This window comes from Allobosea sp. 117, assembly GCF_000702305.1.
Lineage (GTDB): Bacteria > Pseudomonadota > Alphaproteobacteria > Rhizobiales > Xanthobacteraceae > Ancylobacter.
Genome location: NZ_JNLC01000002.1, coordinates 1 through 114867, shown reverse-complemented (window position 1 = coordinate 114867; position 114867 = coordinate 1). Strand labels below are relative to the sequence as shown.

Here is a 114867-nt window from a genome sequence, read left to right as displayed (position 1 = left end):
CGCCGGCACGGGCGGAGGAGCCCGACCTGATCTTCAGGAAGTCGACCGTCTGGAAGTTCCTCACGCCGGACGACAAGCTCGCCACCTACGGCATCGACGACCCGCTGGTGGAGGGTGTCGCCTGCCATTACACGCTGCCCGAGAAGGGCGGCGTGAAGGGCATGCTCGGCGTCGCCGAGGAGGTGTCGGACATCTCGATCGCCTGCCGGCAGATCGGCCCGATCAATTTCAAGGGCAAGTTCGAGCAGGGCGACGTCGTCTACCGCGAGAGCCGCTCGCTGATCTTCAAGAAGATGCAGATCGTGCGGGGCTGCGACGCCAAGCGCAACGTGCTGGTCTATCTCGTCTATTCGGACAAGCTGATCGACGGCAGCCCGAAGAACTCGACCACCAGCGTCCCGATCATGCCCTGGGGCGGCACCGGCGAGACGCCGAAATGCGCGGATTTCCTGAAGTGACGGCGTGAGCGGGAAGCCGGCGGCCTCGCCGCCGCGCGCTCACTTCTCGCAGGAGATCGCCACCGCCTGCGAGCAACTGCCGCCGATGCAGGCGGTGCGGACCGGGGCGGTCGAGATGGCGGTGATCCGCGCATCGCTTTCCACCGTGCCGAAGCTGACCGCGCGCTCGAAGTCGTGCGCCCGGCACCAGGCACCGGCCATCGCCGCACCGCAGGCGGCGCCGGAGGCGATGCAGCCGTCGATGCCGTAGCCGTCCGAGCTGTCGATCAGGAAGGTCTTCGTCTCGCCCGCAAAGGCCGAAACGGAGGTGAGCGCCAGGGTGGCGACGAGAAGGGCGCGAGCGAGAATCATGGGGATGAGCTTTGGTGGGGCTTTGCTTCGGGCGGGCCGTATTCTGGCGATGACGTGGCCGAAATCTGGCGCAAAAGGTTTGAATGGAGAGTGAACGTCGCGGTGAACCGCCGTTCATCCGTCATTTTTTCCGGCGCTTGGTTAATCGGGATGCAGCGGGATGGTCAACGGCGACCGGGGTGGCCGTGGCGGATTTGCGCCGGCTGTGGCACCGGCGCCGCAGCGCCGGACCGCCGATCCCTTGACGTGGCGGGGCAAAGAGACGACAGACGCGCCGGCGCGCGCCTATCGGCGGCGCCCATGAGGGACGCAGGGACGGCTATCGATATGTCGGGCGAGACGAGACCGGGCGTTGTCGAGCTCAAGCTCTACAACACGCTGACGCGGGCGAAGGAGACATTCGTTCCCCTCGATCCGGCGAGGGTGCGCATGTATGTGTGCGGCCCGACGGTCTACGACCTCGCCCATATCGGCAATGCGCGCCCGGTGATCGTGTTCGATCTGCTCTACCGGCTGCTGCGCCACCTCTATGGCACTGACCACGTCAAATATGTGCGCAACATCACCGACGTGGACGACAAGATCAACGCGCGCGCGGCGGTCGAATATCCGGCGCTGTCGCTGAACGAGGCGATCGCCCGGGTCACCGCGACCACCGAGGCGCAGTTCCACGACGACATCGAGGCGCTCGGCGTCCTCCATCCCGACGTCGAGCCGCGCGCCACCGACCACATCGCCGAGATGCGCGATCTCATCGAGAAGCTCATCGCCTCCGGCAACGCCTATGTGGCCGAGAACCACGTGCTGTTCTCGGTGCCGTCGATGCCCGATTACGGCCAGCTCTCGCGCCGCCCGCTCGACGAACTGCTCGCCGGAGCCCGCGTCGATGTCGCGCCCTACAAGCACGACGCCATGGACTTCGTGCTGTGGAAGCCCTCGAAGGAGGGCGAGCCGGGCTGGCCTTCGCCGGGCGGCATCGAGGTTCCGGGCCGGCCGGGCTGGCACATCGAGTGCTCGGCGATGAGCTGGAAGCACCTCGGCGAGACCTTCGACATCCATGGCGGCGGCATCGACCTGATCTTTCCTCACCACGAGAACGAGATCGCCCAGTCGCGCTGTGCCTTCCACTCCGGCGTCATGGCCAAGGTGTGGATGCACAACGGCTTCCTGCAGGTGGAAGGCGAGAAGATGTCGAAGTCGCTCGGCAACTTCGTCACCATCCGCGACCTGCTGGCCGACTGGCCGGGCGACGTGCTGCGCCTCAACATGCTGAAGACCCACTATCGCCAGCCGATCGACTGGACGGTGAAGAGCCTCGAGGAAAGCGCGAAGATCCTCGAGCAGTGGTTCGACGCCGCCGCGCCGGATGCCTATCCGCGCCCGGCGCCGGCGGTGCTGGAGGCGCTCGCCGACGACCTCAACACGCCGAAGGCGATCGCCGAGATGCACGCGCTGAAGGACCACGCCGGCAAGAAGGCGCTGGCCGGCACGCTCGCCTTCCTCGGCTTCACCGAGGCGCCGCTGCGCGGCTGGCTCGCCTCCCGCGCGCCCGAGCTCGACATCGCGCCCGAGGCGATCGAGGCGCGCATCGCCGAGCGCATCGAGGCCCGCCGCAACCGCGACTGGGCGGCCTCCGACCGCATCCGCGACGAGCTGCTGGCGCAGGGCGTCGCGCTCAAGGACAACAAGGACGGCACCACCAGTTGGGAGCCCAAGCGGTGAGCGCGGGGCGCACGCTGGCCGTCCGGAGGGCGGAGCGGTGAGCGGGGCGCCGCCCGCCGCCCTGCGTCCGGCGCTGCCGGGCGACACGCCGGTGCTGGCGGCCATCGCCCGCGCCGCCATCTTCGAGCTGACGGGCGAGGATTACGACGAGGACCAGCAGGAAGCGTGGGCGGACGTCGCCGGCGACGAGGCGGCCCTGGCCGCGCGTCTCGCCGGCCAACTGACGCTGGTGGCGACCCACGACGGCGACCCGGTCGGGTTCATCGTCCTCGCCGACAACCGCGCCATCGACCTGCTCTATGTGCTTCCCCTCTTCACTGGGGAGGGCGTCGGCGCGCTGCTCTGCGACGCCGTGGAGAAGCTCGCCGCCGCGCGCGGCGCCAAGAGCCTCACGGCGGATGCGAGTGACAACGCGCTCGGCTTCTTCCAGAAGCGCGGCTATGTGCCGAAGAGCCGCAACACCGTGCCGCTCGGCGGGGTCTGGCTCGGCAACACCACGGTGGAGAAGAAGCTGGGGGAGTGAGAGGCATCCTTCACGTCGCCGGAGCAATTCTTCTCTAAGGCACATCCAGCGCGCCGATGTAGCAGGCCGATGCCGCATCGCGATCGATCATCCAGGCGGTGACCTTTCCCGGCGCCGCGAGGCGCAGATGGCCGCGCCAGCCGACATCGCTGCCGCCGATCGACGCAATCGCCGCCGGCACGTCCGGGCGCCGCACATCGGTGATGGCGTAGCCGGCCACCATGCCGGCGGCGTCGGTCAGCACGATCCAGCGCGGCGACCCGCCTTGCGCCTCGTCCCAGCTCCAGCCCGAGGCACGCCACCCGCTGCCGCCCGATGTCGGCTGCCCGGCGGGTTCCTCGGCCGGCTCGACCCGCTCGAATTTTCCCCGGCACGCGTCGTTCAGGCGAAGCGCGAGGTGGTCCGCGAGCGGCGTGCCGCGCCAATGCGCCCATTCCGCCGAGAACAGGGCGAGGCGCGCGTCGCGGAGCTGCTCGATCTTGTCCGGCAGCACCGTGTAGTTGGGGAAGGTCATCTTCAACTGCGGCTCATCGCGCACGCCGGCCAGCATCGCCGTCGCCGCCGGGCCGCGATGATCCCGCCAGAGCTTTATGCTGCCCTCGATGTTGTGGAAGCTGTCGGCGAGCATCAGTGCGAGGGCGCCGGTCGCGGCGAGCGGTACGCCGAGCCGCAGGCGGCCCTGCCTGAGGAGGCTCCAGAGCAGGAGGGCCAGCGCCACCCAGAAGATCAGCGCCGGCGTCGCGTAGCGGCTGGTTATGTAGCCGGGCTCGATGCCGAGGCGCGCGCGGCCGAGCGCAGTGACCGCCGCCGTCGCCAGGCTGAACGCGGCGACGTGCAGCAGCACGAGGCGCGCCGGCGTCGCCAGCCCGCCGCGCCACAGCAGGGTGAGGGCGGTGCCCGCCGCCAGCGCAAGTCCGGCCACGCCGCCGGCGATCGCGACGTTGAGATCGCCGCGCAGCATCACCTCGACCGGGTAGCCGATATAGGCGGCGATGAAGAGGGCGAGCTGTCGCGGCTCGTGCAGCGCCCCGAAAGGGTCCGCATAGCTACGCTGCGCCCCATAGTCGCCGGCGAAGTAGAGCGCCAGCAGCCCGGCGGTGAAAATGCCGAGTGCGATCACCTGAGTCGCCGGCCGGCGCAGCCAGAGCGCGAGCACGACCAGCAGGGCCGGCACCAGCATGCCGTTCGCCATGAAGCCGGCGGCCAGCGCTGCCGCGAGCGCGGCGGCCGCGACGCCGGTCCAGCCCGGCAGCAGCGCGAGGCCCAGAAAGGCAGCGGTCGCCGCCGCATGAACGCCGACGAACTGGCTCTGGAAGCCCCAGAAGAAATTCTGCTCCTGCACCCGCCAGAACAGCGCCCCCACGGCGAGGGCGGCGGCGATGCCGAGGTCGGCCGGCTTGGCGAGGCCGGCGCAATAGGCCGCCAGCACGAGCAGCAGCACATGCGCCGCCTGCAGCACCAGTATGGCCGCGTACTGGACGAGGTAGGTGCCGCCGGCGAGCTCATTGTCGGCGATCGCCAGCAGCCGGAAGAGCACCAGCCGGTGATTGTTGTGCGGTTCGAACAGCCGTGCCGCGAGATCGGTGGTGGTGAATATCTCCCACTCGTCCCAGAACGGCACCGGGACATAGACCGCGACCATCGCGCCGAGCGTCATGCCGGCGATCAGCAGCGCGATCGCGAGGTCGAGCCCGGCAAGAACGCCGCGGAACGCCGCGCCCGATCGCACCACCTCACACTCCCCGCCTGAACCGCCTATGGCTCCCTTCCGGGCTATGCGATGTTTGGCCATGCGGCGCAAGCAGGTGAGCGCGACCCGGCGGGTCCTCCGCGGCCTTGAATCGGGAACGCAAGGATGTGGGAAACGGCTTCAGGATCGTCGCGCAAGCGATTCTCCCGACTCGCCTTTTCCCGTCCGTTGAATCGGTTTCTGAGGTCGTGCCGACGGCCGGCGGCCTCACATGCGGTCGACGACCTGCGCCTCGACGGCGCCGTGGAGATCGGCCTGCTCGACATCCGCGACGGCGGTGTTCAGCTTGGGCAGCACGGCGCGCGCGTGATGGGCGACGAGCAGCTTCACCGGGCGGGCGACATTGATGAAGCCGGTCGCCTGCATATGGTCGAACAGGGCCAGCAGCGGATCCCAGAAGCCGGCGATGTTCAGCAGCATGACCGGCTTGCGATGCCGGTTAAGCTGCACCCAGGTGAGCTGCTCGACCAGTTCCTCCAGCGTGCCGACGCCGCCGGGCAGGGCGACGAAGGCGTCCGCCCGCTCGAACATCAGCCGCTTGCGCTCATGCATGTCCTGCGTGACCACCAGCTCATGGGCATGGTCGAACGCCTGCTCCTTGCCGATCAGGAAATCAGGGATGATGCCTGTGACGCGTCCGCCCGCCTCGGCGCAGGCCCGCGCGGTCGCGCCCATGAGCCCGACTCCGCCGCCGCCATAGACGAGCCGCACACCGGTCTGGGCAAAAGTGCGCCCGAGCTCGATGGCCGCTTCCGTATAGACCGGGTCGTCGCCGGAGGCGGCCCCGCAATAGACGCATACGCTTTTGATGGTCGACATGAGCACCATGTTGCAGTGCGACGGGAGGGCGTCAAGCGCCGGAACCCCTTCCAATGACATCGCCTGCGGTCCCGTGCAATCGCCGATGACGTGCGACGCCCGACCCTCCGCCATGCTGCCGTCGCAATCATCGTCTATCGACGATAAGCGATGTCAACGACCACCGATTCCTTCGGCTGCGAGGCCGACGAGCTCCTGTCGCTGCGGCTGCGCGCGCTCGCGCATCCGGCGCGGCTCGCCATCGTGCGAGCGCTCGCGGCGCGCGACCGCTGCATGTGCGGGGAGATCGTGCGGGGGCTGCCGCTCGCCCAGTCGACCGTCTCGCAGCACCTGAAGATCCTGAAGGAGGCCGGCATCGTCACCGGCACCATCGAGGGTCCGCGTTCCTGCTATTGCCTCGACCGGACGGTGATCGCCGAGCTCGCCACCACGCTCGGGCCGCTGCTCGCATTGCTCGCCGGCAACCCCGATGGTGCCGCAACGCAAGCGGCCGTGCGCTTGGCCCCGGCCGGGTCCGACACTATCTCTACGCAAACGATCATCGCCGGACAGGGCGCATGACCGGGAAATGGATTCCTGAACTATGAGTGCCCCCGACAGCGGAACCGCGGTTTCGCGCCCCACCGGTCCTGCCGCCCCGACAGCTCCGACCTCCGCCATCGAGACGCCTCGCGGCAGCCTGCTGGTCGCGCTGCGCGGGCTGATGCCCTATCTCTGGCCGGCCGACCGCATGGACCTGCGCGCCCGCGTGCTGTGGGGCCTCGCGCTGCTGGTGCTCGCCAAGGTGGCGACGCTGGCGACGCCCTTCATCTTCAAATGGGCGACCGACGCGGTGGCGAGCGGCGAGGGCGCCGCGATCTCCACCGACACCATCGCGCTGCTGCTCGCCGGTCCGCTGGTGCTCACCCTCGGCTACGGCCTCGCGCGCATCGTGATGGCCGGGCTCACGCAATGGCGCGACGGTCTGTTCGCCAAGGTGGCGATGCATGCGGTACGGCGCCTGGCGCTGGAGACCTTCCGGCACATGCACGCGCTGTCGCTGCGCTTCCATCTGGAGCGCAAGACCGGCGGCCTGACGCGCGTTCTCGAGCGCTCGCGCGAGGGCATCGAGACCATCGTGCGCATGCTGGTGCTGCATCTGGCGCCGACCATCCTCGAATTCGGCATGGTCATCGTCGTGCTGTTCTGGCAGTTCGACTGGCGCTACGTGCTCGCCACCGTCGGCATGATCGGCGGCTATACGCTCTTCACCTTCCTGATGACCGAGTACCGGATGTCGATCCGGCGGGCGATGAACGAGAGCGACACCGACGCCAACACCAAGGCGGTCGACAGCCTGCTCAACTACGAGACGGTGAAGTATTTCGGCGCCGAGAAGTGGGAGGCGGCACGCTATGACCGCTCCATGGCCCGCTATGAGCGCGCCTCGATCCACACCCACACCTCGCTCGCCTGGCTCAATGCCGGGCAGGCGGTGATCTTCACGCTCGGCCTTACCGCGGTGATGGCGCTGTGCGTGATGGACATCCGTGCCGGGCGCCAGTCGGTCGGCTCCTTCGTCATGGTCAACGCCATGATGATCCAGCTCTACCAGCCGCTGAACTTCCTCGGCATGATCTATCGCGAGATCAAGCAGTCGCTGATCGACATCGAGGCGATGTTCGCCATCCTCGCCCGCCCGCCGGAGATCAAGGACAAGCCGGCGGCGCCGGTTCTGCAGGTGGCGGGCGGCGCGGTGCGCTTCGAGGATGTGCGCTTCTCCTACGATCCGGACCGTGAGATCCTGAAAGGTGTCTCCTTCGAGGTGCCGGCCGGGCGCACGGTCGCCATCGTCGGCCCCTCGGGTGCCGGCAAGTCGACCATCTCGCGCCTGCTGTTCCGCTTCTACGACGTGGCGTCGGGGCGCATCACCATCGACGGGCAGGACATTCGCGACGTCAGCCAGGAGAGCCTGCGCGCTGCCATCGGCATGGTTCCGCAGGACACCGTGCTGTTCAACGACACGCTCGGCTACAACATCCGCTACGGCCGCCACGACGCCACCGAGGCGGAGGTCGAGGAGGCGGCGCGGCTCGCCCAGATCGACGGCTTCATCCGCCAGACGCCGAAGGGCTTCGCCACCGAGGTCGGCGAGCGCGGCCTGAAGCTCTCCGGCGGCGAGAAGCAGCGCGTCGCCATCGCCCGCACCATCCTGAAGGCGCCGCCGATCCTGCTGCTCGACGAGGCGACCTCGGCGCTCGACAGCCACACCGAGCACGAGATCCAGGACGCGCTCGACCGCGTCTCCGAGGGACGCACGACGTTGGTCATCGCGCACCGGCTCTCGACCGTCATCTCCGCCGACGAGATCATCGTGCTGGCGCAGGGCCGCATCGCCGAGCGCGGCACCCATGGCGAGCTGATGGCCAGGCAAGGCCTCTACCACTCCATGTGGGAACGCCAGCGCGAGGCCGACCGCGCCCGCGAGACGCTGCGCGCCACCGGCGAGGGCAGTGTCGCGACCGGCAAATCCGCCACCGACACGTCTGCCGACGCCGCGCCGGCACCGGCCGGCCCGGCCAAGGAGCGCCTCGCCGAGGAGGAAGAGAGCGACGCGGCGGCCTGAGGCACGCATGTCGCTTGCCGCGCGGGCGAACCGGCTCATAATCGGTTCCGTTCGCGAGTGGGCGGGATCGGCCGGAGCGCGCGGCTATGGGCAGGCGGAAGATTGCGATCGCGTGCCAGGGCGGCGGCAGCCATGCCGCCTTCGCCGCCGGCCTGCTGCGCCGGCTCTTGCTGGAACACGGCGACGACATCGAGATCATCGGCCTCAGCGGCACCTCCGGCGGCGCGATCTGCGCGGCGCTGGCCTGGGCCGGGCTGATCCGTGGCGGTGCGGGGGAAGCGGCCGACCGGCTGCTCCGCTTCTGGGAGATCGCCAAGGCGGATACGCCGCTCGATTACGCCAGCAACGCGCTGGGGCTGTTCTTCGGGCGGCTGCCCTTCGTGTCCGAAACGAGCCCCTACGACCATCCGGCCCCGGCCGCCGCCATCATGCGCGACTGGCTCGAGGAGGCACTGGACATTCCCGCGCTGCCGACTGGCGCCGCGCGCGGCAAGGTGAAGCTCTATATCGGCGCCACCGATGTCCTGTCCGGCGTGCGCAGCGTCTTCACCGGGGACCTGCTCGCCTATGAGGACCTGATCGCCTCGGCGGCGATCCCGACGCTATACGAGGCGGTGGAGGCCCGCGAGAAATTCCACTGGGACGGTCTGTTCAGCGTCAATCCGCCGATCCGCGATCTGGTCTTCCTCGACGATCTGGCCGAGCTGTGGGTCATCCAGATCAATCCACGGGAGTGTGCCGTCGTGCCGCGCTCGATGAACGAGATCATCGACCGGCGCAACGAGCTGTCCGGCAATATTTCGCTGGAGCAGGAGCTACATCTGGTCGAGACGCTGAACAAGGTCGTGGCCGAGAATCCGAAGCTCGACATCCGGGTGAACGAGCGTGCGCTGCGCGAGATACCGATCCGCGTGGTCGAGGCGAAGCTGCAGGATTACGACTACGCCTCGAAGCTCGATCGCAGCCCGCAATTCATCGACAGGCTGATGGCGCTCGGTGCCGAGCAGGCGGCGGAGTTCTTCGATGCGCGCTCGCAATGGCCGCGGCCAGACGGCGGCCCTCACACGCGTTCCGTCACCGTCGAAGGCCCGAGCGCGGCGGTGGCGCAGGCCGCCGTGCAGGCGCGGCAGCAGCCTGCGGCGACGTCGGTGGAGCCGGCCATGGCCAGGCTGAAACGCGGCAAGCCGGGCTGATTCCGGAGTCGTCAGTTCTTCGCCGGCAGCATCGGGCCGCCGATCTCGATGGCCCGCATGAAGGCCGGGCGAGCCGCGAGCCGCGCGAGATAGTCGGCGATGGCGGGGTAGTCCTGCAGCAGTCCCATGCTGCGCGCCATTTCGAGCGGATAGGCCATCTGCACGTCGGCGAGGGTGAGCGCGTCGCCCATCAGATAGTCGCGGCCTGACATCCTGTCCGCGATGTGGCGCAGCGTCTTGGCCAGCGTCGGGTCGACGAACCGCTCCATGCGCTCGGACAGGCCGCCGGTGATCACGCCGATCCGCTTCACCATGATCGGGAAGGCGGCCGTGCTCTCGGCATATTGCAGCCATTCCTCGTGCTCGAACCAGGCATCGCTGTCGCGCGGCGGCGCATGCCGGCCTTCGCCGTAGCGCGTATCGATGTAGCCGAGGATGACGGCGGACTCGCCGAGCGTGAGGTCGCCATCCTGGATGACCGGCGCCTTGCCCAGCGGATGCACCTGCATCAGCGCCGGCGGCGCCCGGAAGTTCGCGTCGCGCTCGTGGCGGACCAGGCGATAGGGCAGGCCGAGTTCCTCCAGAAGCCAGATGACGCGATGCGATCGCGAAAAGTTCAGATGATGGACCACGACCACGGCGGCGCTCTCCGGCTGCTGCGCCAACGCTAGGCGGTCCGCCGGCAAATTGCACGGCGGATCCTCGTTCCAGCCGGCGGCGAAGGCCGCATCGCGCGGCAACCGATTTGACGCCCCGGCGCAGCGCCTCTACCTCTGCCCCGACTGAACAACCGGAACTCGCGATGTCCCTCATCGACACCATCCGCAACAATCTCGCGCCGATCCACCGCGAGGGCTACCCGTTCCTGCTGATCGGCGTGGCGGTCTCGCTGCTGCTGCTGTGGCTGGTGCCGCCGCTGGGCTGGATCTGCGTGCTGATCACCGCCTGGATCGCCTATTTCTTCCGCGATCCCGAGCGTGTGACGCCGATCGGGCCGGGGCTGGTGATCGCGCCGGCGGACGGGCGGGTCTGCCTCGTCGGCCCCGCCATCCCGCCGCGCGAGCTCGGTCTCGGCGACGCGCCGCTGCCGCGCGTGTGCATCTTCATGAACGTCTTCGACGTGCATGTGAACCGCGCCCCGCTGGCAGGGCAGGTGGTGCGCATCGCCTACCGGCCCGGCAAGTTCCTGAGCGCCGATCTCGACAAGGCGAGCGAGGACAATGAGCGCAACGGCGTCGTGTTCGATACCGCCATCGGCCTCGTCGGCGTGGTGCAGATCGCCGGCCTCGTCGCGCGGCGCATCGTCTGCTTCGTGCGCGAGGGCGACCAGCGCGCCGCCGGCGAGCGTTTCGGCCTCATCCGCTTCGGCTCGCGGGTCGACGTCTATCTGCCGGTCGGGACGCGGCCGCTGGTGGCCGAAGGCCAGCGCGCCGTCGCCGGCGAGACCATCCTCGCCGATGTGGCGGGCGCTCAGCGCGAGCTTGCCTTTCGGGTGAGCTGATCGGCGCGGGCGCGGCCCGCTCGGGTCCATCGGATTCCGCGCGGTCCTGATGCCCGCCGCGGGCCCCGCGTCGCCGGGATTTCACTCCGGCATTTGACCTTCGCCGCGGCTCTTGCTCCCATGCGTGCTTCGGCGCGGATTCCCGTCGAAACCGCGGGACCGCGCCACGGAGTGGAAAAGGCGAAGGACATCGCCCGGACATCTCCCGGAGGACGCCATGAACACCGCCAATCTGCAGATGGAAGGCACCTTGCTGGCACTTGCGGCCCTGACCGAAGTGCTCGCTCGCAAGGGAATCCTGAGTGCCGAGGACCTCACCGAGGCGCTCGGCTGCGCCGAGCGGGGCGCCTCCGCGCGCTCGTCGGGGCTGAGCGAAGCCAATAAGGAAGCCATCCGTTTCCCGATCCGCTTCCTGCGCCACGCTTTGCAGCAGCGCGACGGCGCGGCGCTCGACTATGCGGCGATCGCTGCCGGGGTCGGCCGCACGCGGGAGCGCGTGAAGCTCTGATCCCGGTTTGCGCTGCCCCGACCTATCCGGCGGCAGCGCCTCGCGCGTTGCGCGGCTGCTGAGAGCGAGACAGGCGGCGAAGCCTCCTCGCGTCCGGGGAAGCGGCCCGTCGCGGATATGGCCGTCGCGGCCGTTCCGCGACGGCCATCGGGCCTACTGCGCCACGATGATGGACGAGATGATGCCCGTCGCGATGCCGATCAGCACATACTCGTTGTTGACCCGCACCCAGTTGTAGCCGCGCGGAGGCGCGGCGAGGTGATGGCGCCCGTAGTCGCGCACAACGTTTCCGCGATACTGGCGCGGCAGCGGCTTGCCTCTGGACCATTGCGAGCGGTGCGGCGCCGGCTTCGAATGGTGAGGCTTCGGGTCGTGACGATAATGGCTGTTCTGCTGCACGTGATGCGGGTTGTTCGGCGTATAATGCGGATAACCTTGTGCAAGTGCGGCAGATGAACTGATTGCGGTGAAAATAGACGCAGCAATAATCAGGCGATTCATCGTCGGGTACTCCTAACTTGTGCCCCTTGACGTGAACGATGAAGCGCAGCCCATGAACGATATCTGAACGTTCGACTTAAACATTTGTAATGTTGGAGCGGAATTCTGATTGTTGTTGCGCCGGGTGCTCGTCATGCTTGTAAGCCCGCCAGTCTCCAGACGACGGGTGTTCCGGTATCCGTCGGCGCGGGCTTCCGTCAGGTCGCCCGGTTCCTCCGATTAGGCTAAAATGCCGGCGCTGGCCGTTCGGCGCGCGTGGCACCGCGTGTCGCGCGCTGGGCGGCACATAGAGCGAAATAACGAGAAGATAGGCGGAAATTCCATGTCGAACCTCTTCCCGCCGTTCGAGCCCGATCCCAGGGCGCAGCCCCGCCGACGCTTCCAGGCGGTGCCGGTGCGCGTGCTGGTGCCGAACGTCGTGACGCTGCTGGCGCTGTGCGCCGGCCTCACCGGCATGCGCATGGCGATCGAGGGGCGGCTGGAGCTGGCGCTCGGCGCCATCGTGCTCGCCGCCGTGCTCGACGGCATGGACGGCCGGCTCGCCCGCATGCTGCAGGGCACCTCGCGCTTCGGCGCCGAGCTCGACAGCCTGTCGGACTTCGTCTGCTTCGGCGTGGCGCCCGGCATGGTGCTCTATATGTGGGGCCTCGACACGCTCGGCTCGGTCGGCTGGATCGCCGCGCTCGCCTTCGCGATCTGCGCGGCGCTGCGCCTCGCGCGCTTCAACGTGATGCTGGAGGATCCCAACCGTCCGGCCTTCGCCGCCGATTTCTTCACCGGCGTGCCGGCGCCGCTGGGCGCCATCTGCGTGCTGCTGCCGGTCTATCTGGAACTGATCGGCCTGCCGCGCCTCGTCGCCTCGCCGGCGGTGGCGGCCGCCTATTGCGTCGTCATCGCCGGGCTGATGGTGTCGAAGCTGCCGGCATGGTCCGGCAAGAAGCTCGGCAGCCGTATTCCGCGCGACGCGGTGCTGCCGCTGTTCGTCTGCGTGGTGCTGTTCGTCGCCGTGCTGGTGACCTGGCCGTGGCCGGTGCTGGCGATCCTCACCATCGCCTATCTGGCGGCGCTGCCATTCTCCGCCATGCGCTATGCGCGCCTCGCCCGGGAACACGCGCAGGCCGCGCGCGCCACCGCCTTCGCGGAGGGTGGCGAGGCGATGCTGCAGCCGGAGATCGACGAGGCGGAAAGGCCCGGCCGCCTCAACTGAGCGGCCGGTGCGGAAGCCGTCCGGTCAGGACGTGCGCCCGCGCTGCGCCATGGCGGCGACGCGGGCGGCGAGCGGAGCGGCGGGGAAGGCCTGACGCAGCAGGCGCAGCGCCTCGGCATCGGAGCGCGGATGGGCGACGGCGAGGTGCTGCGACATCAGCCGCGCCAGCGGCTCGGGCGAGCGGCGCAGGACCGGCACGGGCTCGTCCATCATGGTGGACGATACCGAGGTTATGCCCGACACGCGCAGCATGAACACCTCCTCCGATGAGAAAATCGAATCAATCGATTTTCCGCATGCCGATCATATCGGCGTGGCGGGTTAACGCATCGTTTATTTTTCAGTTCCCAGCTTCGTGAAGCCAGAAAACGCACCTTATCGGCAGGCTGCTACACTGGCATGACCAGTCGAACGCAAGTCGAGGGTGCGCTCTTTCGAGAACACCCGATGCTTTTTCGTTCGAATTCGACGCGATAATCGACTTTGCCGCCGGCGATGGCGGCAGAACGCGGCTGATCATTCAATGCCGGCGAAGGGTGCCGGCGCAATCCGCGTGAATGCGGACGGCGAGCGTTATCGGCTCAGGAGCGGATCAGGCTGACCTTGCCGCCGTCCCCGGTGGCGACGCCGTCATAGCGTCCGCCCCCCGCCGGCTGCAGCCGGACGGTGACTTTGCCGACGTGGTTCTGCAGCACGATGTCGTTGCCCCACACGTCCCAGCCCTTGGTCATGAAGATGTCGTTCGGGCAGGTGACGTCGGCGGTGGCGGAAAAGCCGGACATGCCGCGATCGGTGGTGAGCGTCACCGGGCAGGTCTTGCGGCCCTCGTCCCAGGCGAAGGTCCAGGTGCCGGCGAGCTGGGTGCGCGCCGCGCCGGGCTCGGCATAGGCGACGCCGCCCGGGGCGGTGGCCGAGGGCGGCGGGTTGAGGGCGACGGAATTGTCCGCCGTGCGCGGCGTCACAGCGGCCGCGGCGGTGGAGGCGGCGGCGCCGGTGGCCGCCTGCGGGGCCGGCACGGGCGAGCTCTCGACCGAGGTGGTCGGCGCCGGCGTGATCGAATTCCCGACTTCGCTGGAAGCGGTCTTGCTGGAGCCGAATCCCTCAAGCGATGTGCTGCACCCGGCAACCAGCAGGGCGGCAACGGACATCGTCGCAATGGAAAAGGCGTTCATGTGCACACACCCCCGCACGGCAGATACGCACCGCGCCTCGACACGTCCCGCATCCTGTTCTTGGTATTGGGATGCGCAAGCTTCACGAAACGCGTTTTCGGCGAGGATCGTGGCGTCACCATGACCCCGCAAGGGCCGTAAGGCGTCGAGCGGCGATTCGATGCGCATGATCAACAAATCTTAAACATCGCGAGGCCCCGCCGCGCGGCCGCGGCGGGGTATCGGCGGGCCGCCGCGCCCGCGGCGGCATGGACGGGCACGCCGCGCCGCGCTATGTGGCACCGCAACATTGAGGCTTGCGCCGTTCGCCGCGGCGCGACAGGGGAATCACCATGTACAAGATGCTCGATCCCGCAACGCTCACCGTCCTGGTTACCGGCGCCACCGCCGGCATCGGCGCGGCGACGGCCCGTCGCTTCGCGCTCGCCGGCGCCCGCGTGGTGGCCACCGGCCGGCGCGCCGAGCGGCTGATCGCGCTGCGCGACGAGCTCGGCCCGCGCCTCCACCCCCTCGAGCTCGACGTGCGGGACAATGCGGCGGTGGTTGCGGCGCTCGGCAAGCTGCCCGCCGAATTCGCCCGCCTCAACGTGGTGTTCGCCAATGCCGGCCTCGCGCTCGGTCTCGATCCCGCCCAGCGCGCCAGCCTCGACGACTGGGACGACATGGTCGACACCAACGTCAAGGGCCTGCTCTACACGGTGCGCGCGGCGCTGCCGGGCATGGTCGAGCGCGGCGAGGGCCATGTGGTGTTCACCGGCTCGGTCGCCGGCGAATACGCCTATCCGGGCGGCAACGCCTATGGCGCCACCAAGGCCTTCGTGAAGCAGTTCGCGCTGAACCTGGTGGCCGATCTCGCCGGCACCGGCGTGCGCGTCACCAACATCGAGCCGGGCATGGTCGAGACCGAGTTCTCGCTGGTGCGCTTCCGTGGCGACGAGGCGCGCTCGGACAGCGTCTATGCCGGCGCCCAGACGCTGTCCGGAGAGGACATCGCCGAGCAGATCTTCTTCTGCTGCACCACGCCGCGCCACGTGAACATCACCCGGCTGCAGGTCCTGCCGACCTCCCAGAGCTTCGCCGGCTTCAACGTCGCGCGCGAGAGAACCTGAAACGTCTGGCTAGAGCGTTTTTGAGCGAAGTGGGCACCGGTTCGCGTGAAGAAAACGCGATAAAATAAGAGCTTAGAGCACCAGCGCGCCGGCGAGGGCGGCTCCTACCACAATCGCCCACACCGGCACCCGCCACTGCGTCAGCGCCGTGTAGGCGATCAGCGCCAGCGCGAAGCTCGACGGCGAGGTGATGCCGGCGAGCGTGACCGGATTCCAGAACGCCGCGCCGAGCAGGCCGACGACCGCCGCATTGACGCCGGCGAGCGCGCTGCGCGCCTGCGTGCTGTGCGACAGCCGGTTCCAGAAGGGCAGGGCGCCGTAGATCAGCAGCGCCGAGGGCAGGAAGACGGCGACGAGGGCGATGGCGGCGCCGAGCGCGCCGTTCGGGGCAGTCGGCATCATCGCGCCGACATAGGCCGCGAAGCTGAAGAGCGGGCCGGGCACCGCCTGCACCGCGCCATAGCCGGCGAGGAACGCCTCGCGCGTCAGGCCGCCGGGATGCACCAGCTCCGCCTCGATCAGCGGCAGCACGACATGGCCGCCGCCGAATACCAGCGCGCCGGCGCGGTAGAGCGCGTCGAACAAGGTGAGCCAGGACGAGCCGCTCGAGGCGCCGCTCGTCCGCGCCAGGATCGGCAGCGCCAGCAGGAGCAGTACGAAGGCCGCGAGGGCACCGAGCGCCAGCCGGCGCGGCACGCGGACGGGTTCCGGCGTCTCGCCGGTCCGCTCGTCTGCGGCGAGCAGCGCGAGCCCGACGAGGCCGCCGCCGATGATCACCGCGATCTGGCCGGTCGTGCCCGACACCGCCGTCGCGGCGGCGGCGACCAGCGCGATGGAGCGGCGCGGCATGTCCGGGCAGAGCGCGCGCGCCATGCCGAGCACCGCCTGGGCGACGATGGCGACCGCCGCCGCCTTCAGCCCGGCCAGCCATCCGCCGCCGACGCTGCCGAAATGCCCGACGCCATAGGCGACGGCGAGCATGATCAGCGCCGAGGGAAGGGTGAAGCCCAGCCACGCCGCGCCCATGCCGGCGAGCCCGGCGCGCTGGAGCCCGATCGCCATGCCGACCTGGCTGGAGGCCGGGCCGGGGAGGAACTGGCAGAGCGCGACGAGATCTGCATAGGCCGCCTCGCCGAGCCAGCGCCGGCGCACCACGAACTCGTCACGGAAATAGCCGAGATGGGCGACCGGCCCGCCGAAGCAGGTGAGGCCGAGCCGCAGGAAGATCCGGAACACCTCGGCCGCCGATCGCGCCGGCGGGTCGGCTTGCTGCGGGTCGGCTTGCGGCGATGCCGGCGCGGCGGTTTCGGGCGCGGCGGCGTCGAACGACGCCTTCGCGTCCGTCAGGCTATCGGGCGGGGTCTCGGATGCGCTCATGGGCGAGCAATAGCGCCGGGCGCCGCCCGATGCATGTGAAGTTTGGATGTCGGGCGCCGCGATCCCGCGCCGCCGCTCAGGCCGCCTCGAAGGCCAGCGGCCCAGCCGAGAGCGCCGCGCGCAGCGTGTCGCCGAGGCGGCGCGCGGCGGGGGAGGCGGCCGGCGCCAGCAGCAGCCCGATCTCCATCTCCGGCAGCGGCGGCAGCCCGTCCGCCGGGCCGAGCCGGCGCCAGTCGGCGGGTGCCGCGCATTCCGGCAGGGCGGTGATGCACAGTCCGGTCTCGACCGCGGCATGGATGCCGCCCTGCGAGGAGGAGGTGCAGGCGACCCGCCACGCCCGCCCGCTGGCATCGAGCGTCGAGGCGATCAGCGGGCGCACCCGGCAGCCGGTCGGGAACAGCGCCAGCGGCAGCGGGTCGTTGCGCTCCGGCCGGTGGCCGCGCGCGGCCAGCCAGTGCACCTTCTCGCGCTTCAGCAATTCGCCGGTGGGCCGGGTCGGGTCGCGGGTGAACAGCGCGACGTCGAGATGCCCGCGCTCCACCTCCGGCTCCAGAGTCTTGGAGAGGTCGCAGCGGATCGAGATCTCGACCTTCGGATAGGCGGCCGCGAAGCGCGCGATTGTCGGCGTGAAATAGGCGTCGACATAGTCGTCCGGCATGCCGAGCCGGACGCTGCCTTCCGGCGTGCCGCCCTTGAGGTCGGACAGCGCCTCGCTCTCATAGGCGAGCAGGCGCCGCGCATGGGCGACGAGGCGCTCGCCGGTCTCGGTCAGCGCGATGCCGCGGCGCGAGCGCTCGAGCAGGCGCACGCCGAGATTGTCCTCGAGCTGGGCGATGCGCGCGGAGACCGCCGACTGGGTGCGGCCGACCCGGCTCGCCGCCGCGGTGAAGCCGCCGCTATCGACGATGGCGATCAGCATGCCGAGCGATTCGGTATCGAGATGGCGCATGGCTAGTCTCCTGTTACCCGTCGTCGCCGGCCGCATCGCTCTTCTTAATATCATCTTTAGTTATGTATTCACAAAATAAATTCGCTTTCGTGATTCCTGCGAAGCCATTAGATCAATCCTGCCGCGAGACGCCTCCCGGATCGCCATAGAAGCGATCGCCGGACCTGACGCCTGTCGCGGCTAACGCCATTCGAGTTGTTTCCATGTCGCCGCCGCCCCCCGCCTCGCTCGCCATCGCGTCAGCGAGCGTGTCCGATTCCATCGCGCTTCCCGCCATCGTCAGCGAGCAGGTCGAAGCGCTCCGGCGACGGCAGGCCTTCGTCGCGCTGCTGTGGGCGGCGCTGTGCATCGGCTTCTCGGCGATCTTCGTGCGCTTGTCCGACGTCGGGCCGGCGGCGATCGGCTTCTGGCGCCTCGTCTTCGCGCTGGGGCCGACCGCGCTGTGGGCCTATGCCGAGCACCGCGCCATGGCCGCCGATGCCAAGCCGGGGCAGCGGATGGTGCCGTTCACCGCCCGCCAGTTCGCGCTGTCGACGCTCGCCGGCCTGTTCTTCGCCGCCGACCTCGTCGCCTTCCATGTCGGCCTCGCCCAGACCGCGACCGCCAATGCGCTGCTGATCGGCAACATGTCGCCGGCCTTCATCATGCTGCTCGGCTGGATGATGCTGGGCGAGCGGCCGACGCTCGGCGTCGTCGCCGCCCTCGCGCTCGGCCTCGCCGGCACCACGGTCATCGTGCTCTCCAGCGCCACCGGCGGCACCGCCGGCGCCTCGACGATCGGCGATCTGCTCTGCCTGCTGGCGGCGGGCTTCTACGCGACCTATGTGCTGGCCGTGCGCGTGATGCGGCGCGGCGCCAAGCCGCTCGGCGGCGGCATGGTCTCCTTCCTGTCCTCGGCGACCGGTGCGGTGTTCTGCCTCATCTGGGCGGTCGCGGCCGGCGAGACGATCATCCCCGCGAGCCTCGGCGGGCTGCTGGCGGTGGCCGGGCTCGGCATCGTCACCCATGCCGCGGGGCAGGGGCTCGCGACCTTCGCGCTCGGCCGCCTGCCGGCGAGCCTGGTCTCGGTCGTGCTGCTGCTGCAGATCCTCGTCGGCATCGCGCTCGCCGCGCTGCTGTTCGGCGAGTGGCCCTCGCTGGCGGTGCTGGTCGGCGGCGGGCTGATCGTCGCCGGCGTGGCGGCGGTGCGTCCGCACTGAGGGCGCGCTGGCCTCCCGAGCGGAGGCCTCTTGCGCGCGCGCATCCGGCCGTCTACCTCCTGTCTGGAGTATTTCCCGCGAAAGTTGATCGACGTTCGCGACTGGGAAATGCCCCGGCCTGTGAATCGAGAGCGCTTTCCTATCGATCGGGTGGTTCAACCTGATCGGAAAGGGCTCTTCCAGCGAGGAGTGCGTGCCATGCATCCCAACCCGTTCGGCGGCGTGATCGAGGATCTCTCGGTCGAGGAAGTGAAGCAGGGTATCGAGGACGGCACCATCCTCTTGGTGGACGTGCGCGAGCCGAACGAGCTGGCCGCCGAGCGCATCCCCGGCGCGGTCGGGTTCCCGCTCTCGACCTTCGATGCGGACGGACTGCCGGACCCGGAGGGCAGAACCCTCGTCTTCTCCTGCCGCTCCGGCCAGCGCTCGCAGAAGGCCGCCGCCGCCGCGCAGGCCGCCGGCCACGACCTTCACCGCCACATGGCGGGCGGCATCCTCGCCTGGAAAGCCGCCGGCTTCCCGACCGAGCAGGGGTGAGAGAGAAGAACGGCGGATCAGTCGAGCGTTTTTCTCAGTGCTTCATTGATGCGGCTTTGCCAGCCGTCGCCGGTCGCCCGGAAATAATCCACGACATCGCGGTCCAGGCGAAGCGTGACCTGCTGCTTCGTCGAGCGTTTCTGCGGCCCCCGTTCGCCACGCCGCTTCTTGGGCAGCATGTCGACGAGCTCAGCCGGCAGGACATCGGCGGCAGGTTTCATTTGCCGCATGTCTCGGCGCGTCAGCTCGCGCACCTCGCCGCTTTCATTTGTCAGCGGTTTCCTGCTCATATCTTCGCACCTCCCGCGGATTGGCTTTTCGAAAGCTGATCACGCGAATGCCCTCGGCAATGGGCGTGAAGCAGACCACGTGCAGGCGTCCTTCGACAAAGCCGAGCGCGACAAAGCGGCGTTCCGGATAAGCGAAGCGAACATCTTCCGTCAGCCGCGCCGTCGCCCAATCGAATTCGGCGACCCGATCAAACGCCAGTCCCCGCTCCTCGCGGTTCCTGGCGCTTTTTACCGGATCGAATTCGATCTTCACACTTTTATTGTAGATACAAAAAGATGGATTGCAAGGCGGAGAGGCATTACCCCGTCAGCCGCTGCACCACCTCGCGGGTCGCGGCGATGAGCCGGTCGACCTGGTCCTCGCCGGTCGCCGGCGAGGCCAGCATCATGTCGTGGAAGGGCGAAATCAGCACGCCGCGCACCAGCAGCGCGAGGTGGATGGTCGCCTCCAGTGCCGGATAATGCGCCCGGTTCGCCTCCGCCCCGTTGAGCAGCGGCGCGGGGGCGCGCACCACCTCGACCCGCGCCCCGCAGCGGGCGACGTGCCAGGGCAGCCCGGCGGCGCGGATCACCGCCGCGAGGCCGCTCTCCATGCGGTCGGCGAGCCCGTTCATGTGGATATAGGCTTCCGGCGTCGCCACCTGCTCCAGCGCCGCGCGCAGGGCGGCGAGCTGCAGCGGGCTGCCGGACAGCGTGGTGCCGATGCCCGAATGGCCCTCCGGCACCGAGGCGCGGGCGAGGCGGAAGCGCTGCGCCGTCTCCTCCGTCATCCCCCACACCGCCGCCGGCACGCCGCCGGCGATCGCCTTGCCGATCACCATGAGGTCGGGCGCGAGGCGGTGCTCGCCGGTGTAGCCGCCGAGCGCGGTGGAGAGCGTGTGGGTCTCGTCGATCAAGAGCAGCGTGCCGTGCCGGCGGGTGATCTCGCGCAGCGCCCGGTGGAAGCCCGGCTGCGGCAGCACCATCGCGCAATTGGTCATCACCGGCTCGGTAATGACGCAGGCGACGGTGCCGTCGAACAGCGCCGCCTCCAGCGCGTCGGTGTCGTTGAACGGCACCACGCGGGTCAGCGAGGCGAGGTCGCGCGGCTCGCCCACGAGGCCGGACTTGTTGCGCGGGCGCCCGTCGGCGCCGAGCTCGACGAAGGTCTCGCCCACAGCGCCGTGATAGGAGCCGTCGAAGACGAGGATGCGCGGGCGCCCCGTGGCGGCGCGGGCGGCGCGCAGCGCGAAGCGGTTGGCGTCCGAGGCGGTGGTGGCGATCTGCCATTGCGGCAGGCCGAAGCGCCGGAACAGCAACTCGCCGACCGCCGCCGCGTCGGCGCTCGGCAGCATGGTGGCGAGGCCGCGCGGCGCCTGCCGGACCAGCGCCTCGACCACCGCCGGCGGCCCGTGGCCGAACAGCGCGGCGGTGTCGCCGAGGCAGAAATCGTCATAGCCGTGCCCGTCTATGTCGGTCAGCCGGGCGCCGGTGGCGGCCTCGACCACCAGCGGCACCGGCGTCGACCAGTCGGTCATCCAGTGCATCGGCACGCCGTCGAACAGATGCGCGGCGGCGCCGGCGGCCGCGCGGGTCCTCGGGCGGGTGCCGAGATAGAGCGCCTCGGCTTCGGACCGCAGGGCGGCAGCGCGCGCATGGCTGACGCCTGCGGTGTCTGCCGGCTGGATCATCGCGTCCATGGAATGCGGTCACACCAACGAGAGAACGCCCCGCGCCATGAAAGCACGTTTCGAGCGTCGGCGCATATAGGGTGCAACCAAAGGTCGCAACTCGGAGCCCTTTCCGGTCAGGTGGAATCGCCCGACCGGCAAGAAAGTGCTCTGGATTCAATAGACTGGAGCAGTTTCTGATCGCGAAAGTCACTCAACTTTCGCGGAAAATGCTCTGGAGCCTTTCCGTTCGGATGGAAACATCCGAACCACAAGAAAGTGCTCTCTATTCAACGAGCTGGAGCATTTTCTGATCGCGAAAGTCTCTCAATTTTCGCGGAAAATGCTCTAGCGTACCCAGCCGCGCCGCGAGAGCTCGCCCCAGGTGTCGTCCAGCGTCTTGCGGGCGCGGGCGACGAGCTCGTCGATCTCGCCGTGCGAGATGGTGAGCGGCGGCGCGATGATCAGCCGGTCGCGCACGGCGCGCATGACGAGCCCGTTCTTGAAGGAGAAGTCGCGCGCCAGCGTGCCGACCTGCCCGACATCCGGGAACCGGGTGCGGCCCGCCTTGTCCGGCGTCAGCTCCAGCGCGCCGACGAGGCCCATCATCGGCGCCTCGCCGACGAGGGGATGCTCGGCGAGCGCCCGCCAGCGGGCGGCCAGATACGGCCCGGCATCGTTCGCCACCCGCTCGACCAGGCCCTCGCTCTGCATGATGTCGAGATTGGCCAGCGCCGCCGCGCAGGCCGCCGGATGGCCGGAATAGGTGTAGCCGTGGTTGAAGTCGCCGCCATGCTCGATCAGCACGTCGGCGACGCGGTCGGCAACCATAACGCCGCCGAGCGGCATGTAGCCGGAGGTGATGCCCTTCGCCATGACCAGGATGTCCGGCTGTGTGCCGAAGGTCTCGCAGCCGAACCATTTGCCGGTGCGCCCGAACCCGCAGATCACCTCGTCGGAGATGAACAGGATGTCGCGCTCGCGGCAGATGCGGGCGATCTCCGGCCAGTAGGTCGCGGGCGGGATGATGACGCCGCCGGCGCCCTGGATCGGCTCGGCGATGAAGGCGGCGATGCGGTCCTCGCCGAGCGCGTCGATGGTGGATTCGAGCGCCTTCGCGGTGCGCAGGCCGAACTCCTCCGGCGTCTCACCCTGGCGCGCCTCGCCCCAGAAATACGGCTGGGCGATGTGCACGATGCCGGGGATCGGCAGGTCGCCCTGCGCGTGCATCGGCGCCATGCCGCCGAGGCTCGCCGCGCCTACCGTCGAGCCGTGATAGGCGTTGCGGCGCGAGATGATGATCTTCTTGTGCGGCTGCTCCTTGATGTCGAAGTAGCGCCGCACGAGGCGGATCACCGTGTCGTTCGATTCCGAGCCGGAGCCGGTGAAGAATACCCGGCTGAACTGAGGCGGGGTCAGCTCCGCGAGCCGCGTCGCCAGCTCGATCGCCGGCTTGTGGGTGGTCTTGAAGAAGGTGTTGTAATAGGGCAGCTCGCTCATCTGGGCGCGCACCGCCTCGACGATCTCCTGCCGCCCATAGCCGACATTGACGCACCAGAGGCCGGACATGCCGTCGAGGATGCGGTTGCCCTCGGAGTCGGTGAGCCACACCCCCTCGGCCTTGACGATCACCCGTGCGCCCTCGGCGTTGAGCGACTTGGTGTCGCTGAACGGGTGGAGATGGTGCGCGGCGTCGAGCGCGCGCAGCTCGGCGGTCGAGGAGGGGAAGGACATGGATTACCTGCTGGATGCAAAGCGGCGGAGCCGGATGCCGGCAGAATGTGATCACATTCTTCGTGCGTCAAGCGCCGAGGCGTGGCAAAAGGGCGCCCGAGCGCTCATGAGGGCGGGCGGCTTGACCGCCGTACCGTCGCCATGGGCACAATCGATCGTGCAGACAACCAGGGTGCATCATGCCGCTGCCTGAAGCCGCGCCTGCCGTCGCGGCCGCCAACCAGACTCCCGGCGCCGAAGCCGGCGACGAGCTCGGTTCCTATCTCGCCCGCGAGGGCGTGCCCGAGATCGTCGAGGTCCTGCTCCCCGACACCCACGGCGTGCTGCGCGGCAAATGGATTCCCGGCGGGGCGGCCTCCAAGATCTGGAGCGACGGCGTCGCCATCCCGCTCTCCATCTTCGGCCTCGACATCTGGGGGCGCGAGGTCGAGGAGACCGGCATTCACATCGAGACCGGCGACCGCGACGGCCTCTGCCGCCCGGTGCCCGGGACGTTGAAGCCGGTGCCGTGGGCGCCGCGCCGCTCGGCGCAGGTGATGATCTCCATGTACGAGCCGGACGGGCGCGGCGGGGCCAAGCCGTGGGAGCTCGATCCGCGCCACAAGCTCGCCGCGCAGGTCGCCCGCCTCGCCGCGCTGGGGTTGCACCCCTGCGTCGCCTTCGAGCTCGAATTCTACCTGCTGAAGCCCGAGCCCGGCCCCGGCGGTGTGCCCGAGCCGGTGTTCCCCGCCTCGCACGGCCCGGCGCGGCAGAACATGTATTCGATGTCGGACCTCGACGCCTATGCGGGGCTGCTGCACGAGGTCCGCGAGGCGGCGCGCATCCAGGGCCTGCCGGCGGACACGGTGATCTCGGAAGCCGCCCCCGGCCAGTACGAGGTAAACCTGTATCATCGCCGCGACGCCATGGCCGCGGCGGACGACGCCATATTGCTGCGCCGGCTGATCGACGGCGTCGCCCGCAAGCACGGGCTGCGGGCCAGCTTCATGGCCAAGCCCTTCCTCGAATTCGCCGGCTCGGGCATGCATGTGCATGTCAGCCTCACCGACGAGACCGGCGCCAATGCCTTCGGCGCGGGGGACGAGGGCGAGGTGCTGCTGCGCCGCGCTGCCGCCGGCCTGCTCGCCACAATGCCGGACACTGCCGTGTTCTACGTGCCGAGCTATAACGGCTTCCGCCGCCTGGTGCCGGGCAGCTACGCGCCGACCGGCATCTCCTGGGGCTACGACAACCGCTCGGTCGCGGTGCGCGTGCCGAACGGCCCGCCCAAGGCGAAGCGCCTCGAGCACCGCATCGCCGGCGCCGACGCGCATCCGCATCTCGTGCTCGCCGCCATCCTCGCCGGCATGCTGGAGGGCATCGAGCAGGGGCTGGAGCCGCCCGCGCCGCTGACCGGCAACGCCTATGAGGCGCAGGCGCCGCGCCTGACCTACGCGATGCGCGAGGCGATCGCCGACTTCGCCGGCTCCGCCTTCGTCGAGCGCGCCTTCGGCCCGGAATATCAGCGCGTCTATGCGGTGATGAAGGAAGCCGAGCTCAACGCCTTCGAGCGCCGCATCAATCCGCTGGAGTACGACACCTACCTCTGATCGAATGCCCGATGCGGCGGCAGAACGGCGCAAAATGTGATCACTATCGATGCTTGAGCCGTTCGTGCGAACGCAATAGCCTTGAAGGCACGGGCCTTGCACGCGAGATCCGTCAAACAACTTTCACAGGGAACCCATGATGGCTCGACTTCGGAATGTCGCCACAGGCCTTCTGGCGGGCATCGCCACCGCGCTCTCCCTCGGCGTCGCGCAGGCGCAGGAGAAGGTGGTGAATGTCTACAACTGGTCCGACTATATCGACGAGTCGGTCCTCGAAGAGTTCACCAAGGAAACCGGCATCAAGGTCCGCTACGACGTCTTCGACAGCAACGAGGTGCTGGAGACGAAGCTGCTCGGCGGCAAGACCGGCTACGACGTGGTGGTGCCGACCGGCTCCTTCCTGCAGCGGCAGATTCAGGCGGGCGTCTTCCTGAAGCTGGACAAGTCCAAGCTGCCGAACATCCAGTATCAGTGGCCGATGATCGCTGAGCGGCTCGCCGTCTATGATCCCGGCAACGAATACGCCGTGAACTACATGTGGGGCACCACCGGCATCGGCATCAATGTCGACAAGGTGAAGCAGCGCCTCGGCGAGATTCCGCTGAACACCTGGGACATCGTGTTCAAGCCCGAGCTGCTCAGCAAGCTCAAGGATTGCGGCGTCTACATGCTCGACGGGCCGGAGGAGATCATCCCCACCGCGCTGCGCTATCTCGGCAAGGACCCGAACTCCAAGGACCCGGCGGACATCGAGGCGGCCGGCGCGCTGCTGATGCCGATCCGTCCGTTCATCAAGAAGTTCGACAGTTCGGGCTACATCAACGCGCTCGCCCGCGGCGACATCTGTCTGGCCACCGGCTGGTCCGGCGACGTCTTCCAGGCCAAGACCCGCGCCGAGGAAGCCGCCGAGAAGACCAAGAAGAAGCCCGTCAACATCGAGTACCTGATCCCCAAGGAAGGCGCTCTGATGTGGTTCGACAACTTCGCCATCCCGAAGGATGCGAAGCATGTCGACGAGGCGCTCGCCTTCATCAACTTCATGATGAAGCCCGAGGTGGCGGCGAAGAACTCGAACTACATCTCCTACGCCAACGGCAATCTCGAGTCGCAGAAGTTCATCGACAAGGAGATCCTGGGGAACCCGGCGATCTACCCCGATGCCGAGACGCAGGCGAAGCTGTTCACCGTCACCACCTATCCGCAGGAGGTCCAGCGCGTGGTGACGAAGACCTGGAACAAGTTCAAGCGCGGCAAGTGAGCCCCGTAGAGTGAAGTCATGCGCACCGGCCGGCGCGGGGCCTTGTCCCCAGCCGGTCGTGCAGGGGTTGAAGGCCGGGCACCCGCCCGGCCTTTTTCATGCGGGGCGAGGCGATGTTCTCACATGTGCATCTGGGCGCGGGCGATCATAGCCGGGCGCTCGCCTTCTACCGGCCGCTGATGGAAGCGCTCGGCTGGGAGCTGAAATTCGACGAGCCCGAGGTGCCGTGGGCCGGCTGGAAGCAGCCCGGCGCCGACCGTCCGCTGTTCATCGTCGGGCGGCCCTATGACGGCGGCCCGCATCAACCCGGCAACGGCCAGATGGTCGCCTTCCAGGTCGGGCGGCGCGAGCTGGTCGACCGCTGCCATGCGCTGGCGCTGTCTCTCGGCGCCACGGACGAGGGAGCGCCGGGGCTGCGCCCGCACTACCACGCGAACTATTACGGCGCCTATTTCCGCGACCCCGACGGCAACAAGCTCTGCGTCTGCTGCCACGCGGCGGTTTAGGGGAGCCCCGCCCTCACGCCTCGGCGGCGCGGTGCTCGGCGCGGGCGGCCGCCCACACCTCGTGGGCAGCGTCGGCGTTCATCGCCGCGATGCCGAGCCCGACGATCAGGTCCGGCCAGGCCGAGAGCGTCGCAGCGGTGGCGAGGCCGGCGCCGATGATCGCGACATTGGCGAGCGCATCGTTGCGGGCGGACAGGAACGCTGCCCTTGTCAGGCTGCCGCCATGGGCGCGGAAGCGGGCGAGCAGCAGAGCGCAGGAGAGGTTCACCACCAGCGCGCCGAGCCCGGTGAGCGTCAGCGCGAAGGGCGCCGGCGGCTCCGGCATGGTGAACTTGTCCCACGCGGTCCACAGCGTGGCGAGGGCGGGGACCAGGATCACCGCCGCCAGCACCATGCCGAGCCGGGCCCGCTGCCGCGCCGGCCAGCCGAGCCCGACGAGGATCAGCGCGTTGATCGCCGTGTCCTCGAGGAAATCGACGCTGTCGGCGAACAGCGACACCGAGCCGATGGCGAGCGCGACGGCGAACTCGATGCCGAAATAGGAGAGGTTCAACAGCGCGACGAGAGCGACGGCCCGGCGCAGGCCATGGTCCTGGGATGATGTCTCCACCACGGCGCTTTCCCCACTCCCGTGCCGGCGTTCAGTCCTGCTCCTGCGCGGTGCGCGAGCGCGGCCAGCGCTTGTAGAACCAGATCCACTGCTCGGGATGCTCGCGCACCCAGCCCTCGACGATCGAGGTGATGGTCTGCATCGACGCGTCGACGTCGATCTTGCCGCGGGCGTCGCGCGGCAACTGGACCGGCGGCGTGCAGGTGATGCGGAAGCGCCCGCCGGGCAGGCGGATGACGCGCACGCCATGCACCGGGCATTCATAGAGCCGCGCGAGGCGGGCGATGGTCGGATTGGCGGTGCAGGGATGGCCGAAGAACTGCACCTGCGGCCCGCCGCGCCGGCCCTGATCGACCAGTATGCCGAGATGCTTGCCCTGGTCGAGCACGGTGGCGAGCTCGAACACCGCGACATGCGAGGCGGCGACGAGGTCGCCCATCACCGCGCCGCGGGCGTTCAGCAGCATTTCGGCGAAGAAGGCGTTGTCCGGCGGGCGGAACAGCACCGCGCTGTCCAGCCCCTGAGCCGCCGCCGCGATCGCCGGCAGCTCCCAATTGGCGAGATGGGCGGTGAACACCAGCGCCGGCTTGCCGTCGACCCGCATGGCGACGAAGTTGGTGACGCCGGTGGTCTCGATCCGGCTCTTGGCCGGCTCCCACATGTTGTACTGCCAGATGCGGTCGAGATGGACGAACTCGCCGGCCACCCGGCCGAGATTGTCCCACATGCCGTGGGCGATGGCGCGCCGCTCCTTCTCGTCCTTCTCCGGATAGGCGTAGCGGAGGTTTTCGAGGGCGCGGGAATGGATGGTGGTGAGCGGGCCGAAGGTGCGGGTCACCATGGCGCCGAGCGCCGGCGCCGCCTCCGGCCCCAGCGCCCGCAGCACGCGGGTGAGCACCCACACCACGGCCGAGAGCACGCCGTTGCGCAGCCTCAGCAGCAGGGGAAGGGCGGGTTCGCTCACCGTCTGTCCGTCGTCAGAAGCTGATGACCACCTTGCCGAACACCCGGCGCGTCTCCAGCCGTTCCAGCCCCTTGCCGAAATCCTCCAGCGGATATTCGGAATCGATCACCGGGAGCACGCCCCGCGCCATGCGCGTCAGGCCGTCGGCGATCGCCCGCATCGGCGCACCGAACGAGCCGATGATGCGGTACTGGCGCTGGAAGAGCTGCATCAGGTTCATGTTGACCGAGACGCCCGAGGTCGAGCCGCAGGTGACGAGGCGCCCGCCGGGCTTCATCGACAGCAGCGAGCCGTTCCAGGTCTCGACGCCGACATGCTCGAACACCACGTCGACGCCCTTCTTCTTGGTGATCTTGCGCACCTCATGCTCGAAGCGGTCGGTCTTGTAGTTGATCACGTGGTCGGCGCCGAGCGCCGTGGCCTTGGCGAGCTTCTCGTCGTCGCCGGCGGTGGTGATGACGGTGCAGCCGATCTCCTTTGCCATGCGGATCGCCGCCGAGCCGATGCCCGAGCCCGCCGCGTGCACCAGCACCGTCTCGCCCGGCTCCAGCCGCGCATTGTCGAACAGCATGTGCTCGACGGTGGAGAAGGTGACCGGCGCGCAGGCCGCATCCACCCACGAGATGCCGTCCGGGATCGGGATGCAGAGCCGCTCGGCGATGTTGAGCTGCTCGCGGGCGAAGCCGTCGACATGGAAGCCCATCACCCCGGCGACGTTCTCGCAGAGATTGTCGCGGCCCTTGCGGCAGTTGACGCACTGGCCGCAGGTCAACGCGCCATACATGGCGACCTTGGAGCCCGGCTTGAGGCGGGTGACACCCTCGCCGGTGGCGGTGACCTCGCCGACCGCCTCGGCGCCGACGACGAGCGGCATCTTGCGCTTGGCGAAGGCCATGCCGCGCCAGCCCCACACGTCGATGTGGTTCAGCGCCAGCGCCTTGACGGAAACCTGCACCTCGCCCGGGCCCGGCGCCTCGGGGGCCGGCAGGTCGACGAGGGTGAGTTCGCGGTCGGAGACGAGTTGAAGCGCGCGCATGGCGTGGGCACCGAAAGGCAGGAGGGGACGAGATCAGCGCTGGATGGCTAGTGCAGCGGTGAGGCCGCCGTCAACCGGAAGCGTCGCGCCGGTGACATAGGCGGCGCCCGGCGAGAGCAGGAAGCCGACCACCGCGGCGACATCCTTCGGGAGCGCGAAGCGCCCGGCCGGAATCTGCTTCTCGACATTGGCGCGGTAGGCGGCGTAGCGCTCCAGCATGGCGGTGTCGACGAAACCCGGCGCCACCACGTTCACCGTCACCCCGCGCCGCGCGCTCTCGATGGCGAGCGTGCGGGCATAGGCCGCGAGCGCCGCCTTGGAGCCGGAATAGATGCCGTTGCCGGCATTGGCGACGTCGCCGGCGATCGAGCCGATGGCGACGATGCGCCCGGCGCGGGCCCGCGTCATCGGCCGCACCAGCGCGCCGCAGAGCTTCACGAAGGACCAGTAATTGACCTGCATGAGCTCTTCCGCCTTCGCCTGGTCGACGATGGCGGCGAGCGTGTCGTAGCTCATGCCGGCATTGTGGATGAACCCGAAATAGGCCGGCTCCTCGGCGATCGCTGCCGCGAAGCTCTCGACCGCCGCCTTGTCGGCGAGGTCGAGCGGGCGCACGGCGAGGGAGGCGTCCGGCTTCTCGGCCCGGATGCCGGCGATCAGCGCCTCGGCTTCCGCGGCCGCCGTGCGCACGGTGAACACCACATCGAAGCCGGCGAGCGCCAGCGCGCGCACGATCGCCGCCCCGACGCCGCGCCCGCCGCCGGTGACCAGAACCTTGGGAGTGCTCACGCCGGCTCGCCCGTCAGGATCAGGCAGACGTTCTGGCCGCCGAAGCCGAACGAGTTCGACATCACCCGCGTCACCTTGGCATCGCGGGCGACGTTCGGCACCACGTCGAGCGGGATGGCCGGGTCCGGCACCTCGTAATTGATGGTCGGCGGGATGCGGCCGTTCTGGATGGTCAGCAGCGAGGCCACCGCCTCGATGGCGCCGGCGGCGGTCAGCGTGTGGCCGATCATCGACTTGTTGGAGGACAGCGGGATGCCGGCGATGCGCTCGCCGAACACCGCCGTCATGCCGGTGAACTCCATGCGGTCGTTCTCCGGCGTCGAGGTGCCGTGGGCGTTGATGTAGTCGATCGCCTCCGGCTCGACCCCGGCATCGGCCAGCGCCGCCCGCATGCAGCCGATCACCGGCTTGGCGTCCGGCGAGGAGCGGGTGCGGTGGAAGCTGTCGGCCATCTCGCCGACGCCCTCGACCACGCCGAGGATCTTCGCCCCGCGCGCGAGCGCATGCTCCATGCTCTCCAGCACCAGCGCGCCGGCGCCCTCGGCGATGATGAAGCCGTCGCGGTTCTTCGAGAACGGGCGGGAGGCCGCCTCCGGCTTCTCGTTGTGGGTCGACAGCGCGGAGAGCAGCGAGAAGCGGATCAGCGCCTCGGCGGTCACCGAGCCGTCGGTGGCGATGGAGAGCGCCGCGTCGCAGTCGCCGCGCCGGATCGCTTCGACCGCGAGCTGGATCGAGGTGTTGCCCGAGGCGCAGGCGGTGGACAGCGAGATCGGCTGGCCGCGCGTGCCGAAATGGTCGGCGAGGTGGTCGGCGATCGAGCCGTAGAGGAAGCGCTCGTGCCAGTTGCTGTGCTCGCGGGTCTCGGCGGCGCGCAGCAGGTCGTCATAGGTGATCGGGCCGTTCGCCGCCGATTCGCGGGCGAGCACGCGGCGCTGCGGCCATTCCATCTCGATCGGCGGCACCGCGCAGAACAGCGGGCCGGGGAAGTCGCCGATGCGGCCGATGCCGGATTCGGCGATCGCCTCCTCGGCGGCGAGCGAGGCCAGCTTCTCCGACAGGTCGGGGGCGGTCTCGGCGCCGCTGAGATAGTCGACCGTGCCGGCGATGGTGGTCTTCAGCGTGTCGATCGGGAAGCGGGTGATGCGGTGGATGCCGGAGGTGCCGGCCGTCAGCTTGGCCCAGTTGTCCTCTTTGCCCTGACCGAGCGAGGTGACCATGCCCATGCCGGTGACCACCACGATGGGCCGGCCGGCCTTGTCGGTATAGGACGCCATGATCTGCTCCATGGAGCGCGGCCCGGTCGGCCGGGCGACGCTCGATCGCTGACACCGGAGCCCGCGCTCCGGCTCTGCGGTTCAGCCGGCGCGCTCGACGAGCGCCGCGCCTTCTCCGCGCCAATGCCCCACGCACGTCACGATGGCACGGGTGAGCGTGCCTTCGAAAGGCTTTTCAAGGCTCTCGCCCGGCAGCGGCGCGAACAGCCGCCCCTGCGAGACGGCGAGCGCGGCGAGCGCCAGCGCCACCGGGAACTGCGCCTCCACGCTGTGGCCGACGCGATCGGTCACCGAGCGCACCGGAAGCCCGGTACGCTCCAGCGCAGCGACCTCGGCCTTGGTCGGCTCGGGAGCGCCGGTGGCGCCCGACAGCACCGCCGTGCCTTCGGTGACGCCGCCCGCCGCCTTGGCGAGGAGATCGTCCAGCACGCCCTCGACCGCGCCGGGCTCGCTGCGCCGCGCGCGCTCCGACCACACGCCGGAGAGCTTGGCGATCGGCCTCGCGCCGCGCGCTTTGGCGTGCTCGGGCGATTCGAGCACCAGGAAGGCGCCGGCCGAGCCGGTCGGGACCCCGGAGGGTTGCGCCAGCACCGGCGCCCACGGCGCCATCTTGGCGAGCTTGCGCAGCGCGAACAGCAGCAGCATGTCGCGCCGCTCGGAATTGTAGGCGCCGCCGACGAGGGCGATCTCGCTGGTGCCGGCCGCGACGCGCGAATAGCCGATGCGCACCGCGTCGGTGCCCGAACCCTCTTCGCCCATGAAGGTGCGCGAGGAGCCGGTCACGCCGTGCACGATCGAGATGTTGCCGGCGAGCAGGTTCGAGAGCTGGGCGAGGAACAGCGTCGGGCGCAGGTCCGCCTGCAGCCGCTCATTGAGGTAGACCTCTGGCTTTTCCTGCTTCTCGATCTCGGTGAGGATCGAGCCGTCGACCGACTGGTCGCGCTCGCCGCCGCCGGCGGCCACCACCATGTCGGTGTGGCCGAGAATGTCCTTGTCGCCCTTGATGCCGGCCGAATCCAGCGCCAGCCCGGCCGCATAGGTGCCGATGCGCTGCCACGGCTCCATCTGCCGCTGGTCGCCCCGCTTGGGGATCTGCAGGTCGAAATTGATCTTGGCGAGCGGGTGCACGACGTAAGGCGTGAACGTCGTCTCGTCGACCACCGGCTTGGCGCCTTCCGCGAGCACCGACCAATGCGCCTCAAGGCCTTCACCCAGCGACGAGACGAGCCCGATGCCGGTGATCCAGACGTCACGACGATCAGACATGCGCCAGCTTTCCAAGCGGCGCCGCGGCGCCGTCCGTATCCGGGCACGCCATCGGCATGCCGATGCGCTCGGCGGTGGAGAGCAGGTAGCCGCGCAGCTCGGGGGCGGGGAAGGGCATGGTCTTCAGTGTCACCTCGGCATTGCAGACGAGCTTGCCCTCGACCCTGCCCTCGGCCTTGAGCCGCGCATAGCCCGAGCCGTCATGCACCAGCTCGGCATGGACCTCGATGGTCTGGCCGGGGGTGACGAAGGTGCGCAGCTTGCCCTTGTCGACCGAGGCGAGGAACGCCATGCGGTCGAAATTGTGCAGCCGCAGCAGCAGCATGCCGCAGCTCTGCGCCATGATCTCGAACAACAGGACGCCGGGCAGCAGCGGATGGCCGGGGAAGTGGCCCTCGAAGATCGGGCTCTGCTCGGGCACGACATTCGCAGATTTCAGGGTCCGCGCCTCGAGGTCGAGGGCGAGCACCTTGTCGATCATCTGGAAATATTCGAGCCGCATCTGCCTTCTGCCTGAACTGCGCCGGTGCCGTCGGTCCGCGAGCGCCTCACGCGCTCTTGGCGGCGATCAGCTCGTCGATGCGGGCGCAGAGATTCTTGAGCACGAAATACTGCTCGGTCGTCGCCTTGCCCTCGTTCACTTCCTGCGTCCACTGCTCCAGCGGCAGCTTGATGCCGAAAGCCTTGTCGATGGCGAAGGCGATGTCGAGGAAGTCGAGGCTGTCGATACCGAGGTCGTCGATGGCATGGCTGTCCGGCGTGATGTTCTCACGCGGGATGTCGCACGTTTCGGCAATGATGTTGGCGACGGTGTCGAACGTGGAAGACATGGAATGCCTCTGGTCTCGGTGGGCCGCGGCCCGATTGCGGTCGTTTCCGGCCACGGTGGCTAAGGGCGCGGCCGACAGCCGCTCGCGCAGCGCCGGCGCCCCTTGAATGGATGTCGGCCCGTATACCTAAGCAAGCACGGCTATTCAATGGCACGGACACGCCAATCCCCGCGGGTGTGTCTTCTCGGTCGCCGCCGCGGGGCGCCAGCCTATCTTACCGGCTTTTTTCGGGGGCTGTCGTTTCCGACACGCCTGCGCCACACTCCGGCACTCAACTTCCCGTTCCGTCATGCATGCGGGCATGACGGGCGGATTTGGCGGGGGCCACTCATGTTCGTTCTGTCGGTTCGGGCGGTCGCCACGGCGGCCTTTTCGCTTGCGATGATCGCTGCGGTCGCGGCGCAGACGCCGCCAAAGCCGACGCCCAAGCCTGCGGCGACGCCTGCGGCCACCCCGGCCGCCACCACCTCCCAGCCGCCGGCCGCCGCGCCCGTCGCGGCTCCCGCCTTGCCCAAGACCTATTCGCGGCAGGACCTCGTGGAGGCCGCGCGCAAGTTCGAGGCGCAGCTCCGTCGCTCCATGAAGCCGCTGGCCAAGCCCGCCCCGCAGCTCCGCCGCGACGCGGAAGGGGCGGTGGCGCGGGGCGACAACCGCACCGCCGCCGATCTCTATGCCCAGCTCGCCATCAATGCCGGCTCCGATTCGGGGCTGTGGCTGCGCCTCGCCCGCGCCCTCTCGCAGGTGAAGCCGAACGAGAACGAGGACAGCTACACGCTGCTCGACCGCGCCTCGGCGGCCGCCTTCATCGCCTATCGCCGCGCCACCACGCGCAATGACGAGGCCGACGCGCTGTTCTTCCTCGGCCACCTCTATGCCGCGCGCTCGGTCTACCGCGCCGCGCTGGATACCATGGTGGTCGCGCTCGCCTATCGCGACGTGCCCGCCGAGCGCGCCTTCTACGACAAGCTGCGCGAGGAGCGCGGCTTCCGGGTGCTCGACTATTCGGTCGATTCGGATGCCGCGACGCCGCGCCTGTGCGTGCAGTTCTCCGAGAACCTCGCTCCCGGCATCGACTTCTCCTCCTTCGTCACGCTGTCCGGGCCGGACGGCCCCATCGCCAAGCCGGCGGTGAGCGCCGAGGAGAGCCAGCTCTGCGCCGAGGGCCTGCGCCATGGCGAGCGCTACGACATGGCGTTGCGCGCCGGCATCCCCTCGGTGATCCCCGCCGAGAAGCTCATGAAGGCCGCCGATTTCTCGGTCTATGTGCGCGACCGCAAGCCCGGCGTGCGCTTCACCGGCCGCAACTACGTGCTGCCGCGCACCGGCCCGCGCGGCATCCCGCTGATCTCGGTGAACACCAGCCGGGTGAAGGTCGAGGTGCTGCGCATCGGCGACCGCAGCCTGCTCACCACCGCGCTCGACGGCGATTTCCGCGCCAATCTCGGCTATTACGACCGCCAGCAGCTCAAGGCAGGGCGCGCCGAGCTGGTGTTCTCCGGCGAGCTGGAGACCGCCGCCACGCTGAATGCCGACGTCACCACCTCCTTCCCGGTGGACGAGGCGGTCGGCACGCTGCAGCCGGGCGTCTATGTGCTGACCGCCACCCCGGCGAGCGACGTCGCCGATCCGGACGGCGACTATTCCACCCAGTCGACGCAGTGGTTCGTGGTCTCCGACCTCGGCCTCACCGCGCTCGGTGGCAATGACGGGCTCACCGTCATGGTGCGCACGCTCGGCAATGCGGCGCCGGCCGGCGAGGTCGAGCTGCGCCTGCTCGCCGCCTCCAACGAGGTGCTCGCCACCGCCACCACCGACGCCAAGGGCGAGGCCCGCTTCGACGCCGGCCTGATGCGCGGCAAGGACGGTTTCGCGCCGTCCGTGCTGGTCGCTCGCGCCAAGGACGGCGACTACGCCTTCCTCTCGCTGAAGGATCAGGCCTTCGACCTCACCGATCGCGGCGTCGGCGGACGGGCCGCGCCGGGCGCGCTCGACGCTTTCGTTACCCCCGAGCGCGGCGTCTACCGCACCGGCGAGACCGTCCACGTCACCGCGCTGCTGCGCAACCCGCAGGCGCTCGCCGCGCCCGGCGTGCCGCTCACCCTCATCCTCAAGCGCCCGGACGGCGTCGAGGACCGCCGCGTCTTCGTCGCCGATGGCGGGCAGGGCGGCCGGGCGGTCGACCTGCCGGTGGCGGCCGGCGCGATGACCGGCACCTGGCGCATCGAGGCCTATTCCGATCCCAAGGCCTCGCCGATCGGCGACGCCACCTTCCTGGTCGAGGACTATGTGCCCGAGCGCCTGTCGCTCGAGCTCGCCACCAAGGCGACCAGCATCGCCCCGGCGGCGCCGGTCGAGATCGCGGTGGACGGGCGCTGGCTGTTCGGCCCGCCGGCCGCCGGCCTCGCCATCGAGGCCGAGGTGGAGATCGGGCTTGCCGGCGGCCGCCCCGGCCTCAACGGCTGGCAGTTCGGGCGCCCGGACGACGGCTTCACCACGGTGCGCGTGCCGCTCGCCGACACGCCCAATGCCGGCCCTGACGGCAAGGCGACGCTCAAGGTGCTGCTGCCGACCTTGCCGCCGACCGAGCGCCCGCTCGAAGCCAAGGTGATCGTGCGCCTCGTCGAGGGCGGCGGGCGCGCCGTCGAGCGCTCGCTGACGCTGCCCGTCGCCGCCACCGGCCCCGGCATCGGCGTGAAGCCGCAGTTCAAGGCGAGCGACCTCGCGCAGGGGTCCGACGCCGCCTTCGAGGTGATCGCGCTCGACGCTTCCGGCAAGCGCGTCGCCCGCGCGGGCGTGAAATGGGAGCTGTTCCGCATCGAGAGCCGCTACCAGTGGTACCGCACCGACGGCTCCTGGGACTATGAGGCGATCAAGTCGACCCGCAAGATCGCCGACGGCACGATCGATGTCGCCGCCGACGCGCCGGCCCGCGTCAGTGCGCCGGTGGAATGGGGCGAATACCGCCTCGACGTCTCGCAGGGCGCCAACTCGACCAGCGTGCCCTTCTCGGCCGGCTGGGGGGGCGATGCCACCGCGCAGACGCCGGATCGGCTGGAGGTCGCGCTCGACAAGGCCGAATACGCGCCGGGCGAGACGCTGACCGTGAACATCAACAGCCGCTATGCCGGCGCCGCCACGGTGATGATCGTCGGCGACGGCGTGCTCGCCTCGAAGAGCGCCGAGGTCGGCGCCGGCGACTCCAAGGTCACCTTCGAGGTCGACGGCAAATGGGGGCCGGGCGCCTATGCGCTCGCCTTCCTGCACCGGCCGCTCGATGTCGCCGCCGGCCGCAACCCCGGCCGCGCCATCGGCCTCGCCTGGTTCGGCGTCGACCACGCCGCGCGCACGCTCGCCGTGTCGCTCGATCCGCCGGCGAAGATAAGGCCCGAGAACACCCTCTCCGTGCCGGTGACGCTGGCCGGGCTGAAGCCGGGCGAGGAGGCCTATCTCACCCTCGCCCTCGTCGATGTCGGCATCCTCAACCTCACCGGCTTCGAGGCGCCGGACCCCGCCGCCTATTATCTCGGCCAGCGCACGCTCTCGACCGAGGTGCGCGATCTCTACGGCCAGCTCATCGACGGCATGCAGGGCACGCGCGGGCGCCTGCGCTCGGGCGGCGATGCCATGGATGGCGGCCTGCAGGGTGAGCCGCCGACGCAGCCGCCACTCGCGCTGTTCTCCGGCCTCGTGAAGGTCGGCGCCGACGGCAAGGCCACGGTCGATTTCGCCGTGCCGCCCTTCGACGGCACGGGGCGTCTCATGGCCGTCGCCTGGACCGCCGACAGGCTCGGCCATGCCGAGAAGGACGTGGCGATCCACGATCCCGTCGTGATCGCCGCGACCCTGCCGCGCTTCCTCGCGGCCGGCGACAGCTCCACCCTCAATCTCGATCTGCACAATGTGGAGGGCGAGGCGGGCGACTACGCGCTCGACATCGTCACCGAAGGCCCGCTCAGCGTCGCCAGCGCGCCGAAATCGGTCACCCTGGCGAGCGCCGGCAAGCAGAGCCTGAATGTCGGCCTCAAGGGCACCGGCATCGGCGATGGCCGCGTCTCGGTCCGACTGAGCGGGCCGGGCGGGCTCGCCATTGCCCGCGACTACAACATGCGCGTGCGCCCGGCCTATCCCGAGATCGCGCGCCGCACGGTGACGACGCTGAAGCCTGGCGAGAGCCTGCGTGTGTCCGACGACCTGCTCGCCGACCTCGTGCCCGGCGGCGGGCGCGTCGCCGTCTCGGTCGGTCCCGACCCGGCGCTCGACGCGCCGAACCTGTTCCAGGCGCTGGACCGCTATCCCTATCGCTGCTCCGAGCAGACCACGAGCCGCGCCATGCCGCTGCTCTATGTCAGCGATTTCGGCGACTGGGAGCGCTTCAAGCTGAAGAACAACCCTGCCGACGAGATCAAGGCGGCGATCGCCCGCCTCGTCTCGCGGCAGGGTTCGGACGGCTCCTTCGGCCTGTGGAGCGCCGGCGGCAACGACCTGTGGCTCGACGCCTACGTCACCGACTTCCTCACCCGCGCCCGCGAGCGCGGCTTCGAGGTGCCGGAGCTGACCTACACCATGGCGCTCGACCGGCTGCGCAACGCGGTCGGCATCTCCGCGGAGAGCGACGGACCGACCGAGGACGGCATGGCCTATGCCGCCTATGTGCTGGCCCGCAACGGCAAGGCGCCGCTCGGCGACCTGCGCTATGTCGCCGACACCAAGCTGGAAGAGGTGAAGAGCCCCTTCGCGCGCGGCAACATCGCGGCGGCGCTCGCCATGCTCGGCGACAAGGGCCGCGCCGAGCGCATGTTCAACGCGGCGCTGGAGCAGATCCCGACCAGCGCCGAGCAGGAGCTGTTCGGCCGCGCCGATTTCGGCTCGGTGCTGCGCGACGCGGCGGGCATCGCGACGCTCGCGGCCGAGACCGGCTTCGAGGCGACCGCCCGCACCGCCCGAGCGCGCCTCGCCAGCGCCGCCAAGGCGGTGGGCAGCACCTCGACGCAGGAGGAATCCTGGCTGCTGCTCGCCGCCCGCGCCGCCCGCACGGGGCAGGGCGTGGTGCTCGACATCGACGGCGCCGCCCATACCGGTCTCTATGAGCGCGGATTCGACCGCGCCGCGCTGAGCGGCCATCCGGTCGTGCTGACCAACCGCGGCACGGCGGCGGTCGACGCGGTGGTCTCGATCGAGGGGGCGCCGGTCGCGCCCGAGCCGGCCGGGGCCCGGGGCCTGACCCTGACGCGCAGCTACTTCACCCTCGACGGCCAGTCTGCCGACCCGTCGAAAGTGAAGCAAAACCAGCGCCTTGTCGTCGTTCTTGAAGTCGAGGAGGAAGAAGCGGCGGCGACCCACCTGCTGCTGGTCGACCACCTGCCGGCCGGCTTCGAGATCGACAATCCGAACCTCGTCGAGGGCGGCGAGACCTCCAACCTCACCTGGCTGGAGGAGACCACCGAGGCCGACCACACCGAGTTCCGCGACGACCACTTCCTCGCCGCCTTCGACCTCACCGAGGATGCCGAGGAGCCGGGGGTGCTGCGCGTCGCCTATGTGGTGCGCGCGGTCTCGCCGGGGCAGTACGCCCACCCGCCGGCGACGGTGGAGGACATGTACCGGCCGGACCGCTTCGCGCGAACGGCCGCCGGCCGCATGGAGGTGACGGGAGCCGGCCGATGAGCGGGGAAGGGCCATCGCCGCGTCCGCGCTGGCAGCGGCTCGCCGCCGCCGGCGTGCTCGGCGTCGCGGTCCTGGCGGGCGGAACGAGCGCCTGGCTCGCCGGAGTGCGCCACGCCGCGCCGCCGCCCCCGACGCTGGCTTATTCCGCCGAAATCCTCGACCGCGAGGGCCGGCTGCTGCGCCCGTTCCCGCTCGCCGACGGCCGCTGGCGGCTGACGCCCGATCTGGCGAAGGTCGACCGGCGCTATATTGCAATGCTGATCTGCTACGAGGACAAAAGATTTTACCAGCATGGTGGAATCGACCCGCTCTCGCTGGTCCGCGCGGCGCTGCAGTTCGTCTGGCACGGGCGGATCGTCTCCGGCGGCTCGACGCTGACCATGCAGGTGGCGCGGCTCCTGGAGCCGCCGGGACCGCGCACCTTGGGTGCGAAGCTGCGCGAGATGCGCCGCGCCATCGAGCTGGAAGCGCGCCTCTCCAAGGACGAAATCCTCAAGCTTTACATGGCCCTGGCGCCCTATGGCGGCAATCTGGAAGGGGTGCGCGCGGCGAGCCTCGCCTGGTTCGGCAAGGAGCCGCGGCGCCTGACGCTGAACGAGGCGGCGCTGCTGGTCGCGCTGCCGCAGGCGCCCGAAAGCCGCCGTCCGGACCGCTATCCCGCGCAGGCCGAGGCCGGGCGCGAGCGCGTGCTCGCCCGCCTCGCCGATGCCGGGCTGTTCGGCGCGCCGGAGGCCGAGCTCGCCCGCGCCGGCACCATCCCGGTCCGCCGGCTCGACATGCCGATGATCGCGCCGCACGCGACCGAGACCGCCCGCCGCGACCGCCCGGCGGCGGGCGTGCAGACGCTCGCCATCGACCGGGCAATTCAGCAACGATTGGAAGAGCTTGCGGCCGAGCGGGTACGCACGCTGGGCGCAGGCGTCTCGCTCGCCATGGTGGTGCTGGACAACGCCACCGGCGAGGTGCTCGCCCGCGTCTCCGGCGCTGACCCGGCCGACCGCGCGCGGGCCGGATCGGTCGATCTCACCCGCGCCATCCGCTCCCCCGGCTCGACCCTGAAACCCTTTATCTACGGCCTCGCCTTCGAAGATGGCATCGCCCATCCCGAGACGCTGATCGAGGATCGGCCGACCCGTTTCGGGGCCTATGCGCCGGAGAATTTCGACCTCGGCTTCCAGGGCACGGTGCCGGTGAAGCGCGCCTTGCAGCTCTCCCTCAACGTGCCGGCGGTGATGCTGCTGCAAGCCGTAGGCCCCCAGCGCCTCGCCACTAGGCTGAACGGCGCGGGCACGCGGCTCGTGCTGCCGCCGGGCGAGGTGCCCGGCCTTGCGGTCGGCCTCGGAGGTGTCGGGGTGCGGCTGGAGGACCTCGCTTCGCTCTACGCCGCCATCGCCAGCGGCGGTCTCGCCCGCCCGCCGGTCGAGCGGCTCGATGCCCTCGCCACCGGCCGCGACGTCTCCACCCTGCCGAAAGGCGGGCGGCTGATGAGCGAGGTAGCCGCGTGGTATCTCGCCGACACGCTCGCTGGCACACCACCGCCGCAGAACGCGCGTGGTGGACAGATCGCCTTCAAGACGGGGACGTCCTTCGGCTATCGGGATGCGTGGTCGGTGGGCTTCGACGGCCGTCGTACCATCGCGATCTGGGTGGGGCGCCCGGACGGGCAGCCGGTGCCGGGCATGATCGGGCGCGTCGCCGCCGCGCCGCTGCTGTTCGACGCCTTCTCGCGCGTGGTCAGCCAGCCGGCGCCGCTGCGCCCGGCGCCACGCGAGGCCGTGAGGGCGCGCAACACGGAGCTGCCGCCGCCCCTGCGCAGGTTCGGACGGTCACAGAATGAAATGGCGGGAAGAGAGGGGCCGCGCATCGCCTTCCCGCCCGATGGGGCGAGCCTGGAGCGCGACGACAGCGAAATGCCAATGAAGGTCAGCGGCGGAAACGGTGCGCTGACGATACTGGTCAACGGGGTGCCCGTGGGCGAGCCGTCACGCGGGCATACGCTGTTCTGGCAGCCGCCGGGCGCCGGATTCGTCCGCCTTACGGTGATGGACTCCACCGGTGCCAGCGACAGCGTGGTCGTCCGCCTGCGCTAGGCATTTTCCGCGAAAGTTGAGAGACTTTCGCGATCAGAAAATGCTTTAGCCGTTTGAACCGAGAGCACTTTCTTATCGATCAGGCGATTTCACCTGATCGGAAGGGGCTCTAGGACAGGGGACGGGAAGATCTGGAAGACGGGGCATCGAGCACCCATCTTTCGCCTACGGCGCTCCGGTGGAGCGCCGTCGGACGGTGTTGGGCTCAGCGGCCGGAAACGGCGACGCGAGCGATGTCGGCGCGGGTCAGGCCACGGCGGGCCAGAGCGGCGTCGGACAGGCGCGACAGGGTCTCATAGCGCTCAGCGATGCGGCGGCCTTCGCCGACAGCCTCGAAGAACGCGCCGATACCGGACACGACGCGCGACAGCAGGTCGGGCGAAGCGTGGCGGGTCAGGGAAGCGGTGCTCATCGAAGTCTCCTCGTATTCGGTATGCCAGCAATATAGACCGTTTTGTGCGTCGCAAAACGGGGGATGCTGCATGACAGCATTGCAGATGACGCATGGTGAGGAGGGAATCTGACGTCTCCGAGCCGCGGCGGGTGACGCTTTCACACGGAAAGAGGTATAAAATAACCTCTTAACAATCGTTAATCATCGAAAGAGGTATCAAATAACCACATCAAGCCATGAGCCAGACGCGCAGCGCTGACCCCTCATGCATAAATGGAAGCTTGAAGCTCTACCCTAGGGGCAAGTGGGCCCCTTCAGGCTAGGGCACGAGCACCGCCGCGCCCTGGAATCGGCCCGCGCGGAGGTCGTCGAGCGCCCGGTTGGCTTCCTCCAGCGGATAGGTCGTGGTCGTCGTCCGCACGCCCGCCTCTACGGCGATGCCGAGAAACTCGCTGGCATCCTGCCGGGTCAGGTTGGCAACCGAGACGAGCTGGCGCTCCTCCCACAGCAGATCGTAGGAGAATTCCGGGATCGGGCTCATATGGATGCCCCCGCAGACCACGCGCCCGCCCTTGGCGACGGCGGCGAGAGCCTTCGGCACCAGCGCCCCGACGGGCGCGAAGATGATCGCCGCGTCGAGCGGCTCGGGCGGCATCTCTTCCGAGCCGCCCGCCCAAGCCGCGCCGAGCGCGAGCGCCATCTCCTGCGCCGGCCGGTCGCCGCCGCGGGTGAAGGCGTAGACCTCGCGCCCCTGCCAGCGGCACACCTGCGCAAGGATATGCGCCGCCGCGCCGAAGCCGTAGAGGCCGATGCGCCGCCCCTCGCCGGCGATCTTCAGCGAGCGCCAGCCGATCAGGCCGGCGCACATCAGCGGCGCCGTGGCGACCGGATCGTCATGGCCGGGTAGGGGGAAGGCGAAGGCGGCGTCGGCGACGACATGGCTCGCGAAGCCTCCGTCGCGCGTGTAACCGGTAAACAGCGGCGCGTCGCACAGGTTCTCGCGCATCGAGCGGCAATAGGGGCATTGCCCGCAGGTGTGCCCGAGCCAGGGGATGCCGACCCGCGTGCCGCGCACGGGCGTCATCACGCCGGGTCCCGTCGCCTCGACGATGCCGACGATCTCGTGGCCGGGCACGATGGGCAGCTTCGGGTTCGGCAGGTCGCCGTCGACCACGTGCAGATCGGTGCGGCACACCGCGCAGGCCTCGACCCGCACGCGGATCTGCCCCGGCCCCGGCTGAGGCTCCGGCCGCTCCTCCAGCCGGAGCGGCTCGCGGACGGCATGCAGCACCATCGCTCTCATCGTCGGCTCCATGACCCGGACATCGTCCCATTTCAGCTTATGCCGGCCGGCGACCCGGGAGGCGGCGGAGAAATGTCGCGGAGGGCGAGGCGGCGCGCCTTGAGCGCGGTCAAGAAAGCGGGGCGGGCGCGACGGGGCGCCGGCCGCTCACTGGCAGACGTCGACCCATTCCGCCCGGACCAGGCTCGCCATGCGGTCGGGATTGATGCGCAGCGCGGCGTTGACGGCGCCGGCGGCGGGGACCACCTCGTCGAACGCCTTGAGCGACACGTCGCAATAGACCGGCAGCGGCGTCGCGAGGCCGAACGGGCAGACGCCGCCGACCGGATGGCCGGTGACCGCTGCCACCTCCTCGAGGCCGAGCATGCTCGCCTTGCCGCCGAAGGCCGCCTTGGCCTTGCGGTTGTCGAGCCGCGCGTCGCCGCCGGTGACCAGCAGGAAGCGCCGCTCGCCGACCCGCAGAGACAGGGTCTTGGCGATCTGCGCCGTCGCGACGCCATGGCCCTCGGCGGCCTCGGTCACGGTGGCGGTGCGGGTCTGAAGCTCGACGATCTCGATGTCGGGGGCATGTTCGGCGAGGAAGGCGCGGACTGATTCGACGCTCATGGCATGAAGGTGCTGGTGGCGAGGGAGGGCATTCGTCCGCCTGGACGCGCGTCTTGGCAAGCCCGCAGGGGGGCGAGAGCCGCTTGCGTTTCACGCCGCGCGGATCACTGGTCGACGGGCTTCCAGTCCGGCCCCGGATCGAAGGCGGTGATCTCGGGGGCGAGGGTGCTCGTCTTCGGACCCAGATTGATCTCGTAGACCCGCCCACGCTGATCGCACAGGAAGGTCATGACGCCCGTCTCCCCCCAGCGCTCGGGGGAGGCGATCATCGCGAAACCGCCGAGCAGCCGGCCCTTGATCATGTAGTCATAGGCGCCGCCGGGCGCATTGGGACCCTGCCGGGTGAGGATGCGGTAGAAGTAGCCCTCGTAAGGCTGCGGCTTGCCGGTGGCGTCGCGCTGCGCCGCCGCCGCCGCGATGCGCTCGCCCAGCGGGCTGCGGTCGCCGGGCCCCGCCGGCGGCCAGTAGAGCCCGTCATGGCGGTCCGGCGTGCTGATGAAGCGGCGCGCATATTGCTGGACCGGCTCGTCGTCGTGCAGCGAGGCGAAGTATTCCTTCTGCGCGGCGACATAGTCGGCGCAGGCGCCGATCGCCGTCATCTCGTTGCGCCCGATGGCCCGGTCAGTGATCTCCTGACGGCCGGCGACCAGATCGAAGGTCCAGGAGCCGCCGGCCTGCTTCAGCGGAATCGGGAAGCGCCAGCCGACCTTGCCGAAGACCAGCACCTTCCCGCCATTGTCGCCGTCGGCAACGTCGATCCGGCCTGCGGCGAGGTTGAGGAACACCTCCCGGCGGAAGCTGTCGACGTCATCGTCGCCGGAGGCGAGCAGTTCGCGCCCGCCGGGTCCGAAGATCTTTTCGAGCGCCCCCTGCCCGGGGGCGCGGGCGGCCTCGACGAGCGCCGCAGCCGCGGCCTCCGGCGAGGGGAATGTTTCCTGCGCCGCGGCGGGCGTCAGCAGGAGGAGGGCGCCGGCCAGCGGGGCCGCCAAACGCAAGAGGCATGATGTCAACATGGCATTCTCCTCAGCGCCCACGGCCGCCACGGCCACCGCCACGTCCGCCGCCACCCCGCTGGATCGGCGGGCGGGACATCGACTGGCGGCTCGCCGCGCCGCGCTGGCCATAGTTACGGGCGTTCCCGCCGGCCCGGACGTCGCTGAAGGCGTTGGGACGCGGCTGCGCCTTCGGCGTCGGTCGGCTCGCGGTGCTCGATTTGGGTCTGGGCGCCGGCTTGGCTGCGCTGGGCCGTGACGGCTGCTGCCGGCCTGCCGCCGGGCGCTGTCCGGCGTCGGGACGGGCGCCATCGGCTCGGCCGCCACCCGGGCGGGCACCATCGGGCCGGCCGCCGTCGGGGCGGATACCGTCGGCACGACCGCCATCCGGACGACCGCCGTCGGCACGTCCGCCATCGGGGCGGATACCATCGGCACGACCGCCGTCCAGGCGACCGCCATCGGCACGGCCGCCGTCAGGACGGATACCGTCAGGGCGGCCCGCCGCAGCGCCGCTGGGCCGTCCGCCGGGCTTGGCCAGTCCGGGCTTGCTGCCCTGGCCGGGGCGATAGCGGTCGGCATCCGGGCGCCAGGGCCGGGTATTGCCGTTGCCGATATTGATATCGTTGCCGATGTTGATGTCGCCGCCGGGGCGATAGCCGGGATAGCCCGGCCAGCGCGGAGGATAGACCCAGCCGCGTCCCCAATCCCAGACGTTGTCAATCACGCTGCCGACGGCGACGCCGACACCGAATCCGATCAGCCCGGCGCCGACCGCGGACACGCCGGTGTCGTAGACCACCGCCGGGTCGTAGGACGGTACATAGATCACGCCCGGATCGGCCGACTCGATCACGATGTAGTTCGTCTCGCCCTGCGTCTCGGTAGTCACGACCTGCTGGGGCGTGGAGGTGAGGGCGCCGCTCTTCTGCGCGCTCTGCCGGAGGAGCTGGATGGCGTCGGCGACGTCCTTCGGCTGGTTGACGAAGGCGTCGCCGATGTCGCTGGTCGCGTCGAGATCGGCGTTGAGCTTTGTGATCACGTCGGGGAACCGGGCCAGCGCCTTGACGGAAGCATCCCAGGGCTGAGCGTCGAGCGCGGAGAAATCGCCCTTCGCCACCGCGGCCTTGTTCTTGTCCAGCCACCGCGAGACCTGCACGATCTCGATCGGATAGGCGCAGGCCGGCAGCATCTGGGCGAGAAGCTCGTCCGGGTACAGGGCATAAGGAGCGAGCAGCCGCTGCAGCTCCTCGCGGGTGAAGGTGGTGTCCGCGGCGGCCGGATCAGTGGCGGCGGCGGTGGTCGCGGCTGGCGTCTGCGCCCGCGCCACGTCGGCCAAGGATCCGGCGAGTGTCGCCACCCCGAGCACGGCGAACCCCGTGCGCCACAGCAGGCCGAAGGCCCGGCTACAGGTCCGCAAACGCATGGCGAGTTCCTCCCGGAACGCGTATTTTATCGTTGCGCATTAACGCACGGCGCCCTCTGTACATGGGGCGCTGGCAGATTGTTACCTCAGGACAAGATGCGAAGAAATGATCTTGTCGCTGCCGTCGAAGAGATTTCGGCCAATGCCCCTTAGGAAGCTAGCAAACGCGATGGGCCGGCTGCTTGATCCGCGTCAACGACCTTCATTTCGCAACTGCGAAACTGTGATGCAGTGGTAATGCTGCGGATGTAGCGTCCCGAAAGCTGCGGAGGCGACGATGACCCGTGAAGCCTTGAAGCCGTTGGCTGCGAATCTGGTGACGGATGCCTTTGCCTATGCCGTCGACGCCGGGCAGCGGTGGACGCTGTTCCTCGACGCCATGCACCAGCGCGGGCTGCAATACGAGGCCCATATCGCCGAGATCGCGCCCAATGTGCTGGACTACAAGGCGGAGCTCGTCTGCGACGGGCGCCAGCTTCCGCATCCGGTGAACTATCTCCTGGTGCGCATCGTGCCGCCGGCGGATGTCGTCGTGGACGAGAGCAAGCGCCCCTTCGTCATCGTCGATCCGCGTGCCGGCCATGGCCCCGGCATCGGCGGCTTCAAGGCGGACAGCGAGATCGGCGTCGCCATGAAGGCGGGCCACCCCTGCTATTTCGTCGGCTTCCTGCCCGATCCGGTCCCTGGCCAGACCATCGAGGACGTGGCGCGCGCCGAAGCCACCTTCCTCGAGATCGTCACCAAACGGCATCCGAAGGCGGAGGCCAAGCCCTGCGTGGTCGGCAACTGCCAGGCCGGCTGGGCGGTGATGATGCTGGCGGCGATACGCCCCGAGCTGTTCGGGCCGATCATCATCGCCGGCGCGCCGCTCTCCTATTGGGCCGGCGTGCGGGGCCGCAACCCCATGCGCTATTCCGGCGGCCTGCTCGGCGGGAGCTGGCTCACCGCCCTGACCAGCGACCTCGGCGCCGGCATCTTCGACGGCGCCTGGCTGGTCCAGAACTTCGAGAACCAGAACCCCGCCAACACGCTCTGGACCAAGCAGTACAACCTCTACTCGAAGATCGACACCGAGGCGGAGCGCTATCTCGGCTTCGAGAAGTGGTGGGGCGGCCACGTCACGCTGAACGGCGAGGAGATCCAGTTCATCGTCGACGAGCTGTTCGTCGGCAACAAGCTCGCCTGCGGCGACATCCGCACCTCCGACGGCACCGCGATCGACCTGCGCAACATCCGTTCGCCCATCGTCGTGTTCTGCTCGCAGGGGGACAACATCACCCCGCCGCAGCAGGCGCTCGACTGGATTCTCGACCTCTATGACAGCGTCGACGAGATCCGCTCCTACGGCCAGACGATCGTCTATTCGGTGCACGACAAGATCGGCCATCTCGGCATCTTCGTCTCGGCCGGCGTCGCCCGGAAGGAGCATGACGAGTTCGCCTCCAACATCGATTTCATCGATATGCTGCCACCCGGGCTCTACGAGGCGATCTTCGAGCCCAAGGACGAGGCGAGCGCCAGCCCTGACCTCGTGACGGGCGAGTGGATCATGCGCTGCGAGGCACGCACGCTCGACGACATCCGCGCGCTGGGCGGCAATGAGATCGAGGATGAGAGACGCTTCGCCACCGCGGCGCGGGTCTCGGAAATCAACCTCTCCCTCTACCGCGCCATGGTGCAGCCCTGGGTGCGCGCCCTCGTCAATCCGGCCATGGCCGAGACGATGCGCAAGCTGCATCCGCTGCGGCTGCAATATGAGCTGTTCGGCTCGAAGAACCCCTTCCTCGGCTGGCTCGACCAGGCGGCCGCCCAAGTGAAGCGGGACCGCAAGCCGGTCACTGCGGACAATCCGTTCCTCAGGGCGCAGGAGCAGTTCTCCCGCCAGGTCGTCGAAAGCCTCGAAGGCTGGCGCAAGGCGATGGAGCACCAGGCGGAGCTCACCTTCCGCACGGTCTACGGCTCGCCGGCGCTGCAGGCGGCCGTCGGGGTCGACCCGACCTCCAAGCGCCGGCCGCGCAGCGCCGCCAAGAGCGAGCTGCACCGGGAGCTGATCCGCAAGCGGATCGCCGAGCTGCGCGAGGATGTCGGCAGCGGCGGCCTGCTCGCGGCGGTGATCCGCGCGCTCATCTATATCGGCATCGCGCGGGGTAGCGTGGACGAACGCGGCTTCGGCGCGATCCGGCGGCTGCGCAAGGCGCATGAGGGCGCCCGCCAGATCACCCTGGCCGATTTCAAGGCGCTGGTGCGCGAGCAGTTTTTCATCATGCTCATCGATCAGGGCGCGGCTTTGCAGGCGATCCCCGACATGCTGCCGGCCGACCACGAGACGCGGGCGGAGGCGATCGCCGTGCTGGCGGAGGTGCTCTCGGCGCGCGGCCCGCTGACCGGCGAGGCGGCGCAGCGGCTCGAGGAGGTGCGCGGCCTGTTCGGTCTCGCCGATCCTGAACGCCGGCCGGCACGTACCAAGCTCACCGTCGCAGTGCGCAAAGAGGGTTAGATGCGGACGACAGACGACAGCCTGCCGGCTCAAGGCGCCGCCTCCTCGTCCAAATATGACCGGCTGATCGCCGCGGCCCGCGCCGCCGAACCGGCGCAGACCGTCGTCGCCCATCCCTGCGACGAGACCTCGCTGCGCGGTGCCGTCGAGGCGGCGGAAGCGGGTCTCATCGTGCCGATCCTGGTCGGGCCGGAGGCGAAGATCCGCTCGGTCGCGGAGACGCACGGCCTCGACCTCACGGGCTGCACCATCGTCGACGCGCCGCACAGCCACGCGGCGGCGGCGCAGGCGGTCGCGCTCATCCGCGAGGGGCGTGGCGAACTGCTGATGAAGGGCAGCCTCCACACCGACGAGCTGATGCGCGAGGTGACCGCCTCTGCCACCGGGCTGCGCACCGAGCGGCGCATCAGCCACGTCTTCGTCATGGACGTGCCGGGGCACGCCGAGACGCTGTTCATCACCGACGCCGCCGTCAACATCTTCCCCGACCTCGATGCCAAGCGCGACATCGTGCAGAACGCCATCGACCTGTGGGCCGGCATCGGCCTCGGCGAGCCCAAGGTGGCGATCCTCTCGGCGGTCGAGACAGTGACGACCAAGATCCCGTCCACCATCGAGGCTGCGGCACTGTGCAAGATGTCCGAGCGCGGCCAGATCACCGGCGGCCTGGTAGACGGGCCGCTGGCCTTCGATAATGCCATCGACCCCGCCGCCGCCGCCATCAAGGGTATCGTCTCACCGGTCGCCGGCCACGCGCAGATCCTCGTCGTGCCCGATCTCGAAGCCGGCAACATGCTGGCGAAGAACCTCACCTTCCTCTCGCATGCCGACGCGGCCGGCATCGTGCTCGGCGCCCGCGTGCCGATCATTCTGACCTCGCGGGCGGATTCGGTGCGCACCCGGCTCGCTTCCTGCGCCGTCGCCGCGCTCTATGCCGCCGCACGCCGCCGCGACTCCACCGTGGCCGCGGTGTAGGCGCATGGAAGCCATCCTCGTCGTCAATGCCGGCTCGTCGAGCCTGAAGTTCCAGATTTTCGCCGTCGTCGACGGACAGTTGCAGCGCCAACTGCGCGGCCAGGTGGACGGCATCGGGCGCCACCCGCGGCTGCGCGCCGAGGACGGCACGGGCGCGACGCTGGTCGACCGCACCATCCCGCCGGAGGAGATCCGCGATCTTCCCTCGGCCATCGCCCATGCCGGCGAGTGGCTACGCGCGCTCGAAGGGTTCCACCTGCTCGCCATCGGCCACCGCGTGGTGCATGGCGGCCCGAACCATGCCGAGCCGGTGCTCATCGACCATGCCGTGCTGGACGAGCTTGCGCATTACCAGGAGCTGGCGCCACTGCACCAGCCGAACAACCTGCTGCCGATCCGCCGCGCCATGGAGATCAACCCTGAGGTGCCGCAGGTCGCCTGCTTCGACACCGCCTTCCATCGCGGCCACCCCCCGCACACCGACTGCTACGCCTTGCCGATGAGCTATTACGAGGAAGGTGTGCGGCGCTACGGCTTCCACGGCATGTCCTACGAATACATCTCCACCCGCCTGCGGGAGATGCTGCCCGAACGGGCAGGGGGCAGGGTGATCGCCGCCCATCTCGGCAGCGGCGCCTCGATGTGCGCGCTGCTCGACGGGCGCAGCGTCGACAGCACCATGGGCTTCACCGCGCTCGACGGCCTGCCGATGGGCACCCGCCCCGGCCAGCTCGACCCCGGCGTGGTGCTGCATTTAATCATCCAGAAGGGCATGGCCGCCGAGGCGGTGTCGGACCTGCTCTATCGCGGCTCGGGCCTCAAGGGGCTCTCGGGCATCTCCAACGACATGCGCGACCTTCTGGCGAGCGAGGACCCGCGCGCCGCCTTCGCCATCGCCCATTTCGTGCATCGCTGCGCGCTCAACGCCGGCATGCTCGCCGCCGCGCTGGAAGGGCTCGACGCCTTCGTCTTCACCGCCGGCATCGGCGAGCACGCCCCGCCGGTGCGCGAGCGCATCGCCGCCCGGCTCGCCTGGCTCGGCGCCGAGCTCGACCCCGCTGCCAATGCGGAGAACCGCACGGTGATCTCGACCCCGGCGAGCCGTGTGAAGCTCCTCGTGATCCCGACCGACGAGGAGCTGATGATCGCCCGCCACACGCTCCGACTGATCCAGAACGCGCACTGACCCCGGAGATCGCCATGTCCATTCCCGCCGTGAAGGCGAAGCTGCTCGATGGCAAGAAGGGCCTCGTCGTCGGCATCGCCAACGACCAGTCCATCGCCTGGGGCTGTGCCCGGGCCTTCCGCGCCTTCGGAGCGGAGGTGGCGGTGACCTATCTGAACGAGAAGGCGAGGCCCCATGTCGAGCCGCTCGCCCGCGAACTCGAGGCGCCGATCTTCCTGCCGCTCGACGTGATGGCCGAGGGGGAGACGGAAGCGGTCTTCGCCCGCATCGCCGAGGTCTGGGGCGAGCTCGATTTCCTCGTCCACTCGATCGCCTTCTCGCCGCGCGACACGCTGGCGGGGCGCGTCACCGACGCCCCGCTCGCCGGCTTCCTGAAGACGATGGAAATCTCCTGCTGGTCCTTCATCCGCATGGCGCATCTCGCCGAGCCGCTGATGAAGAAGGGCGGAACGCTGTTCACCATGACCTATTACGGGTCGGAGCGCGTGGTGGAGAACTACAACATCATGGGCGTCGCCAAGGCGGCGCTGGAAAGCGCGGTGCGCTACATGGCGGCCGAGCTCGGCCCCAAGGGCATCCGCGTGCACGCCATCTCGCCCGGGCCGCTGGCGACGCGCGCGGCTTCCGGCATCCCCGAATTCGACGCCCTGCTGGAGAAGGCGAAGACCAAGGCACCGGCGCGCGAACTCGTCTCCATCGACGATGTCGGCGTCGCCACCGCCTTCCTCGCGCATGACGCTGCCCGGCTCATGACCGGGCAGGTCCTCTACATCGACGGCGGCTACAACATCATCGACTGAGGGAAGCGCCTCGCCTTCCTCGCCGATTTTTCACTTGCCGCGCCACGTCAGGAACAGCCCGACGTCCCCCGGCATGCCGTTCGGCCAGTCCACGATCATGGCGGCGAGGCCGTAGCCCGCCGGCTTCAGCCGGTCGCGCCACAGCTCGTAGGCTTGGCGCGGGCGGCCGATCAGCGTCTCCGGCCAGCGCTCTTCGGTGTTGTTGATGGCCCGGCCGCGGTCGGTGCACAGATTGTTGGGGAACCGCATCACCATGAGCTCGGTCTCGCCGCGCTCGGCCGCCAGACGCAGCTTGACGAGAAGGCTCTGGGCGATCTCGTGGAGCTTCTCCGGCGTCAGGTCGATCGGCTCGGCAAGCTGCTTGGCGAGCGCCTCCTTCGCGCGATTGGCGCTCTCCATGGCCTCCACGGCCTCGTTGGCTTGCGCCATGGCGAGCTTGTCCATGTAGCCGCGCAGGTCGGTGGCGGACATGAAGCTCTCATCGCCGAGCTTGGCGCTGGCTGCGGAGGTCTTGTCGATTTCGGTCATCACACTCTCCGTACGGTCGTGACGCAGATGCGGACGCGCGGCGGCGCTCAGAACACCGCCGGCACATGGTGGCGGGTATCCTCGGGCTCGACATATCCATGCGGCTTTTGCCGCTTCGGCAGCTTGATCTTCTCCCGCGGCACTTTCTCATACGGCACCTTGGACAACAGATGCGTGATGATGTTCAGCCGGGCCCGCTTCTTGTCGTTGGAATCGGCGACGTACCAGGGTGCCCAGGCGCTGTCGGAGGCAGCGAACATGGTGTCGCGCGCCCGCGAATAGTCGTACCAACGGCTGTAGGATTTCAGGTCCATCGGCGAAAGCTTCCAGCCCTTGCGCGGATCGTTGATCCGGCCCTCGATGCGGCGGGTCTGCTCTTCCGGGCTCACCTCGAGCCAGTATTTCACCAGTATGACGCCGGATTCCACAATGGCGCGTTCGACCGACGAAATGCTGGCCAGGAACTTGTCCGCCTGCTCGTCGGAGCAGAAGCCCATGACCCGCTCCACGCCGGCACGGTTGTACCAGCTACGATCGAAGATAACGACTTCGCCTGCCGCGGGTAGATGCGGCAGGTAGCGCTGGGCATACATCTGCGATTTTTCGCGCTCGGTCGGCGCCGGCAGCGCGACCACCCGGAAGACCCGAGGGCTCACCCGCTCCATGATCGCCTTGATGGTGCCGCCCTTGCCGGCGCCGTCGCGTCCCTCGAAAATGACGCAGACCTTGGCGCCGGTCGTTTGGACCCATGCCTGCATGGCGACCAGCTCGCCATGGAGGCGCTCGAGCTCCCGTTCATAGACTTTGCGCGAGAGCTTGCCTTCCGTTGCGGGTTCCGCGTTGGAAGGCTCCTGCTTCTTGGTCTTCATGCCACGTCTCTTCTGAACCGGCGGCCCCACCATGGGCCGATGCTCATTAGAATATCCCAAAATACCTCAACCCGCCGCGCTTGGCTCGCGGCATCTGCGCAGCATGGTGGACGAGCCACCACCGGGCGTTGACCTAAGTCATTGGGATGTTTGTCGCGGCTCGCGATGAGCATGGCCTGAACGGCAGAGGCGCGACGATGCGAGCAAGGCTCGCGCCGGTCGAAGTGGTGCTGCCGCATTCAGGATGATTGGCTGGGGGACCAGGATTCGAACCTGGACTAACGGAGTCAGAGTCCGCAGTTCTACCGTTAAACTATCCCCCATCGAAGGCGTTGAAACATAACGCCTTTCGGGATGGTCCGGGCGATTGCCCCGCGGGGAGGCTCGCGAACCGTCGGCAGTGGCGCGCTCTATAGCGCCTTCGCGGTGCGCGGTCTACCCCTTCCACAACGCTCGTCGCGACACCACGTTTCAGGACAACTGACAACATGGCGCGGCGTGGCCGCAACGCCGGTGGGCAGCCCACCGGCATTGCGTGATGCGCGGCGGCTGATACACTTTCGTTCAACATGTGGCGATATCAGGACGTTTCGGGGACCGTGCAGCCTCCCGCCGAAGGGCGGGCCGGGAGGTTGCACCATGGTCGATGAGGTATACAGGCCGCGCGAGCACGCATCCCGCGGCGCGGTGAGCCGTGACGAGCGTGCCGCCAGCGGGCCGGTTGCGGATTCGCACTGGCGCCGGCGGCACAAGCACGGGCGCGGCGCCGAGGGTTCGGCGCCCGGCGGCAGGCCGGCGCCGGCCGAACCCTCCTATGCCGCGCTCGATCTTGGCACCAATAATTGCCGCCTGCTGATCGCCCGCCCGACCGCCACCGGCTTCCGGGTGGTCGACGCCTTTTCGCGCATCGTGCGCCTCGGGGAAGGGCTGATCGGCTCCGGCCGACTCGGCGAGGCGGCGATGGCGCGCGCCATCGATGCGCTCGGCGTGTGCGCGGCCAAGATCGGCGCGCGGCGCATCGCCGACAGGCGGCTGATCGCGACCGAGGCTTGCCGCGCGGCGGCGAATGGCGACGAGTTCATCCGCCGCGTGCGCCAGCGCACCGGGCTCGACCTCGAGATCGTCGACCGCGAGACCGAGGCCCGGCTCGCCGCCGTCGGCTGCACGCCGCTGGTCGATCCCAATTCGGAAGGCGCGGTGCTGTTCGACATCGGCGGCGGCTCCACCGAGGTGGTCTGGCTCGACCGCGTGGAGACCCATGACGAGGGGCCGCCGGCGGCGATCATTCGCGCCTGGGTCTCGGTGCCGCTCGGCGTCGTCTCCATGGCCGAGCGCCATGGCGGCGTGCTGGTGACCCGCGACGATTTCGAGGCGATGGTCGCCGAGTTCCGCCCGCATCTCGACCGCCTCGTGGCGGCGGTTGGCCCGCATGATTGCGGGCGCCTGCATCTGCTCGGCACCTCGGGCACGGTGACTACCATCGCCGGCGTGCATCTCGACCTGCCGCGCTACGACCGTTCGCAGGTCGACGGCACCTGGCTCGACGCGCCGCAGGTGCGCACGGTGGTCGACCGGCTGCTCGCCATGCCGTTCGCCGAGCGCGTCGCCAATCCCTGCATCGGCGCCGAGCGTGCCGATCTCGTGCTCGCCGGCTGCGCCATCCTCGAGGCGGTGCGCCGGGCCTTCCCATGCGACCGGCTGCGCGTCGCCGATCGCGGCCTGCGCGAGGGTATTCTGGTCGAGCTGATGCGCGCCGACGGCGTGTGGCGGCACAGGGCCGGGGCGCAGTCTGCCGAGGCCGGCCTGTGAGCGAGCGCGTGAAGACGCCGGGCCGCTCGCCGGGCGGCAGCGGGGAGGGCCGCCCCGAGGCCCGCCCGCTCAAGGTACGCCTGAAGAAGGCGCGCTCGCTGAGTTCGTCCTCGCAGAAATGGCTGCAGCGCCAGCTCAACGATCCCTACGTGGCGCGCGCCAAGCGCGAGGGCTGGCGCTCGCGCGCGGCCTTCAAGCTCCTCGAGATCGACGACAAGCTGAAGCTGCTGCGCCCGGGCGGCCGCGTGCTCGATCTCGGCGCGGCGCCGGGGGGCTGGAGCCAGATCGCCGCCAAGCGCGTGAAGGCGGAGGAGGGGCACGGCAAGGTCGTCGCCATCGATCTTCTGGAGATGGACCCAGTGCCGGGTGTCCTGTTCGCGAAGCTCGACTTCCTCGCCGAGGAGGCGCCGGAGCGTCTCGTCGCCATGCTGGGCGGCCCGGCCGACGTCGTGATGTCCGACATGGCCGCCAACACCACCGGCCACAGGGCGACCGATCATCTGCGCATCGTCGGTCTGGTGGAGACGGCGATCGATTTCGCCCGGCAGGTGCTGGCACCGGGTGGCGCCTTTATCGCCAAGGTGCTGCAGGGCGGCACCGAGGCGACGCTGCTGGCCGACCTGAAGCGCGACTTCGCGACGGTCCGCCATGTGAAGCCGCAGGCCAGCCGAGCAGATTCCTCCGAGCTCTACGTCGTGGCGACGGGGTTCCGCGGCCGGTCCTGACGTTGATTCTTCAACGCCTTGGCTGCAATTCCTGAATCAGGATTCGAAGGCGCGCCTCACGCCGTCGTGCCGATCTCGCCGTCAGCCCGCGGCTCGGCGACACGCTTGGCCGTGCGCCCGGAAAGTTCGGCGCCGGCGTCGTTTGGCAGGCGGATGAACCACAGCACCGACATCAGCGAGATGATTGCCACCGTGGTGAAGGCCACCGAGAAGTCCGACAGCAGGATCTGGTTGTCGCCCCGCGTCGCCCGCATCGTCTCCAGCACCAGCGCGGCGACCGCGACGCCGGTCGATATCGCCACCTGCTGGGCGACGCTGGCGAAGCTGGTCGCCCGGCTCATCGCCTCGGTCGGCACGTCGGCATAGGAGAGCGCGTTGGTGCTGGTGAACTGCAGCGAGCGGAAGAACCCGCCGAGCAGCAGGCAACCCATCAGCACATAGGGCGACATGCCCGGATAGAACAGCGCGCTGACGCCGACGAAGGCGCTGCTGACGAAGGCGTTGACCACCAGCACCCGGCGGAAGCCGAACAGGCGGATGATCGGCTGCGCCGTGAACTTCATGGTCATCGCCCCCACCGCCGAGGCGAAGGTGATCAGGCCGGAGGAGAACGGCGACAGGCCGAAGACGAGCTGCAGCATCAGCGGCAGCAGGAAGGGCTGGGCGCCGATGCCGATGCGGAACAGCGAGGCGCCGACCACGCCGGCGCGGAAGGTCTGGATCTTCAGCAGGCCGAGGTCGAGGATGGGCCGCTCCACCCGTCGCGCATGCCGGACATAGAAGAACATGGCGACTGCGCCGACCGCCGCGACAGCGAGCGAGATCTCGATCGGCACCGCCTCCTGCCCGAGCAGCGCCGCGCCGAAGACGAGGCCGGCGAGCCCGACGCCGGAGAGCAGCATGCCGGCGAGATCGAAGGGGGCGACGTCCTCCTCGCGTATGTCCGGGATGAAGCGCGTGGCGAGAAACACCCCGAGGATGCCGATCGGGATGTTGAGGAAGAAGATCAGCCGCCAGTCGAAATAGGTGGTGATGAAGCCGCCGAGCGGCGGGCCGAGCACCGGCCCCATCAGCGCGGGTATGGTGAGCCAGGCCAGCGCCGAGACCAACTGGTTCTTCGGCACGGTGCGCAGGATCACCAGCCGCCCGACCGGCACCATCATCGCCCCGCCCATGCCCTGGATGATCCGGTAGGCGACGAAGTCGGGCAGCGAGGTGGCGAGACCGCAGAACAGCGAGCCCACGGTGAAGACGATGATGGCGCCGCGGAACACCGTACGGGCGCCGAATCGATCCGCCATCCAGCCGCTGACCGGGATGAACACCGCAAGGCTGAGCAGATAGGAGGTCAGCGCCAGCTTCAGCGCGATCGGGTCTTCGTGGAGGTCGATGGCGATGGCCGGCAGCGAGGTGGATATCACCGTCGAATCGAGCTGCTCCATGAACAGCGCGCAGGCGACGATGAGCGGCACGAGGCGTTCGGTGCGCACGAGGCGGGTTCCGGGCTGGTGCGAAGACGGCGGGTGGGCCGCGGCCCTGATAACGCGCCTTTCGTCGCAGTGCGAGCCGCTATTTCCCGATCGCATCAAGAGCCTGTGAGGCACCCCAGCGGAAACCGTGCGTCCGGCGCAGCCGCGCCATGCGCCGCGATCGGCTCGGACCGCCTAGGAAAGCCTGCCGGGCCGTGGTATGAGCCCTCGCCAACCCGAAGCGAGCGTCCTTCGAGCGGAAAGCCCGGCTTTCCCCGCCCGCTTGTCCGTTATCCGTCCATCGGGCTGGCCGGCCTCGGCGCCGGCGGCCCTCTCAAGGAGTTGGCGATGTCGGTGTCCGACGGCCTCGCGCGGGAAGCGCTCACCTTCGACGACGTGCTGCTGAAGCCGGGCCTTTCCGACGTCATGCCGGGGGAGGCGGACCTGCGCTCGCGGGTCACCAAGTCCATCGCGCTCAACCTGCCGATCATCTCCTCGGCGATGGACACCGTCACCGAATCGCGGCTCGCCATCGCCATGGCGCAGGCCGGCGGCCTCGGCGTCGTGCACCGCAACCTCGATCCCGAAGTGCAGGCCGAGCATGTGCGGCAGGTGAAGAAGTTCGAATCGGGCATGGTGGTGAACCCCGTCACCATCTATCCCGACCAGCCGCTGGCCGACGCGCTGGCGCTGATGAAGCTGCACTCCATTTCCGGCATTCCGGTGGTCGAGCGTGGCCCGAACGGGCGCGGTGGGCGGCTCGTCGGCATCCTTACCAATCGCGACGTGCGCTTCGCCACCAACCCGATGCAGCCGGTCGCCGAGCTGATGACCAAGGATCGTCTGGTCACGGTGCGCGAGGGCGTCGAGCAGGGCGAGGCCAAGCGCCTGCTGCATCAATACCGCATCGAGAAGCTGCTGGTGGTGGACGACGAATATCGCTGCGTCGGCCTTATCACCGTGAAGGACATCGAGAAGGCGGTCGCCAACCCCAACGCCGCCAAGGACGAGCAGGGCCGCCTGCGCGTCGCTGCCGCCACCACGGTGGGCGATGACGGCTTTCACCGCACCGAGCTGCTCGTGGACGCCGGCGTCGACCTCATCGTCGTCGACACCGCGCACGGCCATTCCCGCAAGGTTCTGGATCAGGTCAGCCGCATCAAGCGCCTGTCCAACAAGGTGCAGATCCTCGCCGGCAACATCGCCACCGGCGAGGGCGCGCAGGCGCTGATCGACGCCGGCGCCGACGCGGTGAAGGTCGGCATCGGCCCGGGCTCGATCTGCACCACCCGCATCGTCGCGGGCGTCGGCGTGCCCCAGCTCACCGCCATCCTCGACGCCGTCGAGGTGGCGCAGAGGAACGACACGCCGGTGGTCGCCGACGGCGGTATCAAATATTCCGGCGATCTCGCCAAGGCGCTCGCCGCCGGCGCCGAATGCGCGATGATCGGCTCGCTGCTCGCCGGTACCGACGAGAGCCCCGGTGAGGTCTACCTCTATCAGGGCCGCTCCTATAAGTCGTATCGCGGCATGGGCTCGGTGGGCGCCATGGCCCGCGGCTCGGCCGACCGCTACTTCCAGGCCGAGGTGAAGGACACGCTCAAGCTGGTGCCGGAAGGCATCGAGGGGCAGGTGCCCTATAAGGGGCCGGTTGCCGGTGTGCTGCATCAGCTTTCCGGCGGCCTGCGCGCCGCCATGGGCTATGTCGGCGCCGCAAACCTGACCGAGTTGCGCGAGCGAGCCAAATTCGTGCGCATCTCCGGCTCCAGCCTGCGCGAGAGCCATGTGCACGACGTGACCATCACCCGCGAGAGCCCGAACTATCCCTCGCGGAGCTGAGAGCGCACGGCCACACTTCCATCGTAGTCTGGACGTCATGGCCGGGCTTGTCCCGGCCATCCAAGTTCGCGCCTGTCGCCGGTCGAAGGCGTAGATGCCAGGCTCGAGGCCGAGCATGGTGGCGTCGCGGGGCGCGCGACAATGGAAGGCTGTTCGAAGGCTCGCTCCAGCATCCCCGTCCGGGCGAGTAATCCTACCCGCCCTTCTGCCGCGCCTTCTCGGCCATCGCCTCGAACTCGGCGCGGAGCTTTTCCAGCTCGGCGTCGTCGAGCTCTTCCAGATCAAGCAATATCTCGCGCGGCCCCTCCAGCTTGGAGATCAGCTCGTCGAGCTTGATCTGCAGCGCAGCCGTGTCCCGGTTCTGGCTGTTCTGGATCACGAACACCATCAGGAAGGTGATGATGGTGGTCGACGTGTTGATGACGAGCTGCCAGGTGTCGTTGAAGCCGAAGATCGGCCCGCTGACCGCCCACAGCACGATGATCGAGAGCGCGGCGATGAAGGTGATCGGCTTGCCGGCATAGGCCGAGACATGCTGCGCGAAGCGGGTGAAGAGCGAGCGCCTGCGCCGGTCGGGGTTCTTGCTCCCGCTATCGGCCGTTGTTGCGATATGAGCCTGCGCCGTCATGACATTTCTCCTGCCGTGCGCCCATCAACGGGCAAGCGGCACGGCCGGTTCCGGAGCGGCGGCGACGCGCTGGACGAGACCTGATATAGACGCCGCTGTCCGCCACCCGCTTCACCCGTCAGCCCGCAAACCCGGCGCCGCATGTCCGTCACGACCATCCTTCTCCCCGTCTTCGTGCAGGTCGCGCTCGTCTTCGCGCTGCTGTTCCGGCTGCTGTTCCTGCGGATCGAGGCGGTGCGGGCGGGGGCGGTGGACGTGAGGGCGATCGTCGACGACGACCGGGCCTGGCCGCGGCGGGCGCGGCTCGTCAACAACGCGATCCGCAACCAGTTCGAGCTGCCGGTGCTGTTCTACGCGCTGGTCGCCTTCGCGCTGCTGACGCGCAAGGCGGACATCGCCTTCGTCGTGCTCTCCTGGGTTTTCGTGGCGAGCCGCCTCGCCCATGCGCTGGTGCATGCCGGCTCGGACAATGTGCGCCTGCGCCTTTTCTTCTTCGCCATCGGAGTTCTGATCTTGCTGCTGATGTGGGCGCTGTTCGCGCTTGCCCTGCTCGCCGCGCCGGTGGTGCCATGACGGGAGTACTGAAATGACGCCGGGAGCGCGGCTCGCCGCCGCCATCGAGATTTTCGGCACGCTGGAGGCCGCGCGCCGGCCGGTCGCGGATGTGCTGAAGGACTGGGGCCGCTCCAACCGCTTCGCCGGCTCGGGCGACCGTTCGGCCATTGGCTCGCTGGTCTATGACGCGCTGCGCCGACGTGCCTCGGCCGCCTGGCTGATGGGGGAGGAGACCCCCCGCGCCATCCTGCTCGGCATGCTGAAGCTCGGGCGCGGCCTCGACGCCGAGGCGATCGCCCAGCTCTGCGACGGCACCCGCCATACGCCGGTCCCGCTCGGCGCGGCGGAGCGCGAGCGGCTGGAGCACGGCTCGCTCACCGATGCGCCCGCCCACATCGCCGGCGACTATCCGCTCTGGCTCGACGCCCATCTCGAGGCGGTGTTCGGCGAAGAACGCGCCGCCGAGGGCGCCGCGTTAGCGGAACGCGCGCCGCTCGATCTGCGCGTCAACACGCTGAAGGGCACGCCCGAGGATGCGCTCGCCGCGCTCGCCCATCTCGATGCCACGGCCGGCGACTGGTCGCCGCTCGCCCTGCGCATTGAGCTGTCGCCTGACGGCAAGGCGCCGCCGGTCACCGCCGAGCCCGCCTATCTCAAAGGTCTGGTGGAGATACAGGACGAAGGCTCGCAGCTCGCCGCCATCCTCGCCGCGCCGGCCCGCGGATCGCAGGTGCTGGACCTGTGCGCCGGTGGCGGCGGCAAGACGCTGGAGCTCGCCGCGCTGATGCACAATTCCGGGCAGATCTATGCCCATGACGACGACCTGCGCCGCCTCGCGCCGATCCACGAGCGGCTGCAGCGCGCCGGCGTGCGCAACGTCCAGGTGCGGTCCCCGCGCGGCAAGGCCGATGTGCTGGAGGACCTCGAAGGACGCATGGACCTCGTGCTCGTCGACGCGCCCTGCACCGGTACCGGTACCTGGCGCCGTAACCCCGACGCCAAATGGCGCATCCGCCCCGGTGCACTCGCCGAGCGCATGCGCGAGCAGGGCGCGATCCTCGACAACGCCGCCCGCTTCGTGAAGCCGGGCGGGCGCCTCGCCTATATCACCTGCTCGCTGCTGGAGGAGGAAAACGCCGCGCAGGTGCGCCGCTTCCTCGACGCGGAGCCGGATTTCCGCATCGTGCCGCCGGCCGAGACCGTGCTCGCGCTCGGCGAGGCCGGGCTGAGGCTCAAGCGGGCCGCGCTGACACTCACAGAAGGAATACAGCTCACCCCGCGGCGCACCGGCACCGACGGCTTCTTCGTGAGCGTGATGAAGCGCGGCTGAGCGCCGCAGCCTTGTGCCGATTGCAGCCCCGGCCTGCAATCGGCACGCTGGACGAAACGCCAATCCCTCATTAGAAGCCCGCCATGACAAGCCCCGGCGACACCCCTCATCACGACACCATCCTCATCATCGACTTCGGCTCGCAGGTGACCCAGCTCATCGCCCGCCGGGTCCGCGAGGAGGGCGTCTATTCCGAGATCGTGCCCTTCCAGAACGCGGCGGAGGCGTTCGAGCGGCTGAAGCCGGTCGGTGTCATCCTCTCCGGAGGCCCAGCCTCGGTGATGGACGAGGGCAGCCCACGGGCGCCGCAGACGGTGTTCGAATCCAACCTGCCGATCTTCTCCATCTGCTACGGCCAGCAGGTGAGCGCGCTGCAACTCGGCGGCAAGGTCGAGGGCGGCCACGCCCGCGAATTCGGCCGCGCCGAGGTGACGATCCAGAAGCCCAGCGCGCTCTATGAGGGCGTGTGGGAAGTGGGCGGGCGCTATCCGGTGTGGATGAGCCACGGCGACCGCGTCACCGAGCTGCCCGAAGGCTTCGAGGTGGTCGGCACCTCCGAGAACGCGCCCTTCGCCATCGCGGTGAACGAGGAGCGGCGCATCTACACCACCATGTTCCATCCGGAGGTGGTGCACACCCCGCACGGCGCCGCGCTCATCCGCAATTTTGTGCGCAACATCTGCCACGCCCGCACCGACTGGACCATGGCCGCCTTCCGCGACGAGGCGATCCAGCGCATCCGCGCGCAGGTCGGCAACGGGAAGGTGATCTGCGGCCTCTCGGGCGGCGTCGATTCCTCCGTCGCGGCCGTGCTGATCCACGAGGCGATCGGCGACCAGCTCACCTGCGTCTTCGTCGACCATGGCCTTTTGCGGCTCGGCGAGGCGCAGAAGGTGGTGACACTGTTCCGCGAGGCCTACAACATCCCGCTCGTCCATGTCGACGCCGAGGAGATGTTCCTCAAGGCGCTCGAGGGCGTCACCGACCCCGAGGTGAAGCGCAAGACCATCGGCAAGCTGTTCATCGATGTGTTCGAGGAGGAGGCGAAGAAGATCGGCGGCGCCGGCTTCCTCGCGCAGGGCACGCTCTATCCCGACGTGATCGAGAGCGTCAGCTTTTCCGGCGGCCCGTCGGTGACGATCAAGAGCCACCACAATGTCGGCGGCCTGCCCGAGCGCATGAACATGAAGCTCGTGGAGCCGCTGCGCGAGCTGTTCAAGGACGAGGTGCGCGCCCTCGGCCGTGAGCTCGGCCTGCCGGAGGTCTTCGTCGGCCGCCATCCCTTCCCGGGGCCGGGCCTCGCCATTCGCTGCCCCGGCGAGATCACCCGCGAGAAGCTCGATATCCTGCGCCTCGCCGACGAGATCTATCTGGAGGAAATCCGGCGCAACGGCCTCTATGACGACATCTGGCAGGCCTTTGCGGTGATCCTGCCGGTGAAGACCGTCGGCGTAATGGGGGATTTTCGGACCTACGACTACGTGGTCGGCCTGCGCGCTGTCACCTCTGTCGACGGCATGACGGCGGATTTCTACCCCTTCGACATGGCCTTCCTTGGCCGCGTCGCGACCCGCATCGTCAACGAGGTGAAGGGCGTCAACCGCGTCGTCTACGACGTGACCAGCAAGCCACCCGGCACGATCGAGTGGGAGTGAGGGATATGGGATACCCTGGCGGGCTCTGGAGGGGAATAGGGTAGGGAAAATAGAGAGTTACGGGATAGCTCATTGATCATTCGTCCTCCATTGTCGACTGCAAATCGGTTTCGGTTAAGCCGCTGATCTTCCATTGATGGACCACTCATCGGTCCAATAATAGCGGACCCATTTGACGGCACTTCCGACGCCCCGAGAAATATGAAGCATTGGGTTGGGCCACAGAAGCCTATTCGGCCTCCAATGCCCGACGCTTCACGCTGCGGCGACGCTCCGAATAGGTCTGCATGGCTTCCTTGCGGAAGCGGCCCGGAGAGAGGCCGGTTGCTCTGCTGAAAGCATTGCTGAACGCGCTTTCGGAACCGTATCCGACGGACCATGCGATGTCGGCAACCGAATGGTCGGTTTCGCTCAGCTCTCGTTCGGCCAACCGTATGCGCCAGTTGAGCACATAGGTCAGAGGAGGCATGCCCACGACATCCCTGAATCTTACGGCAAAGGATGTGCGCGACATTCCCGATAGTTTTGCTAATTCCTCCAGGGTCCAGGGATGTGACGGGTCAGCGTGAACACCGCGCAGCGCGATCGAGATGCGTCTGTCATCAAGCGCTGTGAGCCAGCCTGCCTGCTCGGACTTCTCATCCTCGATGTGGAGGCGGAGCGCCTCTACAAACAGCAGCTTTGCGAGATGCGTAATCGCCGTCGCCGAACCGGCCCGACTGCGCAGCATTTCCTCGGCCAGTTCGGTCAGAAGCCAGCGCAGCTTGGCGGCTTCTCCTTGCTGGCCGCTTACATGGATCAAGGGGGGAAGACTTTCCCGAAGGAAGCCGCAACGCCGCTCGTCGACCTCCAACAAACCTCCGATCATCATGAAATCGGCGCCCTCGCCGATCCGCAAGTTGCCTTCGGCATCGCGCTCCAGAGGAACGCAAGTGGCGTTCGCAAGTAGCTCAGAGGTGCTGGCTAGGACGATCGGCGGAGCTCCATTGGTGATCACGACATCACCTGCTTCGAAGCGCGCCGGCGCTGCTGAATTGCCCTCGGTCGTCAGCCAGCACCTCCCTCTCACCACGGCCAGGAATTTCACCGCGTCGGAGCGCTGGAACTTTCGTGACCATTCCCCCCCAGCAAGGAGGGTTCCCGAAAGGACGCACCGGGCGTCGGCGAGATCAAGGACATCGGAGAGAGGATCTGAGCGCATATCCGTACTATCTCGCATAAAACTCGCACTATCAAGCATTCATCATTCAAAATGGGCAGCCTAATAAGACGCGACCTTCGCGAACAAAAGGAGCCTCGCATGCCTCTTGACCACTTCATCACGCTCGGCCGCTCAGGCCTGCGCGTGAGCCCGCTTTGCCTGGGCACGATGACGTTCGGCGAAGACTTCGGCTGGGGCGCCAGCGAGGCGGAGTCCGATGCGATGATGTCGGAATATCTCAACCGGGGCGGCAATTTTGTCGACACCGCCAATATCTATACGGGCGGGCACTCCGAGAAGATCATCGGCAACTATCTGCAACAGCACGACGTCCGTCGCGACGGCATCGTGCTCAGCACGAAATTCTACTGCAGCTTGTTTCCTGGCGATCCGAACGGCGGCGGGGCGGGACGCAAGGCTCTTCTGCAGCAATGCGAAGCCTCGCTGAAACGGCTCCAGACCGACTACATCGACATCTACTGGCTGCACAATTGGGATCAGACGGCGCCAATCGAGGAGACGTTGCGAGGCCTCGATGATCTCGTGACGGCCGGCAAAATCCGCTACGTCGGCTTCTCGGACATCCCGGCCTGGAAAACGGCCGAAGCCCAGACGATCGCCCACTTCCGGGGATGGGCACCGATCATCGCGCTGCAACTCGAATATTCGCTGCTCGAACGGACCAGCGAAGGCGAGCTGTTTCCGATGGCGCAGGGGATGGGAATGGGCGTCATGCCCTGGTCTCCGCTCAAGAGCGGCTTCCTGAGCGGCAAGTTCAAGCGCGGCAGTAACGGCGACGTCGACACGAAGCGCACCGGGTTGGTGGGCATTCCGAGCGAAGCCGACTACGAAGTCATCGAAGCAGTCGCAGCCGTTGCATCGCAGCTGGGAGTGAGCTCCGCGTCGGTCGCGCTGGCTTGGGTCCGTTCACGGCCCGGTGTGAGTTCCACACTCGTGGGCGCCAGGCGCGTCGACCAGCTCAAAGCCAATCTCGATGCCCTCAATGTGACACTGTCTGCCGAGCAGATCAAAAAGCTCGATGACGTCTCCAAGCCAAAACTAAATTTCCCGGCCGAGAACAACGAAATACTGGCCCCGATGATCGGCTTCCCGGGCACCACCGTCGATGGACGGACCGTGCCGACGGCATCGCGCCTTTCGGCCTAATCGCAACATGATGGTCTATGGCTTCTGCCGTGGACCCAGGCATCGGCGACTCTGGCCGGCTTGACGTCGTCGTTAACAGCGCCGGCATCGATAGAGGCAATCAGACATATCCGGCTGACGGCGAACGATCGCTCATATTTCAGGGACTTATTAGCATTCATCGTTCCGTCTCTGTCGCTTACTTTTGTCTGACCGAGCCCAATCACCACTCCAGTTCTCGAAAGGAAATCCGTCATGAACACGGTCAAGACCGCTGCTGCCGTTGCCGCCCTTGCGCTGACCGCCTCCGGCACCGCGCTTGCCCAGGCAGCACCACCCGTCGCTGGCGACCCGAACCTCGACCCGCAGGTCCGGTCGTTCCTCGAGCAGATCAACAAAGACCCATCCCCGTTTTGGGAACTGCCGCAGCCTCGCCCCCAAGAAATTCTGACAGGCCTTCAGAACCGGACGCCGGTTGACATGTCGGGCGTCTCAACGTCGGAGCAGACCATCACGGTCGAGGGCCGACGGGTGAAGCTCTACATCATGAAGCCCGATAGGGCTGCGGGAAAGCCTGGCGTACTTCTGTTCATTCACGGCGGCGTGTGGATCGTCGGCAATTTCGAAAACCATCAGCGCCTGCTGCGTGATCTCGTCGTTAAGTCGGGCCAGGTCGGCGTGTTCGTCGAATACACTTCCCTTCCGGAGGCGAAGTTCCCCACCCAGCTCAACGAGAGCTACTCCGCGCTGGAATGGGTGAAAGCGCATGCCGCGGACTTCGGCGCCGACGGCAGCCGCATTGCGGTCGCCGGCAATTCGGTGGGCGGCAATATGGCAGCCGTGCTCGCTTTGATGGCGAAGGACCGCAAGGGTCCGAAGATCAGCTATCAAGTGCTGCTGATCCCCGCGACCGACGCCAGCGTCGATAGCGCCTCCTATCTGACCTTTGGACAAGACCGATTTCTTAGCCGAGCGTTCATGAAGTACGGCTGGGATCTATACGCTCCAGATGCTGGGCAGCGAGACAATCGCTATGTGTCCCCGCTCCGCGCCCCCCTTGATGAACTGCAAGATTTGCCGCCCGCACTGGTGATCACCGCTGAGAATGATCCGCTTCGCGACGAGGGCGAAGCCTATGCTCGCAAGCTGAAGGCGGCCGGCAATACGGTCTCAGCAGTGCGGTTCAACGGTACGATCCATGACTTCGTGCTACTTAACGCGCTTAAGGACCTGCCTTCTACTCAGGCAGCCATCCAACTCGCGGCGGACGGAATTCGTCAGCACCTCGATCACTGAGATCAATGCATTCATACGGCGCAGCGCCCCGCGCTGCGCCGTATGTCATGTGTACGCTACACGGAGCGTCGGATCGGGCGCTTGCCATGGTGCAATTGGATGCGGCTGAGCGGTAGACGTCTGCCAAAAATAAGAGGCAGCGACCGTTCCTGGCTTAAACGAGCCTTCCCATAGCCCGCCAATGGCGAACGATCGCTCATATTTTATGGACCAGCAAGCATTCATCGTTCCGATCCTGTCGCCTATTCCTGTCGCCATGAAAACGGAGATCTAGCAATGAACACGGCACAGGCACCGATCGGTTCAGGATTCAGCCGCGCCTCCACGACCGCCGACATCATTGAAGGCGTGGATCTAGTCGGCAAGGTGGCGATCGTCACGGGCGGCTATTCGGGCCTCGGGCTTGAAACAGCGCGCACGCTCGCCTCGGCGGGCGCGCGAATCATCGTGCCGGCGCGCGATGTCGCGCGCGCGCGCAGGGCCATCGCCGAAGCAGGTGGCGGCATGGAGGTTCAATTGATGGACCTCACCGATCGCGGCTCGATCGATAAATTCGCACGCGACTTCGTCGAAACAGGCCTGCCGCTTCACCTGCTCATCAACAACGCCGGCATCATGGCGCTGCCCGAACTTAAGCGCGATGCGCAAGGCAATGAGCTGCAGTTTGCCACCAACCACCTCGGCCATTTCCGGCTGACCCTTCGGCTCTGGCCGGCGCTCAAGCGGGCCCGCGCTGCGCGCGTCGTGTCGGTCTCCTCCGCCGGGCATCGCTTCTCGCCGGTGGTTTTCGACGACATCAATTTCGAGCGCCGCGCCTATGACCCTTTCAAGGCCTATGGTCAGTCGAAGACGGCCAACATCCTCTTCGCGGTCGGCCTCGACCGGCGGGGCAAGGACGCGGGCATTCGTGCTTTCGCGCTCCATCCCGGCGGGATCGCGGGAACGAATCTCGGCACGCACGTCAGCCTGGAAATGCTGAAGAAGACCGGGTTCGTCGACGAGAATGATCGGCCGGTCGTCGATCTGAGCCGTGACCTGAAGTCGGTGCCGCAGGGAGCGGCCACCCACGTCTGGTGCGCGGTCAGTCCGCAGCTCAAGGGCAAAGGCGGTGTGTACTGCGCCGATTCCGACATCACGCCCGTGATACCGAAGGGCGGCTCCGTCGATCTGGGTAGCGAAGACCGCGCCAATCGCCTGACTGGCGTCGAAGCCTATGCGATCGACCCGGATGCGGCCGAAGAGCTTTGGCGCAGAGGCGAAGAGATGACCGGTATCTCAGTCCAAAGCTGAGGTGGCACGGCTCGCGACCATGAACTTACTTTTGCATGGTGTGGGTGGGAACGCGGAGGACGAGCTGCCAATAGCGTGCGAGGACAGCCTAAAGGCCCCGCCGGGCGCCGAGTCGATGTTGTCCTTCCTGCGTCGGCTGTTCGCACTTATGATCGCAAGGGCTGACGGTATTTTTCCCGATGGCGTGTGCCTATCGCGTGCTCGAGGAGTTTGAAAAAAATCGGCCGATTGTTACCGATAGTCGCCGAAACCGAGTAGATTCTGAATCGGAAAAATTCTCCTTTGAATTCAAGAGCGAAAATTTCTGACGGATCGGGGAGACGGTTCTTTGTCGTGTGCAAAGAAATTTGTGCTTGGAATGCAACGCGTTACGATCACTTAGAATAATCGAGTGGGAGTGACGGGGCGTAGTTTTGGATACTGAGGGATACAGTAGCGAACATTGATGGCTTGGAACATTCGATAGGCGCCGATCGATGTCGGTAAGCCCGAAGAGATCGCCGGACTCGTAGCGCCTTCCAACGCCGAGGATATCGCTGCGCAATGGCGCAGCGTCCACCAGCTCGAGCGGGGTCGGTCGGCCGGAACAGCTCGTCGACGAAATAGGACGTCGCATCCGAGCCGTTATAGGATCCGGCATTGGCGGTCGCGCCGGCCGAAGCCCCTAGCGCCGCACCGGAGGCGACGGTCGAAGCCGCGTGGACGCCGGTAGCGATCCCCCCGGACAGCGCCGAGCCGAGCAGCGAGACCATGAGGATCGTCGCCACCGCCCAGGCCAGGAACCCGTGCGCGGTGTCGCGGGAAAAAGTCTCGTCGGTGGCGATGCCGACCCATATCCGGCCGGTCAGGCAGGACGAGCATCGAAACCGACTCGCCGATGATCTCCTCAGCGGTATAGCCGAACAGCCGTTCGGTTCCCCGGTTCCAGCTGGTGACGATGCCGTCGAGATCCTTGGTGAGGATGGCATCAGCGGACGTCTCGACGATGGCGGCGAGGCGCTGTGCGGTCTCATGCGCCACGGAGGGGTCTGACACGCCGATCAGCAGGTTGACGACGGCGGCCGCAGTGGCACCTTCACCAGGCAGCGGCGTTGAAAATGCCAGAGCGGTCACACGCGATCCATCCGGCCGCTCGATGGCGAGTTCATGTCCTCGCCCTGGCTGTCGCAGCGCGAATGCCAGGTCCATCGGCGACTGCGCATAGGCCATTGACCGACCATCCGGCCAGAAAAGCTTCCACGATCGCGAGAAGAGAGCCGTGCCCAGCTGCGGTGCCGGTTGCCACAGATGCCGCGCCGCCTCGTTGAAGGAGATGAGCCGGCCTTCTACATCGGTCACGTAGGCGCCTTGGGGAAACGCCTCGATGAAGGCGTATAGCGAGGCATTCTCCCGTTCGGCCTGAGGGGCGGCGCTCTGTACTTCCGTTGCCCCTACCACACTGTCCGATAGAGGCCGAGCAGGCATTCAAGGCTCCATTTCTCTTGAGCGGAATCGTTTCAGGAGCAGCATTGCCGGCGGAAACTGACCAGCGACCTCCGTCCCAATGGGCCGGGCTGAAATACCTCGGTCTTTCAATCTAGTGCCACCTGCAGCATGCGAACAGCATCATAGTGCACATTACGCCATGCACTTGGCAGAAAGATGCCGCTGCGGCGAAAATCGACGGATCGTTCGAGCCTGGCGGGCGTTCACCCTGATAGTCCCTGCGGATTTCGACCGCATGGGTACCGGGTTCATGAGTATGCCAATCGCAGTGCTGGTGGTCCAAGACGAGGTGCTGGTCCGCATTGATATCGCCGATTACCTTACCGATCAGGGTTTCGAAGTTTACGAAGCGGCGGACGCTGATCGAGCCATCGAGATAATGGAGGCCGTGCCCAGCATTAGGCTGCATTTTACTGACGTCGACATGCCGGGCAGCATGAACGGGCTCAAGCTCTCGGCGGCAGTGCGCCACCGATGGCCTCCCGTGCACATAATCGTGACATCAGGACATCAGTTCGTCGACCGGTCCGAGCTTCCCGACGGAAACGTGTTTTTCCCCAAGCCCTACAAGGCGCCGGACGTCGCGAAATCGATCCACGACCTATTCGCCGATGAATAGCTTCGGGCAATCCTGCGCTTGATTGCGAGAAAGTTTTGTGGCGTCGGGCGGCACGGCTGAGCACGGAATGCAACGGGATCCACCCATCGCTCGCACTGCTGCTGTCCAAAAATATCGAAATGGATGCTAAGAGATTCGTGTAGAAAGACGGGCGACCGCCGAGGAAAATCGGCTCCATCCGATGTGATCGTGTGAGGTTTTATTTTTCCAAGCCATCGGATGATGAACCATAATATTTTGTGAGACGTGATCTCCCTTGCTTGGAACACAATCAAGGTGTATTTTTTACCCATTAATTTGGCCGAGTTGGCCATCGCGGTGTCAGAGACGTCGACCCGCCATCACTACCAAGTTTTCGATACCGATGCATGGCGCAGATCCGGGGCGTATGTCGCCTGGTCGATTCGGGCACGCTCATATTGTCTCCGGATTGCCTAGCAGCATGGTCGTCCGGGTTCGGATGGAGCGGACTTCATATCCGCACACGCTGCATCCGTCGTCACCTGACCGGCCCCGTCGACTGTTATCCGGGTCCGGCGGCGAACCGCCATAAATGCTTGAAAAGGATCACAAACTATCATGGCTGCTCAAAGCATTCCGCAACGAAGTGCCCATGCAATCCACAGCGAGCCGACCACGCACCTCTTCACGGTCGGGCAGAGCGTCCGGCTGAGGGGTGGATATACCGTCTTCACCTCTCGGTTCGGCGATATCTACCGGATCACGGGCACCCTGCCGCCGAGCGGGAACTCGCTGCAGTACCGCATCCGCAACGAGCGCGAGCAGCACGAGCGGGTGGCGACGGAGGACAGCCTGGAAATCGTCCGCGCAGATGAGCTGCGCGAGAACACGGCGCTCGTCGACAGGACGTTTCGTCGCTGACCGCCGGCCTCTCCGGAACCGGATATGATGAAGTTCGTGATCGAGTTCTATCGCACCCGCGAACGGGACGACGCTCATGCGGTCGTCGGCCGCGAAACTGTGGACGCAGTCGATCTTGACGCGGCGGTAGAGATGGCGCGGTCGCTGACTCAATCGCTCGACATGCCGCAAAGGCCTGACGCCTTGGCGATCCTCGACGAGAATGGCCGCACGCTTCATTCCTGCGCCTTCGACGCCCTTCAGGGGCCGGAAAAGAGGCCGTCGCCGTGAACAAACTCAGGAGTGCTCCCTCCCGGAGCGGTTCATCCGAAACCATGGCAGGGTCGTCATGACGTTGGCTTTCCCCAACCCGAGCCGCAGCCTCGACAAGACGCGGAACGCCGTCCGGTTCACCGGCTATGACGGCATGTTCGAGATTCCATTTTTCGTTGACATCGGCGCATTGGTGAAGTCGGCTGCTGAAGCGCGTACGTCGGAAACATCGGAAACGACGTGCCTTTCGGCTTTCGATGCGCTGCGGACCTCCATCTATGCCGCAGCCTCCAAGGCTTATCTGGATGGTCGTCGCGCCCCTTATATCTTGACCGCCGCCGACATCCGCTAGACGGATCAATGCTCCCGGGAATCCTTCATGCTGATCCGCTACGGCTACGAGATAACGCTGACCTGCCAGCAGCCGACCGCGCTCGTCTGCCTTCTGTCCGTCCATGAGGATCGCGCCGCCGATATCCGGGCGGCGGAGACATTCTTCACCACGCCCAATGTCCCGACATCGACCTATCGCGATCTCTTCGGCAACCGGTGCCGGCGGCTCGTGGCGCCGGCTGGTGACCTGATGATCTGGGGCGATGCCACGATCGAGGACCATGGCAGGCCGGATCCGGTGCTGCCGGCCGCTCGGGAAATGGCCGTCCCCGAACTGCCGGATGAATGCCTCGTCTATCTGATGGGTAGCCGCTACTGCGAAACCGACCGTCTCAGTCAGACGGCGTGGGACCTGTTCGGCACGCTCGCGCCCGGCTGGGGTCGCGTGCAGGCGATCTGCGACTTCGTCCACAACCACATCCGGTTCGACTATATGCAGGCCCGCTCCACGCGATCGGCATTCGAGACATTTCACGAGCGCGTGGGCGTCTGTCGCGACTTCGCCCATCTCGCGGTCACCTTCTGCCGCTGCCTCAACATTCCCGCGCGCTACGTCAACGGGCATCTCGGCGACATCGGCGTGCCGGTCGTCGATCCCATGGATTTCAGCGCCTGGATCGAGGTGTTTCTCGATGGTGCCTGGCACACCTTCGATCCCCGCAACAACGTGCCGCGCATCGGCCGGATCGTGGTCGCCCGTGGCCGCGACGCCGCCGACATCCCGCTGATCAATTCCTTCGGCCCGCATGTCCTGAAGTCGTTTCGTGTGTGGACCTACGAGGTACCGGGCCTCGGATAGGCGCAAGAACTGCCCGCCGGGGCGATCAGAAGGGGAGGGGGCTTGACGAAGAACGAGAGCCTCGCGCGGCTTCCCAGAGAACCAGCAGACCGGCTTACCCGGCCTTTCATGCGCTTCTTGCGCATCGAGGCCATGGCGGGCGTGGTCCTGCTGCTGAGCGCGCTGCTCGCGCTGCTTCTCGCCAACACGGCATGGTCGGCCTCGTTCCTCGCCCTGTGGGATATGCCGGCGGGGCTTCGCCTCGGCGAAGTCGAGGTCTCCCGTTCGCTGAAGCACTGGATCAACGACGGGCTGATGACACTCTTTTTCTTCGTCATCGCGCTCGAGCTGAAACGCGAGCTGGTGCTTGGGGAACTGCGCAACCCGCGTGCCGCCGCATTGCCTTTGGCGGCCGCTTTCGGCGGGATGCTGGTACCGGCCGGGGTGTTTCTGCTCGTGGTGGGCAGTGGGCCGGGCGCGAGCGGCTGGGGCACCGTCATGTCCACCGACACGGCCTTCGTCATCGGTAGCCTGGCGATGCTCGGCTCGCGCATTCCGGAGAGCTTACGGCTGTTCCTGCTCTCGCTGGCGATTTTCGACGATGTGGGGGCCATCCTGGTCGTAGCGATCGGCTATGGCGAGACCTTGAACTGGATCGCTCTCGGCGCCGCCGGGATCGGATTTGCCGTGGTGGCTGGCATTTCGCGCCTTGGGGTGCGCAACATTCCCGTCTATTTCGCGTTAGGCGGCGGCATATGGCTGGCGTTCGACATCTCGGGTGTCCACGCGACGCTGACTGGCGTGATCCTCGGACTGATGACGCCTGCGCAGAGCTGGGTGAGTGACACGCGTTTGCACGCAATCCTCGATCGTGTGGTCGCCTATCCTCCCGGCGATCACTGGAGCGGGGATGCGGCGGCACGCGGCGACCTCCATCGAGCGGGCGTCGCCACGCGCGAAGCGCTGTCGCCGATCGAGCGTCTGGAGATCGCCCTCCATCCCTGGGTGGCGTTCGCCGTCATGCCGCTCTTTGCCCTCGCCAATGCCGGCGTGCCAATCGCGGCGGCGACCTTCGATGCCGCTCTTACGACCGCGATCGTCGCGGCCTTCGTGGTCGGCAAGCCCGTCGGGGTGATGCTCTTCAGCGTCCTTGCCGTGAAGCTGCGCTTGGCGATCCGTCCAGGCGAGCTGTCGTGGAGCCTGCTGGCGGCTGGAAGCCTGCTGACCGGGATCGGGTTCACCATGGCACTTTTCATCGCCGAACTTGCGTTCGAGCCCGCGCTTCTGGACTCGGTGAAGCTCGGCATTCTCGGCGCCTCCATCATCTCGGCAGCAGCGGGATTCCTGGCGTTGAGCTTGCTGACGTCTCGCAGAACGCCATAGCGCCCTACGCGCGGCAGCTGACCACAGGGTGGTGCTCCATTGCGTCTACGCCTGGACGGAAACCTCCACCGACATCGCGTCGAACGCATCGCTCATCCCGAAGAATTCACCGGTCACGGGCATCACCTGCCGAATATCACGGCCAACGGCAACCGGAATGAGGTTGGCGCCGCCCACACTGCGGTTCGTCGGATCGAAAGTGATCCAGCCCGCTCCGGGAACATAGACCTCCGCCCAGGCGTGAGTTGATCCCGAGCCCATCGTTCCCGCAAGCTCCTGGGAGGGATTATGCAGATAGCCGGAGACGATCCGCGCGCCGAAGCCCAGGGTCCGCACGGCCTCGACGAAGAGCACGGCCATGTCGCGGCACGATCCCCAGCCGCGCTCCAGCGTGTGGACCGGTGACTGCGTACCCTCGTCGTCGCGTCCCTGATAGGAGATCCATGCCAGTACGCCTGCATTGATGTCCTTCAGCAGCGCAAGCGTGTCCGTCGGCTCGCCGCGGACGAAGGCCAGGCTCCATGTTCGCAGCCGTCCCGCCGGATCGGGATACTGAGGCGTTGTCAGGGCTCCCAGGTCCGTCCATTCGTCCGCGGTGTATCGGAAGGGATAGGAGATGGCCGACGCGGCGACGTCGAACACCGGCCATGCGACGGCATCGAGCTCAATCTCGGCGAGGCTTTCGATGACCAGATTGTCGGTCATATCGTGAAAGGTCGCCGTTGCCACCATATTGCCGGCGACGTCATGGGCCCACGTCACGACCGCACCGGGGGTGATCGTCAGGTCGATCGAACGCAGACGAAGCTCCCGGCTCTCGCGGGGACGCAGCATCATCTGATGCGGCCGCAAGCTCACGGGCCTGTTGTAGCAATACGTTGTTCTATGATGAATCTTCAGGACACTCACTGCATCTCCCTCGCGTCAGCCGGACGTTTGCAGAACCGCTTGATGACATGTGAGCCGAGACCGCTTCCGAGCCTCGGATGGAAGGTAGATCGGGCCAGTATCCACCGCATGTGGCGCCCTGGCGCTCGATTGCCAGAGATGGCCAAACCGGAGCGCGGCGAATATGCGCCTGATCGGCGATAAGCTCGACGGCGCCACGATCTGCGGACGCGACGACGAGAAGATTGGAACAGTCTCGAAGGGCGGCATCCCGAGGGTGTTAGGATCGCCGTCGGCGAGCTTATCTAGCCCAGGGGGAGGATGAACCCGAAGAACGTCTGCTGCCTCTTTGGGAGCAGCGGAGATATGCCGAATAATTGTCGCACCAATACAGATCCGACGTGGTAGGATTTGTATAGAGCGCCAAGCTTAAGGGCTACGTTTGATGGCGTTCCTGCCGAGCAATGGCTTGCCTCGCGAGTCTCCGGCCCTTGAGGGCCTTTTCATGTCCAAAGCACCTATCGTCCATTTCGAAGCGGCGAGCACGCTTGCCGTCGTGGTCTCATCAAACGAGCCTCTGCTCTTCCTGTCGGAGGACCAGACGGTCATCGCCGCGAGCACATCGTTCTGCCGGACCTTCGAAATAGATCCCGCGACGATCCCCGGCAAACGGCTCCGCGAGCTTGGAGACGGCGAGTGGGCAATGCCCCAGCTCGCCTCGCTGCTGCGGGCGACCGCGTCGGGAAGCGCGCAGATCGAAGCCTATGAAATTGACCTCAGGCGCCCAAACCGGAACACACGGCAACTGGTTATCAACGCGCGGACCATTGATGACGGCGATACGGATCGTGTTCGACTGCTGATGGCGGTGACCGACGTCACGGCCATGCGCGCCGAAGCCCGGCTGAAAGACGACCTCATTAGAGAAAAAGCCATTCTCATGAAAGAGGTCCAGCACCGGGTCGCGAATAGTCTGCAGATCATTGCGAGCGTCCTGATGCAGAGCGCGCGTCGGGTTCAGTCCGAGGAAGCGCGCGGACACCTGCACAATGCCCATCACCGGGTCATGTCGATCGCCACTGTGCAGAGGCATCTCTCGACATCCGCGGGAGGAAATGTCGAGCTGCGCACCTATCTGACGCAACTCTGCCAAAGCCTCGGCGCTTCGATGATCTCGGACCCAGACCGACTTTCGATAGAGGTGACGGTGGATGACAGCGCGGTGGAGGCGGACGTTTCTATCAGCTTGGGGCTGATCGTGACTGAACTCGTCATCAACGCGCTCAAGCATGCCTTCCCGGATCAGCCGATGGGCAGGATTGAGATCGGCTATCGCTCGACAGGCAGCGAGTGGTCTCTTTCCGTGCGCGACAACGGCATCGGCATGCCGACAGGAAGCGTTGCCGCCAAGGCGGGCCTAGGCACCGGGATCGTCGAGGCGCTCGCCAGGAATCTGCGAGGTGAAATCCAACTGAGCGATGCAGCCCCAGGTGCTGCGGTGACAATCAGTCATCGGCGCGATTCCTAACCCGACGCTCATACAGCTGCACCAATCGACAGGAAGAAGCCTGCAGTCCCACACCGCCCGATCAACGAAGCCAATTTTGCGGATGACGGATGAATCGCGGCATATGTCCGTTTGCACCGCGATTTCCCGCATCAACAATGGCTCCGCGCGCCCTAGCGGGAAGGGCCAGATTTACCTCTCTCGCGATACACAAACATGTGTGATTACAATCCGGAAAATAATCTATAGTGTGATTTATCACCGCTATAGAATGTGTGTGCCGAGAATTATTCGGATCGCTGCTATATCCCCGATCCGTAAATCTCGAGCCCCGGCTTTCGCCGAGATTTGCATCGGAAATGAACAACAAGGCGTGCTGGCGTACGAGATGCGCTGCGATGCTTTCGCGTCGTCCAATGTACTTACAACGACCGACGAATTCGGGCGAATGCAGCCGAGTGATTGCCGGCCTGGCACTGTGGAGAGTAGCGCGACTCACCTTTCATTGCGCGGTCAAGGCTAACATCGCGCATTGATACGAATAACATAAGGAATAGTTCAATGTTTATTGCAAAAGAATATCTGAATGTGGCGGATGAATGCGAGAGTATCGCCAATCTTACGGACAATTCGAACGAGATTGTCAGGCTTCGGCTCCTTCAAAAGAGCGCCGCCGACCTTGCCGATAACGAGGCGTGGCTCAAGAATAACTACGATAAGGCACTGCACGCAGATGATGTTGACCCATCCGCTGGCGTTGCGCCTGCCTCCGAGGAGGAGCATGTGCTTCGTTGCCTGGGAGCGGCGCTCCTCATGCAATGGAATGACATCCCTTCGACGATACAGCGGCAGCTGTTTGACAGCGCGGGCACTGTGGGCGAGTTGCGCAACACGGCCGCCTTGCGGGGGCAGATAGCGCGCTTCCTGCACAGGTACAAAAATGGCGCGCAACCGATGGAACCCAATCATTCGATTGCCGGCTCCGACCGCTCCGCTGTTGCTCGCTGGGAAGACGAGGGTGGTGCGGTGGCTCATTCACGTTCGCTCGGCTGAGCACATTTACGACGATGGTCGCTGGCGCCGTGAAGCCACGATCCGAATTGATCCCACGTCCTGCCCGTGATGGTCTGTCGCGGTAATCTGCCAATCCGCGCCGCTTGGAAGATTTGCGTTCACGCCTGTTAGAATTTCGCCACATAAAGCCCAGACCTGCGCCCAAGCGGCGTCATCGTCAGGCAGTTCGACTGGGTTTTCTTGATCCTGCCCCGTAAGCCTAAAGCGATAAAGTGGCATAGTGGTTGATCTCATTCGTTACCTTTAACAACGCTCTAGGAGACCAAGCGTTTCGCTGGTGCCCAGGCACAAGATCGAGAGCCCGATGTCCACCGCTGCTGAAGTGAGATCACCTGAACCGGAGGCGCTTACCTGGCTCAGGAAGCTGCAAGCCTATCGGCAGTCGAGCACGCGCCGAAGCATAATTGAACTGGCAATCACGACGCTTCCCTTCACGCTCGCCTGGAGCGCCATGCTGACGGCGTTGAAGCTGGAGCAGTTCTGGCTCTACGCGCTACTCATCGTTCCCGCGGCCGGGCTGCTGGTCCGCCTGTTCATGATCCAGCACGATTGCGGCCACGGCTCCTTCTTCCGTAACCGGAGCGGCAATGACTGGACCGGCCGGGTGATCGGCGTGCTGACCATGACGCCCTATGATTACTGGAAGCGCAGCCATGCCAGCCATCACGCCAGCTCTGGCAATCTCGACCGGCGTGGCATCGGCGACGTCGATACGCTGACGGTGGAGGAATATCGGGCGCGCTCGCGCTGGGGGCGGCTGCGCTACCGGCTCTACCGCAACCCGCTGGTGATGTTCGGCGTGGGCCCGATCTACGTCTTCCTGCTGCAGAGCCGCCTGCCGCTCGGGGTTGTCGGCGAGGGCTGGGAGCCGTGGATCAGCACCATGACGACCAATCTGGGCATCGCCGTCGCCGCCGGCCTGCTGATGTGGGCCTTCGGCATCGGGCCGTTCCTGCTGGTCCACCTGCCGATCGTCATCCTGGGGGCGGCCGCCGGCGTCTGGCTGTTCTACGTGCAGCATCAGTTCGAAGGCACGCACTGGGCCGCCAACGAGAACTGGAAATTCCACGAGGCGGCGCTGCATGGCAGCTCGCATTACGACCTGCCCGGCGTGCTGCGCTGGTTCACCGCGAATATCGGCATGCACCATGTACATCATCTGTGCAGCCGCATTCCCTATTACCGCTTGCCGGAAGTGCTGCGCGACCACCCGGACTTGCGCGACATCGGCCGTCTGACGCTGTGGGAGAGCTTCGGCTGCGTGCGGCTGACGCTGTGGGACCAGCGCCAGGGACGGCTCATTTCCTTCCGTGAAATGAACGAAATCTACGGATGAGCCGCCGTCAAATCCTGAGCTTCGGTATTTAAAAATCCGTCTACCCTTGTAATATTTTCGTCGAAGCGCATATTAGTCTAGTCGATACACGGCGATAAGAACGCTCTCCGCGTGGAAAATGCTTCCGCGCCACAGGTTCTATTTTCCCGAAAATGCGATTTCGACGGCGCGCATCCGTGCGGGCAAGCCAAAATACAATTATGAAAGGGTTTCCCATGACCACGGGAACCGTAAAATGGTTCAATTCCCAGAAGGGTTTTGGATTCATCGCGCCGGATGACGGTGGCAGCGACGCCTTCGTTCACATTAGCGCTGTTGAGCGTGCCGGCATGAGCGACCTGCGTGAAGGTCAGAAGGTGGGCTTCGAGCTCGTCGCTGATCAGCGCAGCGGGAAAATGTCCGCGGACAAGCTTCACTCACTTAGCTGATCGCCGACTGTCCGAAGCCTGACTTCGGACGTCGCCGGTAGCGCGTCGCCTTCCCGGCCGACCACGGATGTACTGGCGGCCGGTTGAGCGATGCCGCAGCGACTGGAGGCGCTCCGCGCTCTTCGGCCCCGCGCCTTCCCAAGGTCGCGGGGCCTTCGCTTTCTGAAGACATGTGTCAACGCGATAGGGAGGAAGTGCTCATGGCCAAGGGTCAGGTACGCGGCAATCGGGAAGCCAAGAAGCCGAAGAAGATCAAGGAGCCCGTGGCAGCGCCCGCCCTTTCTAAGGGAATGCCGGCCTCTGTGGCGCTGCCGAAGAAGAAGGGCTGAGGCCGCGCCATGCACAGCCGAACCCGGGAGACCACGGTCACCTTCAGGCATCCGTTCAAGCTCAGCGCGCTCGAAAGCAGGCAGCCTGCGGGGACCTATCGGCTGGTGATCGACGAGGAAGAGATCCCCGACCTCACCTTTCTGGCCTATCGGCGCTCAGCGACGATGCTGCACACGCCCGCCATTGCCGTTGCCGGCTCTATCCAGGTCTTCACGATCAATTCCGAGGAACTGGCGAGGGCACTGGAAGCTGACCTCAAGACGTGATCGTGGGTCAAATCTCAAGGAGACATCGGCCATGGACTATCTCGGCGGACTAAGCGGCACCGGCCGTCTCCTTTGCGGGAACACCTTGGTTGCCCCGACGCAGTATGATTTCGACGGCTATCTCTCCAGCGGCGGACAGGTGACGAGCTGCGGCGAGATCCGCCTGCCCACCGTCGTGCTGCGGGAAGTGTTTGGCCGCGCCGACCTGCGGCTGCGCACCGTCGATGGCCGGCTGCTGCAGCTGCGCTTCTCCGAAAAGCGCCTTCCCTCGTGCTGCGACGGCGCCGCCCATGTCGATGTCGCCGGCGATCTGCCCGCCGCCGCCGAATGGCGCGCCGACCGGGATGCCGCCCGCCTCGCGCCGTAGCCCGGCCTCGGACCCACCTGAGCGAAGGTCCGTCCCTCGGCCGTCGGCCATGCCTCTCGCGCCACTCCGCACCGGAAGGCATAGAGATGAATCCGATCGCTGATCTTCGCCGCTATGCCCTGCAACTGCGCAGCCGCGCCTGGCAGGGCTCCGTCTGGAACGATCCGGCTCCGATCCGCGAGGAACTGTTCGGCGCCGAGCGGCTGGAGCAGCACGCACGAAGCCTCGCCGCAGCGCAGCCGATCACCCTGCGCCCGCCTTCCGTCGCTTCCCTGCATGCCCGGCTGAAAGACAATGCCGGCGCCCTGCTCGTCGCCTATCGTGCGACGGCGGCCGATGCCGAAGCCGGGCGGAGCGTAGTGCCCGCCGCCGAATGGCTGCTCGACAATTATCATCTCGTCGAAGAGCAGATACGCGAGATTCGAGACGACCTGCCGTCCGGCTATTACCGACAATTGCCGAAGCTCGCCGAAGGGCCGTTCGCCGGTTACCCGCGAGTGCTGGGCCTCGCCTGGGCCTATGTCGCGCACACGGACAGCCATTTCGATCCCGAGGCGCTGCGCCGCTTCATCGGGGCGTACCAGCAGGTCCAGCCGCTGACGATCGGCGAGCTGTGGGCGGTGGCGATCACGCTGCGCATCGTGCTCATCGAGAACCTGCGCCGGCTCGCCGATCAGATCACCACCGGGCGCCGATCACGCCGGGAGGCCGACCTGCTGGCCGACCGGCTTTTCATCTCGGGCGAAGCGCGTTCAGCGCTCGAAGCGGACATCCTGACCCGCTCGCCGGGGCCGCTGGATGAGGTCTTCGCCGCTCAGTTGGTCAAGCGGCTCCGGGACCAGGACCCGCGAACGACGCCGGCACTGGGATGGCTGGAGGCACGGCTGGCAGCCCAGGGCGCTTCGGTCGACGGCGTTGTGCAGCATGCTCAACAGCGGCTCGGCGCCTCCAATGTAAGCGTGCGAAACGTCATCACCAGCATGCGGCTGATTTCCGACATCGATTGGGCCGACCTGTTCGAGAGCGTCAGCCTAGTCGACGACCGACTGCGAGCCGGCAGTGCCTTCGCTTCGATGGATTTCCCCACCCGCAATCTCTACCGCAGCGCGATCGAGCAACTCGCCCGCGGCTCCGAGCTGTCAGAGATTGACATCGCCAAGCGCGCGCTGGAGGTCGCGGCACTGGCGGCGTCTCCGGCACAGGAGCATGTGGACGCCGACCCCACAGAGGATCCCGGCTACCATCTCATCGCCGAAGGGCGGCGCGCGTTCGAACAGGCCATTCACTTCCGCCCGCCACCTCGGCTGCGCTTGAGCCGCGTCAGCATTCGCCTCGGCATTGGCGGATATGTCGGAGCCATCCTCGCCGTCACGCTCAGTCTGATCGGGGTGGCACTTTGGGCTCTCTCCGCGGCCGGTCTCTCCGGGAGCTGGCTGGCCGTCTTCGCCCTCGTCGGCTTCGTCCCGGCGAGCGAGGTGGCGACCGCGCTGGTGAACCGGAGCGTGGCATGGATGTTCGGCGCCGCCATCCTGCCCGGCCTCGAGCTCGCGGATGGAGTTCCAGGGTCCCTTCGCACCCTCGTCGCCGTGCCGACGCTGCTTACCAGCGAAGCCGACCTTCAGGAACAGGTCGAAAGGCTCGAGGTCCACTTCCTCTCCGGTGCCGGCGGCGATCTCACCTTTGCCCTGCTGTCGGACGGCATGGACGCCGACTGCGAGGTCGTGCCGGGCGATGCGCCGCTATTGGAGCTCGCCGTGCAGGGGATCGAGCAACTGAATCTGCGTCACGGCCCCGGCCCGGTCGGCAACCGCTTCCTCCTGCTGCACCGCCATCGCCGGTTCAATCCGGGCGAGGGCAAATGGATGGGATGGGAGCGCAAGCGTGGCAAGCTGCACGAGCTCAACCGCCTGCTGCGCGGCGCGGACGACACCTCCTTCATGGCCGTTGGCGGCCGACCCCCGCAGGTCCCGGAGGATGTGCGCTACGTCATCACGCTCGACGCCGATACCCGCCTGCCGCGCGACGCCGCGCTCCGGCTCGTCGGCAAGATGGCGCATCCGCTGAACCGGCCGAGATTCGACGCTGCCGGGCAGCGGGTGGTCGGCGGCTACGGCATCCTCCAGCCGCGGGTCACGCCCTCGCTGCCGATCGGCCGTGAGGGCTCGTTCTATCAGCGGGTTATTTCCGGCGGCGGCGGCATGGACCCTTATGCGGCCGCGGTTTCCGACGCCTATCAGGACCTGTTCGGCGAAGGCTCCTACACCGGCAAGGGAATTTACGACATCGATGCCTTCGAGGCGTCCCTCGCCGGCCGTATCCCGGAGAACACGCTGCTCAGCCACGATCTCTTCGAAGGCGTGTTCGCCCGCGCCGGCCTCGCCTCGGATGTCGAGGTCGTGGAGGAGTTCCCCTCGCGCTACGATGTCGTCGCCAAGCGGCAGCATCGCTGGATGCGCGGCGACTGGCAGCTACTTCCGTGGATCTTCGGCGAGGCGGCGGGCCGGCGCGCGCTGACGCCGGTCGGCCGCTGGAAGATGTTCGACAATCTGCGGCGCACCACGCTGGCCCCGCTGAGCCTGCTGGGGCTGAGCCTGTGCTGGCTGTTTCCCATGCCGGCGGCGCTCGTCGGCACCTTGCTGATGATCATGACGATCATGGTTCCCGCCGTCCTGCCGATCGCGTCCTCGGTGTTGCCTCGCCATCCCGACATACGGGTGCGCAGCCACCTCGCCAGATTGGCAGCCGAATTGCGGCTCGCCGCCGCCCAGACATCGCTGTCGCTCGTCTTTCTCGCCGATCAGGCATGGCGGGCGGGCGACGCCGTGATGCGCACGTTGGTGCGGCTGCTGGTGACGCGACGCCACCTGCTGGAGTGGACGACGGCCGCGAAGTCCTCCGCAGTCCCGCGGCTGGACGTCCTCGGCTTTTATCGGCAGATGGCCAGCGGCACCTTGCTGGCCCTTGTGATGACCGCAGGCGCGCTTGTCCTGGCGCCCACCTCCTGGCCGCTCATCCTACCATTTGCCCTGCTCTGGCTCGGCGCGCCGCTCATGGCGCAATGGGCGAGCCGTTCACCCAAGGTGCCGCAACGCCTCAATCTCGCGGATGCCGACGCCCGCGCCCTGCGCCTGATCGCCCGGCGCACATGGCGCTATTTCGAGACCTTCGTTACGCCGGCCGAGAACATGCTGCCGCCGGACAATTTCCAGGAAGAGCCGAAACCGATCGTCGCCCATCGGACCTCGCCGACCAATATCGGCCTCTATTTGCTCTCGGCAGTCGCCGCCCGCGACTTCGGCTGGACCGGCACCATCGAGACCATCGAGCGGGTTGAAGCAACGTTCGCCAGCTTGAAGCAGTTGCCCCGCTATCGCGGGCACTTCTTCAACTGGTACGGGACGCAAGACCTCGCCACGCTGCCGCCGGCCTATGTCTCGTCCGTCGACAGCGGCAATCTCGCCGGCCATCTCATCACGCTGGCCAATGCCTGCGAGGAGTGGACGGATGCCCCTGTCGGCGTGAACGCCCGCGCGGGCATAGCCGACGCGCTGGCACTGGCGCGCGAGGCGATGACGGCCCTGCCTACGGCGGGCAGTCCGCGGGGACAGGCGCTGGCTGGGTGTCTGGACGAGATCGACGCGCAGCTGAACGGCGTGCAGACCTTGGAGGCGACGGCACCCGTTCTGAAGCGGCTCGCGGACAGGGCCCACAGGATTGCGCAGGAGATCGTCCCGGCGACAGCGGAGGATGGCTCGACAGACATCGCCTACTGGATCGAGGCGATCGGCAGGGCGGTGAGCGAACACCAGCGTGACCGCCTCCAGTTCCCGGCACCGGCCGCCACGAAGGCGCGGCTGACCGCGCTTGCGGACACGGCCCGAACCATGGCGATGGAGATGGACTTTGCATTTCTGCTCGATCCCGAGCGGAAGCTGCTTTCCATCGGCTATTCGCTGGCAGACAACGGCCTCGACCCGAGCTGCTACGACTTGCTGGCCTCCGAAGCGCGGCTCGCCAGTTTGTTCGCCATCGCCAAGGGCGACGCGCCGACCCGCCACTGGTTCCGGCTCGGTCGGCTGGCGACGCCGCTCGGCAACGGCTCGGCGTTGATCTCCTGGTCGGGATCGATGTTCGAATATCTCATGCCCTCATTGGTGATGCGCGCACCGGCCGGCAGCGTGCTCGAACAGACCAACCGCCTGGTGGTCGAGCGGCAGCAATCCTATGCCCGGTCGCTGGGCGTTCCGTGGGGCATGTCGGAATCCGCCTATAATGCGCGCGACATCGAGTTTACCTATCAGTACGCCAATTTCGGCGTGCCCGGCCTCGGCCTCAAGCGTGGGCTCTCGGAGAGTGTGGTGGTCGCGCCCTATGCGACCGGCCTCGCCAGCATGGCGGATCCCAAGCGCGCGCGGCAGAATTATGCTCGCCTCGCCGAGTTGGGGGCGCAGGGCCGCTACGGCTTCTATGAGGCGCTCGACTTCACCCGTTCGCGGCTGCCGGAAGACGAAAACGTCGCCATCGTCCGCAGCTTCATGGCCCATCACCAGGGCATGACCATCGTCGCCATCGCCAACACGCTGCTGGGCGGCGAGATGCGCGACCGATTCCATCGCGAGCCGATGATCCGGGCAAGCGAGCTGCTGCTGCAGGAGCGCTCGCCCCGCGACGTCGTCGTGGCCCGCCCGCGCGCCGAGGAGGTCCGGGCCGCTGCCGTCGACGCCCGCAGCGAAGCAGCGACGGTGCGCCGCCTGATCGCCCCCACGGCCGGCGCTCCAGTCACGCATCTGCTCTCCAATGGCGGCTACGCCGTCATGATGACGGCATCCGGCGGCGGCTACAGCCGCTGGCGCGATATCGCGGTGACGCGCTGGCGCGAGGACGCCACCCGCGACGACTGGGGTTCATTCGTTTTCCTTCGCGACATGAGGGACGGCAGCGTCTGGTCCGCTACCACCCAGCCGATGGCGGGCGGCGCCAGCGAAAGCGACGTCGTGTTCGGCGAGGACCATGCCGAGTTCATCCGCCACGATGTCGGCCTGACCACGACGATGGATGTCATCGTTTCCGGCGAGCACAATGGCGAGGTCCGGCGGGTTTCACTGACCAATAGCGGGCGGCTGACCCGGAAGATCGAGCTGACCTCCTATGCCGAGCTCGTCCTGACCACGCCGGCCACCGATGATGCCCACCCGGCCTTTGCCAAGATGTTCGTCGAGACCGAGCATCTACCGGAATTCGGCGCCCTCCTCGCTACGCGACGGCTGCGGACGCCGGGCGAGCCGCAGATATGGGCGGCACATTTCGCAGTGGTGGAAGGCGAGGTCGCGGCCGCCCCGCAATACGAGACCGACCGTGCCCGTTTCATCGGCCGCGGGCGCGACGTGGGAACGGCGGCCGCCATGTCGGGCGGCCTGTCGCTGTCGAACACCGTGGGGACGGTGCTGGACCCGATCTTCTCGCTGCGCCAGAGCGTGCGCATCGCGCCGGGCAAGGTCGCACGCGTCGCCTTCTGGACCGTGGTGGCCTCGTCGCGGGCGGAACTCCTCGACCTCATCGACACGCATCATGATCGCAGTGCGTTCGACCGCGCCAAGACCCTGGCGTGGACACAGGCGCAGGTCCAGCTTCGGCATCTTGACGTCAATGTGGAGGAAGCGGCCGACTTCCAGCGGCTCGCCGCTCCCCTACTCTATGCCGATGGACGTTTCAGGTCGCCCTCGGAGACGATCCTTCGCGGAGCCGGGCCGCAATCAGGCCTCTGGCAGCATTCCATCTCCGGCGACCTGCCGATCGTGCTGCTGCGGATCGACGATATCGAGGACATCGCCCAAGTGCGCCAATTGCTGCGCGCCCACGAATATTGGCGGATGAAGCGCCTCGCCGTCGATCTCGTCTTCATCAACGAGCGTTCCTCCTCCTATGTCCAGGACCTGCAGATCGCCATCGAGACGGCGGTGCGGACCAACGCATCGCGTCCGCTGCTCGGGGAGGAGCCGGCGCAGGGAGCGGTCTATGTGCTGCGTACCGATCTCATGAGCGTGGAGTCACGCGCGCTTGTGCAATCGGTTGCCCGCGTGGTGCTGTCGGCGCGGCGCGGCGCCATCGTCGACCAGCTCGCTCGCGTGCACCGGGCGCCGCACCCTCCGGCCGTCCGCCGCCGTGACCGCAACGTGACCTCGATGCACGGTCCCGTGCCGTCGCTCGAGCCGCCCACCCTCGAATTCTTCAACGGCCTCGGCGGTTTCGACAAGGACGGGCGGGAGTATGTGACCGTCCTTGCGCAGGAGCGAACGACGCCCGCACCTTGGATCAACGTGGTCGCCAATGCCGGCTTCGGCTTCCAGATTTCGGCCGAGGGCAGCGGCTACACATGGTCGGCCAATAGTCGCGAGAACCAGATCACTCAATGGTCCAACGACGCCGTCGCCGATCCGGTAGGGGAGGCCTTCTATGTGCGGGACGAGGTGACTGGCGATCTGTGGAGCCCGACAGCACGACCGATCCGCGACGATGGCATCTATGTCGCGCGGCACGGCTTTGGCTACAGCCGCTTCGAGCACGAGGCGAACGGCATCGCGCTCGACCTGCTGCAATTCGTGCCGCTCGACGACCCAATCAAGATTTCCCGTTTGAAACTCACCAACCTGTCCGGCCGGCCGCGGCGGCTCTCCGTCACCGCCTATACCGAGTGGGTGCTCGGCACGTCGCGCGGCGCCTCCGCCCCCTTCATCACCACCGAGATCGACCCGCAGAACGGCGTGATGCTGGCGCGCAATCGCTGGAGCGCCGTCTTCGGCTCCCGCATCGCCTTCACCGATCTCGCCGGACGGCAGACCGCGTGGACCGCGGACCGCACCGAATTCCTCGGTCGCGATGGCGGACCCGCATCACCGCTCGGCCTTGCAAGCACGGACCCGCTTTCAGGAAGGACCGGCGCCGGCCTCGATCCGTGCGCCGCCCTGCAGACGGTGGTGGAACTCGGCATCGGCGAGACCGTCGAGGTCGTCTCCTTCATCGGTCAATGCGGGTCGGTGGACGAAGTCCGGGCGCTGGTCGCACGCTATCGCCAAGCCGATCTCGATACCGTCCTCGCCTCGGTGAGCGATCACTGGACGGCCGTGCTCGGCACCGTCCAGGCAAAGACGCCGGACCGAGCGATGGACATCATGCTGAACGGCTGGCTGCTCTACCAGACGCTGGCCTGTCGCATCACCGCGCGCTCCGCCTTCTACCAGGCGAGCGGCGCCTATGGCTTCCGCGACCAGTTGCAGGACGGTATGGCGCTCACGCTGGCACTGCCAAAGGAGACGCGTAGCCATCTCTTGCGCGCAGCCGGGCGACAATTCGTCGAGGGCGACGTCCAGCATTGGTGGCTGCCGCAATCGGGCCAGGGGGTGCGCACCCGTATCTCCGACGATCATGTATGGCTCGCCTTCGCCACCGCAACCTATATCGAAAGCTCGGGTGACACCGCCATCTTGGAGGAGCGCGTGCCCTATCTCGATGGACCGCAACTGCGGCCGGAGGAACACGAGCACTTCTTCCAACCGATGCCGGCGGACGAGACCGCCTTGCTGTTCGAACACTGCGCGCGCGGCCTCGACCATGCGCTTTCCCTCACCGGCGAGCTCGGCCTGCCGCTGATGGGCACCGGCGACTGGAACGACGGCATGAATCGCGTCGGCGAAGGCGGCAAGGGCGAGAGCGTCTGGCTCGGCTGGCTGCTGATCCGCACCATCGAACTGTTCGCCCCGCTGGCGGAGGCGCGCGATCCCGAACGCGCCCGGCGCTGGCGAGCGCACGCGGCGTCGGTGCGTCGGGCGCTTGAGCGCTCGGCCTGGGACGGCGAGTGGTATCGCCGCGCAACCTTCGACGACGGCACTTGGCTCGGTTCCAAGGACAGCGGCGAGTGCCGCATCGATTCCATCGCGCAGTCCTGGGCGGTGCTGTCGGGCGCCGCCGACAGCCTGCGCGCGGCCACCGCCATGGCCTCGCTCGAGCGCTACCTGATCCGGTCGGACGACAAACTCGCGCTACTGTTCACTCCGCCCTTCGATAAGACGCCGCTCGATCCAGGCTACATCAAGGGCTACCCGCCCGGGCTGCGCGAGAATGGCGGGCAGTACAGCCACGCCGCCATGTGGGCGATCCTCGCCTTCGCCAAGCAGTGTGCGGGCGACAAGGCGCACGATCTCTTCACCCTGCTCAACCCGATCAACCATGCCCGCACGCCCGATGAGGCGGAGCGCTACAAGGTCGAGCCCTATGTCGTCGCCGCCGACATCTATTCCGTAGCGCCGCATGTCGGGCGCGGCGGCTGGACCTGGTACACCGGCTCCGCCGGCTGGATGCATCGGGCCGGCGTCGAGGGCATCCTCGGCATACGCCGGGAGGGTGATTTCCTCGTCGTCGCCCCCTGCATCCCCTCGGCATGGCCCGGGTTTGAGGCGACCGTGACGCTTGGCGGGGCAGCCTGCAGGATCGAGGTTCGCGCCATCGGCGAGGGTGAGGAATTATATTCGGTGCTCGACGGTGTTCGCACCCCATCACCGGACAGATCGACTCGTATTCCGCTCAACGGCGAGAGTCATAATCTGCTGATGTCCATCTGACGAGAGTACATCAAGCCCGGTCTCATCGAGCCCAACTACCGTCGTGACGAGCGACGACTTCGAGAGATTCGGCACCCTCCTGCCGTAGAATAGACCTGCCACAACCCGACCGCTGCAACACTGAGCACGAATTAGAACATCTACCTCACACCGCGGAACTCATGCGGCAGGAGCCGACCATCGGCGGACGCGCAGAAAGTGGACGCTCACTTTAGAGGTGAGAGAATCGAACCTGCGGGATGCGCGCACAGCCGAGGTCGCGCATGCATCTTGCGGCACTATGAGGCTCGCCGCTGCCCCCCACCGACGGCCAGCGGGAGATGCTCTTGATGCGCTCGGATCCGTTGCCGACAAGCAGACCTTCCCAAGGTCCGAGAAGAGTCAACTTGAGACTTACCGCACTGACGTTCTTGTACTCGTGTTCGATCGAACCGCGCGGGCGATCGATCACTACCTGCAGCAGGCGGTTATGTTCGGTATTGCTGTAGGGCCGCCCGGCGATATCGTCCGCGAGCATCGCGAAATAATCCGCCACGATCGCGTCGTTCTACTCGTCGGACCAGTCACCGGCCATGGCAGCTCGCAAGTGGGGCGGCCATGCTGGAAGAGGCCCGGGTCATGCCAGCAATTGTGCCGGCACACCGAGCGCCGGTCCGGCATCGGCAAGCCGCTGGTCCAACGTACGCACTGTGGCGCCATGCTCCGACGCGACGGCAAGATGCAGCGCGTCACCGGCGCGAAGCCCCAAGCTGTGCTGATCGGCGAACCGCGCCGCTGCCCGAAACTGCCCGCCCGTCACGGGCAGCACGGTGAAGCTCTCTGCGACCAGCTTGTTGAACATGGCGAGCGCCGCTGCTCGCTGCTCCAAGCTGATCTGTCCAGTCCGCAGCTTGATCGCCATGGCCGACGACATCTCGGTGACAGTCCAGTCGCTGACCAGAAGCTGCGCCGGATCCTGCTCGACCAGCCAGGCCTGAACACGCGGCGTCATCGCTTCATTGGAGAGCGCCGCGACGATCAGCGACGTGTCGAGATAGAGCATCAGTAGCGATCGCCATCCCGCATCGAGCGCACGAGATCGGCGGCGCTCTGGGACTGCGGCGGCATCGCTGCTGTCAGCGACTGGAGCAGGGCGGCATCGATCGCCTTGCGCGGCTTGGCCACGGCAGTGAGCCGCGCAACCGGCTTGCCGCGGCGGGTGATATCGATCGAAGCGCCCGCCTCGACCCGGTCGACCAGTTCGCTGAGATGGGCTTTGGCATCCGCCAGATTGATTGCGTCCATGTCACGCTCCTGACTATGTAGATGGTCATATAGCGTCTCGTGCCCAAGAATTCCAGCGGTGGCTTCATCGGGGGGAGGGAGCTCAGCGACAGTCAAATGTGAAGCTATCGCGCCATCTGGCGCGATAGCTTTCCCGATCGGGGGCTCAGTGGTCCTTCACCGGTCGAGTCTTGCGAAGATGGACATTGGGCGAAGGCGCCTTCCTGATGCGTCCGGCATCGCTGTCGGCACGACGCTGTCTCAGCCAAGCCTCGACCTCGCTGAGATCCCACACCACGCTTCGCGGTGTAAGATAGAACCGGCGCGGGAATTCGCCTCTGACCTCCATGTCGTAAATCGTGGTGTCGGACAGCGGAACGACCAAACGCAGCTCGTGTCGGCGGATCGTCCTGGGCAGTCCGGTCAGAACCGTTGGCGGACCAGCATGCTCTGTCATTTCGACCGGTTTGCCATCGTCACAGGGCGCCATCAGGATGGGTAGGCGATCTGTAGTTTTAGTCATGATCCATCTCCATTCTTGGGGGAGATGACATGACGGAAGAGCCGGTTGTTCAGTGTCGAGGTCTGGCAGAAAGTGCGACGGCAGGTGGTCGGATGACGTTAGACATCGATCGCGCATGGCGGTCGCCGCACTGTTGAGAAGTGTCAGAAACCTGCATACATTTCTGACAGAGAGTGGCGATGCCGAGATTGACAGAACAGATCATGACACATGCGGGAGGATTGCCCGAGGGCACTCCTGTCTCCGCCAAAGGCCTGCTCCATCTCGGCAAACGTGCAGCCGTGGACCAGGCGCTGGCGCGTCTTGCCGAGAGAGGCCGGCTGATCCGAGCGGGCCGGGGTGTGTATGTTAGCTCCGTCACCGGTCGGTACGGCACGAGGGCTCCTTCGATCGAGCAGGCAGTCCACGCATTTGCAAGGCAACGAGGCGAAATTATTGTTCCGAATGGCGCTGCCGCAGCCAACATCCTCGGCCTTTCTACGCAGGTGCCAGTCCGGTCGGTCTATCTTACCTCGGGGCGTTCGCGATCCATGAGTTTCGGCAGGCAGGTGGTCGAGCTTCGACACGCCCCACGCTGGCAACTCGCCCTTGCGGACCGACCGGCTGGCACCGCGGTCAGGGCGTTGGCCTGGCTGGGACCGGAGAGCGCGGATACTGCCTCGAGAACATTGAAGCGCACGCTCTCGCCGCCCGACTTCAGCGAACTCGTGTCAGCCGCGCCGCAGTTGCCAACCTGGCTTGCCCAGGCCATTGGGAAGGCCGCATACGGCAGATGCCCTTCTCAACCGTGATGCAGGATCAAAACAGCTGGCGCTCTCGATAGATGGCGAAGGGTACGTTTCTCGAAAACGCCGAAATTTCCCAATGAAATCAACAGCCAGCCTTTCGAGACGGTACAGCTGACGGTAGTCTTTGAGAGTGATATTTTTTACGTGAGCAATTTCAACGTGTTAGCAATAATGCGAACAATCGAGTGGGAGTAAGGGGAAACGGCCGTTCGCCGTTCACGAAAGGGCCGCCGCCCGAGATCACCCCTTGATGGCGCCGGGTCCCTGATCAGTGCTCTTCAACGCTGAGCGCAACACGCGTTCGAAGGTCTGCGTGGCGCGCGACGGCGTGCGGCCTTCTCCGGCCAGCAACTCCAGCCGCCCCTCGCTCAATGTCGTTTCGCTTAGCCGCAGCATCCGCAGCGCGCCGGCCTCGCAGGCCGCCATCCCCGACAGATGAGCGAGCACGGCGATCCCGTCTGTGCGCTGCGCCATCGCCAAGCGCAGCGCGACCGAATCGCTCTCGAACCCGATCCGCCCAAGTCGGACGTTGGAGCGCCGTGCCGCCTCCTCGATGAGGAGCCGCGTGGGCGAGCCCGCGGGCGGAAGTATGAGCGGCCATTGGGCGATGTCGGCAAGTCCGACGGTGCCGGCTTTTGGCAGTCCGTGCTCCGGACGCACCAGCGCCACCAGGGGCTGGCGCGCCGAAGCCCTCAGCACGATACCGGCCTCGCGCGGGGCGTTATAGGCGACGCCGAACTCGGCAATGCCTTCCTGCACCAGTGTCGCGACCTGCCGCGTATTGCCGACGCGCACATCGAAGACAATGCCGGGATAGCTCGTCTGGAAGCGGGTGATGCAGTCGGCCAGTGGGCCATTGGCAAAGGGTTCGATCGCGGCGAGCCGGATCTGCCCGGTGCGTAGCCCCTCGAAGGCGGATATTTCCTCCCGCGCGCTGCGGATCTGGTCGAAGGTGAGGCGCGCGTGCCGGAGCACGATCCGGCCGGCGGCCGTGGGCTCCACGCCGCGCGGCAGGCGCGAGAGCAGCGGCGCGCCGAACTCCCGCTCGAGCCCCAAGACCTGGCGGCTGAGCGCCGACTGCGCGATGTGCAGATTGTCCGCGGCCTCGCGTATCGATCCGGCTTCGACGATGGCCACGAAGTTGCGCAGGGCATTCAGGTTCAAGCGAGCCTCCGAGCGATGCTGAAGCGGCATCGCAAAGCCTATAGCAATGTCATTGTTCGTGCGCTCCGAAGGTGCCCTGATGATGCGAGAAATCAGCAGGGGAATGCGATGCGTGCAGCGAAGGTGAGAGAATGCTGATCGGCGTGGATGTCGGTGGGACCTTCACCGACCTCGTGCTGGCCGACCCGGCGGGCGCCCTGCAATTCGTCAAGTCGCCCTCGACGCCGGACGATCCGTCCCGCGGCGTGGTCAATGCACTGGAACTGATGGCCACCGAGCGCGGCGAAAGCCTGGGCGCGCTGCTTCAGCAAGTCTCGGTATTCATCCACGGCACCACGGTCGCTACCAACATATTGGTGCAGCGTAACGGCGCCCGTCTCGGCCTCATCACGACGCGCGGCTTTCGCGACCTGATCGAGCTGCGTGAGGGATCGCGACAGAACCGCTACGCCCTGCGCACGCCGGCTCCCGAGCCCATCGTCGCCCGGCCGCTGCGGCTGGAGGTGGGCGAGCGGGTCGGTCCGGACGGGGATGTGCTGACCCCGCTCGATGAGGCCGAGGTCGCGGGCGCCATCGCGCACCTAAAGGCGGCGGATGTCGAGGGCGTCGTCGTCTGCTTCCTGCACGCCCACAAGCGGCCGGAACATGAGCAGGCGGTGCGTGCCGCGATCGAAGCCTCGGGATGGCGGCCTTTCGTGTCGCTGGGCCACGAGGCGCTCTCGCGCGAAGGCGAGTACGACCGGCTCTCCACGGCGCTCGTCAACGCCTATGTCGGGCCGGGGCTCCAGGCCTATCTGCGGCATCTGTTCGGCCAGTTGAACGCACGCGGCATCCAGGTTCCGGTGTTCGTCATGCAGTCGACCGGCGGCGTCCTGCCGATCGAGGCCGCCGCCCGGCGTGCCGTCGGCGCGGTGACCAGCGGTCCCGCCGGCGGCGCCATGTCGGGTGCGCTGTTCGCCAGGGCGCTCGGCCTCGCCAATCTCGTCACCTACGACACCGGCGGCACCAGCACCGATGTGTGCGTGATCCAGGACGGCGTGCCGGTCGAGCACAGCCGCACCGATCTCGCAGACCTGCGCATCACCGCGCCCGCCATCGAGGTCAATCCGATCGGCATCGGCGGCGGCAGCCTGGCGCGGGTGGATTCCAGTGGCATCCTCGCCGTCGGTCCGCGCAGCGCGGGGGCGGTTCCCGGGCCCGCCTGCTTCCAGAAGGGCGGCACGCAGGCGACGCTGACCGACGCCAATCTCGTGCTCGGCCTGATCTCACCCGAGACCTTCCTTGGTGGCCGAATGCCGCTCAGCGTGAGCGCCGCGCGCGCAGCGATCGAGGCGGACGTCGCCAATCCTCTCGGCATGAGCGTCGAGGAGGCAGCCTGGGCGGTACATGTGCTGGCGACCTCGGGCATCACCGAGGGCATTCGCCTCGCTACCGTGCGCCGGGGCCAGGACCCGCGCGATTTCGCCCTGATGTCGTTCGGCGGCGCCGGCGGCCTGCACGCCAACGGGGTCGCCCGCGAATTGCAGATTCCGAAGGTTGTCATTCCGCGCATGGCGTCCGTGCTCTCCGCCCTCGGCTTCCTCGCCGCGGACATTCGCCAGGACCTCCAGCGCACGCTCGACCGCCCCATTCGCGCGACCAGCCACGCCGAGCTTGCCACCATCTTCGATGAGCTGGAGGAAAATGGGCGCGCCTTGCTGAAGGAAACCGGCGTCGGCACGGATGATATCCATGTCCAGCGCAGCATGGAGTGCCGCTACGCCCGGCAGATCCACGGCATTCCGGTCTCCGTCGGCGCCAGCCTCGAGCCTTCCGACCTGGAGCGCGGGTTCACCGAGGCCTATCGCGGCCTCTACCAGCACGCCCATGAGGGTGAGCCGGGTATCATCGACACCTGCCGGGTCTCGGTGTTCGGCGCCCTGCCCAAGATCGACCTGCCGACGCATGAGCCGGGGCCGGGCGACCCCACGCCCGCCTTCCGCGGGCGGCGGGACATCTATATCGGGCGGCACGTCGAAGCCACGGTCTACTGGTTCGACGATTTGCGCTGCGGCATGCGCGTCGCAGGCCCCGCCATCGTCGAATCCGCTTCCACAACTGTCCTTCTCGAGCCGGGCAGCGCCGCCGTGATGGACCGGATCGGCAGCCTCATCATCGTTGCAGGTGCATCATGAAGCTGACCACAGCCTCGAGCGTCAGTCCGCTGACCCTCGCCGTCGTTCGTCACAAGCTCAAAGCGGTGACGGAGGAGATGGTCGAGACCATGACACACACCTGCTTCTCGCCGATCCTGAACCAAAACCAGGATTTCTCGGCGGTGGTGCTGGACGGCGATTTCCTCACCGTCTCGCAGGCCGAGCGTGTGCCGATCCACATGGGCGCCATGCCGCTGGCGGTCCGCATGATGGCCGAAGCCTTCGCCGGAGAACTGAACGAGGGCGACGTGCTGATGGCCAACGATCCCTATTGGGGCGGCAGCCATCTGCCCGACGTCACCCTCGCCATGCCATTCTTCGCGGACGGCCAGGTACGCCTGTGGATCGCGCTGCGCGCCCATCAGGGCGACATAGGCGGCATGTCGGCCGGCGGCTACAGCGCGGCCGCACGCGAGATCTGGCAGGAGGGGCTGCGCATACCGCCGCTGAAGCTCGTCGCGGAAGGCCAATTGCGCGAGGATACGCTGCGGCTGGTTGCTGAGAATTCCCGCAAGCCCGGCGATCTGCGCGGCGACCTGCTGGCGCAACTGGCGGCTGTCCGCATCGGCATTCGCCGCCTGCTGCATCTGTTCGCCCGCTATGGCAGCGCCGAGATCGGCGCCTGCGTCGGCGCCATCCTCGACGGCGGCGAGGCGGTGACCCGCAAGATGCTCGCAGGTTGTCGCAACGGCTCCCATGCCGGGCTCAGCCACATGGAGTTCGCGGGAGCGCCGGGCGGCCTGCTGCCGATCCCGGTCACCATCGAGATCAGGGATGGGCGCGCGATCGTCGACCTCACCCAATGTCCGGATCAGGTGAGGGCATTCATCAACAGCCCCTACGCCAACACCCGCGCCGCCGTTATGGTCGCCTTCCTGTATTTCAGCGGCGACGACGAAGGGCTGAACGACGGCAGCACGCGCGCCATCGAGATCCGCACCCGGCCGGGCAGCCTGCTCGATCCGGTGTCGCCGGCGCCGGTAGGCGCGTGCACCTCGTCAACCGCCTGCGCGCTCATCGAAGCGGTGCTGCAGGCGCTGGAAGGAGCCGATCCCAGCCGGGCTATCGGCGGCTTCGCGCGGCGCTTCCGGTTTGCGCTGGCCGGCGAGGATCGCGCGGGCGCGCCGTTCATCTGGCACTATTTCTTCAACAAGGGCGGCACCGGCGGCAATCGCGACCATGATGGCTGGCCGAACATTGGTGGCCTGCACAATCCCGGCGGGACGCCGTCTCCCAGCATCGAGCGCACCGAGGCGGCCTATCCCTTGATGGTCGAGGAATACGCGCTGGCGACCGATACTGGTGGGGCCGGGCGCCGGCGCGGCGGGCTCGGCGGCAGGCTCGTGCTGCGCTACCAAGGCGAGGCGCCGGCGATCCTCAATGCGTCGGGGGAGGGAGTCTTCGTCCGCCCCTTCGGCACGCAAGGCGGCGAAGCCGGGCCGGGCCATGACTACAGGCTTGCGGACGAAGAAGCGGACAGCCGGGAGATCGGTGTCCATGACAGCGGTGTCGCGGTGATGCCGGGCGCACGCATCGTCTGCATCTCGGCCGGCGGCGGCGGCTATGGCGACCCGAAGCAGCGCGAGCGCGCGGCGCTGGAGCGCGATGTCGCCTATGGCTATGTCAGCCGCGAGGCCGCCCGCGCCGTCTATGCGAGGGAGGCGGACGCGTGAATCACCCCTCGCACCATGGCCAAGTCCGCCTGGGCTCAGTCGGTGCGCGACTGCTGCACGACGTAGTCGATGTGGAAGTCGTCGCGATAGAACGACTCTCCACTGACCAGCGGACGGCGATCGGCGCTGAACAGCACATAGTCGCGGATGATGAGCGCCGCACCGCGCTTCACCCCGAGCCGGTCGGCCATGCTGCCCCGGGCGAGGCCGGCGCGGATGCGGCCCTCGACCCGCAATACCCGCAGGCCGAAATCCTCGTCGAGGATGCGGTGGATCGACTTGGTCTCCAGCATGTGCGGCGTCATCCGGCTGCCCAGCTCGTCGGGGATGATACGGCACTCGATGCTCATCTTCTTGCCGCTGACCAGCCGGAGCCGGTCGAGCGCATGGACATGCCCGCCCGGATCGAGATGCAACGTTTCCACCTCGCTTGCGCTCGCCTTGCGCCGGACGAAGTCCAGCGTCTCGTATTCGACCGTGGCGCCCTTGGCGGTGATCTGCTCCTCGAAGGAGCGCACCCGCGTGAGATCGATCGGCGCGCTGATCGGCAGCGGGGCGACGAACGTGCCGCTGCCGGAGCGGCGGACGATCACGCCCTCGAAAACCAGTTGCTGGAGCGCGCGCGCCACCGTCGCGCGCGTCGTCCCGAAGCGGGCGGCGAGCTCGGGCTCGGAGGGCGCGCGGGCGCCCTCGGTCAGACGGCCGGACGCAATCTCGTCCCGGATGAACCTCTGTATGCGCGCATAGATCGGCGTGAAGTCGGCTTGCGGCAAATGTCATTTCCCCCAAAGCTGACTAGACAGCTAGTCAACTATGCGACTAAGTTTACAATAACCGATCTGAGGGCGTAAGCCCCGAACCTCCAGGGTCGAGCGAGAATGACGATCGATGCCGATGCCGCACCGAGTGGTGGCCGCCGTGCGATCCGGCAGCCCGGCCAGCGCTCCTTCGGCTTCCTGTATGCCGCTTCGGTCACGGCCGGGCTCGTCATCTGGCAAATCGTGGCGCAGGGCTATTCCAGCTTCGTGCTGGCGCCGCCCCTGGGCGTGCTCGCGCGGCTGTGGGAGCTCATCGCCAGCGGCGAACTGCCCGTGGCGCTGGCCGGCTCGCTGCAGCACATGGCGCTCGGCTATGTCATCGCCTGCGCCATCGCCATCCCCGTCGGCATGCTGATGGGGCGGGTGCGCTTCATCCACGATCTGCTCGATCCGATCGTCAACCTCGTCTACGCGGTGCCGAGCGTCGCCTGGGTGCCGTTCATCATGATTTGGTTCGGGCTGTATTTCGAAGCGCGCGTCGCGCTCGTCGTCATGATGTGCGTGTTCGACATGATCATCGTGATCTCGACCGGCGCCGGCAACGCCGATCGCCGGCTGCTCGATGTCGGGCGCTCGTTCGGCGCCGGCGCGTGGCAGCGCACGCGGCTCGTGCTGGTGCCGGAAAGCTTGCCCTTCCTGTTCACCGCGCTGCGCATCGGTGTGGTGCGCGCCGTCAACGCCATGATCACGGCAGAGCTGTTCCTGGCGGCGGTCAATCTCGGCTCGATCATGAAGCAGGCGGCGGTGCGGCTCGACAGCGCGGCCGTGCTCGGCGTGCTGGCGGTGCTGTGCCTGCTGGGGCTCACGCTCCAGGAAATCTTGCTGCTCATCGAGCGGCGCATCTGCGTGTGGCGCCCGAGGGCTTCGGCATGAAACTCCATCCGCGCCTCGTGAATCTTCTCGGCATCCTCCTGGTCCTCGCGCTCTGGCAGATGGCCGGGCAAAGCCTCGGCGACGCCTTGCTCGCCACGCCGGTGCAGGCGGCGCAGGCCCTGGTCGGAACGCTCTCCGAGGGCGCCTTCTGGGCCGCGCTGTGGCGCATGATGTGGCAGATGATGATCGGATACCTGCTCGCGCTCGGCATCGGCGTGCCGCTCGGCATCGCCATGGGGCGCATGCCTACGGTCGATGCGGTGGTGAAGCCGTGGGCGTCGATGTTCATCGTCATCTCGGCGGCGGCGATCGTTCCTCTGTTCATCATCCTGATGGGCCGCGGCCTGCTGTTCAGCACCGCCATCGTCTTCGTGGTGACGGTCTGGTACGTCGTCATCGCCATCACCGAAGCCGCGCGCTCGGTCTCGCCGCGCCTCATCAATGTCGCGCGCTCCTTCGCCGCCAGCGACTTCCAGCGCTTCCGCTTTGTCATCCTGCCGGCCCTGCACCCTTATGTGATGATCGCCGCGCGTGTCGGCTTCGTCCACGCGCTACGCGCCATGGTCACCGCCGAGATGTTCATCAGCGCCGGCTATGGCGGGCTGCTCAACGACGCCGGCCTGGATTTGTCGACCGCCCCGCTCTTCGCGCTGATCGTCATCCTGATGGTGGTCAGCATCTCGGCGACCACGCTGCTGCGCCGGATCGCCGACCGCGCAGCGCCCTGGTACGCCAGCCGGACGCAGGATCGATGAACCTTCATTCGCAAAAACAACAGGGGAATGACTGATGATGATGTTCGAGGACATGAGCAGACGCGGCTTCCTGCGTGCAGGCGTTGCTGCCGGGGCCGGTGGCCTCGGCATGATCGCGCTCGGCCCGGTGTCTCAAGCGTTTGCGCAGGCCGGGCGCGTGCTGAAGATCAACACGCTGGCGTCGGCGGCCGCGGTGAACGTGCCGATGCAGGCCGCCTTGCAGGCCGAGCTTGCCAAGATACCCGGTTTCGCCGCGCCCGAAGTCCGTCCGACCAAGAAGATCCCGCAGATCGCCCAGGAAGTGATCGCCGGCGCGGCCGATCTCGGTGATGGCGACGTCGCCTCGACGCTCGCCGCGGCGGAAGCCGGGGCCGACCTCAGGATCATCGGTCTTTCCTACAGCAACACGTCGCAGGTCATCGTCGTCAATGCCGACAAGACCAAGAGCCTCGAAGAGGTTGCGGCCAATGGTGGTACGATTGCCGTCAACAGTATCGGCGACTTCATGTACGTCATGCTGGTCGGCGCGCTCATCAAGCGCAAGATCGACCCCAAGAAGGTCAATTTCATCGAGATGGGCAGCTCCGGCGACCGCGCCCGAGCGCTCATCGCCGGCCGCGTCGATGCCGTGCCGATGCATGTCGAGCAGGCCGCCGAGCTGGCGACGCGCGGCAACTACCAGATCCTGGTGCGGCCCTGGCAGGAATACGGCAACTGGTTCAGCGCCATCGTCATGACCACTGGCAAATGGCTGGAGCCGGACGAGAACAAGGCCGCCGCCGTCGCCACCCTGAAGGCGATCCTGACCTCCTTCCGCAAGACCAATGCCGACTATGGCTGGTACAAGGAGCAGGTCGGCAAGTACGCCTCCTCGAAGGAACTGAAGGCCGCCGATGACGGCTTCCTGAAGCCGGTGTGGGAGACCCTGACGGTCGAGATCAAGGCCTTCCCCGACAATATGCAGACCATGACACCGGACGAGTTCGCCAAGGTCATACCGGCCTACAAGGAGGCCGGGGCGCTGAAGGGAACGGTCGATCTCAACAAGCTCATCGACCGCACTTATGTCGAGCAGGCCATCAAAGAGCTCGCCTGACATGGCCCATCTCACCGTATCGAATGTCTCCAAGTCGTTCGGAGATGTTCCGGTTCTGGTCGACCAGTCGCTGGAAGTGGAGGAGGGCGAGTTCGTCGCTCTCCTCGGCCCCTCCGGCTGTGGCAAGTCAACCCTGTTGCAGATCATCAATGGCCTGGTCGCGGCGGACCGCGGCACCATCGTGCTCGACGGCAAGGACATCACCGGCAAGACCGGCGCCGGCCGCGGCATGGTGTTCCAGGGCGCCGACCTGTTCCCCTGGCGCACCGCGATCGAGAACGTTGCCTTCGGGCTCGAGGTGATGGGAGTCGGCAAGGCCGAGCGGCTGGAACAGGCGCGCCATTATCTGCACCTCGTCGGCCTCACCGGCTTCGAGAATTCCTGGCCGCACCAGCTATCCGGCGGCATGCAGCAGCGCGTCGGCATCGCCCGCGCCTTCTGCATCCGTCCGAGCCTGCTCTTGATGGACGAGCCGTTCGGCGCGCTCGACGTGCAGACCCGCGACATCCTCCAGGACGAGCTGGTGCGTATCTGGGAGGCCGAGCGGAAGATGGTGCTGTTCGTTACCCACGGCATCGAGGAGGCGCTCTACCTCGCCGACCGCATCCTCGTCTTCTCGAAGCGCCCGGCCCACGTGCTGCGCGAACTGGTCGTGCCGTTCGAGCGGCCGCGCCGCGAGAGCATGAAGCTTGACCCCCTGTTCCTCGAATTGCGGCGCGAGATTTCCGATCTCCTGCGGCACGACATGAATGCGTAGTCTCCGATGAACGATTACACCGCCGCGGCGCCCGGCATCGGGCGCGCCATCGCCGCCGTCCTCGCCGGTCTTTCCTATGATGACCTGCCTGCCGACGTGGTGCGCACCACCAAGCTCTTCACGCTCGACACGCTGGGCGTCATCGCCGGTGCCGCCAGGGCTCCGGGCATGGCCGAATTGCTGGCCGCACTGACGGCGTGGGAAAGCAATGGCAAGGCGACACTTTTGCTCAACTCAAGCAAGGCCAACCCGGCCACTGCCGCGCTCGCCAACGGCGCTGCCGCCCACAGCCTCGATTTCGACGACCAGCACGATCCGGCGCGCGTCCATGTGTTCTGCGTCGTGCTTCCCACGGTGCTGGCGGCGATCGAGGCCCGGGACAAGCCGACGACAGGACGGGAATTCATCACCGCCGTCACGGTCGGCGTCGAGCTGTTCTGCCGCCTTGGCCTTGCCTGCTACAATTCCCTGGGCAAGGGCTGGCACCCGACTACGGCGTTGGGGTCGATCTCCGCGGCGGCGGCCGCCGCCAAGGTGTTCGGGCTCGATGCCGAGCATATGCTGCATGCGATGGCGCTGGCCTTCGTCCAGCTCAGCGGCACGACGCAGTTCATTGCCGATGGCGCACTCGCCAAGCGCATCGGGCCGGGCTTCGCCGCCCGCTCCGGCGTGCTCGCGGCGCACCTCGCGGTGAACGGCATCACTGGCCCCTGGCGCTTCCTTGAGGGCGAGGCCGGCCTGTTCGAGCTCCATGAGCGCGGCGAGGTGAAGCCGGAGATCCTGACCGACCAGCTCGGCGAGATCTGGAGGGTCCGCGACCTCAGCATGAAGCCGTATCCGTGCTGCCGCTGCGTGCACACCGTGATCCATCTCGCGCTCGAACTGCGCGCGCAGGGCATCACCGGCGACGACATCGCGGGCGGCACCATCGAACTCGGCGAGGTGAACCGCAAGATCGTCGGCGCGTCATTCGATCGCGCCCATCCAAACCCGGTGGTCCATGCCCAGTTCAACGCCGCCTATGCCTTTGCCGCCGCGCTGACCGACGGCAAGGTCGAGATCGCGACCTTCACCCCCGATCGCATCCGCGCCACGGATGTCGCCTTCGCCGCGCGGCTGCAGACCGTCGCCGCCACGGATATCGAGCCGACCGCCGTTGCCCCGGCACGGGTGCGGCTACAGCTCAAGGATGGCCGCGGGCTCACCGTCGAGCGCTGGACCATGAAGGGCGCGCCGGACGAGCCGATGAGCGAGGAGGAGGTGTTCGCCAAGTTCCGCTCCTGCCTGCAATGGGGCTTCGGTGCGGACGAAGAGAAGGTCGGCGCGCTCCAGCGCGCGCTGATGCAGCTCGACGGGCTCAGTGATGCACGCGATATCGTGCATCTGTTCCTCGCCTGCCGGCCTCGGGCGTTAGCGGCATGACCGGCGTGACCAACCTGGTCGGCGCGTCGCTCGACGCGCTCGACACGCCTTCTTTGATCGTCGATCTCGACATCATGGAGCGCAATGTTGCGCGGATCGTCGGTGCGTGCGCCGCCGGGGGTGTCGGTTGGCGCCCGCACTGCAAGAGTCACAAATCCCCCGATATCGCCCGCCTGCAAATCGCCGCCGGCGCGATCGGCATCACCTGCGCCAAGCTCTCCGAAGCCGAGATGCTGGTTGATGCGGGCATCAAGGACATCCTGATCGCCAACCAGATCGTCGGTGCGATCAAGATCGAACGCCTGATGCGGCTGCGCGGCCGGGCGGATATCGCGGTGGCGGTGGACGGGGCGGAGAATATCGTGGAACTGGCGCGGGCGGCGGAAGCCTCCGGCGTCCGGCTGCGGGTGCTCATCGAAGTCGATACCGGCACGGAGCGCGCCGGCGTGCTGTCGGGCGAGCCGGTGCTGGCCCTCGCACGCATCGTCGGAGAATACGGCTCGCTCCATCTCGCGGGACTGATGACGTGGGAAGGGCACACCACCCGCATCCCCGATCCCGACGAGAAGCGCAGCGCCATCGCGCAGGCGGTCGGCGCAGTGGTCGCCAGCGCGCAGCTCTGCCGTGACGCCGGCATCCCGATCGGGATCGTCAGTTGCGGCGGTACCGGCACCTTCGAGACGACGGCCGCGATACCGGGCGTCACTGAGATCCAGGCTGGCGGCGGCATCTTCGGCGATGTCCGCTACCGCACCATCTACAACGTGCCGGTCGACTATGCCCTGACGGTGCTCTCCACCGTGACCAGCCGGCCGGCACCGACGCGCATCATCGCCGACGCCGGCAAGAAGGCTATGAGCACGGATGCGGGCGTGCCGTTCCCGCTGGATGTGCCGGAGGTCGAGCGGGCCGGCTTCTCGGCCGAGCACGCCAAGGTCGAGCTCAAGGCGCCGAGCGCCGCGCCACGTGTCGGCGAACGCATTCGTTTCGTCGTCGGCTATGCCGACACAACCGTGCATCTCCACAGCGAGATTTTCGCCGCGCGCCGCGGACGGGTCGAACACGTCTGGCCCATCCCCGCCGCCGCGCGCCTGCGCTGAGACGCGCTGCTCCAACGATCATCGGAATGACCATGACGCGGAACTCCTATCGCCTGGGTGTCGATATTGGCGGCACCTTCACCGACGTCGTCCTGATGCGCAGCGACGGCACCATCTTCAGCAAAAAGGTGCTCTCCACGCCCAGGGATTACAGCCAGGGCATCGAGGACGGCGTGTCGGCGTTGCTCGCCGAGCTGGATGTCGATGCCGGCGAGATCGGCGAGTTCGTCCACGCTACCACCGTCGCCACCAACACCATCATCGAGCGCAAGGGCGCCAAGGTCGGTGTCGTCACCACCAAGGGATTTCGCGACGTGCTGGAGATCGGGCGCTTCCGCACGCCCCGGCTCTACGACATCCACTACAAGAAGCCCGCGCCGCTGGTGGAGCGTCGACTGCGGTTCGAGGTCGAGGAGCGCGTCGCCTCAGACGGCAGCGTGGTGACGCCGCTCGACGAGCACGCCCTCGACGTGACGGCCGCGGCGTTCCGGGACGAGGGCGTCGAGGCAGTCGCCGTGACCTTCATCAATTCCTACGTCAATGCGGCGCATGAGCGGCGGGCGGCGGCGTTGCTGGCGGAGCACCTGCCTGGCGTGCCGGTGACCGCCTCCGTCGACCTGCTGCCGCAGCTCGGCGAGTATGAGCGCACCAGCACCACGGTGGTGAACTCCTATATCCGCCCCGTCGTCGAGCGCTACGTCTCCTCGCTCAAGGCGCGGCTCGACCGGCTCGGCATCAAGGCACCCCTGATGATCATGCAGTCCAGCGGCGGCATCTCGCCGGGCGACGTGGTGGCGCGCCAGCCGATCGACATCATCGAAAGCGGCCCGGCCGCTGGCGTGCTAGGCGGCCAGCGGCTCGGCGTGAAGATCGATGTCGGCAACATGCTGGTGTTCGATATGGGCGGCACCACCGCCAAGGCGACGGTGATCGAGGACCACGCCTTCTCGCTCTGTCCGGAAACCGAGGTCGGCGGCGGCGCCGCGCTCGGCACCCGGATGATCAAGGGAGCTGGCTATCCCGTCCAGGTGCCGACCATCGATATCGCCGAGGTCGGCGCCGGCGGCGGCAGCATTGCCGCCAGCGACGCGGCGGGCGGCCTGCTGGTGGGGCCGCGCAGCGCCGGTGCCGAGCCCGGTCCCGTCGCCTATGGCCGCGGCGGCACGGATCCGACCGTCACCGATGCCAATCTCATCCTGGGCTATCTCAATCCGGGCGCGCTGGTCAGCGGCGAGCTCAGCCTCGACATCAAGGGCGCGCGCGCCGCGCTGACCGCGCTCGGCGAGAAGGTCGGGCTCTCGGTGACCGACACCGCCTATGGCATTCACGCCATTGCCGACGCCACCATGCTGCGCGCGCTGCGCGGCGTCTCGTCCGAGAAGGGCAGGGACCCCTCGCAATATGTGATGCTGGCAATCGGCGGCAACGGTCCGGTCCATGCCTGCTCGCTAGCGGAAGCCGCCGGCATGAAGCGCATCGTGGTGCCGCCGGTAGCGGGCCTGTTCAGCGCGCTCGGCATGCTGTTCGCCGATGTCGAGCATCAGCTCGTCGGCGCCTTCTATCGCCGCCTCGACGAGGTGGATCGGGCGGCGCTCGACGCCGCTGCCGCGCCGCTGATCGCCCGCGGCCTCGACATGCTGCGGTCGGAAGGCTTCGAGGACGAGGCCCGGCGCCGGCTGCGACTATTCGCGGACCTGCGCTATGTCGGCCAGACTGCGCCTTTGACCTTGCCGGTACCGGAGGGCGAGGGGGCGCTGGCGAAACTGGAGGCAGCCTTCCACGCCGAGCATCAAAGCGTGTTCGGTTATGCCTCGCCAAGCGAGCCGATCCAGTTCGTGTCCATCAAGCTGGTCTGCCAGGGCGTGCCGAACCATCCCCGCATGCCGGACAGCGCGCGGCGCGGCGCCGAGAAGAAGGCGGCGCGGCATGTGCGGCGGGCCTTCTTCGGCGCGGCCGGCTGGTTCGACACGCCGGTGCTGCCGCGTGGTGATCTCGGCGAGCTACCGATGGCCGGGCCGCTGATCGTCGAGGAATACGACACCACGGTGGTCGTGCTTCCCGGATGGGAGGCAGGCCGCGACGGCTGGAACAACATCGTGCTGTCGCGCCGCGCAGCTTGAGGAGAGAGAGCATGATCACGATCGATCCGGTCCGCCGCGAGCTGCTCAAGAACGCGCTGGTGACGACGGCCGACAATGCGCTGGTGATGGTGACGCGCACGGCGCGCACCTCGAACGTCAAGAACAGCATGGATTTCTCGGCTGCGGTCTGCGACGCCCATGGCCGGCTGGTGGCGCAGGGCCTTGCTGTGCCGGTGCATCTTGGCGTCGTCATGCCGGCGCTCGAAGCCTGCCTCGCCCATTTCGGCGACGACATCCATGAAGGCGACGTGCTGGCCAGCAACGACCCCTATTCGGGCTGCAGCCACCTCAACGACATCTTCACCTTCAAGCCGGTCTATGTGGACGGCCGGCGGGTCGCCATCGTCAGCCTCATCCTGCACCATTCCGACCTCGGCGGCCGGGTGCCGGGGGGCAATGCCGCCGACAGCATGGAGATCTTCGAGGAAGGCCTGCGCATCCCGCCGGTGAAGATCGTCGAGAAGGGTAAGGTCAACGAGACGCTGATGCGCATCATCGAGTTCAACACCCGCGTGCCGGAGCGGGTGATGGGCGATGTGCGCGCCCAGCTCGCTGCACTCGACAACGCAGCCGCCGAGGTCGAGAAGCTGGCGCGCGACTGGCAGCCGGCCATACTCGAAGCCTATCTCGACGACCTGATCGACTATGCCGAGATCCTCACCCGCGCCGAGATCGCGAAGCTTCCCGACGGCGAGGTCGAGTTCGAGGAATGGAACGACGATGACGGCGTCGGCAACGGCCCGATCCGAATCCACCTCAAGCTGACAAAGACGGGAAGCGAGATCGTCGCCGACTTCAGCGGGACTGACGACGACAAGGGCGGCGCCGTGCATTGCAACCGCGCCTTCACTGTGTCCTGCGCCTATGCCGCGATCCGCACCGTGCTGGATGCCGCGGTGCCGAACAATGCCGGGCTGTACCGCGCGATCACCGTGAAGACGCGGCCCGGCACCTTCGTCGACGTGAAATTCCCGGCGGCGGTCGGCTCGCGCGGGCAGGTGGGCTTCCGCCTGCGTTCCATCGTGCTCGGCGCGCTGGCGCTGCTGCTGCCGGGACGGCTGCCGGCCTGCGCGGGCGGCTCGGAATTCGCCATCGCCGCCTCTGGCAACGACGCGGCGGGCCGGCGCTTCCTGCATCTCGAATTCCACAACAATACCGGCCTCGGCGGCGGGCCGGACAGCGACGGCCAGGACGCCGGGCCGTATTGCATCGGCAATCTCGCCAATGTGCCGGTGGAACTCATCGAGGCGGAGAATCCGATCCGCATCGACCAATACGGTTTTCTGCCGGACACCGGCGGGCAGGGGCGCTATCGCGGTGCGCTCGGCATGGTCCGGCAGTATCGGCTGCTGGCCGACGACGTGCAGGTGCAGGTGCGCTCCGATCGTTTTATCTCGCGCCCCTGGGGTCTGTTCGGCGGCGGCAGCGGCGCCGGCGCGGTCTCCATCCTCAATCCGGGCGCAGCGGACGAACAGGCACTGCCGTCCAAATTCACCCGCCGCTTCAAGGTCGGCGACGTGCTGCGCTTCGAAATGGCGGGCGCCGGCGGCTACGGCCCGGTGAGCGAGCGTGATCCCACGGCGATCGAAGAAGACGTGCGGCAAGGGAAAGTGACGAGGATCTAGGCCGTTCCGAATCCGCGACGCGACCTTTCTCGATGACTGGGGTTAGGACTGGTCAGCGACCTCAAGCACCGGCGACCCCATGTGCTTTGCAGTCTCGACGGGGTTGTCCGCTAGGATCGCGAGCCCGGTCGCGGGATTGACGATGGAGAATTTGGTCGGATGAGGAATCCTCGCCATGACCCCAGCCGGGGCGCGGCGTTCAGACGTGCTCGAGTATGAGGACGCGTCGCGCTTTTTAAGATTGCCTCTGGCGTCCCGGTCTTCTAATGCGCCAGCCCGATCCTCACCGCTATCCGCCAGATCGGCTCGATGAGCAGGTTGGACAGTATCACCCGCACCAGGTGGAAGCCGAGCACAAGCGCCACCGGGGCATCGAGGGCGCGTGCGGTGAGCGACATTTCCGGCATACCACCCGGCGCCATGCCGAGAATGACCGCGGCGGCCGGCAGTCCGGAGAGCCAGGCGACGACGAGCGCCAGTGCGGCCAGCGCCGCCGACATGGTCAGCGTTGAGATCGCCGACGCGACCAGGAGCCGCCACGAGCGCAGCAGGAAGTCGCGTGTCAGCCGGATGCCGAGCGAGGCGCCGAGCACCACCTGTGCGGCGTCGATCAGTTCCACCGGCACGCCAGAGGGCAGCCGGTCCGTCGCCGAGAACACCACGGCGAGGAAGCAGGGCATGATCATCCAGGGATTGGTGAAACGCAGCAGCTTTCCGAGCCGGGCGCAGAAGAAGCCGGCGACGATCATCGCCGACAGCGCCATGGCATGAGTCGCGGGCGGCATCGCGTTGGCAGGGAAGCTGCCGTGTTGCGCCAGCCCGGAGAGCGCGAGGATCGGCGGGATGGTGAGGACGACCAGGACGAGACGGATCGACTGGGTGAAGGTGACGCTCGGCACATCGGCACCCGCGCGCTCGGCCTGGATCGCCATGACGATGACGCCGCCGGGCACCGCGCAATAATAACCCGTCTTCAGGTCGGTGCCGGCGAGGCGGGCGAATAGCCGGCTCACCGCTATGCCCATGCAGATGGTGAGGACGCCGGCTATGGCGACGGTCGGCAGCGCCGAGGCGACCGCTGCGAGGATCGGCGGGCTGAAGCTCTGGCCCAGCCCCAGGCCGAGCACGATGAGGGCGAGGGGGCGCACCCACCGCCAGATCTCCGCGCGGGTCACCCACACCAGCGAGGTGCACGCGATCATCGCACCGATCAGCCAGGGCAGCGGCAGGTGCAGGACGCTGGCGATGGCCCCGCCGATGCCGCCGACCGCCAGTGTCATCACGCACCGAAGGCCGTCTGCAATATGTGATTTCAGTGCATCACGGCGCAGGGGGGCGGCGAGCTTGTCGCCGGTCGAATCGGTCACAGCAGGCTCCGTGCCGGGCGCGCTCGCACGCCCGGCCTGTCATGGATCGTCGGAAGAGGTGCCGGGGTCAGCCGAGCTCGACGAGTGTGTCGTCGAGCAGCGCTTTCACGCGGCCGGCGAGATCGCGGATCTCCTCGGGGGTGATGATCAGGGCCGGCGAGAAGGCGAGGCGGTTGCCGACGTGCCGCAGGATGAGCCCATGCTTGAGCGCATTGGCTTCGAGCTTCGCGGGAAGCCCGACGCTCGCCGGGAACATCTCGCGGCTGCGTTTGTCAGCGACAACCTCGATGCCGGCTATCAGCCCGCAGCCACTCACATCGCCCACCAGCGGATGTTCGGCGAGGGCGCCGAGGCTGTCGAGGAACAGCGGCTCGACCGCCTTGACGTGGCCGATCATGTCGATCTCGTCATAGATGCGCAGCGTCTCCAGCGCGACCGCGGCCGCCACCGGATGGCCGGCATAGGTGTAGCCATGGACGAAACGGCCGTTGCGATCGCTCTGGATCAGCATGCCTTCGAAGATGCGCTCATTGATCAGCACCGCCGAGATGGGCTGCATCGCCGCGGACAGCGCCTTCGCGCAGGTCAGGATGTCGGGCGTGATGCCGAAGGTCTGCGAGCCCCACATGTTTCCGGTGCGGCCGAAACCGCAGATCACCTCGTCGGCGACGAACAGGATGTCGTATTTGCGCAGGACCGCCTGGACCTTCTCGAAATAGCCCTTCGGCGGCAGCACGGCGCCCGAACCGCCGACGACAGGGTCGGCCCAGAACGCGCCGATGGTCTCGGGGCCTTCCTCGAGGATGAGCTTTTCCAGCGAGGCGGCGAGTCGCGTCGAGAACTCCTCCTCGCTCTCGCCCTCCACATGGTGGCGGTAGTAGTAGGGCATGTCGGTGTAGAGGAACCCCGGGAAGGGGAGGCCGAAGCCGGCATGGAATTCCGGCTTGCCGGTGAGGCAGACGCCGACTGTGGTCGAGCCGTGATAGGAGCCGCGGCGCGAGATGATCTTGCGCTTCTCCGGCTTGCCGACGGCATCCCAGTAGTACCAGACCAACTTGGCGGCGGTGTCGTTCGCCTCCGAGCCCGAACATTGCAGCAGCACCTTCGACATCGGGCAGGGGGCGAGGGCGAGCAGCCGCTCGGACAGCTCGATCGCGGCCGCGTTCGAGGTGTGGCGGAAGATCTGGTAGTAGCCGAGGTTTTTCATCGCCTCATAGGCGACACGGGCGAGCCGCTCATTCCCGAAGCCGAGCGAGGCGCACCAAAGGCCGGCGGCGGCGTCGAGGAATTGTCGCCCCTGTTCGTCATGGACGAAGATGCCCTGTCCCCGATTTATGATCTCCGGTCCGGTTTCGAGATGCCGGCGCAGGTGCGTGTGCGGATGGATGACCGCCGCGATGTCGCGGGCATAGGGACTGTTGGCCTCGAAATACTTCATCACCGCTCCTGGCGCCTGCGCTGCGCGATCTGCCGACATCATCTCGAGAGGAAATCATGTCGTTCTATTGAGTAGAATGATATATCGTTGAATAGAATGACGGCATGCACTAACGTCGTCAAGCCGACGAGGCGAGCGGACGGCCGGAACGGCGAGGAGAGGGTTTGATGGAAGTGCTGGAGAACTACATCGACGGGCGCTACGTCGCGCCGAGTACGGGTACCTATATCGACACGGAGAACCCTTTTTCCGGCGTGGTGTGGGGCCGGATACCCCGCTCGTCGGCGATCGATGTGGAAGCCGCGGTGGCGGCGGCGTCGCGCGCCTTCCGCGAGGGGCCGTGGAGCACCATGACCGCGCCCGCGCGGGCCGCGCTGATGCGCCGCCTTGCCGACCTCGTCCTCAAGAATGTCGATGAGCTCGCCGCTATCGAGGTCCGCGACAATGGCAAGACCTATCGCGAAATGAAGGCGCAGGTCGGCCGCATTCCCGAGTGGTATCATTTCTACGCCGGGCTCGCCGACAAGATCGCCGGCGAAGTGCTGCCGACGGATCGCTCCGACCATCTGAGCTATACGCGTCGCGAGCCGCTCGGGGTGATCGGCATGATCACGCCCTGGAACTCACCGCTCAACCTGCTCGCCTGGAAGCTCGCGCCGGCGCTGGCGACCGGCAATACGGCGGTCGTCAAGCCGTCGGAGTTCACCACCGCATCGGCCCTGCGCTTCGCCGCGCTGGTGGAGGAGGCGGGGTTTCCGCCCGGCGTCGTCAATGTCGTCTCGGGGCTCGGCAGCGAGGCCGGCAAGGCACTGGTCGAGCATCCGGACGTGGCGAAGCTCGCCTTCACCGGCGGTGTCGATGGTGGTCTCGCGGTCTATGCCGCTGCGGCGAAGCGCCTGCGGCCGGTGATTCTCGAGCTGGGCGGCAAGTCGCCCAACATCGTGTTCGCCGACGCCAATCTGGAGAATGCCGCGCATGGCGCGGTCGCCGCGATCTTCGCTTCGGGCGGACAGAGCTGCATCGCGGGCTCGCGCCTGCTGGTCGAGCGCTCGATCCATGACGCCTTCGTCGCACGGGTGGTCGAACTGACGCGCGGCATCCGGCTCGGCGATCCGATGGATCCGGCAACCCATATCGGCCCGGTTGCCAACCGGCCGCAATACGACCGCATCCTGCAGCGCATCGCGATGGGCAAGGAGGAGGGAGCGGTTCTCGCCTGCGGCGGCGGCCCGGCCACCGGTCCCGGGCTGGGCGAAGGACTCTTCATCGAGCCGACCATCTTCGTCGGGGTCGACAACCGGATGCGGATCGCCCAGGAGGAGGTGTTCGGGCCGGTGCTGTGCGTCATTCCCTTCGACGACGAGACCGACGCCCTGCGCATCGCCAACGACATACGCTTCGGCCTCGGTGCCGGCCTGTGGACCCGCGACGTCAATCGGGTGCACCGCATGGCGGCCCGGCTTCAGGCGGGAACGGTGTGGGTGAATACCTACCGGGCGAGCTCGAACATCACGCCGTTCGGCGGCTACAAGATGTCCGGCCTCGGCCGGGAGGGCGGTGCGGATATGATCCATGAATATCTGCAGACTAAGAGTGTGCTGCTCAATCTCACGGACGCCTACGTCTCCCCGTTCCAGGCGTAGCGGCCATGGCGGATGGTTCTGCGCGGCCCGTCGTGGTCAATCAGCTCGGCGCGGTGATCGGCGCGCGCGTCGCCGCCCATCCATCCCGGCCGGTCGTCATCGACGACGCTGCCGCTGACCGGCCATGGGAGGTGGCGCCGCAGGCCGACATCCTGCTGACCCGTGCCTTTCCTGCTTGGCGGCAGGCGCCGGCCGTGCCCCCGTACGGCTGGCCCCACGGTCTCAGGTGGATTCAGACCATGTCCGCAGGCATGGACGCCTATCCGGCCTGGCTCTGGTGCGGGACGACCGTGAGCTGTGGGCGCGGCGTCGCCGCCGTGGCGATCGCGGAATACGTGCTGGCGGCCATGCTGGCGCGCGAGAAGCGCCTGCACGAGATCACGGTCCGCGCGCCGGAGGATTGGCGCGACGTCGAGCTCGGGCGTCTGGAAGGCCGGACGCTCGGACTGATCGGCTATGGCGCCATCGGCCGCGCGGTCGGCCGGCGCGCGGCGGGCTTCGACATGCGGATCCGCGCCGTGCGCCGCGGAGCGTGGACCGATGCGGAGCCCTTCGTGGAGCCGTGCGCCTCGCCCGAGGCGCTGGTTGCCGAGGCCGATCACCTCGTGGTCGCCGTGCCGACGACGGCGGAGACACGGCACATCGTCGGGCGCCACCTGCTGCAGGCGGCAAGGCCGGGGCTGCACCTCATCAATGTCGGGAGGGGCGACCTCGTGGACCAGGACGCACTGCTAAACGCGCTCGCCGCGGGCACGGTCGGCTTCGCCACGCTCGACGTGACCGAGCCCGAGCCGCTGCCGGCCGGCCATCCGCTCTATGACCATCCGGCGGTGCGGATCACCCCGCATGTCTCCTGGTCGGATCCGACGTTTGAGGAGCGGCTGGTCACCAAGATCCTGGCGAACCTCGATCGCTATGTCGGCGGGCAGGCGTTGATCGACGTGGTCGAGCCGGGGCGGGGCTACTGAGCGTCGGAGCCTTCCATCGGTCGGATGGGATCATCCGACCCGGACGGAGAGGGCCCTAGTCATAGAATGAGCCCGCCAGTGCCCTTGTGAGTTCGCCGGCGGCTTCCAGGACAAGCGGCTTCATCTCCTCGATCGTCTGTTGGGTGAAGCGGGTCCGTGGCCCGGACAGCGTCACCGCGCCGACCAGGCCCTGACCGGCGCCGAACACCGGGGCGGCGATGCCGGCAATATCGGGGCCGCGCTCGCCTAGCGAGACGATCGGCAACCGGGCGAGTTCCTCGCGGGTTGCGCGCCGGCTGCCATCGACATCGGCGAAGGCGGTGAGGGCATGTCCCGGCGCGCCCTTGTCGAGGCCGACGGCCTCGCCTTCCGGCACGTGCTCGCGCAGTACCTGCGAGGAATCCTCGCGAAACAGGCACACGCGCATGTTTCCCTCGCGCCGGAAGAATGAGCCGCTCTCGCCGGTCCGCAGGACAAGCGCCCGCAGCACCGGACGCACGATCTGCTCGAGCCGCAGCGTGCGCTGGTAGAGATGGCCGAGCCGGAAGGCCTGGGCGCCGACCGCATAGCACTTATCCGGCGTCGCCATAACCAGTCCGGCATTCTGCAGCGAGATGAGCAGACGGAGCGCCGTGCTCTTCACATAGCCGCTGCGCTGGCTGATCTCGCCGAGCGACAGCTTCGGCGTTTCGGTGGTGAAGAGCGACAGGATGTGAAGCGCCTTGTCGACGGCTTCCACGCCCTTGGTCTTCAGCATCACGTCGGCCATTCCTGTCCCTCCTGCCCACGCGTTAGGCGTGGAAGCCCTCTTCCATGATCTGCAATGAGCAGATTTGCCGATGCCGGCTCACTGCGGCGCAAATTTTGTGCAAGTGCGAAATACGGGCATGTCGTCTCTTGACGCAAGTAATCTGCCTTTGCATTCTATACAGCAGTATATCATTCTATTCTACGCAACGCCAGACAAAATTCCGGTCATCGGTATTCCTTCCGGAGCTGCCGGGAAGGGCGCCTGTATGCCCGCCCGGAGCCGTGCCGACGCTTTGCCCGCTCACCCAACAGGACATGCCGTCATGCCCAAGTTGAAAGATGTAATGCCGAAAGATGCGACGTCGTCGGCGATGAAGACCCTGGAGGCCGCCCGCGCCTTCAATCGCCGCACCTTTTTCAAGGGAGCGCTCGGGGCGGGCGCCGCGCTCGCGAGCGGCCCCTTCCTGGTGCGCGATGCTCTCGCCTCGTCCGGCGAACTGAGCCTCCTGATCTGGAGCGACGAACTTCCGGATCCGGTCGTGCCGGAGTTCACCAAGAAGACCGGCATCAAGGTCCGCACAACGCCGTTCTCGCAGAACGAGGAGCAGATCAACAAACTTCAGGCGACGGACGGCGAGGGCTTCGACCTGTGCATGCCCTCCTTCAGCCGCGCGCCGGAGTTCCGCGAGCTGGAAGTGTTTGCGCCGCTCGACACCTCCAAACTGAAGCTGGACACCCTCATCCCCTCGATGCTGGAGGGTTCGACCAGCCTGTGGACCTGGGATGGCAAGCTCTATCACGTGCCGCATTGCTGGGGCTCGGAGGCGATCTCCTGGCGCACCGACCTCGCCAAGCTTGACTACAAGAACCTCAGCTACGGCACGCTGTGGCTGCCGGAGTTCAAGGGCAAGATGCAGGGACGCCCGCATTCGCTGCTGCTCGGCATCGGCCTGTGGATGGACGCAACCGGCAAGCTGCCGTCGAACCGGATGCGCGACAGCTACAAGGACGAAGAGACGGCGCGTCGCATCTACGACGTGATCACCAAATTCGCCGTCGAGAACAAGGCGCAGGTCAAGCAGTTCTGGGATGGCGCCGACAAGACCAAATCCGGCTTCATGGAGAATGGCTGCGTCATCGGCCAGACCTGGGACGGCCCGCCACTGTCGCTGAAGAAGCAGGGCAAGCCGGTCACCTACATGGCGCCGCAGGAAGGCGCCATCGCCTGGATCGACGGCTGGTCGATGACCAAGGGCGCGAAGAACATCGAGCAGGCCTATGCGTTCCTGAACTTCATCCACACGCCGGAAATCTCGGCGATGATCGCCAACGGATCGGGCTACAACCCGGTGGTGAAGGGCGCGGATGCCTTCCTCTCCGAGGTCGCCAAGAAGAACTTCGCCGAGGCCTATCCGGACGACGCGCTGGCCAAGCTCTGGCGCCGCCCGCCCGATACCTCCTGGTACACGCAACTGCGCAACCAGTACGCCGAGAAGTTCAAGGCGGCCTGAGTTCCACGAGCGCCGTCATGCCCGGGCTCGTCCCGGGCACCCACGTCCGTGACGACGAGGCGACCGTGGACGGCCGGGACGAGCCCGGCCATGACGACCAAAAATCCTCGCATTGCAAGGAAACCTAATGGCCGCAGCCGTCGAGCTTGAGGGCGTCAACGTCACCTTCGGCGACTTCGTCGCGGTGCGCGACGCCAACCTCACCATCGAGCCGGGCGAGTTCTTCTCCTTCCTCGGCCCCTCCGGCTGCGGCAAGACCACGCTCCTGCGCACCATCTCCGGCTTCATCGAGCCGACCCGCGGCACGGTGCGCATCGGCGGGGCGGACATGAAGGGTATCGGGCCGAACAAGCGGCCGACCGCCCTCATCTTCCAGAACCTCGCTCTGTTCCCGATGATGACGGTCGCCGAGAACATCGGCTACGGCCTGCGCGTGCGCGGCGTGCCGCGCCACGAGCGGGATGAGAAGGTCAAGAACCTGCTCATCCAGATCGCGCTGCCCGAGCACGGCCACAAGCTGGTCTCCGAGCTCTCCGGTGGCCAGAAGCAGCGCGTCGCCATCGCCCGCGCGCTGGCGGTGGAGCCGTCCGTGCTGCTGCTCGACGAGCCGCTGTCCGCCCTCGACCTGAAGCTCAGACAGCACATGCGCGCGGAGCTGCGCGCCATCCAGAAGCGGGTGGGCATCACCTTCATCTACATCACCCACGACCAGGGCGAAGCCCTGACCATGTCGGACCGCATCGCGGTGATGAATGCCGGGGTGATCGAGCAGGTCGGTGGCGGGCGCTCCGTCTATGCCGAGCCGCGCACCCCCTTCGTCGCCTCCTTCGTCGGCGAGAACAACC

General features: G+C 67.2%; 100 protein-coding genes, 1 tRNA gene and 2 pseudogenes (1 of these 103 only partly in view). 59 read left to right on the top strand and 44 right to left on the bottom strand.

What is annotated here, in order from left to right:
• Positions 1-458, top strand: partial view of a CreA family protein gene (locus tag U742_RS0101505; RefSeq protein ID WP_029349357.1) — the 3' portion only. The gene continues 61 nt to the left of window position 1, outside the view; the window shows 458 of its 519 coding nt (coding positions 62-519); the start codon falls outside the window, past its left edge; it ends in the stop codon at positions 456-458.
• Between the two features lie 39 nt (positions 459-497).
• Here the strand turns inward: U742_RS0101505 and U742_RS0101500 are convergent, their stop codons facing one another.
• The gene (locus tag U742_RS0101500) at positions 498-809 is read right to left on the bottom strand and encodes a hypothetical protein (RefSeq protein WP_029349355.1); all 312 of its coding nucleotides are present in this window, start codon (positions 807-809) and stop codon (positions 498-500) included.
• Between the two features lie 327 nt (positions 810-1136).
• Here U742_RS0101500 and cysS point away from each other — a divergent pair, with 327 nt between their 5' ends.
• Positions 1137-2531, top strand: a complete 1395-nt coding sequence (cysS, locus tag U742_RS0101495; RefSeq protein WP_029349351.1) for a cysteine--tRNA ligase — start codon at positions 1137-1139, stop codon at positions 2529-2531.
• A 37-nt stretch (positions 2532-2568) separates the two neighbouring features.
• Positions 2569-3054, top strand: coding sequence for a GNAT family N-acetyltransferase (locus U742_RS0101490; protein WP_029349349.1), 486 nt, complete (start codon positions 2569-2571; stop codon positions 3052-3054).
• A 34-nt stretch (positions 3055-3088) separates the two neighbouring features.
• Here U742_RS0101490 and U742_RS0101485 read toward each other — a convergent pair whose 3' ends face one another.
• Entirely contained in the window at positions 3089-4786 is a 1698-nt protein-coding gene (locus tag U742_RS0101485; RefSeq protein WP_029349347.1) for a hypothetical protein, read from the bottom strand.
• Positions 4787-5011: 225 nt separating this feature from the next.
• Positions 5012-5623, bottom strand: coding sequence for an LOG family protein (locus tag U742_RS0101480; protein ID WP_029349345.1), 612 nt, complete (start codon positions 5621-5623; stop codon positions 5012-5014).
• 150 nt (positions 5624-5773) lie between these two features.
• Between U742_RS0101480 and U742_RS0101475 the strand changes: the two genes are divergently transcribed.
• From U742_RS0101475 to U742_RS0101465, 3 genes are all read left to right on the top strand, one after another.
• Positions 5774-6184: an ArsR/SmtB family transcription factor gene (locus U742_RS0101475; RefSeq protein WP_051660768.1), complete on the top strand. Its 411-nt coding sequence runs from the start codon at positions 5774-5776 to the stop codon at positions 6182-6184.
• A 142-nt stretch (positions 6185-6326) separates the two neighbouring features.
• Positions 6327-8228, top strand: a complete 1902-nt coding sequence (locus U742_RS0101470; protein ID WP_248310229.1) for an ABCB family ABC transporter ATP-binding protein/permease — start codon at positions 6327-6329, stop codon at positions 8226-8228.
• An 86-nt stretch (positions 8229-8314) separates the two neighbouring features.
• Positions 8315-9421 carry a patatin-like phospholipase family protein gene (locus U742_RS0101465; RefSeq protein WP_081852760.1) on the top strand — a complete coding sequence of 369 codons (1107 nt, stop codon included), beginning with the start codon at positions 8315-8317 and terminating at the stop codon, positions 9419-9421.
• 11 nt (positions 9422-9432) lie between these two features.
• Here the strand turns inward: U742_RS0101465 and U742_RS0101460 are convergent, their stop codons facing one another.
• The gene (locus tag U742_RS0101460; RefSeq protein ID WP_197028142.1) at positions 9433-10086 is read right to left on the bottom strand and encodes a glutathione S-transferase family protein; all 654 of its coding nucleotides are present in this window, start codon (positions 10084-10086) and stop codon (positions 9433-9435) included.
• Between the two features lie 80 nt (positions 10087-10166).
• Between U742_RS0101460 and U742_RS0101455 the strand changes: the two genes are divergently transcribed.
• A complete protein-coding gene (locus tag U742_RS0101455) occupies positions 10167-10922 on the top strand; it encodes a phosphatidylserine decarboxylase (protein WP_282568308.1) in 756 nt (251 codons plus the stop codon).
• A 217-nt stretch (positions 10923-11139) separates the two neighbouring features.
• Positions 11140-11430, top strand: a complete 291-nt coding sequence (locus U742_RS0101450; RefSeq protein ID WP_029349331.1) for a hypothetical protein — start codon at positions 11140-11142, stop codon at positions 11428-11430.
• A 153-nt stretch (positions 11431-11583) separates the two neighbouring features.
• On the opposite strand, the gene U742_RS22760 is transcribed toward U742_RS0101450, so the two are convergent.
• Positions 11584-11931 (bottom strand): RcnB family protein, encoded by a 348-nt coding sequence (locus tag U742_RS22760; protein ID WP_029349329.1) that lies wholly within the window; start codon positions 11929-11931, stop codon positions 11584-11586.
• Positions 11932-12253: 322 nt separating this feature from the next.
• Between U742_RS22760 and pssA the strand changes: the two genes are divergently transcribed.
• The gene (pssA, locus tag U742_RS0101440; RefSeq protein ID WP_029349327.1) at positions 12254-13138 is read left to right on the top strand and encodes a CDP-diacylglycerol--serine O-phosphatidyltransferase; all 885 of its coding nucleotides are present in this window, start codon (positions 12254-12256) and stop codon (positions 13136-13138) included.
• A gap of 24 nt (positions 13139-13162) precedes the next feature.
• On the opposite strand, the gene U742_RS0101435 is transcribed toward pssA, so the two are convergent.
• Together U742_RS0101435 and U742_RS0101430 are read right to left on the bottom strand one after the other, a co-directional pair.
• On the bottom strand, positions 13163-13390 hold the full coding sequence (locus U742_RS0101435; protein WP_029349325.1) for a hypothetical protein: 228 nt from the start codon (positions 13388-13390) through the stop codon (positions 13163-13165).
• Positions 13391-13719: 329 nt separating this feature from the next.
• Positions 13720-14310: a protease inhibitor Inh/omp19 family protein gene (locus U742_RS0101430; protein ID WP_029349323.1), complete on the bottom strand. Its 591-nt coding sequence runs from the start codon at positions 14308-14310 to the stop codon at positions 13720-13722.
• A 332-nt stretch (positions 14311-14642) separates the two neighbouring features.
• On the opposite strand from U742_RS0101430, the gene U742_RS0101425 reads away from it, so the two are divergent.
• Complete coding sequence (locus U742_RS0101425) at positions 14643-15419, top strand: SDR family NAD(P)-dependent oxidoreductase (RefSeq protein WP_029349321.1); 777 nt, start codon at positions 14643-14645, stop codon at positions 15417-15419.
• 72 nt (positions 15420-15491) lie between these two features.
• Here the strand turns inward: U742_RS0101425 and chrA are convergent, their stop codons facing one another.
• On the bottom strand, positions 15492-16655 hold the full coding sequence (gene chrA / locus U742_RS0101420; RefSeq protein ID WP_029349319.1) for a chromate efflux transporter: 1164 nt from the start codon (positions 16653-16655) through the stop codon (positions 15492-15494).
• Between the two features lie 217 nt (positions 16656-16872).
• On the bottom strand, positions 16873-17745 hold the full coding sequence (locus tag U742_RS0101415; RefSeq protein ID WP_029349317.1) for a LysR substrate-binding domain-containing protein: 873 nt from the start codon (positions 17743-17745) through the stop codon (positions 16873-16875).
• 203 nt (positions 17746-17948) lie between these two features.
• Here U742_RS0101415 and U742_RS0101410 point away from each other — a divergent pair, with 203 nt between their 5' ends.
• Positions 17949-18944, top strand: coding sequence for a DMT family transporter (locus tag U742_RS0101410; protein WP_029349315.1), 996 nt, complete (start codon positions 17949-17951; stop codon positions 18942-18944).
• Between the two features lie 198 nt (positions 18945-19142).
• Positions 19143-19481, top strand: a complete 339-nt coding sequence (locus U742_RS0101405) for a rhodanese-like domain-containing protein (RefSeq protein ID WP_029349313.1) — start codon at positions 19143-19145, stop codon at positions 19479-19481.
• A gap of 17 nt (positions 19482-19498) precedes the next feature.
• On the opposite strand, the gene U742_RS0101400 is transcribed toward U742_RS0101405, so the two are convergent.
• From U742_RS0101400 to U742_RS0101385, 4 genes are all read right to left on the bottom strand, one after another.
• Positions 19499-19771 carry a BrnA antitoxin family protein gene (locus U742_RS0101400; RefSeq protein WP_051660765.1) on the bottom strand — a complete coding sequence of 91 codons (273 nt, stop codon included), beginning with the start codon at positions 19769-19771 and terminating at the stop codon, positions 19499-19501.
• Entirely contained in the window at positions 19746-20024 is a 279-nt protein-coding gene (locus tag U742_RS0101395; protein ID WP_029349309.1) for a BrnT family toxin, read from the bottom strand. Before U742_RS0101395 ends, U742_RS0101400 begins: the two co-directional genes overlap by 26 nt.
• 46 nt (positions 20025-20070) lie before the next feature.
• Positions 20071-21450, bottom strand: coding sequence for a transaminase (locus U742_RS0101390; RefSeq protein WP_029349307.1), 1380 nt, complete (start codon positions 21448-21450; stop codon positions 20071-20073).
• Between the two features lie 318 nt (positions 21451-21768).
• Positions 21769-23154 carry an aspartate aminotransferase family protein gene (locus U742_RS0101385; RefSeq protein ID WP_029349305.1) on the bottom strand — a complete coding sequence of 462 codons (1386 nt, stop codon included), beginning with the start codon at positions 23152-23154 and terminating at the stop codon, positions 21769-21771.
• A 179-nt stretch (positions 23155-23333) separates the two neighbouring features.
• Between U742_RS0101385 and U742_RS0101380 the strand changes: the two genes are divergently transcribed.
• From U742_RS0101380 to U742_RS0101370, 3 genes are all read left to right on the top strand, one after another.
• Positions 23334-24743 carry a glutamine synthetase family protein gene (locus U742_RS0101380; protein WP_029349303.1) on the top strand — a complete coding sequence of 470 codons (1410 nt, stop codon included), beginning with the start codon at positions 23334-23336 and terminating at the stop codon, positions 24741-24743.
• 139 nt (positions 24744-24882) lie between these two features.
• Positions 24883-26001 carry a polyamine ABC transporter substrate-binding protein gene (locus tag U742_RS0101375; RefSeq protein ID WP_038360239.1) on the top strand — a complete coding sequence of 373 codons (1119 nt, stop codon included), beginning with the start codon at positions 24883-24885 and terminating at the stop codon, positions 25999-26001.
• A 113-nt stretch (positions 26002-26114) separates the two neighbouring features.
• Positions 26115-26507, top strand: coding sequence for a VOC family protein (locus U742_RS0101370; protein WP_029349300.1), 393 nt, complete (start codon positions 26115-26117; stop codon positions 26505-26507).
• A 13-nt stretch (positions 26508-26520) separates the two neighbouring features.
• Here the strand turns inward: U742_RS0101370 and U742_RS0101365 are convergent, their stop codons facing one another.
• The 8 genes from U742_RS0101365 to U742_RS0101330 form a co-directional block, all read right to left on the bottom strand.
• Entirely contained in the window at positions 26521-27117 is a 597-nt protein-coding gene (locus tag U742_RS0101365) for a cation efflux transmembrane domain-containing protein (protein WP_156034099.1), read from the bottom strand.
• Positions 27118-27148: 31 nt separating this feature from the next.
• Positions 27149-28081 (bottom strand): lipid A biosynthesis lauroyl acyltransferase, encoded by a 933-nt coding sequence (locus U742_RS0101360; protein ID WP_029349296.1) that lies wholly within the window; start codon positions 28079-28081, stop codon positions 27149-27151.
• A 13-nt stretch (positions 28082-28094) separates the two neighbouring features.
• Positions 28095-29117, bottom strand: a complete 1023-nt coding sequence (locus U742_RS0101355; protein ID WP_029349294.1) for a zinc-binding dehydrogenase — start codon at positions 29115-29117, stop codon at positions 28095-28097.
• 33 nt (positions 29118-29150) lie between these two features.
• Entirely contained in the window at positions 29151-29933 is a 783-nt protein-coding gene (locus tag U742_RS0101350) for an SDR family oxidoreductase (RefSeq protein WP_038360236.1), read from the bottom strand.
• On the bottom strand, positions 29903-31180 hold the full coding sequence (locus U742_RS0101345) for a beta-ketoacyl-ACP synthase (protein WP_029349290.1): 1278 nt from the start codon (positions 31178-31180) through the stop codon (positions 29903-29905). The genes U742_RS0101350 and U742_RS0101345 overlap by 31 nt, the downstream gene beginning before the upstream one ends.
• A gap of 81 nt (positions 31181-31261) precedes the next feature.
• Positions 31262-32446 carry a beta-ketoacyl-ACP synthase gene (locus tag U742_RS0101340; RefSeq protein WP_029349288.1) on the bottom strand — a complete coding sequence of 395 codons (1185 nt, stop codon included), beginning with the start codon at positions 32444-32446 and terminating at the stop codon, positions 31262-31264.
• A complete protein-coding gene (locus U742_RS0101335) occupies positions 32439-32948 on the bottom strand; it encodes a 3-hydroxyacyl-ACP dehydratase FabZ family protein (protein WP_051660764.1) in 510 nt (169 codons plus the stop codon). The genes U742_RS0101340 and U742_RS0101335 overlap by 8 nt, the downstream gene beginning before the upstream one ends.
• Before the next feature lie 46 nt (positions 32949-32994).
• Positions 32995-33276, bottom strand: coding sequence for an acyl carrier protein (locus U742_RS0101330; protein WP_029349284.1), 282 nt, complete (start codon positions 33274-33276; stop codon positions 32995-32997).
• 330 nt (positions 33277-33606) lie between these two features.
• Between U742_RS0101330 and U742_RS0101325 the strand changes: the two genes are divergently transcribed.
• Together U742_RS0101325 and pbpC are read left to right on the top strand one after the other, a co-directional pair.
• Positions 33607-38940 carry an alpha-2-macroglobulin family protein gene (locus U742_RS0101325; RefSeq protein ID WP_029349282.1) on the top strand — a complete coding sequence of 1778 codons (5334 nt, stop codon included), beginning with the start codon at positions 33607-33609 and terminating at the stop codon, positions 38938-38940.
• Positions 38937-41030, top strand: a complete 2094-nt coding sequence (pbpC, locus tag U742_RS0101320; RefSeq protein ID WP_029349280.1) for a penicillin-binding protein 1C — start codon at positions 38937-38939, stop codon at positions 41028-41030. The genes U742_RS0101325 and pbpC overlap by 4 nt, the downstream gene beginning before the upstream one ends.
• A 205-nt stretch (positions 41031-41235) precedes the next feature.
• Here pbpC and U742_RS0101315 read toward each other — a convergent pair whose 3' ends face one another.
• From U742_RS0101315 to U742_RS0101295, 5 genes are all read right to left on the bottom strand, one after another.
• Positions 41236-41442, bottom strand: coding sequence for a hypothetical protein (locus U742_RS0101315; protein WP_029349278.1), 207 nt, complete (start codon positions 41440-41442; stop codon positions 41236-41238).
• A 301-nt stretch (positions 41443-41743) separates the two neighbouring features.
• Entirely contained in the window at positions 41744-42727 is a 984-nt protein-coding gene (locus U742_RS0101310) for a zinc-dependent alcohol dehydrogenase family protein (protein ID WP_029349276.1), read from the bottom strand.
• A gap of 147 nt (positions 42728-42874) precedes the next feature.
• Positions 42875-43333, bottom strand: coding sequence for a YbaK/EbsC family protein (locus U742_RS0101305; RefSeq protein ID WP_029349274.1), 459 nt, complete (start codon positions 43331-43333; stop codon positions 42875-42877).
• Positions 43334-43437: 104 nt separating this feature from the next.
• Positions 43438-44346, bottom strand: a complete 909-nt coding sequence (locus U742_RS0101300) for a DUF2950 domain-containing protein (RefSeq protein ID WP_029349272.1) — start codon at positions 44344-44346, stop codon at positions 43438-43440.
• 10 nt (positions 44347-44356) lie between these two features.
• Positions 44357-45751: a DUF3300 domain-containing protein gene (locus tag U742_RS0101295; protein ID WP_248310226.1), complete on the bottom strand. Its 1395-nt coding sequence runs from the start codon at positions 45749-45751 to the stop codon at positions 44357-44359.
• A gap of 277 nt (positions 45752-46028) precedes the next feature.
• Here U742_RS0101295 and U742_RS0101290 point away from each other — a divergent pair, with 277 nt between their 5' ends.
• The 4 genes from U742_RS0101290 to fabI are packed head-to-tail and all read left to right on the top strand — an operon-like array spanning position 46029 to position 51209.
• A complete protein-coding gene (locus tag U742_RS0101290; protein WP_029349267.1) occupies positions 46029-48248 on the top strand; it encodes a DUF3141 domain-containing protein in 2220 nt (739 codons plus the stop codon).
• The gene (locus tag U742_RS0101285; RefSeq protein WP_038360228.1) at positions 48249-49223 is read left to right on the top strand and encodes a phosphate acetyltransferase; all 975 of its coding nucleotides are present in this window, start codon (positions 48249-48251) and stop codon (positions 49221-49223) included. It begins immediately after the preceding gene.
• Between the two features lie 4 nt (positions 49224-49227).
• Positions 49228-50409, top strand: coding sequence for an acetate/propionate family kinase (locus U742_RS0101280; protein WP_029349263.1), 1182 nt, complete (start codon positions 49228-49230; stop codon positions 50407-50409).
• Positions 50410-50423: 14 nt separating this feature from the next.
• Positions 50424-51209: an enoyl-ACP reductase FabI gene (gene fabI / locus U742_RS0101275; RefSeq protein WP_029349261.1), complete on the top strand. Its 786-nt coding sequence runs from the start codon at positions 50424-50426 to the stop codon at positions 51207-51209.
• A 30-nt stretch (positions 51210-51239) separates the two neighbouring features.
• Here fabI and U742_RS0101270 read toward each other — a convergent pair whose 3' ends face one another.
• From U742_RS0101270 to U742_RS0101260, 3 genes are all read right to left on the bottom strand, one after another.
• A complete protein-coding gene (locus U742_RS0101270; protein ID WP_029349259.1) occupies positions 51240-51737 on the bottom strand; it encodes a hypothetical protein in 498 nt (165 codons plus the stop codon).
• Between the two features lie 47 nt (positions 51738-51784).
• A complete protein-coding gene (gene ppk2, locus U742_RS0101265; RefSeq protein WP_029349258.1) occupies positions 51785-52606 on the bottom strand; it encodes a polyphosphate kinase 2 in 822 nt (273 codons plus the stop codon).
• Between the two features lie 249 nt (positions 52607-52855).
• Positions 52856-52929, bottom strand: a tRNA-Gln gene (locus tag U742_RS0101260).
• Positions 52930-53245: 316 nt separating this feature from the next.
• On the opposite strand from U742_RS0101260, the gene U742_RS0101255 reads away from it, so the two are divergent.
• Complete coding sequence (locus U742_RS0101255; protein WP_081852759.1) at positions 53246-54415, top strand: Ppx/GppA phosphatase family protein; 1170 nt, start codon at positions 53246-53248, stop codon at positions 54413-54415.
• An 80-nt stretch (positions 54416-54495) separates the two neighbouring features.
• The gene (locus U742_RS0101250; protein ID WP_248310228.1) at positions 54496-55140 is read left to right on the top strand and encodes an RlmE family RNA methyltransferase; all 645 of its coding nucleotides are present in this window, start codon (positions 54496-54498) and stop codon (positions 55138-55140) included.
• A gap of 56 nt (positions 55141-55196) precedes the next feature.
• Here the strand turns inward: U742_RS0101250 and U742_RS0101245 are convergent, their stop codons facing one another.
• The gene (locus U742_RS0101245; RefSeq protein WP_038360225.1) at positions 55197-56630 is read right to left on the bottom strand and encodes an MFS transporter; all 1434 of its coding nucleotides are present in this window, start codon (positions 56628-56630) and stop codon (positions 55197-55199) included.
• Between the two features lie 327 nt (positions 56631-56957).
• On the opposite strand from U742_RS0101245, the gene guaB reads away from it, so the two are divergent.
• Complete coding sequence (gene guaB / locus U742_RS0101240) at positions 56958-58448, top strand: IMP dehydrogenase (protein WP_029349250.1); 1491 nt, start codon at positions 56958-56960, stop codon at positions 58446-58448.
• Between the two features lie 193 nt (positions 58449-58641).
• Here the strand turns inward: guaB and U742_RS0101235 are convergent, their stop codons facing one another.
• Positions 58642-59076, bottom strand: a complete 435-nt coding sequence (locus U742_RS0101235; RefSeq protein ID WP_051660763.1) for a low affinity iron permease family protein — start codon at positions 59074-59076, stop codon at positions 58642-58644.
• Positions 59077-59217: 141 nt separating this feature from the next.
• On the opposite strand from U742_RS0101235, the gene U742_RS0101230 reads away from it, so the two are divergent.
• The 3 genes from U742_RS0101230 to guaA all read left to right on the top strand — a co-directional run bounded on the left by U742_RS0101230 (position 59218) and on the right by guaA (position 62616).
• Positions 59218-59649 carry an MAPEG family protein gene (locus U742_RS0101230; protein WP_029349245.1) on the top strand — a complete coding sequence of 144 codons (432 nt, stop codon included), beginning with the start codon at positions 59218-59220 and terminating at the stop codon, positions 59647-59649.
• Positions 59650-59662: 13 nt separating this feature from the next.
• Complete coding sequence (locus tag U742_RS0101225; protein WP_029349243.1) at positions 59663-60961, top strand: RsmB/NOP family class I SAM-dependent RNA methyltransferase; 1299 nt, start codon at positions 59663-59665, stop codon at positions 60959-60961.
• An 83-nt stretch (positions 60962-61044) separates the two neighbouring features.
• Positions 61045-62616 carry a glutamine-hydrolyzing GMP synthase gene (gene guaA / locus U742_RS0101220; RefSeq protein WP_029349241.1) on the top strand — a complete coding sequence of 524 codons (1572 nt, stop codon included), beginning with the start codon at positions 61045-61047 and terminating at the stop codon, positions 62614-62616.
• Positions 62617-62845: 229 nt separating this feature from the next.
• Here the strand turns inward: guaA and U742_RS0101215 are convergent, their stop codons facing one another.
• A complete protein-coding gene (locus tag U742_RS0101215) occupies positions 62846-63856 on the bottom strand; it encodes an AraC family transcriptional regulator (protein ID WP_029349239.1) in 1011 nt (336 codons plus the stop codon).
• 60 nt (positions 63857-63916) lie between these two features.
• Here U742_RS0101215 and U742_RS0101210 point away from each other — a divergent pair, with 60 nt between their 5' ends.
• From U742_RS0101210 to U742_RS0101200, 3 genes are all read left to right on the top strand, one after another.
• Positions 63917-64984 carry an aldo/keto reductase gene (locus U742_RS0101210; RefSeq protein WP_029349237.1) on the top strand — a complete coding sequence of 356 codons (1068 nt, stop codon included), beginning with the start codon at positions 63917-63919 and terminating at the stop codon, positions 64982-64984.
• Between the two features lie 234 nt (positions 64985-65218).
• Positions 65219-66259, top strand: a complete 1041-nt coding sequence (locus U742_RS0101205) for an alpha/beta hydrolase (RefSeq protein ID WP_029349235.1) — start codon at positions 65219-65221, stop codon at positions 66257-66259.
• A 276-nt stretch (positions 66260-66535) separates the two neighbouring features.
• Positions 66536-67549, top strand: coding sequence for an SDR family NAD(P)-dependent oxidoreductase (locus U742_RS0101200; protein ID WP_029349232.1), 1014 nt, complete (start codon positions 66536-66538; stop codon positions 67547-67549).
• A gap of 563 nt (positions 67550-68112) precedes the next feature.
• On the opposite strand, the pseudogene U742_RS23475 reads toward U742_RS0101200, so the two are convergent.
• Positions 68113-68397, bottom strand: a pseudogene (locus U742_RS23475) (hypothetical protein); the annotation flags it as partial.
• A gap of 4 nt (positions 68398-68401) precedes the next feature.
• Positions 68402-68737, bottom strand: a pseudogene (locus U742_RS23470) (PAS domain S-box protein); the annotation flags it as partial.
• A gap of 532 nt (positions 68738-69269) precedes the next feature.
• On the opposite strand from U742_RS23470, the gene U742_RS0101190 reads away from it, so the two are divergent.
• The 6 genes from U742_RS0101190 (at position 69270) to nhaA (ending at position 73341) form a co-directional block, all read left to right on the top strand.
• Positions 69270-69653 (top strand): response regulator, encoded by a 384-nt coding sequence (locus tag U742_RS0101190; protein WP_248310225.1) that lies wholly within the window; start codon positions 69270-69272, stop codon positions 69651-69653.
• A 579-nt stretch (positions 69654-70232) separates the two neighbouring features.
• Positions 70233-70535: a hypothetical protein gene (locus U742_RS0101185; RefSeq protein WP_038360217.1), complete on the top strand. Its 303-nt coding sequence runs from the start codon at positions 70233-70235 to the stop codon at positions 70533-70535.
• Positions 70536-70562: 27 nt separating this feature from the next.
• The gene (locus tag U742_RS0101180) at positions 70563-70805 is read left to right on the top strand and encodes a hypothetical protein (protein WP_029349223.1); all 243 of its coding nucleotides are present in this window, start codon (positions 70563-70565) and stop codon (positions 70803-70805) included.
• Between the two features lie 58 nt (positions 70806-70863).
• Complete coding sequence (locus U742_RS0101175; protein ID WP_029349221.1) at positions 70864-71139, top strand: DUF1488 family protein; 276 nt, start codon at positions 70864-70866, stop codon at positions 71137-71139.
• A 27-nt stretch (positions 71140-71166) separates the two neighbouring features.
• Positions 71167-71979 carry a transglutaminase-like domain-containing protein gene (locus U742_RS0101170; protein WP_029349219.1) on the top strand — a complete coding sequence of 271 codons (813 nt, stop codon included), beginning with the start codon at positions 71167-71169 and terminating at the stop codon, positions 71977-71979.
• 108 nt (positions 71980-72087) lie between these two features.
• The gene (nhaA, locus tag U742_RS0101165) at positions 72088-73341 is read left to right on the top strand and encodes a Na+/H+ antiporter NhaA (RefSeq protein ID WP_051660762.1); all 1254 of its coding nucleotides are present in this window, start codon (positions 72088-72090) and stop codon (positions 73339-73341) included.
• A gap of 45 nt (positions 73342-73386) precedes the next feature.
• On the opposite strand, the gene U742_RS0101160 is transcribed toward nhaA, so the two are convergent.
• Positions 73387-74250 carry a transglutaminase family protein gene (locus U742_RS0101160; protein ID WP_029349215.1) on the bottom strand — a complete coding sequence of 288 codons (864 nt, stop codon included), beginning with the start codon at positions 74248-74250 and terminating at the stop codon, positions 73387-73389.
• Positions 74251-74734: 484 nt separating this feature from the next.
• Between U742_RS0101160 and U742_RS0101155 the strand changes: the two genes are divergently transcribed.
• From U742_RS0101155 to U742_RS0101120, 8 genes are all read left to right on the top strand, one after another.
• Positions 74735-75757: a sensor histidine kinase gene (locus U742_RS0101155; protein WP_029349213.1), complete on the top strand. Its 1023-nt coding sequence runs from the start codon at positions 74735-74737 to the stop codon at positions 75755-75757.
• 540 nt (positions 75758-76297) lie between these two features.
• Positions 76298-76789 (top strand): hypothetical protein, encoded by a 492-nt coding sequence (locus U742_RS0101150; RefSeq protein WP_029349210.1) that lies wholly within the window; start codon positions 76298-76300, stop codon positions 76787-76789.
• Positions 76790-77114: 325 nt separating this feature from the next.
• A complete protein-coding gene (locus U742_RS0101145) occupies positions 77115-78146 on the top strand; it encodes a fatty acid desaturase (RefSeq protein ID WP_029349208.1) in 1032 nt (343 codons plus the stop codon).
• A 215-nt stretch (positions 78147-78361) separates the two neighbouring features.
• On the top strand, positions 78362-78574 hold the full coding sequence (locus tag U742_RS0101140) for a cold-shock protein (RefSeq protein WP_029349206.1): 213 nt from the start codon (positions 78362-78364) through the stop codon (positions 78572-78574).
• Positions 78575-78774: 200 nt separating this feature from the next.
• Positions 78775-78903 carry a hypothetical protein gene (locus U742_RS23680; protein WP_282568307.1) on the top strand — a complete coding sequence of 43 codons (129 nt, stop codon included), beginning with the start codon at positions 78775-78777 and terminating at the stop codon, positions 78901-78903.
• Between the two features lie 9 nt (positions 78904-78912).
• Positions 78913-79170, top strand: coding sequence for a hypothetical protein (locus tag U742_RS0101130; protein WP_029349204.1), 258 nt, complete (start codon positions 78913-78915; stop codon positions 79168-79170).
• A 31-nt stretch (positions 79171-79201) separates the two neighbouring features.
• Positions 79202-79537, top strand: coding sequence for a hypothetical protein (locus U742_RS0101125; RefSeq protein ID WP_029349201.1), 336 nt, complete (start codon positions 79202-79204; stop codon positions 79535-79537).
• Between the two features lie 86 nt (positions 79538-79623).
• On the top strand, positions 79624-88152 hold the full coding sequence (locus U742_RS0101120; RefSeq protein ID WP_029349199.1) for a GH36-type glycosyl hydrolase domain-containing protein: 8529 nt from the start codon (positions 79624-79626) through the stop codon (positions 88150-88152).
• A 211-nt stretch (positions 88153-88363) separates the two neighbouring features.
• Here U742_RS0101120 and U742_RS23325 read toward each other — a convergent pair whose 3' ends face one another.
• From U742_RS23325 to U742_RS22740, 4 genes are all read right to left on the bottom strand, one after another.
• Positions 88364-88687 (bottom strand): hypothetical protein, encoded by a 324-nt coding sequence (locus U742_RS23325; protein ID WP_197028140.1) that lies wholly within the window; start codon positions 88685-88687, stop codon positions 88364-88366.
• 81 nt (positions 88688-88768) lie between these two features.
• A complete protein-coding gene (locus U742_RS0101110) occupies positions 88769-89194 on the bottom strand; it encodes a type II toxin-antitoxin system VapC family toxin (RefSeq protein WP_029349196.1) in 426 nt (141 codons plus the stop codon).
• Positions 89194-89436, bottom strand: a complete 243-nt coding sequence (locus U742_RS0101105) for a type II toxin-antitoxin system Phd/YefM family antitoxin (protein WP_029349194.1) — start codon at positions 89434-89436, stop codon at positions 89194-89196. Before U742_RS0101105 ends, U742_RS0101110 begins: the two co-directional genes overlap by 1 nt.
• A 145-nt stretch (positions 89437-89581) precedes the next feature.
• Complete coding sequence (locus U742_RS22740; RefSeq protein ID WP_081852765.1) at positions 89582-89872, bottom strand: helix-turn-helix transcriptional regulator; 291 nt, start codon at positions 89870-89872, stop codon at positions 89582-89584.
• 245 nt (positions 89873-90117) lie between these two features.
• Between U742_RS22740 and U742_RS23465 the strand changes: the two genes are divergently transcribed.
• Positions 90118-90729 (top strand): DUF6088 family protein, encoded by a 612-nt coding sequence (locus U742_RS23465; RefSeq protein WP_081852764.1) that lies wholly within the window; start codon positions 90118-90120, stop codon positions 90727-90729.
• Positions 90730-90966: 237 nt separating this feature from the next.
• On the opposite strand, the gene U742_RS0101100 is transcribed toward U742_RS23465, so the two are convergent.
• Positions 90967-91890, bottom strand: a complete 924-nt coding sequence (locus U742_RS0101100; RefSeq protein WP_197028139.1) for a LysR family transcriptional regulator — start codon at positions 91888-91890, stop codon at positions 90967-90969.
• A gap of 131 nt (positions 91891-92021) precedes the next feature.
• Here U742_RS0101100 and U742_RS0101095 point away from each other — a divergent pair, with 131 nt between their 5' ends.
• Both U742_RS0101095 and U742_RS0101090 read left to right on the top strand, forming a co-directional pair.
• A complete protein-coding gene (locus tag U742_RS0101095; protein WP_029349190.1) occupies positions 92022-94064 on the top strand; it encodes a hydantoinase/oxoprolinase family protein in 2043 nt (680 codons plus the stop codon).
• A complete protein-coding gene (locus U742_RS0101090) occupies positions 94061-95758 on the top strand; it encodes a hydantoinase B/oxoprolinase family protein (RefSeq protein WP_051660760.1) in 1698 nt (565 codons plus the stop codon). The genes U742_RS0101095 and U742_RS0101090 overlap by 4 nt, the downstream gene beginning before the upstream one ends.
• A 35-nt stretch (positions 95759-95793) precedes the next feature.
• Here the strand turns inward: U742_RS0101090 and U742_RS22350 are convergent, their stop codons facing one another.
• The gene (locus tag U742_RS22350) at positions 95794-96531 is read right to left on the bottom strand and encodes a GntR family transcriptional regulator (protein ID WP_051660759.1); all 738 of its coding nucleotides are present in this window, start codon (positions 96529-96531) and stop codon (positions 95794-95796) included.
• A gap of 105 nt (positions 96532-96636) precedes the next feature.
• On the opposite strand from U742_RS22350, the gene U742_RS0101080 reads away from it, so the two are divergent.
• From U742_RS0101080 to U742_RS0101045, 8 genes are read left to right on the top strand one after another with little or no spacing between them, the layout of a single operon-like run.
• Complete coding sequence (locus U742_RS0101080) at positions 96637-97449, top strand: ABC transporter permease (protein WP_029349184.1); 813 nt, start codon at positions 96637-96639, stop codon at positions 97447-97449.
• Positions 97446-98204: an ABC transporter permease gene (locus tag U742_RS0101075; protein WP_156034097.1), complete on the top strand. Its 759-nt coding sequence runs from the start codon at positions 97446-97448 to the stop codon at positions 98202-98204. Before U742_RS0101080 ends, U742_RS0101075 begins: the two co-directional genes overlap by 4 nt.
• 34 nt (positions 98205-98238) lie before the next feature.
• Entirely contained in the window at positions 98239-99300 is a 1062-nt protein-coding gene (locus U742_RS0101070; protein ID WP_029349179.1) for an ABC transporter substrate-binding protein, read from the top strand.
• A 1-nt stretch (position 99301) separates the two neighbouring features.
• On the top strand, positions 99302-100057 hold the full coding sequence (locus U742_RS0101065; protein WP_029349177.1) for an ABC transporter ATP-binding protein: 756 nt from the start codon (positions 99302-99304) through the stop codon (positions 100055-100057).
• A 6-nt stretch (positions 100058-100063) separates the two neighbouring features.
• On the top strand, positions 100064-101479 hold the full coding sequence (locus U742_RS0101060; RefSeq protein WP_029349174.1) for an MmgE/PrpD family protein: 1416 nt from the start codon (positions 100064-100066) through the stop codon (positions 101477-101479).
• A complete protein-coding gene (locus U742_RS0101055; protein WP_029349172.1) occupies positions 101476-102579 on the top strand; it encodes a DSD1 family PLP-dependent enzyme in 1104 nt (367 codons plus the stop codon). The genes U742_RS0101060 and U742_RS0101055 overlap by 4 nt, the downstream gene beginning before the upstream one ends.
• 26 nt (positions 102580-102605) lie before the next feature.
• A complete protein-coding gene (locus U742_RS0101050; RefSeq protein WP_051660758.1) occupies positions 102606-104699 on the top strand; it encodes a hydantoinase/oxoprolinase family protein in 2094 nt (697 codons plus the stop codon).
• An 11-nt stretch (positions 104700-104710) separates the two neighbouring features.
• Positions 104711-106345 carry a hydantoinase B/oxoprolinase family protein gene (locus tag U742_RS0101045; RefSeq protein ID WP_051660757.1) on the top strand — a complete coding sequence of 545 codons (1635 nt, stop codon included), beginning with the start codon at positions 104711-104713 and terminating at the stop codon, positions 106343-106345.
• A gap of 263 nt (positions 106346-106608) precedes the next feature.
• Here U742_RS0101045 and U742_RS0101035 read toward each other — a convergent pair whose 3' ends face one another.
• Positions 106609-107712, bottom strand: a complete 1104-nt coding sequence (locus tag U742_RS0101035; protein ID WP_156034096.1) for an AbrB family transcriptional regulator — start codon at positions 107710-107712, stop codon at positions 106609-106611.
• Positions 107713-107779: 67 nt separating this feature from the next.
• The gene (locus tag U742_RS0101030; protein ID WP_029349164.1) at positions 107780-109150 is read right to left on the bottom strand and encodes an aminotransferase; all 1371 of its coding nucleotides are present in this window, start codon (positions 109148-109150) and stop codon (positions 107780-107782) included.
• A gap of 167 nt (positions 109151-109317) precedes the next feature.
• On the opposite strand from U742_RS0101030, the gene U742_RS0101025 reads away from it, so the two are divergent.
• Positions 109318-110793 (top strand): aldehyde dehydrogenase, encoded by a 1476-nt coding sequence (locus tag U742_RS0101025; RefSeq protein ID WP_038360212.1) that lies wholly within the window; start codon positions 109318-109320, stop codon positions 110791-110793.
• Positions 110794-110798: 5 nt separating this feature from the next.
• Complete coding sequence (locus tag U742_RS0101020) at positions 110799-111761, top strand: NAD(P)-dependent oxidoreductase (protein WP_029349160.1); 963 nt, start codon at positions 110799-110801, stop codon at positions 111759-111761.
• A 55-nt stretch (positions 111762-111816) separates the two neighbouring features.
• Here the strand turns inward: U742_RS0101020 and U742_RS0101015 are convergent, their stop codons facing one another.
• Positions 111817-112530 (bottom strand): IclR family transcriptional regulator, encoded by a 714-nt coding sequence (locus tag U742_RS0101015; RefSeq protein WP_029349158.1) that lies wholly within the window; start codon positions 112528-112530, stop codon positions 111817-111819.
• A gap of 352 nt (positions 112531-112882) precedes the next feature.
• On the opposite strand from U742_RS0101015, the gene U742_RS0101010 reads away from it, so the two are divergent.
• Both U742_RS0101010 and U742_RS0101000 read left to right on the top strand, forming a co-directional pair.
• A complete protein-coding gene (locus tag U742_RS0101010; RefSeq protein WP_029349156.1) occupies positions 112883-114022 on the top strand; it encodes an extracellular solute-binding protein in 1140 nt (379 codons plus the stop codon).
• Between the two features lie 127 nt (positions 114023-114149).
• Positions 114150-114867 (top strand): ABC transporter ATP-binding protein (locus U742_RS0101000; protein WP_029349154.1); only part of this gene is annotated, 718 nt, incomplete at its 3' end.

Coding starts and splice junctions, on each gene's coding strand:
- nhaA (WP_051660762.1), top strand. CDS start 72,088: ATGCGCTTCTTGCGCATCGAGGCCATGGCGGGCGTGGTCCTGCTGCTG.
- fabI (WP_029349261.1), top strand. CDS start 50,424: ATGTCCATTCCCGCCGTGAAGGCGAAGCTGCTCGATGGCAAGAAGGGC.
- U742_RS0101465 (WP_081852760.1), top strand. CDS start 8,315: ATGGGCAGGCGGAAGATTGCGATCGCGTGCCAGGGCGGCGGCAGCCAT.
- U742_RS0101300 (WP_029349272.1), bottom strand. CDS start 44,346: ATGTTGACATCATGCCTCTTGCGTTTGGCGGCCCCGCTGGCCGGCGCC.
- U742_RS0101225 (WP_029349243.1), top strand. CDS start 59,663: ATGACGCCGGGAGCGCGGCTCGCCGCCGCCATCGAGATTTTCGGCACG.
- U742_RS0101325 (WP_029349282.1), top strand. CDS start 33,607: ATGTTCGTTCTGTCGGTTCGGGCGGTCGCCACGGCGGCCTTTTCGCTT.
- U742_RS0101155 (WP_029349213.1), top strand. CDS start 74,735: ATGTCCAAAGCACCTATCGTCCATTTCGAAGCGGCGAGCACGCTTGCC.
- U742_RS0101130 (WP_029349204.1), top strand. CDS start 78,913: ATGCACAGCCGAACCCGGGAGACCACGGTCACCTTCAGGCATCCGTTC.
- U742_RS0101145 (WP_029349208.1), top strand. CDS start 77,115: ATGTCCACCGCTGCTGAAGTGAGATCACCTGAACCGGAGGCGCTTACC.
- U742_RS0101415 (WP_029349317.1), bottom strand. CDS start 17,745: ATGCGCCATCTCGATACCGAATCGCTCGGCATGCTGATCGCCATCGTC.
- U742_RS23680 (WP_282568307.1), top strand. CDS start 78,775: ATGGCCAAGGGTCAGGTACGCGGCAATCGGGAAGCCAAGAAGCCGAAG.
- U742_RS0101405 (WP_029349313.1), top strand. CDS start 19,143: ATGCATCCCAACCCGTTCGGCGGCGTGATCGAGGATCTCTCGGTCGAG.
- U742_RS0101410 (WP_029349315.1), top strand. CDS start 17,949: ATGTCGCCGCCGCCCCCCGCCTCGCTCGCCATCGCGTCAGCGAGCGTG.
- cysS (WP_029349351.1), top strand. CDS start 1,137: ATGTCGGGCGAGACGAGACCGGGCGTTGTCGAGCTCAAGCTCTACAAC.
- U742_RS0101170 (WP_029349219.1), top strand. CDS start 71,167: ATGCTGATCCGCTACGGCTACGAGATAACGCTGACCTGCCAGCAGCCG.
- U742_RS0101020 (WP_029349160.1), top strand. CDS start 110,799: ATGGCGGATGGTTCTGCGCGGCCCGTCGTGGTCAATCAGCTCGGCGCG.
- U742_RS0101480 (WP_029349345.1), bottom strand. CDS start 5,623: ATGTCGACCATCAAAAGCGTATGCGTCTATTGCGGGGCCGCCTCCGGC.
- U742_RS0101025 (WP_038360212.1), top strand. CDS start 109,318: ATGGAAGTGCTGGAGAACTACATCGACGGGCGCTACGTCGCGCCGAGT.
- U742_RS0101070 (WP_029349179.1), top strand. CDS start 98,239: ATGATGATGTTCGAGGACATGAGCAGACGCGGCTTCCTGCGTGCAGGC.
- U742_RS0101375 (WP_038360239.1), top strand. CDS start 24,883: ATGGCTCGACTTCGGAATGTCGCCACAGGCCTTCTGGCGGGCATCGCC.
- U742_RS0101110 (WP_029349196.1), bottom strand. CDS start 89,194: ATGCTCTATCTCGACACGTCGCTGATCGTCGCGGCGCTCTCCAATGAA.
- U742_RS0101470 (WP_248310229.1), top strand. CDS start 6,327: ATGCCCTATCTCTGGCCGGCCGACCGCATGGACCTGCGCGCCCGCGTG.
- U742_RS0101050 (WP_051660758.1), top strand. CDS start 102,606: ATGACCATGACGCGGAACTCCTATCGCCTGGGTGTCGATATTGGCGGC.
- U742_RS0101150 (WP_029349210.1), top strand. CDS start 76,298: ATGTTTATTGCAAAAGAATATCTGAATGTGGCGGATGAATGCGAGAGT.
- U742_RS0101185 (WP_038360217.1), top strand. CDS start 70,233: ATGGCTGCTCAAAGCATTCCGCAACGAAGTGCCCATGCAATCCACAGC.
- U742_RS0101230 (WP_029349245.1), top strand. CDS start 59,218: ATGTCCGTCACGACCATCCTTCTCCCCGTCTTCGTGCAGGTCGCGCTC.
- U742_RS0101215 (WP_029349239.1), bottom strand. CDS start 63,856: ATGCTTGATAGTGCGAGTTTTATGCGAGATAGTACGGATATGCGCTCA.
- U742_RS0101120 (WP_029349199.1), top strand. CDS start 79,624: ATGAATCCGATCGCTGATCTTCGCCGCTATGCCCTGCAACTGCGCAGC.
- U742_RS0101305 (WP_029349274.1), bottom strand. CDS start 43,333: ATGAGCGTCGAATCAGTCCGCGCCTTCCTCGCCGAACATGCCCCCGAC.
- U742_RS0101045 (WP_051660757.1), top strand. CDS start 104,711: ATGATCACGATCGATCCGGTCCGCCGCGAGCTGCTCAAGAACGCGCTG.
- U742_RS0101235 (WP_051660763.1), bottom strand. CDS start 59,076: ATGACGGCGCAGGCTCATATCGCAACAACGGCCGATAGCGGGAGCAAG.
- U742_RS0101205 (WP_029349235.1), top strand. CDS start 65,219: ATGAACACGGTCAAGACCGCTGCTGCCGTTGCCGCCCTTGCGCTGACC.
- U742_RS0101055 (WP_029349172.1), top strand. CDS start 101,476: ATGACCGGCGTGACCAACCTGGTCGGCGCGTCGCTCGACGCGCTCGAC.
- U742_RS0101430 (WP_029349323.1), bottom strand. CDS start 14,310: ATGAACGCCTTTTCCATTGCGACGATGTCCGTTGCCGCCCTGCTGGTT.
- U742_RS0101475 (WP_051660768.1), top strand. CDS start 5,774: ATGTCAACGACCACCGATTCCTTCGGCTGCGAGGCCGACGAGCTCCTG.
- U742_RS0101200 (WP_029349232.1), top strand. CDS start 66,536: ATGAACACGGCACAGGCACCGATCGGTTCAGGATTCAGCCGCGCCTCC.
- U742_RS23465 (WP_081852764.1), top strand. CDS start 90,118: ATGCCGAGATTGACAGAACAGATCATGACACATGCGGGAGGATTGCCC.
- U742_RS0101345 (WP_029349290.1), bottom strand. CDS start 31,180: ATGGCGTCCTATACCGACAAGGCCGGCCGGCCCATCGTGGTGGTCACC.
- U742_RS0101060 (WP_029349174.1), top strand. CDS start 100,064: ATGAACGATTACACCGCCGCGGCGCCCGGCATCGGGCGCGCCATCGCC.
- U742_RS0101105 (WP_029349194.1), bottom strand. CDS start 89,436: ATGGACGCAATCAATCTGGCGGATGCCAAAGCCCATCTCAGCGAACTG.
- U742_RS0101080 (WP_029349184.1), top strand. CDS start 96,637: ATGACGATCGATGCCGATGCCGCACCGAGTGGTGGCCGCCGTGCGATC.
- guaA (WP_029349241.1), top strand. CDS start 61,045: ATGACAAGCCCCGGCGACACCCCTCATCACGACACCATCCTCATCATC.
- U742_RS0101330 (WP_029349284.1), bottom strand. CDS start 33,276: ATGTCTTCCACGTTCGACACCGTCGCCAACATCATTGCCGAAACGTGC.
- U742_RS0101285 (WP_038360228.1), top strand. CDS start 48,249: ATGCGGACGACAGACGACAGCCTGCCGGCTCAAGGCGCCGCCTCCTCG.
- U742_RS0101075 (WP_156034097.1), top strand. CDS start 97,446: ATGAAACTCCATCCGCGCCTCGTGAATCTTCTCGGCATCCTCCTGGTC.
- U742_RS0101095 (WP_029349190.1), top strand. CDS start 92,022: ATGCTGATCGGCGTGGATGTCGGTGGGACCTTCACCGACCTCGTGCTG.
- U742_RS0101450 (WP_029349331.1), top strand. CDS start 11,140: ATGAACACCGCCAATCTGCAGATGGAAGGCACCTTGCTGGCACTTGCG.
- U742_RS0101425 (WP_029349321.1), top strand. CDS start 14,643: ATGTACAAGATGCTCGATCCCGCAACGCTCACCGTCCTGGTTACCGGC.
- U742_RS0101280 (WP_029349263.1), top strand. CDS start 49,228: ATGGAAGCCATCCTCGTCGTCAATGCCGGCTCGTCGAGCCTGAAGTTC.
- U742_RS0101290 (WP_029349267.1), top strand. CDS start 46,029: ATGACCCGTGAAGCCTTGAAGCCGTTGGCTGCGAATCTGGTGACGGAT.
- U742_RS0101065 (WP_029349177.1), top strand. CDS start 99,302: ATGGCCCATCTCACCGTATCGAATGTCTCCAAGTCGTTCGGAGATGTT.
- U742_RS0101315 (WP_029349278.1), bottom strand. CDS start 41,442: ATGAGCACCGCTTCCCTGACCCGCCACGCTTCGCCCGACCTGCTGTCG.
- U742_RS0101175 (WP_029349221.1), top strand. CDS start 70,864: ATGACGTTGGCTTTCCCCAACCCGAGCCGCAGCCTCGACAAGACGCGG.
- U742_RS0101435 (WP_029349325.1), bottom strand. CDS start 13,390: ATGCTGCGCGTGTCGGGCATAACCTCGGTATCGTCCACCATGATGGAC.
- U742_RS0101500 (WP_029349355.1), bottom strand. CDS start 809: ATGATTCTCGCTCGCGCCCTTCTCGTCGCCACCCTGGCGCTCACCTCC.
- U742_RS0101015 (WP_029349158.1), bottom strand. CDS start 112,530: ATGGCCGACGTGATGCTGAAGACCAAGGGCGTGGAAGCCGTCGACAAG.
- U742_RS0101255 (WP_081852759.1), top strand. CDS start 53,246: ATGGTCGATGAGGTATACAGGCCGCGCGAGCACGCATCCCGCGGCGCG.
- U742_RS0101340 (WP_029349288.1), bottom strand. CDS start 32,446: ATGTCTGATCGTCGTGACGTCTGGATCACCGGCATCGGGCTCGTCTCG.
- U742_RS0101380 (WP_029349303.1), top strand. CDS start 23,334: ATGCCGCTGCCTGAAGCCGCGCCTGCCGTCGCGGCCGCCAACCAGACT.
- U742_RS0101030 (WP_029349164.1), bottom strand. CDS start 109,150: ATGAAGTATTTCGAGGCCAACAGTCCCTATGCCCGCGACATCGCGGCG.
- pbpC (WP_029349280.1), top strand. CDS start 38,937: ATGAGCGGGGAAGGGCCATCGCCGCGTCCGCGCTGGCAGCGGCTCGCC.
- U742_RS0101310 (WP_029349276.1), bottom strand. CDS start 42,727: ATGAGAGCGATGGTGCTGCATGCCGTCCGCGAGCCGCTCCGGCTGGAG.
- U742_RS0101370 (WP_029349300.1), top strand. CDS start 26,115: ATGTTCTCACATGTGCATCTGGGCGCGGGCGATCATAGCCGGGCGCTC.
- U742_RS0101180 (WP_029349223.1), top strand. CDS start 70,563: ATGAAGTTCGTGATCGAGTTCTATCGCACCCGCGAACGGGACGACGCT.
- U742_RS0101295 (WP_248310226.1), bottom strand. CDS start 45,751: ATGCGTTTGCGGACCTGTAGCCGGGCCTTCGGCCTGCTGTGGCGCACG.
- U742_RS0101090 (WP_051660760.1), top strand. CDS start 94,061: ATGAAGCTGACCACAGCCTCGAGCGTCAGTCCGCTGACCCTCGCCGTC.
- U742_RS0101355 (WP_029349294.1), bottom strand. CDS start 29,117: ATGCGCGCGCTTCAACTCGTCTCCGACCGCGAACTCACCCTCGTCGAC.
- U742_RS22740 (WP_081852765.1), bottom strand. CDS start 89,872: ATGACAGAGCATGCTGGTCCGCCAACGGTTCTGACCGGACTGCCCAGG.
- U742_RS0101010 (WP_029349156.1), top strand. CDS start 112,883: ATGAAGACCCTGGAGGCCGCCCGCGCCTTCAATCGCCGCACCTTTTTC.
- U742_RS0101385 (WP_029349305.1), bottom strand. CDS start 23,154: ATGTCCTTCCCCTCCTCGACCGCCGAGCTGCGCGCGCTCGACGCCGCG.
- U742_RS22760 (WP_029349329.1), bottom strand. CDS start 11,931: ATGAATCGCCTGATTATTGCTGCGTCTATTTTCACCGCAATCAGTTCA.
- U742_RS0101190 (WP_248310225.1), top strand. CDS start 69,270: ATGGGTACCGGGTTCATGAGTATGCCAATCGCAGTGCTGGTGGTCCAA.
- U742_RS0101400 (WP_051660765.1), bottom strand. CDS start 19,771: ATGAGCAGGAAACCGCTGACAAATGAAAGCGGCGAGGTGCGCGAGCTG.
- pssA (WP_029349327.1), top strand. CDS start 12,254: ATGTCGAACCTCTTCCCGCCGTTCGAGCCCGATCCCAGGGCGCAGCCC.
- U742_RS0101125 (WP_029349201.1), top strand. CDS start 79,202: ATGGACTATCTCGGCGGACTAAGCGGCACCGGCCGTCTCCTTTGCGGG.
- U742_RS0101140 (WP_029349206.1), top strand. CDS start 78,362: ATGACCACGGGAACCGTAAAATGGTTCAATTCCCAGAAGGGTTTTGGA.
- U742_RS0101270 (WP_029349259.1), bottom strand. CDS start 51,737: ATGACCGAAATCGACAAGACCTCCGCAGCCAGCGCCAAGCTCGGCGAT.
- U742_RS0101390 (WP_029349307.1), bottom strand. CDS start 21,450: ATGGACGCGATGATCCAGCCGGCAGACACCGCAGGCGTCAGCCATGCG.
- U742_RS0101210 (WP_029349237.1), top strand. CDS start 63,917: ATGCCTCTTGACCACTTCATCACGCTCGGCCGCTCAGGCCTGCGCGTG.
- ppk2 (WP_029349258.1), bottom strand. CDS start 52,606: ATGAAGACCAAGAAGCAGGAGCCTTCCAACGCGGAACCCGCAACGGAA.
- U742_RS0101335 (WP_051660764.1), bottom strand. CDS start 32,948: ATGCGGCTCGAATATTTCCAGATGATCGACAAGGTGCTCGCCCTCGAC.
- guaB (WP_029349250.1), top strand. CDS start 56,958: ATGTCGGTGTCCGACGGCCTCGCGCGGGAAGCGCTCACCTTCGACGAC.